This is a genomic window from Natrarchaeobius versutus (assembly GCF_041205745.1).
In the GTDB taxonomy this organism is placed as follows: Archaea; Halobacteriota; Halobacteria; order Halobacteriales; family Natrialbaceae; genus Natrarchaeobius; species Natrarchaeobius versutus.
Window position 1 is genome coordinate 112,264 of record NZ_JBGFCC010000006.1, and the last position, 112,508, is coordinate 224,771.

The following is a 112,508-nucleotide window of genomic DNA, read 5'->3' on the forward strand; positions in this document are numbered from 1 at the left end:
CACCCGGGCGTGGATCTCCGCGAGATCGGTGGGCTCCGGCGCGCCGACGATCTCGACCGTGTCGCCGGCCACGTTCACGCGATAGGCGCCGGCGAACGCCTCGCCGTCCGGGATCACGTACGTGTCCTCGAGAGCGACATCTGCCTTGCCGCCCGCGGGATCCGTCGCCTCGAGTGGTTCGGCGCCGCGGTTCTCGAGGAGCGTTCGGTAGGCGTCGGCGAACGCGGCGGCGTTCTCGTCGCGTTCCCAGGCGAGCGCCCAGACGTAGCCCGTGTGATCGGGGTCGTCGACGGCCCGATAGACGGCGAACGTGTCGCCGGCCCATCCCTCCGTCGCTGGGTACGAGTAGTTGTACGCCGAAAACTCGCCGGACCCCTCCTCGAGCGGTCGGTCGACGACGTCGTTCGCCCAGAGGGCCGCGAACAGGGTCGCCTCGCCGACCGTCTCCGTCTTCGCCTCGCCGTCGTCGGTGATCGGCTCCCACTCGTCGCTCGAGCGATCGGTGACGGGCACGTCGCGCGGCCGGTCGTCGGGGTAGCGGTCGGGGTGGATCAACTGCGCGGTGCTCGCGGGCGGCTCGTCGTGTACGCGGTCGACGGCCTCCCAACCGCCCGTCTCGTGGAGGGAGGCGACGAACGACGTCCCCTCGGCGTACGGCGCGTAGATCGAGAGGAACAGGCCGGCCTCGAACGGCCGTTCCTCGAGTTCCTCGCCGTCAGCGGGTGCAGGAAGGACGTCGGGGAGACATTGCCACACCACCCCACACCGTTCGTCGTACCGGTCGGGAACGTACTCCGCTTCGCCCTCGATCAGCCCGGTCTCGGCCCGCTGGGCGTCGATCGTCTCGCCGTCCGTCGCGATGCCGAACTGTTGATCCTGGAGCGCGTGCGTCAGTTCGTGGACGAGCACCCGCCGATCGACTCGGATCTCCTCGGGGTCGTCGACCACGATGACGATTCGATCGTTCGTGTAGTAGCCCTCGACGGCGTCGGCGTAGATGGCGTCGAACGCCTCGTTCGCGTCGGTCTCGCCGTCGACCAGGAACGTACCGCGCCAGAGTTCGTTCTCGAACGCGGACGCCTCGGTCGGCTCCCCGCGGTCGGCGCGGTACTCCGCCCGGTCGATTACGTCCACCTCGACGCTTCGCTCGAATTTCAGCCCCCGTATCACCTCGATCCGAGCCATCGCCCGGTAGGTAACCGCCTCGAGTTGCGCCCCGGTGAGCGCGTCGCGTTCGTCGAACGCGAAGCTGTCGTCGTGAGCGTAGGGGCCGATCTGTCCGAGTTCGCGGTCGGTATCCAGTTCGCCTGCGGTTCCGGGCATCGCACAGCCGGAGAGAACGACAAGGGTGACGATCGCCAGCACCCTGGTTCGGTTCTCCGCCCGCTCGTTCGGCGCCCGAGTCACGGGTTCATCGATCACCTCGGCTCGAGGCGGTTTCCGAGGGAGACGCCGTCCGACGACTGCGAACGACGACGATCACGACGCCGGTTCCGATCACGACGACCGCGACGGTGACGATCGAGCCGAGGCCGGTCTCGACGGCCGCCGAAATCGCATCGCTATCGTCGCCGGCTCCGGCTCCGGCGTCGTTCTCACCCCCGTCGTCGGTCGATTCGGCGAGTTCGAGGCTCTCCCCGCCGGCGGGTGCGCTCCCGCGTTCGATCTCGCTCAGGTCGTCGACCGACGGCCCGCGGACGATCGTCACGGTCTCGCCGTCTCGGTCGACGGCGTACGCGCCGGGGTAGTCGTCGTCGATCTCGTACGTGTCCGCTCGGTCGTCGACCGCCGCGGCGCCGTAGCCCGAGAGGAGTTCGAGGTACGCCTCGAGGAACTCCTCGGCGTCTTCGGCCGTCTGCCACTCGCTTTGCCAGACGTAGCCCGTGTACTCCACCGACTCCATCGGGTCGGTCGTTTCGGGGGCGTCGGCGGCGACGTAGACGACGAGTTCGTCGCCCGCCCAACCGTCGGTGTACCGGTGGTCGAACTCGTAGCCGCCGTCGGTCACCACGTCGCCGCGCTCTAACACGGTCGGCTCCGACGGATCGAACGCGCCGGCGGCGAACATCGAGACCATTCCGACCTCGCCGACGGTTTCGGTGGCGACCTCGCCGTCGATCTCGAGTGGTTCCCACTCGTCGCTCGAGCGGTCCTCGACGTCGGTATCGACGGGCTCGCGCTCGTCTCCGGGTCGAATGACCTCGGAACTGCTCGCCGGCGGATCGTCGTAGGCGGCGTCGACGGCCGACCAGCCGTCGTCCTGTTCCTGGAGGTACTCGACGTAGTCGGGGCCGTCGTCGTAGGGCTGGAAAAGGATCAGGTACAGCCCCCAGTTGATATCCGAGATTCCCGCCGGACCGTCTTCGGGGATCACGCAGTTCCACTCGGTCTCACACCGCGTCTCGTACTCGGTTTCCACCCAGACGGCGTCGCCTTCGACCAGGCCGTTCGTCGCGGCCGCCTCGTCGATCGTCGAGCGGTCGAACTCCTCGAGGCCGAACCGCTGGTCTTGTAGCGCGTGAAGCAGTTCGTGGCCGAGGATTATCTCGTCAGTCTCCGGGGCGTCCGGGTTGTCGGAGACGATGACGACTTCCTCCGTGGTGGGGTCGTAGTAGCCGTTGACCGCGCCGCCGTACAGCGAGTCGTACTCGTCTTCGGCGTCGGTTGCCCGATCGACGACGAACAGCGCCTCGTAGTTGACGTTGCGCTGAATCAGTTCGTCCTCGGGAACGTTTCCGAAGACGTCGCCGTGTTCGGCCAGATACTCCTCGCGAGAGACGACCTCGACGTCGACGTCCTCCTCGAACGGAAGCTCGCGAATCACCTCGACGCGGGCCATCGACCGGTAGATCACCGCCTCGAGTTCGTCTTCGGCGAGTGTGGCGTCGTCGCGGTCGTCGACGGGGAGTTCGTCGTCGTACCAGTAGCCCTCGACGTATCCGATCGTCGACTCGGTTGTCGGCTCGTCGGACCGGTCATCGCCCGGCGCGGCGTCGGTTTCGGACGACGCCGGTCGGTCCTCGAGGACGGCTCCGAAAAACGCAACGCCCCCGACGACTGCGAGGAGGACGAGCGCGGCGGCGAGGAGGGCGACGATCCGCGTTCGACTCGAGTTCATCGCGGCTGTATAACGGTCCGTATGGAACCGACGGCAAAAAGAACGCCGGTCGACCCGCCCGAGACGTCGACGCGTGAGCGACACGAATGGCGATTGGGCCGTCGCGAACGTTTTTACGATCCCGTTCGAACGCTCACGTATGAACCTCGAGCCAGCACGCACGGCGGTGGTGGTCGTCGACATGCAAAACGGCTTCTGTCACCCCGACGGCTCGCTGTACGCGCCCGGAAGCGAGGCGGTGATCGAGCCGATCGCGGATCTGGTCGAGCGGGCGAGTGATGCGGGCTCGTCGGTGGTTTACACGCGGGACGTCCACCCGCCCGAGCAGTTCGAGGACGCCCACTACTACGACGAGTTCGAGCAGTGGGGAGAACACGTCCTCGAGGGGTCGTGGGACGCCGAAATCGTCGACGAACTACCCTCGGAGCGGGCCGATCTCGTCGTCGAGAAACACACCTACGACGCCTTCCACGAGACGGAACTCGAGGGCTGGTTGAACGCCCGCGGGATTCAGGATCTGGTCTTCTGCGGGACGCTCGCGAACGTTTGCGTCCTGCACACCGCCGGCAGTGCCGGCCTGCGGGATTTCCGTCCGATTCTGGTCGAAGACTGCATCGGCTCCATCGAGGACGAACATCACGAGTACGCCCTGGAACACGCCGAGTGGCTGTTCGGCGAGGTCGTCGAGAGCGGCGATCTCGCCTTCGAGGCCGAGTGATTCGGGCGGGCGTCGAGCCGTCTCGCGGGGATGCAGAGTCGGTTCCGTTCGTCTCCGCCGATCACCCTCCCGGGAACAACGTTTTGTTCATCGGCCGGCTGGGAACGTACATGACCTCACGAGAGCCGGACGCTCTCGTTCCACTCGCCGTCGACACGTTGCCGATCAACGTCGCGATCCTCGACGAGGAGGGGGTGATCCTGTACACGAACCGCGCGTGGCGAGAGTTCGGCCAGGCGAACGACATCGACTTCCGGCCCGATACGATCGGCATCGACTACCTCGAGGTCGCCGAACAGTCCGGCGGGGAAACCGCTCAGGCCGTCGCGGACGGCTTGCGGGAGATTCTCGCAGGCGAGCGGGAACTGCTCGAGATCGAGTACCCGTGTCACTCCCCCGAGGCGAAGCGGTGGTTCCTCATGCGAGCGGCGCCGTTTACCGACGATGAGCGGCGCTACGTCGCCGTTGCTCACTTCGACGTCACCGACCGCCACGAGTACCGGCGTCGGCTCGAACGATCCAACGAGCGCCTCGAGCAGTTCGCGTACGCGGTCTCTCACGACCTCCGAGAGCCGTTGCGGATGGTCTCGCAGTACCTCCGATTGCTCGAGGACCGCTACGGCGACGAACTCGACGCCGAAGCCGACGAGTTCATCGAATTCGCGGTCGACGGCGCCGAGCGAATGGGTGCGATGATCGACGGCCTCCTCACCTACTCTCGGGTCGAATCCCGGGGCGATCCCACCGAGCCGGTCGACCTCGAGTCGGTCGTCGACGACGCCCTGGCGGATCTCGACGTCCGGATCGCGGAGACCGACGCCGACGTGTCGGTCGACTCGCTACCGGTGGTCGAAGGAGACGGAAACCAGCTCCGGCGGCTGTTTCAGAACCTGCTCGACAACGCCATCCAGTACAGCGGCGACGGAGCGCCGGTGGTCACGATCGAGGCCGAACGCAACGACGCCGACCGAGGCTCGGACGTCACCGCTTCCGAGGACGGGGAGGAGTGGATCGTCTCCGTCAGCGACGAGGGAATCGGTATCGCACCGGCGGACGAAGACCGCGTGTTCGACGTGTTCCAGCGTCTCCACAGCACCGAGGAATATCCGGGAACCGGGATCGGACTCGCGGTGTGTCGACGTATCGTCGAACGCCACGGCGGCGAGATTTGGATCGAGCCCGGTCCCGATGGGGGCACGACGTTTTCGTTTACGCTCCCGGCCGCAAACGCCCGAAATGTGTGATCTCCTTGCCACCAGCGCTCGAGAGGTCACACCGCTGTTGCTCGTCGTAGTACGAGGGTTTTTATCGACGGCTTCGAAGGAACCGTATGGATCCGTTCGGCGGGAGTGTGACTGGGCGAACGTCCGAGACGACGGACGATAGACGGACGGTCGAAACGACAGATACGAACCACGAACCCGGGGTGGCTGTCGGTGCCACCAAAGCGGCGGCTGTCGGATCCGTCAGATCAGGTGCCGTCGGGACCTGGGGGAGTGAGCGACGATGAACCGCCAACGGCTCAGCTTGTTGTACGCCTTCGGAATCGCGCTCAACGGGGCCGCGCTGATCGTCGCGGCGACGGCCGGATCGACGCTGTACGCCGTCACGTTCGGGCTCGTCATGATCTACCTCGCCATCAGGTACGTGATGGTCTCTCGAGGCTGATCGACTCGAGTAGTTGGGGTCGCAGTTCCGTCGCCCCACCGGATCGTCACGCCGCGTTGAATCGACCTGAGTGAATCGAATCGGTCTGACGACCTCGAATCGACGTGACCGAACTGGACGGTCCGCGTCGACGAAGTCGAATCGAAAGGGGATTTAGTACCCAAACCAGTTCAGCCGCGTTCGTATGCGTCGCCGGGTCGATCGGGTGGTATGGAAGCGGTTCCCATCCACCTCGAGGCGGCGATCTACCTCTACTTCCTGGTCGTCGGCGCGGCCGGATTCCTCCTCTACGCCCGGCTTCGGTTCGGGCGAAGCGAGTCGACCGATGCCGGTGACGGCACGTCGAACGCGAACTGAGACGGTTTGCCGTCCGTCGGTTCCGGCACAATTGCGACCAAGAGCGGTTGGGCCGGCAAATCGGTACAGCAATCGTCCGGGGGCGAGTCACAGTCCGTCCCACGACCGAACGTCGCCGCCGTGCTCGTCGGCGAACGCCGCCGCGTCCGCCTCCCTGGAGAACGGCACGTAATCCGGCCCCATCGCCCCCTCCACGGCGCTGTCGACGACGTACGAACAGTCGGTTGCGTCCGCGAACGCCGACGCCTCGACGTGACTCGAGACGTACGTCGTCCCGTTTCGTTCCTCGAGGTCGTAGTCGACGCTCGAGTAGTCGGTGACGAACGCCGCGCGAAGCTCCCACCCTCGCCTCGTGCGCTCCTCGAGATAGGTGGCGAGTTCGACGATGCTGTCGAATCTGGCCGGGCCGTCGCGGTCGGCTGGCTCGCCGTCGGCGAAGTACAGCTGGCCGGCGGGGCCGAAGTGCTCCTCGATCACCATCCCGCAGACGTCGCAGGTCGCTCCGTCTCCGAGGGCGATCGGCTGGGTCGGCTCCGGCTCGTCGTCCCCGTCGTCTCCGAGACAGCCCGCCAGCCCGCCGGCCGCGACCGCGGCGATCCCGCCAAGTACGCGGCGCCTCGAGCGTGCGGTGCCAGCACAGTCACAGCCGGTCATAGCCGTCGCCTCCGTACCGCGAGCGCCGCGAGCGCGATCGGCAGGGCGATCCAGGCGATCAACGCGGCGACGAGGACGGGACTCGAGAGGCCGGACTCGGCGAGGACGGTCGCGAAGCCGGCGTCGCCGCCGGCGCCCAGCGAGCCGAGGACGAGCGCGCGGAAGATCCCGGTCGGGTTCGCGAGCACCATCGCCGAGACGGCGGCTCCCGAGAGGTCGAACGCGGCGACCAGACCCAGCCCGAGCAGGTCGTGGACGAGGACGAACCAGGCCCAGACGAGCAACGAGACGCCGAGTGCGTGGGTCTTCTCGCCGGCGATCGACGAGACCAGTATGGCGATCGAGAGGAACGCAAGTCCCAGCCCGACGGTCGCGAGCAGGAAGCCCGCGTAGGCGTCGAACCCGCCGAGGCCGAACTCCCGGAGCAAGAACGCGCCGGCGATTCCGAAGCCGAGGATCGTCGCGCTCGCGAGCACGACGGCCCGTCCGAGCGCGGTTCCGACGGCGAGCCAGGCGCGTTCGACCGGTAACGCGAACAGCGTGTGGAGCCAGCCGCTCTCCTCGCGGCCGACGATCGCGTCGTAACCGAACGCGAGCGCCACCAGCGGCACGAGGTAGACCGCGAGCACCGCGAGGCTCGCGACGGTTCGTTCGAACCCCTCGGGGCTGACACTCGAGCCGCTGAACGTCGTCAGCCCGAGTGCGAACGCCGCGAAGATGGCGGTCAGCGCGATCGCCCACCGGCCCCGAACCGCGAGCCGGTACTCCGTCTCGGCGACGACCAGTAGCTGTCGGTACCACCGCCCCGAATCGCCCGCTCGAGCCAGTTCCGCGTCGGCCAGCGTCGCGTATCCGCCGTCGGGTTTCGGTTCGCGGCGCTCGTCGGTCGCCCCGTCGTTCTCGAAATCCGCTCGTCGATCGGTCATTACGCGCTCACCTCCGCTGAGCCGGCCACGTCGCCATCCTCGGCGCTCTCGCTGTGCCGTTCGGCGGGTTCGTCGTCGTGTCGTTCGGCGCTCTCACTCCCGATTTGCTCGGCGTCGACGGATTGGTTGTCGTCCGCGAGCGCCGCGTGAAACGCCGCCTCGAGCCCCGGTTCGCGGACCTCGAAACGTTCGACGAGGTCCGCTTCGAGATCTCCACAGAGTTCGAGCGCCGCGTCGCGCTCACAGACGACCTCGAGTCCCTCGGTCGTCTCGGTCACGTCGCCGCGCGTCTGGACGGTCTCGAGGAGTCGCTCGCGGGCTCGGCCGGGGTCCTCGCGGTCCTTGGCCGGTCGGATCGCGACCGTGACGCCCTCGCGTTTGGCGTCCTGGAGGCCCTCGACCGGGCCGACGGCGCGCAGGCGGCCGTCATCGAGGATCGCAACTTCGTCACAGAGGCGTTCGACCTCGCTCAAGACGTGCGAGGAGAGGACGACGGTGGCGTCGGTCTCGCGGTCGATCCGCTCGATGATCTCGTGGAACGTCGACACGCCGCGAGGATCGAGCCCGGCCGTCGGCTCGTCGAGGACGAGCACCGGCGGCTCGGCGACGAGTGCCGAGGCGAGGCCGAGCCGTCGCCCCATCCCGTTGGAGTACCCAGACACGGCGCGGTCGGCCGCCTCGGCTAACCCGACGGTCTCGAGGGCGTCGTCGATGCGCCGGTCGCGGTTCTCGAGTCCTCGGATCCGGGCGTGGACGTCGAGCACCTCGCGGCCCGTCATCGCCGCCGGGAAGCCGGCGTGTTCGGGCAGGAAGGCGACGCGCTCGCGGACGCGGTGGCCGGCGTCGGCGATGTCGACGCCGCCGACTTCGATTCGCCCCTCGTCGGGCCGGTCGTGACCGACCAGTAGCTCGAAGAGGGTGGTCTTTCCCGCGCCGTTCGTCCCGAGGACGCCGAACGTCGACCCCGACGGGATCGTAAACGACGGTCCGTCGAGGGCGACGACGTCGCCGTAGCGTTTGTGGACGTCAGTGATCGTGAGTTGCATAGTAGTCCCTCCAGTTGTCGTGGGGCGAGTCGGCGAGCGGTCGGTGGTCGACGACGCCGGGCGACTCGAGGACCGGGAACGAACTCTCGGCCATCCGGACGGCGTCGAACGCCGGGCTCTCGGCGAACACCGCCGCCTGCGGTCGGTCGTGGATGACGCCTTCGACGGCGCCTGCCGGCTGGTGGCGCGTTTCGCTGGTGCCGTCCCCATCGAGGTCGACGGCGCGAGCGTCCGACCAGTAGTTGCCGCGCTCGGAGTCGTTCCAGTGGATCTGTGCGGTCGTCGGGGCGTACGCCGATTGCCCGTTCGCGACGAAGCTGTTGCCGACGACGAGTTCGTCCGAACTGCCCGCGGTGAACTGGATGCCGACGTCGTTCTCGAGGACGAGGTTGTCGACGATCTCGTTGCGGTGGGCGTTGTAGACGTAGAGCCCGTTGCCGTTGCCGACGACGGCGTTGTCCCGAACCACGCTGTCGTCGACGTCCTTGATCAGGATGCCCTGGCCGCTCGGGCCGTCGTTTCGCACGGCGGTGTTGTTCGCGACCGTCAGGTTCGACGACACCATCAGCGCGAAGCCGACGTCGTTGTCGAACGCGACGTTGCCCTCGAGGCGGTTGTCGTCGGAGTACATGTAGTGGACGCCGTACCGGAGGTCCCACATGGCGTTGCCCTCGGCGACGACCCCCTCGGACCAGGAGAAGTAGATCCCGTCCCGGGCGGTCGCGATCCGGTTGTCCCGCAACTCGGCGCCGTCGGCCCGATCGAGGTGGATACCGTTGCCCCGCTCCGACTCGGAGACGTCCTCGCGGCCGACGATTGTCGACTCCTCGACGGTCACGTCCTCGGCCTCGCCGATCCAGACGCCGTAGGTGACGTCGGTGATCCGAAGCTCCGAGAGGGTCGACTCGGAGCCGTTGACGAGCAGTCCCGCATCCTCGTTACCGCGGTCCGGTCCGGAGTCGCGGACCCAGAGGTCGGACATCGTCACGTTTGCCGCGGCGACGTGGACGACAATGTCCTCGCCGCCGCCGTCGATCAGTGCGCTCTCGGCACCGTTTGCGCCTTCGATCGTGACGTCCGCCGTCTCGATCGTCACGCGTTCGTCGAAGCGCCCCTCGAGGACGACCGTGTCCCCGGGTTCGGCGGCGTCGACGGCGGCCTGGACGGAGTCGAACTCCTCGCCGCCGACGGTCGCGACGCCGGGTTCCTCGGGTGGCTCGGCGTCCTCGACGCCCTCGACGTCGGGCGTCCACTCGTCGACGGTGGCTTCGCGGTCGTCGGTCCCGTCCGTCGCCGCGACGGCGGCCGCCCCGAGCGAGACGACCAGGACGACCGTCGCGAGCGCGACGAACCACGACTCGCGATCGATCGTCGAGAACGCGCGGTCGACGGCCGGTAGCAGGCGATCGATCATCGCGGCTCACCTCCGTCTCCGCGAGTGGCTTGGGGACCGTTCTCGGTCGTTGCCGGCGCGTCCGACCCCGTCTGGGACGTGGACTCGTCGTCCGAGCCGGTCGCGTCGGACGTCGCGTTTCTCGAGGCGACACTCTCTGGTCGGCCGCTCGAGTCACCGTCCCGCCGGTCGCTCGAGTCGTCACCCGTCGAGCGTGACCCGTTTCGTACGAGGTCGGATTTCTCGGCTACGAGCGCGGGAGCGTCGCCGATCGTCGCCTCAGAGTCCCGAAGGACGAAGGCGACGACGACGAGGACGAGCGCGGCCGCGGTAAGATAGCCACCGGGGCCGAACCAGGCGACGCCGCTGATGTTCGCGATCTCGTAGCTCCCGAGTAACGGCGGCGTGAACGGTTCGATGCCGCGCATCGGCGCGTCCGGGTCGAGCGCGTGGCCGGCCTGGTGGAGCCGATACTGGATGAACGCGAACATTCCGGCGAAGACGGTGATCGTCCCGACGAGCTGGCAGGCGAGTCCGAGTTTGAGCTTGCGAACCGTCGGCGCGAGCGCGACGAAGACGCCGGCGGCGGCGACGGCGACGAACGGGAGCGGGCCGACCGACCACTCGGGGACCGCGATCGCCTTCTCGTGAACGTCGTAGTTCGGCTCGAGATACACCGGGTCCGGATAGTAGAAGCCGACGTACCGGTTGAGCCCCTGGATTTCGCGGACGTCGCCCTCGAGTCTTGGGTAGGCGTACAGTTCGACGAGCATGCCGTCGGGGTACTGGGGCGCCTCGAGCGTGATCCGCCACATCGGCAGGAGGACCGCGACGAGCAACAGCGCCGCCGCTACCAGCGGCAGGAGCCGTCGAATCTCCGCGAACCGTTCGATTCGGGTCATGGTGTGGTGGGTGGAAACGTGAGCCCGCGGTTAGTCGGCGGGCTCGACGAGCAGTCGCGAGCGCATCTCGAGGTGGAGGGCGCTACAGAAGTACGCACAGTAGATCCAGTAGACGCCCGGCTCGTCCGCCGTGAACGTCACCTCGCGGGTCTCTTGTGGTGCCAGTTTGACGTTGACGTCGTGTTCGGGGATCGCGAGCGAGTGGAGGATGTCTTCTTCCTGTTCGATGTTCGTCGAGCGAATCGTCACCTCGTCGCCCTCCTGGACGGTGATATCGGAGAATCCGAAGTGGTTACGCTGGTTGTACATCTCGACGTGGACCTGGTCGCCGTCGCGCTCGATGAAGTTGTCCTCGTCGGACGGCGAGATGAAGTCCAACTCGAGGTCGTCGGGGTCGTAGACGCTGGCGGGATCGAGCCGGTCGGCGCGGACGATCGAGGCGTCGTGCGGTTCGGGGTAGGTGGGCGTGTCCTTGACCAGTTCCATCCCGGCGTCGTCGTCGCCGATGTAGAACAGCTGGTCGTTCTCGGGGAACACCGGCCCCACGGGGAGGAACCGGTCTTTCGAGAGTTTGTTGAGGACGATCAGCCAGTCACCTTGCGGATCGCCGGTGTAGGACTCGGCGGCGATCAGGTGGCCGGGACTGTAGTGGACGTCGTGTTTTTCGATGACTGGATCCTCGGAGCCCATCTCGGCGTCGACGGCGGCCTCGATATCCCACTTGACGACCTGTGAGTCGACAAATAGGGTCGTGTAGGCGTGGCCGCGGCCGTCGTAGGCGGTGTGGAGCGGGCCGTTGCCGACGTTGACCCGCCCGACGACGGCGTCGTTGGGGTCGCCGACCTCGTTCAATTGGCCGATCTCGATGATCGTACACGTCGGGTCGAGCTTTCCGGAGGCGATCGCGTACTGCCCGTCGGGCGTGACGCTCACGCCGTGGGGGTTCGTCGGCACGTCGATGTATCGGACCAGCGGCTCGTCACCATCGTTGAGCGGACTGTCCTCGCTGCCGTCGACGACGGGGACGCCGTTTACCTCGTCGTACTCGCCGGCTTCGACGGCGTCCTCGATACGGGGGACGTTGAACGCGACGACGTAGTCCGTGTCGGCCGCGGTCATCTCCGACTCCGTGACGCCCTCCTCGCTGTTGTAACTGGTCGTAAAGAACCACTCGCCTTCCTTCCCGGAGTCGCCGTTGTCGAGGTTGCAGTCGACGCGGACGTCCCACTCGTGGTCGAAGGGATCCGGCGACATCGCCGAGAGCGTCGAGCCGTACTCGCTCGGATCGTCCAGGTCGCGCCCGTCGTTCGGGATCGGAACCCGGAGTTCGCCGACGCCGAAGACGTACCGGCTGTCGGGCATCAGCATACACGCGCCGTGGGTTCCCTGGTGGTTCGGCAGGTCGATGATCGCGTCCGTCTCGAAGTACTTCAAATCGATTCGGGCCATCCGGCCGTTGGCCTTGTCGTTGACGAACAGCCACTCGCCGTCGTACTGGTTGTCGGTCTGGCTCGGCCGCGGGTGATGGGTGTCTCCCCACGTGTAGCCGCCGGCCTCCTGTAACATCTCGTGGGTTTCGTCGTCGAACCCGTAGCCGCGTGCGCTCTCGACGTTGAACACGGGGATTCGCATTATCTGGCGCATCGACGGCACGCCGTAGACGCGAATGTCCCCCGAGTGTCCACCCGAGAGGAACGCGTAGTAGTCGTCGAGTTCGCCGGGCGGGACCGACGCGTCGACGTCGGCAGCCGCCTGCGTGTCTCCGTCGCTATCCAACAGCCCCGTACAGCCGGCGAGCGACCCCATCGCCCCCGCGGCCGCACCCGCCTTCACGAAGTCCCGCCGCGGGATTCGCGCGAAGAGGGGGTCTCGGTCGTCGGCCGACGTCCGTTCGGTCGCCGATTTGTCGCCTGTGGATGTGGATTGAGTCATCGTTCTGAGTGTGTCGGGATCGGTCGTTGCACCCTGCCGGTGAACCTGGGCCTGACTACAGACGTCACTCCGTACACCACGACATTAGGCCCGTCTCAGATTCCCGAGGACCAGTAAAGCAGGGGAACCGGTTCGCCCGGGACTATTTAAATCGGGCGTGGTTCCGGTCGCCGACGATCTCGAGCATCCCCATCGCGGCCACGCAGTCGGGACAACAGCGTCGGCTCACGGTCTCGTAGGCGTCCGCGACGCCGGTGCCGGGTTGGGTGGCACAGGCGCTCGTGTCTGCGGGGTGAACGCCTCGCCTTCGATGGATCGGTCACAGCGATGGAACCGCAGTTGGGCCTCGGAGGAGCGATACCGGTCCTACTGAAAACCCGGAAAATCAATCGAATTCGGGAACGAAGTCAGTCGCGAGTTCGCCAGCGAATTCACCACCGGTCTGCCACGAAACCTGCTCGTCGTCGAATCCGTACCGTGGAATCAGTGTCTCCGTTGCTTCACCGAGCGGGATATCGTTCGTTACAACGATCACCCGGTCAACAGCGCCGTCGACGAGCGTTTCGAGTGCCAAACCGACGATTTCGGTATCCGTCTTTTCGACGACGTCCTCGGATCGATCGCTGGCTGTCGCGATGAAACGCCGCGCCTGATCCATGACCCGTGAAACGTCCGGTTCCGAGTACGACGGACTTTCAGTGACCGTCATCCACCCATCACGTAGCGCCTCGTCTACGGCAGAATCGCTGGTCGCGTACTCCTCGAGCGACGTCTCACCTCCCATTTCGGCGTAGACCTGTGGCGGTATCCGCAAGATCGTACCGCGTCGGTCGGCTTCACGGCCCAACGCCCGGAACCGCGTGCTCTCGCGTCGGCCACAGCTGATGAGGATAGAGGAGTCGATGAACACAGTTTCGTCATCGTCGCCCATCTTCGATCAGCCCTCGACGATCGGACGGAGTGCATCCAAAATGATGCCCGCCTCCAGGGGACTGACCCCTTGCTCGCGGGCCATAATCCGGTGTGTCACCGTCCCGTCGACGTACTCGCGAGCGTACTCGAGGGCAACGGCGAGCCCGTCCAATCCGTGGCGGTCGATGTAGGTATCGACGTCGTCGTCTCGCATTCGGCGGGCGATTGCTTCGATCAGCGCCGGCGTGATCTCCCGTTCGACGTTGCCCTGTACCAGGTGGAGATCGATCTCTTCGGCGGTGTAATGCGCCGGCCGTCCCTCGTTCGACTGCTCGATGAACCCCGCGGATTCGAGGTCGTCGACGTACTCGTAGGTCGTTCGTTGCGGTATCTCGAGGGTCTGGACGACATCCTCGACGGTCGCGTCCGGATTGTGCCGGAGATACGTGTAGATCCACGCTTTCCGGGCGTTCCCGAGGAGTTCGAATACGTCCCCGCCGGTGTCGAGTGGTGTTTTCCACTCCGCTTCTCTCGTCGCCATCTCTAGTTGTGAATTGCACGCAAATAACAATAAAGCTTATCGAGGGTGTCCTCTTCGGAGCGAGGCCGAACTCAGCCGGCGTCCCTCGAGCGCGGATCGACGACGATCTCGAGCATCCCCATCGCGGCCACGCAGTCGGGACAACAGCGTCGGCTCACGGTCTCGTAGGCGTCCGCGACGCCGGTGCCGGGTCGTGCGGCGAGGCGAAACCAGCGCTCGCCCTCGAGGGCTCGATCACAGCGATAGCAGATGGGGTGGGCGTCGACATCGCCGGCGTCGTCGGCCGATTCGTCGGAATTGAGAGTGGACGACTCGAGGTTCGAGGCGTCGTCGGCCGATCCGTCGGGACTCGAACTCATCGACACCACCGGTGGCTGTCGACTCCAGCGTCGTCGCTCCGTGAATCCGGGCGAGAATCGGTGCGTGGACTCGAGCGTGAGACGGCGTTCTCGCGGCCGACGGACTCCGTACGCTGGTCGTCTGCGATACCGGTCGCTCGTGCGAGACCTTTTTGTCTCGGTGGCAGTAATGGAAGCATGGCATCCGTTGTAGTCGCAATGGAAGCCACGTCTCGGGTGTTCCTACCACCCGGGGCATTTCGTACGCATGCCCCCGCGTCTTCGTGTGGAGGTGACTTCCATTGTGACAGTTACTCAAGGAGTGTAATATATTTACTGGAATATGGGTGGAGAAAAGCGGTGTCGACAGCGTGGACCCCGTCGAGATCACGGTAGTCCGAATGCTCCGATCGCACAGTCGATCATCGCTCAGTACAGTGAACGTCGGTTCAGCGAAGCAGGCTCTCGATGTTTCGATGCCGAATATTCGCCCACGCATCGAGCTCGAGATCGAACTGTTCGAACAGAGCAAAGTGTGGAATCTGGTGGCCGGGAAAGAGATAGTCGGTCCCGAAGACGAGTTGCTCGTGGTGTGACTCGAGGAATGCCTGTCCGTGTGCTTCGTCGCGCGTGAGCGCGTTCCATCCCCCGAGTGTGGAGATGTCTCCGTAGATGTTGTCGTACTCCGCGAGCAACTCCCAGACGCGGCCGGGAGCTTCGATCGGTCCCTCCGGGATCCGCCCGAGATCCAGCGGTTCGACGTCCGCGGACATATGCGACCACCACCCGTGGGCGTGTGCGACGAAATCGACCTCGGGATACGACGCCAGGATACTCTCGAGTCGCGGGAGCCCGACGTCGTCCCGCATCATCTGCCGATCGGTGTGAAAGAGGATCGGTAACTCGTAGGTTGCACAGAGCTCGTATAGCGGTTCGAGGCGATCGTCGTCGATATCCATCGCCATTTTCAGCTCGCCGAATCCACGAGCGCCGCGGTCGATGTAGTGCTCGAGGCGGTCGGCGGCAGCGTCCGTTCCGTCGACGTCTCGCGGATCGACCGTGCAGAAGGGAACGAGCCGGTCGGGATACGAAGCGACCTCGTCGAGCACCCACCCGCTCGGCGCTCGAACGGGATACGCTTCGGGAGCGTCGAACGCGAGGACGACCGCTCGGTCGACGTCGTTGGAATCCATCCACTCGACGAGCTGCTCGGCGAAGAGGGGGTCGTTTCCCCGGGCTTCCGTCGGAATAACGTGCGTGTGTGCGTCGAAGAGCGGGAGGTCGTCGACGGTTTCCGGCTCGTCTTCCCCCGGTTTGTCTTCGTCGGTTTCCGGCTCGTCTTCCCCCGGTTCGTCTTCGTCGGTTTCCGGCTCGGTTTCCCCCGGCTCGTCTTCGTCGGTTTCCGGCTCGGTTTCCCCCGGCTCGTCTTCGTCGGTTTCCTGCCCGTCTTCGTCGGTCTCTGTGCCAGTCTCGGAGATTTCCGGGATGTCGGACGTCTCGTCGGTCGACTCCGGGGTTTCGGACTTCGATGCCGATCCGTCGGAATCAGTAGATGCGCACCCGGCAGTGGTTACAGAGAGTCCGATGCCTGTTATCGCGAGATATCGCCGGCGCGTCGTGAGAAATTCTGAGTACAGTGAGTTGCCAGCGTCTGCTCTGGCTGGCTCGGAGTCGGGGGTTGAATCGTCGGAGGATGGGGACGAACCAGGCATAACCTGTAGCTCTACAGAACAGCGTATACGATTAATGCGTGTAGTTGACTCTTAATTCACGCATCTTCAGGCAGACGAATGTTGTCGTGGAATACAGTCCCGTTATCGTCTGCCTGTTGTGCGATACTGCGACCTTCGATATCCCTCGAGAATGCCGAAACGGAGTCAATAGTAGCCACTGACAGTCACTGCACACCCGATCGCCAGACGAAAAGCGCGGTTCGAAGCGTGCGCGGTTCGGAGCGTGCGCGGTTCGGAGCGTGCGCGGTTCGGAGCGAACGGAGTGAGCGAGAACCGCGAGAATGCGAACGGGGAGGAACGACCCGTGAGCGAAGTGAGCGAGAACCGCGGGAATGCAAACGGGGAGGAACGACCCGTGAGCGAAGTGAGCGAGAACCGCGAGAAAGCGAACGGGGAACGAACGTGACCCGTGAGCCAAGAAGTCGTTCGAACGACCAGCGGTCGTTCGTGATGACGAACATCTTCGATTTTCGAACTATGAGTGAGAACCGCGGAATAGCGAGCGGTGTGTACATCGTTGCAGTTGTCACTTTAGTGTGGAGTCAATCGAACCGCCCAGAAATCGAAGGTCGGCGGACGCGGACAACGGATCACTGACTCCGGAAGAGCCGGAACGCTCCCTGCCCGGTCGCGACCTCGCGCGTCTCGCCGTCAGGAGTCGTACTCTCGACGACGACCTCGCTGACGCCGACGCTCGAGCCCGCTCGAACCACCTCCGCCGTCGCTGTGAGGTCGCCGGTCGCCGGCCGGAGGTAGTTGACGCTCAGGTTGATCGTCGAGACGGTTCCGCCGAACGGGTCCTCGAGTTTCGTCCGGAGGGAGAGCCCGCCGGCGGTGTCGATGAGCGTGGCGGCGACGCCGCCGTTGATGTCCGGCCGTCGATCCGCCGGGCCGTTCGGGCGCGCGTTCGTCAGCTTCTCGTCGTAGGGAATCGAGAGGGTCATCGTCCCGTCGCCGACGTCGTCGACGGTCGTCCCGATCCACGAGAGGAACTCGTGGTGTTCCTCGACGACGTACCGGAGGGCCTCCTCGAGGTCGTCGAACTCCGTCATCGCCGTTTGTAGATCGTCGGTCATGGAACCCCCTCCACCGGGGACGCCCTTGATGGCACCGCTTCTCGCCTTTTCAGTTGTCGAGCGTTTATTTCGGTCCACGGAAGCGCTGACCCATTTTCGCGGCCTCTGTGTCGTCACGGCGACCTCGGTGCACGGTTGGCCGTCCCCTTCACCCATCACAAAGCGTTTACCGGTCCCCCGTGCCCGTTCGTGTATGACGCCCGACAGGCGGTCCCTGCTCGCGCTCACCGGCGCCCTCCTCGCCAGCGCCGCAGGGTGTACGAGCGACGGCGGCAACGGCGGAACGGACGACACCGACGGGATCGACGACGCCGACCCCGCCGATCCCGACGGCACCGAGGCGGACGGCGGCGACGAGAGCGAGTTCGACAGGGAGGCCCCCGAGTTCCCCGAGATCGATCCCGTCACCGATCCCGACCTCGAGATCGATGCCCTCGCCGAGCAGGTACGGGCCAACGTCGCGTTCTCGCTCGAGGCGCTCGCGCAACTCCGGACGAACGAGCCCGACGACAATCTCTTCTTCTCGCCGTACAGCATCTCCGTCGCGCTGGCGATGACTTACGCCGGTGCGCGCGGCGAGACCGCCGAGGAGATGGCCGACGTCCTCCGCTACGACCTCGAGGGCGAGAACCTCCACGCCGCCTTCGGCGCGCTCGAGGCCGAGTTCGAGCGGCGCAACGAGGACGGTGAGGAGGTGGAGACGCCCGAGTGGATGGACGAAAACGAGGACGAGGACGACCTCGGCTTCCAGCTCTCGAGTGCTAACGCCGTCTGGACAGAGAAAACGTATCCTTTCGACGACGACTATCTCGAGTTGCTCGAGGCGTACTACGGGGCCGGCGAGCACCTGGTCGACTTCGTTGAGAGTCCCGACGAGGCGCGCCGGGAGATCAACGAGTGGGTCGAAGAGCGGACCAACGACCGGATCGAGGACCTCCTCCCGGAGGATTCGATCGACCCGGCGACCCGGATGGTCCTGACGAACGCGGTTTACTTCCTCGCGGCCTGGGAGTACGAGTTCGACCAGGCGGGGACCCAACCGAAGCCCTTCGCGAGCCTCGACGGCACCGAGAGCGACGTCCAGATGATGTCCCAGGTCGAGGAGTTCCGGTACGCCGAACTCGACGGCCACCAGCTGGTCGAACTCCCCTACGCAAACGGCGAGACGAGTATGATCGTCGTCTGCCCCGCCGAGGGGGAGTTCGAATCCTTCGAGGAGTCGTTCTCCGTCGACCGACTCGCGATCATGCTCGAGGAAGCCTCCCGCGCGAGGGTCGACCTCGAACTCCCGAAGTTCGGCATCGAGTCGGAGTTCAGTCTCGTCGACACCATGCAGCAGTTGGGGATGGAGCAGGCGTTCGACGGCGGGCGCGCGGACTTCAGCGGAATGCTCGAGGACGACGGCGAAGGGTTGTTCATCGGCGAAATTCGCCACCAGAGCTTCGTCGAGGTCGACGAGGAGGGAACCGAAGCCGCGGCCGCGACCGCGGTCGTGGTCGAAACTGACGAAGGACCCGAGCGCGTCGAGATGACCGTCGACCGGCCGTTTCTCTTTTACATCCGGGATCGGCCGACGGAGACGCCGCTGTTCGTCGGCCGGGTCGTCGACGGCGAGGCGCTCGAGACGGGGTAGCTGAGTCGGCTCACCACTCGCCGGTCAACCGCGCCTGCGCCGGCCTTGCTCCCCGATTACGGGCCTCGAACTCGAGCAGCCGGCGCTTCGTCGCCACGCCGTCGGCCGCCGAGTAGCCCCGCAGGCCGCCGTCGCTCCCGACCACGCGGTGACAGGGGACGATCACCGGGACGGGGTTTTGCGCGCAGGCTCGACCCACGGCGACTGGCGCCGTCTCGAGTTCGTCTGCGAGGTCGCCGTACGTGCGCGTCTCGCCGTAGGGGATCTCGAGCATGGTGGCCATCACCTCGCCCGCCAGCCCGTCCGCGAGGTCGACCTCGAGGTCGAACGTCCGGCGGTCGCCGCGTTCGTACTCGCGAACCTGTTTGCGAACGTCGTCGGCTGGTTCCGCGACGAGCGCGTCGTCGATCGTCACCGTACTCCCGAATGCGTCTACGTTCATGGTGTCTCCTCGTCGATACGTCCGTTTCCGTAACGGCGAGCATAAGTACCCGCCACGAACCGAAAGTGATCTCACTCGCGGCGAACGCGAACCTGAACCCGGTCGCCGACCGCGAGTCCGTGATCCCTCTCGACGAGTTTCGCGCCGAAGCCGCCGTCTCGAGCGCAAAACGTCGAGAGGCCCGTGACTGGGTCGCCGTTTGCCGTCACAACGACGTCGTCCCAGGCGACCGTCCGGCCGTCGTCGCCATCGACGACGCCGATTCGATCGCCGACGATCAAGACCGGCCCCTCGAGCGCGCTCGAGCGGAAAACCCCGCCGCCGTCGTAGTGGGGGAGCCCGCCGTCGAGAACGCCCGCGAACCCGTCGGCAGGGGCTCCGTTCTCACGACCGACTCCGATCCCGACGAACTCCGACCCCGGATTCGGATGTGCGGGCGCGTCGAGGACGGCGTACGTCTCTCCGCTCGCGACGACAGTCCCGGTCCCGTCCCACGGAAGCGGGCGGATCTCGACGCCCGACTCGAGCGGGAGCGACCCGGTCGCCCGTCGGAGGTTCTGGTCGGGACGGCGAAAGCCGACGTGGAGGTGGTTGTCGACCCAGGGGGCGAAAAAGCCCGCGCGGATGAGGTCGCCGAGCGAGTCACCCACCTCGAGGCGGTCGCCGTCTTCGACCGCCGGCTCGACGTGGAGGATACGGGCGACCAGCCCCTCGAGCTCGGGCGGACCGTCGCAGTCGACGAGGATCAGGTGATCGTGGGCGGGCGCGTAGGGTTTCGACGGCGCACGGACCGAGGCCGTCTCGCGGACGACGCCGGAGACGGGACTCGGAGCGGCCGTCGTCCGTCCCCCCTCGAGCGTCCCCGGATAGAGATCGATCGCACAGCCGCGGTTGTGGGCGGGGTACGGTGAGTTGTACAGCGAAAAGCGCGCGTATCCGGACAGCACTGATTCGGGAACTACGACCGTCATTCCGTCGACGTCACTCCCGTGAGTCAACGGGACGGGAGCGTTTAGGGTCGTCGACCCGAACTCCTGTGCATGCGGCTGTACCGCGGACGCGCGCCGACGATCGAGGCCGACCGTGTGGCGAGCGCTCGCCTCCTCGAGCGCGTCGGGGTGGACGGCGACTCTGCAGTCCGGGTCTGGGTTCCCCACCGACAGGTGGCGTTCGGCCGCCGAGACGTTCGTAGGGGCGGCTTCGACCGCGCGCGAGAGATCGCTCGAGACCGCGGTTTCCCGCCCGTCGAGCGCGAGGTCGGTGGGCGGGCGGTCGCCTACGACGGCGAGACGACGATCGCGTTCGCCCGCGCGGACCCCGTCGACGATTTCCGGGAGGGTCTCGACGATCGCTACGAACGGACGACCGCCGCCGTCGAGCGCGCCCTCTCGAGGCTCGGACTCGAGACCGTCCGCGGGGAGCCCGACGACGCGTTCTGTCCGGGTTCGCACTCGCTGTCGATGCCGGCCTCGAGCGAGACCCGCGCTGAGGACGAACGGCTGCGAAAGGTCGTCGGCATCGCCCAGCGGGTTCGCCAGGACGCGGCGGTCACGGCGGGGATCGTCGTTGTCGCCAATCGGGACGAACTCGCGGGGGTGCTCGAGACGGTTTACGAGGCGCTCGAGCTCTCGTTCGATTCCGACGCCGTCGGGGCGCTTTCGGTCGAAGGACGCATTGAGGTGACGGACGTTCGGAGGGCACTCGAGACGGCGCTCGTCGCCGACGAACGCCCGAGGGTTCGATCGGTCGCGGCTCTCGCGGACGATCCACCGTAGTCACCGTTCGAGGAAGCGCCGATCCGATTCCAGTGGTGTCCCACCAGCAACGTTTTCGGGGCTCGGCCGCCTCTGACTCGAGTATGTCACCACGATCCGGACCGGACCGATCGCCGTCGGCCGACGACGTACCCACGACCGATCCGACCTGGACCGAGTTGCTCGAGGACGCGGCGTCGATCGCCGAGGAGTACCGTGAAGACGGCTGGGACGCCGTCGTTCTCGAACCGGTCGACGTCGTGCCGAGCGAACGCGAAGGACGGGTCGGCTTCGACGTTCGGGTATCCGACGTCGAGTACGGCCTCCTCGAGGCGCTGATCGAGAACGACGACGTGGTGTTCGCGGACGCCGAGGTGTACTATCGGCCGGCGGCGGGTGCAGACCGCCGATTCGCCCTGGCGGTCGAACGCGACGCGGCGAGCGAGACCGCGGTCTGCGTGCCGCTGACGTACTCCGTCGACGAGGCTCGCTCTGTCCTCGAGGCGGCGTTGCTCGAGGGGGAGTTACTCGTTCACGTCCGATCCGCGGGCTCGAACGAGTCGGCGGACGCCGGAGGTTCGGATTCCGAACCGCCCACCGACGGCGACCCGGCGGAGTGGGTGACGTTCTCCCACGACGATCCGTCGCTGTTTCTCGAGGAAGCCGACGTCGAAGACTGGGAACCGAAGTAGCTGAATCGACGTGAAACGGCCCCGGTCGCACACGATTCTTTTCTATCTATCTCGAGGCGTTTATTTTACGCCGATACGTTCGTGTCGTATGAACCGACGGGCGATACTCGCGGCGGTCGGCGCGGGTTCGGTTGCGACGGCGGGCTGTCTGGCCTCGATACCGACCGGTGACGACGACAGCGAGCCCGAATACGGAATCGAGATCGAAACCGACGACGCACTCGAGGCGGTCGATATCGGCTTCGGCGTCGAGGTCGAGGAGGGGGCGACGGCGGAGTCACCGGCGAAACTGAACATCACGATGTACAATCACGCTGGCGACGGTGCGACGAGCTTCGCTCAGACGGTCGAAACCGGCCCCGATCCGCCGTTTTCCGGACGCATCGGTGAGAACGAAAGCGGCGATCGGCTCGTCCTCGAACCGATCCTCATCGAAGGCGACGACACGAGAGGCGAACACGTCGACGGCGACTGCTGGCGGGCGTCGTCCTGGCTCCTCGAGTCGGTGCTCGAGTACGCCGAGGGGGAGGGAGGTTCGGTCACGCTCGACGCGAGCGGGGGTCTCTACCTCACCTACTACCTGCTCGCTCATCCCGACGCGGATGGCTGTATGCCCGCGGGAACGTACCGGTTCGAATCAGACCAGTACGGCGTGGACGACCACACCTGGGGGTTCGACCTGACGCTTCTCGAGTCGATCACGGAAACTGCGTCGGCGGACGCCGAATCGGACTGAGGCTGTCGTCCGCTACTCCTCGTCCCGTTCTCTGAGTTCCTCGCTGGCCTCGCGAACCTCGCGCATCACGCTCGAGATGCGCTCTTCGGCCTCGAGTTCCTCGTCGACGGAGAGGTCGACGCCCTCAACCTCTAAGAGGAATTTGGCGACCTCGGTCGACTCGTACATCACGTCGTCGAGTTCCTCGGCGGTGAAGAAATCACACATCGCGCCGTAGAGAAACGTTGCGCCCGATTTTCTGACCTTCTCCTCGAAGGAGGATCGTGCCTGGTTGACCGCCTGTGGCGTGTAGGTGTCGGTCATGAACGGCACGAGTTCGGGCAGGTTCTCGCCGATCTTGGTCATCTCGACGCCGGTCTCCGTTCGGAAGTCCGCACAGAGGCGGGCGATCGCCCACTCGCGGGCGGTGACGTACGTCCGATCGCGCAGGAACTCGTTGACCCGATCGTACTGGGCGCCGTCCATCTTCGTGAACCGAGCGTACTTCTGGACGTCTTCGGGAACGTCCGACTCCTCGGGTTCGGGATCCGGAACGCCGGGCATCGGTCCGCCGTCCTCCGGGTCGGTGTCGGAATCCGTGGTGTCGCCAGCGCTTTCGGCCTCGGTATCCACGGCGCCGTCAGTGTTGTCGGCCTCGATATCCGTGGTGTCGTCAGTGCTGTCGGGTTCGGTATCGTCGCTGGATTCGTCGGACCTCGAGGCCACGCCGGTCGACGCCCGGTCGGCGTTCGCTCGCTCGCTCTCGACGGGCCCACTTGCTCCCTCGTCGTCGCCTTCCTTCCCGGTCGACGCTCGACGCTCCTCGCCGTCTGCACTCGAGTCGGACGGCGATGGTCGTTCCGACTCCGGTGTGTCGGGTCCGTGGCTCATGGAGGTCTATTCCGAGACGTGTGGGATAAGGATTGTTCTCGGCCTCGTCCGTGGTCTCCGGACCGGGCACGGTGTTCAACTGTAAACTGGACTCGAGTTTCGTGAGGTTCTCCCGGATTTAAGTCCGTGAGCGGTGTTCGCTAGGTCATGTCACAGAATCCGGTCGTGGTCGAGGCGGTACGGACGCCACAAGGAAAAGAGGACGGCGCGTTCGCGGACGTGAGGAGCGAGGATCTCTCGGTGCCGTTGATCGACGAGATTCTCGCCGAGACCGGCCTCACTGGCGAGGAGATCGACGATCTGCTGTGGGGCTGTGCACAGCAACGCGGCGAGCAGGGGAACAACGTCGCCCGGGTCATCGCGTTGCTCTCCGAACTCGGCGAGGGCGTCCCCGCGACGACGATCAACCGCTGGTGTGCGTCCTCGATGCAGGCGCTAATATCGGCATCGGACGCGATCGCGGCGGGTAACCGTGACGCCGTCATCGCGGGCGGCGTCGAGAACATGAGCCGCGTTCCGATGGGCGAGAACACGCACAACGTCCATCCACGGATGGCCGACCTCTACAACATCGGCGAACTTCAGATGGGCATGACCGCGGAGACGGTCTCCGAACGGTACGACGTCAGTCGCGAGACTCAAGACGAGTACGCCGCACAGAGCCAACAGCGTGCGGTCGAGGCGACCGAGGACGGACGGCTCGCAGACGAGATCGTCCCGATCGAAACGGAAGACGGCACCGTCTCGGAAGACGAAGGTCTTCGCCCCGGCACGACCGCCGAGAAACTCGCCGAACTGCCGACCGTCTTCAAATCCGACGGCACCGTCACCCCCGGAAACGCCTCACAGATCTCCGACGGCGCGGCCGCGTTGCTCGTCACGAGCGAGGCCTTCGCCGAGGAACACGACCTCGAGATCCTCGCCGAGGTCGGCGCGAACAACGTCGCCGGCGTCGATCCGACCGTGATGGGAATCGGTCCCGTTCCCGCAACGAGGGGCTTGCTCGAGCGAACCGGTCACGATATCGACGACTACGATCTCGTCGAACTCAACGAGGCCTTCGCCAGCCAGGCGGTCTACTCGCGGGACGAACTCGGCATCGATCCCGACATTTTCAACGTCAACGGCGGCGCGATCGCGATCGGCCACCCGCTTGGCGCCTCCGGCGCGCGTCTGCCGGTGACGTTGATCCACGAACTCCGGCGGCGAGGCGGCGGTCGCGGCCTCGCGACGCTCTGTGTCGGCTTCGGGCAGGGGGCCGCGATCGAACTCGAGGTCGACTGATCGAACCGACGGCCGACTCGGAACGTGATCGGGCCGTCGGTGAGGCCGACAGCCGGACGGCGAGAGAAGGCGGAACAGTGTTTACACAATCCTGACACCTGCTTTAGCTGAAAGTAGGCGCTAAGCCCCCTTCCTCAGCGAACGCCGACCGAACGGGAGGCGCGAGCAGGGAGGGGATTCAGCGTCCCCAGAAATCGATCAATAATGGCGATAGTGGTGTCGTCGCGCTCGTCGTCGCCTTTCTGGCGATCATCACGCTCGTCGTCGGGGCTGGTGATCCTCATTTCGATGGCGTTCGAACTGGTCGGCGTGTTCGCACTCGTTGCACTCGTCTACGTGTGGTACGTCGCCCTGAACAGCGACGTCAGCGAGTTCCCCAATGTCCGTCCTGTGGCGCCTCACTCGACGCCGAGAAGGAAACCTGCAAGTACTGCGAAGGGTCGTTGTGATTGGGTCTCGAACGAGCTTGCCTTGCATCGGTCTCGAGAGCCCCATGCCGAGAGTGGGATCTCGAGTAACCCTCTGCTTCGGGGCTACTCGAGGATCGAGGACGCGTCGAAGAGCGGTTCGTCGAAGAGCGGTTCGTCGAAGAGCGATTCGCCGAGAACGTCGTCGGCGACGGTTTCGTCACTCTCCTCGAGTTCGGATTCGGTGCTTACCGAGACCTCTTCGGTGGTCTCCTCGGTGTTCGTTTCGGCCGAATCCTCGTAGATGGTTTCCTCGGTCGTCGTTTCCTCAGTGACGTCGGCTGTCGTTTCATCGGTCTCTATCACTGCCGCTCCAGTGGCGGCAGTGAGTGCGATAAACAGCGTAGCGATCACGGCGGTTACGACGATGCGACGGCCGAAACCATCGATATTCGTACCTATCATGGATGATTTGCCCAGCAGGGCATTGACGCCTCGATCGATTCGTGAATAAACGGTTGGTGCCGTTTCCCCGTCGAATGCGTAATTTCCTGATACAACTGGGCGACGGCCGGTGGGCGGACCCGCATCGTCTCGAGCCGCGTAAGAGGTCGTTGTCTCGGTAGGTTCGGGGTACTCCCCTGGAGAGTTGGAGATCGTCGTTTCCGACAGGACGGCAATCCGTCGAACCAGACGGGGACGGCAACTCGGCGAGCAAGCCGTGAATTTAGTACGCTCGAGCCGTAGGTCCGATATGGACGCGATCTTGCTCGCGGTGATCGTGGGTATTCCGCTCGCGTGGCACCTCGGCCTGACGGCGGTTACCTACTACGACGCCGGCCGCGTCGGGCTCGAGCCGCCGCGCAAGTGGGCGGCGATCACCTTCTGCATCCCGCTTTTCGGGTTCTTCATCTACCTCTTCGAGCGCAGCGAACTGTCCTACGATCCGGAAACCGACCCCTACAGGGAACACAACTTCAACATTCACCCATCCCGTGCGGACGACGCGCCGCTTCGATCGCGCGGGGACGGGCGCGACCCGTCTGCGGAGGGTTCAGACGAGGAGAGGCGTGAGGACGCGGACGGGTGAGATGGATCGCCGGATCCGCTCTTTCACATCCGGAGGGCGTAGACGATGACGAGTAAGCCGATCACCTGACTGAGCTCGGAGGCCGCGACGACCCCCTGTTCTACGACCGGCGACGGGCCGATCGCCGCAACGAGCGAGATCGCGACGGCGAAGAAGACGAACGGAACGGCGAGGAGGAGGATAAATCCCGTCGAGATGTATAGCATGGGCCGACTCTCGTTTCGCCGGTAGCCCCGGTAGGCGATGTAGGCGATCCCGAACCCGAGGATCCCCTTCAGGAAGTTAATCCCGAGCATCGCCAGTTCGAACTGATCGGCGCGAAACACCTCGTGTACTTGCAGTGGTACCTCGAGCATCTCACATCCCCTCGATCAGCCGCGTGAACCGATCGGCCATGTTCTCCTGTCGATCGATCCGGAACTCGATGCCGTCGTCGTCGATTTCGACGACGATCCGCGCTAAGTTCGTCGCGTACACCGTGTGGTGGTGTCCCCCCTCGGGATCCGGACGCGTCCGTTCTTCGAGGAGATCACACCGGCGCAGATCCTCGAGCCGGCGGTACACGGTCGGTTTCGACGCGCCACACCGTTCGCTCAACGTGTTCGCTGACATGGGTTCTCGGTACGTTTCGGTAAGGATGCGCCGTGCCGTCTCGTCTTTCAGCAGGGCGGCGACTTCCTCGAGACGCTCCTCACTCACGATGGGTACGTGCAGGGCGAGTGGATATATAGGCGTGACGACGACTTCACCCCCTGAAGTCGTGCTCGAGGCGCTTTGACGGTTCCGTGCGAGGTGACGAACGAGATGAGACGCTTACCCACAGACCGATCCGACCGGATTCGAGCTGTCGGTCGGTCGGCGCTTTCGGCCGTTCTGCTGGTTTCAGTCGTGGTCTCGCTTCTGGTTGCAGGCGTTTCGGGCCCGGTGCTGGCTTCCGGCCCGGCGTCGGCCGCGAATGCGCCGACCGGAGTGCAGGAAACGGACACTCCGTCCGACGAGGCGGTGTTCGACGACCCCGAGGAACTCGAGGCGCTGGTCGATGACCTGATCGGCGAGGAGATGGCCAAACACGATGTTCCCGGCGCGACCGTCGCCGTCGTCGAGGGCGACGAAACGGTCCTCGTGAAGGGCTACGGCGAGGCCGACATCGAGACGGGGGAGCCGGTCCGCGCGAACGAGACGGCGTTCATGATCGGTTCCGTCGGCAAGCTCGTGACCTGGACCGCCGTGATGCAGGGTGTCGAGGACGGGACACTCGACCTCGACGAGGACGTCAACACCTACCTCGAGGACTCCGAGGTCGAGATATCCGACACGTACGACGAGCCCGTGACGCTCCGTCACCTCGGCACGCACACTGCCGGGTTCGACACGAGGCTCAATCCGGGCATGGTTGAGAATCCGGACGAGGTGACCAGCCTCGAGACGGCGCTGGTCGAAACTCAACCCGATCGGGTCTCCCCGCCCGGCGAGGAGCCGCGGTACTCGAACTGGGGGACGATGCTCGCCGGCCACGTCGTCGCCGAAGCCCACGACACCACCTTCGAGCAGTACGTCCATTCGGAGATCTTCGAGCCCCTCGAGATGGATCATAGCACCTTCGCCCAGCCCGTTCCCGACGATCAGCCGGGCGAACTCGCGGCGCCGCATATGCCGACCGCCGACGGCGTCGAGCGCGACGATCGGGTCTACATCAACTGGCGGCCCGCCGGCTCGATGAGCGCGACGGCAACCGATATGGCGACGTTTATGAGCGCCCACCTCGGCGACGGTGCCGCGGGCGACGCCCGAATCCTCGAGCCGGAGACGGCCGAGACGATGCACGACGTCCACCACGAGCGCCATCCCGCGCTCACCGATTGGCGGTACGGCTTCTACGAGTACGGCCCGCCCGAGGACGACCTGATCGCCCACTCGGGCGGCACGGTCCACGAGACCACCAAGCTCGTCCTCGCGCCGGAGGAGGACGTCGGCGTCTTCGTGTCGTACAACGTCCGGAACGAGGAGGCGCTACCCGAGGACGCCGTTGGTGACGTACTGGCGGCGTACGACCTCACGTCTGAACCGACGGCCTCCGAGGACTCGACCGAGAGCACTGACGGGGACGAACGCGCGCTCGAGCGCGCGGAGACGGTCGACGGCGAGTACGAACTCTCGATGGTGCCGGACGACGGGCCCGAGCAGGCACTCGGCGTCGTCACCCGGCTATCGATCGACGCGACCGACGACGGCCGCCTCGAGAGCCACACGCTCGGGTTCGACGAGCAAGAGTGGGTCGAAACCGAGCCGTACGTCTATCAGGAGGTCGACGGCGACGACGTGCTCGTCGCCGAGGTCGACGGCGGGACGGTCGAGGCAGTCCACCTGAACAGCGCGCCGATGGCGACGTTCGACCCGGTCGCGACCCACGAGCGGACGGCCGTCGTCGGTGCGACCGTCGGCGCCGCACTCGCCGGCTTCGCCCTGTCGATCCTGGGCTGGATCGGTCTCGCCGCATGGCGCGGTTGGCGCCGGTATCGAACGCAAGCGAGCGGCGACGTGAACGGGAGCCCAGGCGGCGAGGCGGACGCCACCACTACGAGTGCGATCCGCGGGCGACTCGAGTCGCGGTTCCGCAGTCGATCGTGGCTCGCTCGAGCCGCGGGCGTCGCGCTGTGTGTCGTCTCGCTCGCGTTCGTCGGACTGTTCTTGGCGGCGTTCGGGACTGCGGGCGAACTCGCGTTCGTCACGATGCCGCTCGCGCTACGCGTCGCACTCGCGCTCCCCCCGTTCGTCGCGGCGCTCGCAGTTGCGACCGCGGTCGGAACCGCCCTCGCGTGGTACGACGGCTACTGGAGCAGGCGGGGGCGCATCCACCAGACGGCGCTCGCCGTCCTCGGAGTCGCGTTCACGTGGCAGCTGTTCCAGCTCGGCCTTCTGGGCCTGTGAACTCGACAGCGACCGGACACGCAACGAACCGAATTGACGGCCGAAAAACGAGTCGACCGACGATCAGTCGTCGGCCGGAACGCCGCTTTCGTCGACCGCTCCGTCGGGAACCGTCCCGTCGTCGTTCCAGTCGCGTTCATCGTAGTACTCGGAGAGTCCCTCCTCGAAGCCGGGGATCTGATCGTCGTAGGGGAGCGCGTCGTCGTTCCGGTCGAAGCCGCGCTGGTTGTTGAAGTGACGTTCGAGGGCGACGATCTCGCTTCCGATCTCGAGTAGTTCGTCGTAGTCGGCGTCGAGCAGGCTCGCGAGTCGCTCCTCGTCGACGAAGCTCCGCGAGAACTTACAGAGGACGGCGCTGTCCTTGATCACGTTGACGTTCTCGAGTTCGATGATCTTCGGTGGCTTGCCCTCGAGTCCCTCCTTTTCGAACGCCTTCTCGGCGTCGACCAGCGGGTACTCGTATGGGTAGAACTCGGCGTACATGTGGTCGGCGCCGCGATTCGAGGTGGCGAAGGCGAGCCCCTGGCCGTTCAGGGTGCGCCCGTCGTGGGCCGAAAACTCCATTCCCTTTACCGTCCAGTTCTCGACGCCGAGTTCGTCGTGAATCCGGTCGACTCCCTCCGCGAGCGTGTCGCCGATCCCCTCGCGGTAGGCGATCTTCTCGACGGTTTCGTGAATCAGGTCGGCGTTGCCGAACTCGTCTTCGCTCGCGAGGTAGGCCGCGACGACGTCGCCCGCGGAGATGGTATCGAGCCCGAGTTCGTCACAGAGCTTGTTCGATTTCATCACGTCGACGATGTCGTCGACGCCGGAGTTCGACCCGAAGGCCATCAGCGTCTCGTACTCCGGCCCCTCGGTCTCGAGGCCGGTTTCTTCGTCTTTCGTCGGAAGTTTGCAGGCGAACGCACAGGCCGAACAGGTTCCTTTCTTGTACTTTTTTTCCTCGATGCGGTCGCCGTCGATGTCGTCGATGTGCTCGAAGGAGAGTTCCGAGAAGTACCGCGTCGGCAGGGCCTCGACGCTGTCGGCGTAGGCCGCGACTGACGAGGTTCCCTGGCGTTTCATGATGTGATCCGACTGGGCGGCCTCGCCGTGGATCTCCATCTGGATCGGCGGAATCTCGACTTCGTTCGTCGAGTCGCCGTCGAACGTGATCGCCTTGATCCCCTTCGACCCCAGGACGGCACCCAGGCCGCCGCGACCGAACGCCCGCTCTTTCGACGTCATGATCGAGGCAAAGCGCACTTCGTTCTCGCCGGCGGGACCGACGACGACGGTGTGATCGGCACCGAGATCGTGTTCGTCCTCGACGTACTCACAGGTCTCGAAGACCGTCGCCTCCGCCAGTTCGGGCACGGGTTCGAACTCGACGCCCTCGTCGGTGACGTGGACGATCACGAGTTCGTCGCTCTCGCCGGTGACCTCGAGGGCGCTGTAGCCCGTGCCGGTGAAGTTTCGCGAAAGGAAGCCGCCGGCGTTCGAGGAGAGCAAGCCGTCGGTCAACGGCGACAGCGCGGTCGCCGACATCCGCCCGGTAAAGCTCATCGTCGAGTGCTGGAGCGGTCCCGTCGCGAGGTACAGCCGATTCTCCGGCCCCAGCGGATCGGCGTCGAACGGGATTCGATCGTGGGCGAGTCTGGTCGAGAGCCCCCGACCGCCGATCGAGCGCTCGAGAACGTCGTCGATCGATTCGGTCTCGACCGAACGCTCGCCGACGTTTACCGTACACAGCGGTCCCTGGACGTGTTTCATATGCGCACGAGTGACACCCGTAGACGCAAAACGATGTCGGTTCCGGATGTTCGATCATGTTAGTTTTAGTGACCGACGGCGCGGTCGTGCTCACGACCCGACGGCAGGCCGGACCCGAGTCCAACAGTATATAGTTCGCGAGTGAGAGCGACTTCGCATGCTCGAGGCAGACGACGGGCCGGGGGATGCGACGATGACCGACCTCTACGATCAACTCGAGACGCTCGAGGAGACGGTCGACGACCCAGCCGAACGGACGGAGGTCCGCCGGACGATGAAGGTGGTCGATCGGCTCTCCCACAACGGAACCGTCAGCAGGGTCATCACCGAGTTCTCCAGCAGGGACAAGGCGGAGGCGTTCGTCGGGAGCGTCGTTATCGGAATGCCCCTGCTGGTCGAGGACGGCGTTATCGAAATCGGCGAGTTCCTCGCGGAAACGCCCACGTTCTTCGCCGTGAACGTCGGACTCGCCGTCGCGATGGTCGTCGGAATCCTCTACGTCGCGGACTTTCGCGACGTCCGCATCACGGATCCGTACCTTGGCGTGATTCCGCGACGTCCGGTGTGGGTCCTCGCCATCGCGTTCGCGACTGCCGCGGCGATGATGACGCTGTGGGGACGGGTCGACTGGGCCGATCCCTGGGTGAGCCTCTGTCAGGTGTCGGTGATCTTCACCGCGATGGCGATCGGTGGCTCGCTCGGCGACATCCTCCCCGGCGAGCACTGAGACGGATTGCTGTCCCGAGTTGCCGGACGAACGACTGCGACCAGCTACGAAATCGCCTCCGACCGGTTCAGCGTCATTGATCGGAACTCGGATTTCTATTTCGGACTCTCGAGGGCGGAGGCTCGGGGAACTCGCACTCGTAATCCTCTGGTGAGCCGAGTATACCGCACTTTGCACTCCGGAAAGCGGAATCCAGGGTCCGACGTGGACTACAGCGACCACCTCGTTTCGGCTACAGAATTCGCCCAACAGCGTCGTTTCAACTGCTGGATAGTGCGATTCGTTCGCTTCGTGTAGTGAGTAACTACATAATTATTAAGCGTTCACCACGTGTCATGTGATAGGTGAACCCAATGTCCAAAGACATCCTACTCATCACCGGGGACTTCGGCGAGGACTACGACGTCATGGTACCGTACCAGGGCCTGGAGATGGTCGGCCACAACGTCGACGTGGTCTGTCCAGACAAGGAAGCGGGCGATCGGATCAAGACCTCGATCCACGACTTCCGTGGCGATCAGACGTACATAGAGGAACGAGGACACGATTTCGAGTTGAACGCGACGCTCGCCGATGTCGACCCCGTCGAGTACGACGCGTTATACTTACCGGGTGGGCGCGCACCCGAGTACCTCCGAACGTACGACGAGGTCCTAGAGACCGTCCAGCACTTCTTCGACGCGAACAAGCCGGTTGGGGCGCTGTGTCACGGCCAGCACATTCTCAGCGCTGCCGACGTCGTCGACGGATACGAGATGACGTCGTATCCTGCACTGCGCTCCGAGTGTGAGGCCGCAGGGTGTGGCGCCTGGGTGGACGAGGTCACCCGCGACGGCAACCTCGTGACGGCCCAGGGGTGGGACGACCATCCGGAGATCCTGTCGATCTTCCTCGAGATGCTCGGGACCGAGATCCGACACGAGGAGGTCGCGCCGGCAGACGACTGATCGCGTCGACGCTTCACTGGAACATTGCCACGACGCGACCCCGAACGTTGTCACGACGCGACCCGGTAGCGTCGTTCCACTACGAGGGCGGATCGGCAAACGCCGAGCGGAGGCGGTCACCGATCTCGTCCAGTGCCTCGAAGCTACGGGACAGGCCGGCACCGTAGGCTTCCCCGGTGAAACCGTGAATCATGTCCGGATAGTTGTGTAGGCGGACCCCCACGCCCTCGTCCGCGAGCCGGTTCGCATAGGCGATTCCCTCGTCGCGCAAGGGATCGAATCCTGCCGTAATGACCGTCGCAGAGGGGAGTCCATCGAGTGACTCCGCTCGAAGCGGTGCAGCGTATGGATTCGTGTCGTGTATGTCTGTCTGGAGGTACCACCGCCAGAACCAGCCCATCTTCTCGCGCGTGAGCAGATAGCCAGTCGCGTTCTCGGAATAGGAGTCGGTGTCGAACGAGCGGTCGGTGATGGGCACGTCGAGGACCTGGTGGACCAACGCGGGGCCCCCTCGCTCGCGTGCCAGCAACGCGACCGCCGTAGCGAGATTTCCGCCCGCAGATCGCCCGCCAACGGCGATCCGGTCCGGATCCACGCCGAACATCTCAGGATTGGACGCGACGTATTTGGTCGCCGCGTAGCAATCTTCCACTCCGGCGGGAAAGGGGTGTTCGGGCGCGAGGCGGTACCCGACGGAGACGACGACGCAGGGGACGTGGTTGGCAAGGTGTCGGAGCGTGCCTTCCGGGGAATCGAGGCCGCCGAGCACCCAGCCGCCACCGTGGAAGTACACCAGACACGGTGGCGTCTCCCCCACGCCGTCCGGGACGTACACGCGAACCGGGACGTCTCGTCCCGGTCCAGCCACGGCGAACTCATCGACGTAGTCCACCGTGGGCAAATTCGCCGGCTCGTCGGACAGCACCGACCGCAACGCTCGCACCGCTTTGATCCGCGACCTGGAACGAAGCATCCGATCGTCGTCGACTGCGGTCACGTTCCACACCAGTCGCTCGAGTGGAGTGGGGTTCAATGCCGGGACCAGCTCGGGGTTCGGATCCTCTGTGCGCAGGTCTGCCATGGGTGAATTGTCGTTCGACAATACAGTCGGTCCTGAGGGGGTTGTAGCTTACCCTCGCCGCGACCTGTCCTCTACGTCACGTCCACTTGTCGCGAGTGGAATCTTGTGCTGGCTGGGAATCGAACCCGGGTCGTGACCACAGCAAGGTCACGGAGATGCGTGGGGAACTCCCACGATCGAAATCGTGGGAAGAGTCCGACCATTGGATCTGAACCATCCAGAAATCGGATGGGCCCTGACGGATTCGAACCATCGACCACTCGGTATCCCACACAACCGCACTGGCGTGCGACCGCGATATGAGCCGAGCGCTCTAACCAGACTGAGCTAAGGGCCCTCGTCTGGAGAAAACCGTGGGCCGAAGTTAACCCTTACTCTCTGTCTCGAGTCCCCAAACGGGGACGACGTGGTACCGATCCGCCGCCCTCGAGATGCGTCAAACAGTATATGGGGCAGGCGACCGAATCGGGTGGTAATGGCGGATCGTCGTCGACTCGAGCGGTTCCTGCGGTCGAAGCTCCAGGAGGCGGGCGAGGGGTACGGAAAGCTACGCGGGTCGACTGACGATCAGCTCGAGGAGGCTCGGGAGGCCTACCGTGTGGCGAAACACGCCCGAAGCCTTCCCTCCGACGAGGAGGGGCGAGCGAAGATCGTCTGTCGACGCTACGCCGAGCGTCGTGCGGCGAAACTCGACGAGCAGTACCGACCCGCCTGTTACGAGGAGGGGCATCCGGACTGCGAGGGCTGTGTAGAAGACGTTCGGTCGGGGCGGATCGAGACCTGGTAGCCGTTACCCGATACCTGAGGGGCCGGAATCGCCGTTTTCGGGCCACAGCGCCCAGGCGAGGATCGCGAGGATCATCGCGACGCCGAGTATCACCGACTCCAGGACGGTAAGTTCGACGTTGATCCAGGCGAGTACCGTCCGGAGTTCGACGAGGATCGGGACGGTGAAGGCGATGACGACGAGTAACGCCGCCTTCGAGATACGCACTATCGGATCACCCCCACGAGCGTCGACGTCGCGCCGTCGAGCGAACCGCTCGTGACCGTCTCGAGGGCGTCGTTGGCGGCGGTCTCGAGGGCGAACCCGAGCGTCGTCGCCGACTCGAGGGTGAGCGGGAACGGGATGACCTCGGGGCCGAAGAGGCCGCCGCGTTCGATGATACTCAGTAGCGGGAAGGTGTACGCGAAGATCACGAGGACGACGGCGATGGCCGTCCAGAGTTTCAGGTTATCGAGGACGAGGGGGGCGTCCTCGGGTCCGGAGAGTGTCTCGGCGTAGCCGTTGGCGGGGAGGGTGTCGCTTTTGCCGTTGAGAGCCGTTCCGATCACGTTCGCGAAGAACAACACGAGCGAGAGGGTCAACAACACGCCGCCGAGGGCGATCTGGGCGTCGAGTTCGGCGACGCTTCCGACGGCGGCTTCGAACTCGAAGCCCTCGTACTGGGGTTCGGCGGTTCGACGCGGGACGCCGAGCAAGCCGGCGCGGTGCATCGCGTTGGACATGAACGTCATGCCGACGAACCAGATGACCACCTGGCCGAGCGCGACCGATCGGCTCCACAGGGCCTTGCCGGTCACCTGCGGGAGGAACCAGTAGGTGACGGCCATGAACGTCAGCGCGACGGCGGTGCCGACGGTGAGGTGGAAGTGGCCGACGACCCAGAAGGTGTTGTGGACGAGGTAGTTGATGTTCATGCCGGCGTTGACCATCCCCGAGAAGCCGGCGGCGGCGAACATGAGTCCGGCGAGCGCCATCCCGGTGAAGACGGGATCGCGCCACGGAAGGGCTTTGAGCCAGCCGAAGTAGCCCTCGCCGCCGCGTTGGCGGGCGCCGTGTTCCATGCTGGCGACGACGGTAAACGCCGTCAGTAAACTCGGCAACAGTAAGAACATCGTGTTCGTCATCGCGATGAATTTGAAGCCCTCGGCGATCCCCGGATCCAGATACTGGTGGTGGATGCCGGTCGGCACCGAGAGGACGAGAAACAGCACGAAGACGACGCGAGCCAGCGGGTCGCTGAACAGCTTTCCACCCGAGACCTTGGGGAGCATTACGTACCACATCATGTACGCCGGCATCAGCCAGAAGTAGACGACCGGGTGGCCGAAGAACCAGAACAGGGTTCTGGTCAGCAATGGATTGACGCTGTCGATCAACCCGAGCGACCAGGGCAACAGGAACGCGAGGATGGCGACGGCGACGCCGAGCGTCGCGATGTACCACATGAGCACCGTCGTCAACACCATAAACGTCGGCAGTGGGATCCGCTCGTCGGGGTTCTCGGCCTTCCAGGCCCACCACGAACGGAACCAGTCGGCGCCGGCCAGCCAGGTGCCGACGACGAAGAGGACGAGTCCGAGGTAGAACAGCGGATGCGCTTGTAGCGGGGCGTAAAACGTGAACAGAACCGACGCGCTCATGTCGATCGCGTCGCTGAACCCAGCCAGGATCGCGACGCCGGTCATCGTTATGCCGACCGCCATCAGCGAGTACCAGCCCCAGCTAAACCGGACATCTTCGAGGCCGCGATCGAGGCTGGTCGTTATCGCCCAGGTGAAGATTCCGACGAGGAAGAAGATCGTAAACGAGATCACGAGGAAGACGCCGTGGGCGGTGAGGACGGTGTAGTAGTCTACCGAGTCCATAAATCGGAGGAAGTCGGTCCGATGAAGCGTCTGGATGATCCCGAACACTCCTCCCAGTGCCAGCGCGAGGAACGAACTGTAAAACGCTGCCCGGATGAGCTTCGCTTCCGCGGGGAAGTCGTCGATGTACGCATTACTCATCGTCGTCACCCCCATCACTGTTTTCGGCGTCCGGGTCGATCACGCTCAGGGTTCCAGTCTCCTCGTAATCGTCGACGGTGACCGTCCAGTCGTGGTCGCCCTCGCCGAGGTCCGCAGCGTCGACGACGATCGTCGTCTCCGTCGTTTCACCGCCGGGGACGACGATCTCCTCCTCGAGCGTCTCGTCGCCGACCTCGAGGACGACCGTCGTCTCGAGGTCCTCGAGCTGTCGGTTCTCGATTTCGACAGTGAACTCGGCGTCGCCATCGGGGTCGACCTCGTCGGGTGCGTCGACCGAGAGGTCGGTGAGGTCGAACTCCTCTGTGGGAACGACGTGGAGCTCACCCTCCATGTTGTGGTGGTCTGGGCCACAGTACTCGTTGCAGACGATGCCGTACTCGCCGGCTTCGTCGAACTCGACGGTCATCTCGGCGACCTCGCCGGGGATAGCCATCGTGTTGACGTTGGTGCCGACGATGCTGAAGCTGTGGATGACGTCGCGGGCGGTGACGTAGAACGTTACCCGGCTATTCTCGGGGACTTCGATCGGGTCGGGCTGGTAGGAGAACGTCTGGGCGACGACGTAGGCTTCGTACTCGTTCTCACCGACCTGTTCGACCCGGGGATCGCCGAAGCGTTCGTCGTCGCCGAGCTCGGTCGGTTCGACCGTCGGCTCCTGGTCGCCGACCATCGCGATGCCGAGACCGACCGACCCGTAGGTGATCGTCGCGATGAACGTCACGATCAAGAGCATGGCCGCGACGAGCCACACTTTCTCGTAGGTGTGGATGTTCATGCCACCGTCACCACGGCCGCGCCGACGACCGTCGGATCGTTTCCGAGGAACTCGACAAAGTACACGAAAAACCAGAGCGCGATCAGTACGAGGAAGTAGAGCGTGATCAACGCGAGCGTTCCGACTGGATCGTACTCGTCGTGTCCGATTTCGCGGATTCCCTCCGCCTGCGGTTCGGATACCGGTTCTTCGGTCGATTGACTCATACCCTGGAGTTTGCAGGACCGGCGCTTAACCGCTAAATCAATTCCCACCCCGTAGGAACGGGGGGTATTATTAACACGGGTCAGCGGCTATCCACGTGTATGGTACTCGAGGATGCGTCTCCGCGTGTAGCGCTCCCGGTCGGGTTGCTCGCGCTTCTTCCGGTTGCGTGGTACGGGCTCGGCAGTTCGCTGGCTGCGGCGGCCGTCTCGACGATCAACGTCGTGCTCATCCTCGCCTGTCTGTACGTCGCGTTCGGCCCCGTCGACGGCCACCACGAGTCGGAGTCGAAACCGGCGGGAACGTCGTAGCGTCGATGACCGAACACGGTCGACAGCGGGGCGGACGTGTGTCGGGGACCGAGCGTGGGTCGTTCTGGAGACGGCCGACGGAAGACCGCCACCGGCCGAGATCCTCTCGAGTGTATCCGTTCGACCGATGACCCCCTCCAGGGACGGATCGAGCGACGGGTCGGCGTCTCTCGAGCACGGGGCGACCGATCCGGACGACGTCGACACGACCACCGGAGACGATCATCACGCGACTGACGAGGGTGACGTCGACGAGAGCGATCCTGACGACGAGTGCACGCTGTGTTCGCTCCCGACGGATCCGACCCCCGTCGTCGAATCCGGCATCGACGGGACGTTCTGCTGTCGCGGCTGTCTCGAGGTCCACCGGGCGCTCGAGAGCGAGGAGAGCGACCGCGTCGAGAGCAACGTTCGCCGTCGGCTCACAGAGTCGTCCGAGCGCGACGGCGACTCCCGGGAGTCGGATGACGACCAGTTCGACGGCGAGGAGGCGTTTCTCGCCGTCGAGGGGATGCACTGTTCGACCTGCGAGGCGTTTCTCGAGGCGACGGCGTCGTCCGCCGAGGGCGTGCTGGCCGTCGAAGCCAGCTACGCGACGGAAACCGTACGAGTCGCCTACGACCCCGACCGACTCGAGACCGACGACCTTCCGGAGCTCGTCTCGGGGTACGGCTACACGGCTCGCGAACGCGGGACTGAGGCGGACGACTCGAGCCCCGATCAGGCGCTCGTGAAGTTTCTGATCGGGGGCGGGCTGTTCGGGATGATGGTGATGGTGTGGTACGCGGTCTTTCTGTACCCGACCTACTTCGGCTACGACCCCGTCGTCGACTTCGGCGGCTACGACGGCTACTACCTCGCGGTGAACATCTGGCTGATGACGTCGTTCGTCCTCTTTTACACCGGCTATCCGATCCTCAGGGGTGCGTTCGTCAGCCTCCGGGCCGGGATGCCGAACATGGATCTGCTCGTCGCCACCGCGGCGCTCGGGGCCTACGCCTACAGCACGCTCGCGATGGCACTCGGGCGGACGGACCTCTACTTCGACGTCAGCGTCGCGGTCGTCCTCGTCGTCACCGCCGGCACCTACTACGAGGAGCGAATCAAGCGGAGCGCGGCGGGATTGCTCTCCGAACTCACCGAACAGCGCGTCGACGAGGCACGGCGGGTCGACGGCGAGACGGTTCCGATCGAGGCGGTCGAAGCCGGCGACCGACTGCTCGTCCGACCGGGAGAGCGGATCCCACTGGACGGCGAACTCGTCGACGGGAACGCCGCGGTCGACGAGTCGCTCGTGACCGGCGAGTCGCTGCCCGCCCAGAAGGGGCCCGGGGACCTCGTTCGCGGTGGCACGGTCGTCACCGACGCGCCCGTCGTCCTCGAGGTCGGTCCGGACGCCGAGAGCACGCTCGATCGGCTCGTCTCGATCATGTGGTCGATCCAGAGTTCGCGCCCAGGCGTCCAGCGTCTGGCCGACAAACTCGCGACGATCTTCGTCCCGCTCGTGCTCGCGCTGGCGACGCTCGCGACCGTCGCGTTGCTCGCGACCGGCTCGAGCGTCTCGAGTGCCCTCCTGGTCGGGCTGACCGTCGTCATCGTCTCCTGTCCCTGCGCACTGGGGCTCGCGACGCCGCTGTCGATCGCCGCCGGCGTGCAGGCGGCCGCGAAGCGGGGAATCGTCGTCGTCGCGGAGACGCTCTTCGAGGACGCCCCCGACGTCGACGTCGTCGTCCTCGACAAGACCGGAACGCTGACGACGGGAGCGATGAGCGTCGAGGAGGTCGCCGCCGAGGCGTCGAACGCCGACGGAGCGACCGTCGACGACCCGGCCGAGGCGGTACTCGCTCGAGCGGGCGCGGTCGAGACGTTCTCCGAGCACCCGATCGGGCGCGCGATCGCGACCGAAGCGGCGGAGTCAGTCGGTCAAGCGGACGGAGCCGACCCCGCCGCCGAGGGGGACGACCGTCTCGAGGAACTCGAGGCCGACGCCGAGGGATTCGAACGCGAGCGCCGTGGCGTCAGCGGCGTCGTCGACGGCGAGCGCGTCGCCGTCGGTCATCCTGACTGGTGTCGTGAACGCGGACTGTCGATCCCTGACGAACTCGAATCACCGATCGCCGACGCGGGAAACCGGGGAGACGTTCCGGTCGCCGTCGGCTGGGATGGTCGGGTCAGGGGCGTGATCGTCGTCGGAGACTCTCCGCGGGAGCGCTGGCTCGAGGCGGTCGAGGCGCTCGCCGACGGACGCGAGGTCGTCGTTCTCACCGGCGACGAGGGCGCGTCGGCCGATCGATATCGTGCGGTCGAGGGAATCGAGGAGGTCTTCGCGGGCGTTCCACCCGAAGCCAAGGCCGAGACGGTCAGACGGCTCCAGGCTCGCGGAACGGTGGCGATGGTCGGCGACGGGAGCAACGACGCGCCGGCGCTGGCCGCCGCGGACGTCGGTATCGCGATGGGGAGCGCGACGACGCTCGCGACGGATGCGGCCGACGCCGTAGTCCTCGGCGACGACCTGACGGCGGTCGCCGAGACGTTCGACGTCGCGGCCGGCACGAACCGCCGGATCCGCCAGAACCTCGGCTGGGCGTTCGTCTACAACGCGGTCGCGATCCCGCTCGCGATCACCGGCCTGTTGAACCCGTTGTTCGCCGCCGTCGCGATGGCCGCCAGTAGCGCGTTAGTCGTCGCCAACTCGGCCCGATCGATCTGACCGACTCCGTCTCGAGTGGGGGAGGCTCCGTACCCGGTCGAACTCGAGATCGGCACTCGAGGCGGACGACCGACGGTCTTCCGTCAGCGCCGATCAGTCGTCCCGATCGGGGTCGTCTGTTCTACCGTTCTCTTCCCCGGTCGTGACGACCCGTTCGACGACGTCCCGTCCGTCGTCGTCGTAGACGTACGTCTCGTCGTCCGCTTCGTCGCGCGTTCGCCGATGGCTGCCGTCACAGAACGGAAACGACTCTGAGAGCCCACACTGACAGACCGCAACGTCGCCCTTTTCGTCGTCGATATCCTCCGGCTCGAGTGTTCGCGGACCGGTCGCCTCGAGTTCGACGAGTCTCGTCATAGGGAGTGGGTCGGTCCCGGCGAACGGAAACGTTTCGGTCACGACGCGACGGCGAGCACGACGATCGGGCGGGAGATCGAGTGCGGCGACGAGACGAACGGAAACTACTTGTCCGTCGTCACTAATTTCGAATCAGTTACAGGATGAGTCCGGACGCCATCGGGACGTCGACGGCGATCGCGCTGGCGGTGGTCAAAACGCTCGTACTGGTCGTCGGCAGCGTCATCACCTTCTTCGCGTACAGGGCCTACAAGCGGACCCGACAGCCGGCGCTCGGCTACCTCGCGACCGGATTCGGACTCGTCACACTCGGCCTCGTGCTGGCCGGCATGCTCTATGAGATACTCAACGTACCGCTCCGACTGGGGCTGTTGCTCGAGAGCCTGCTGATGCTCGCCGGCTTTCTCGTGATCGCGTACTCCCTGTACGCACCCTGATGCCGTCTCCCGGAAACCGTTCCCCGTCGGACCGCGAACGACCTTCGGTTGTACCGTGGTATCGTTCCATCCGAGATCTGGGCGAACCGATCACTCCCCACTCATCTCCTCCGACGGCACCTCGATCGTCTCGGCGTCCGCCCGTGGCACCTCGAGGACGACGACGGTGCCTCGCGGATCGTTCTCCTCGAACCGAAGTCGGCCGCCGGACTGGGAGACCGCCCAGTCGACCAGCCAGAGGCCGAGTCCGCTCGCGTGTCTGAGCTGTGTGATCTCGCGATCCTCCTCGAGGAGTTCCCGTTCCTCGTCGGGAATGCCGGGCCCGTTGTCGGCGATCGACAGCCGAACGAGATCGTCCGCCGGTCGATCACGGAGCGAGACGTCGATCGTCGGCGTCGCGCGGTCGCTGTGTTCGATCGCGTTTTCGAGGACCTGATAGATTGCCGCCTCGAAGGCGGCGTCGGCGCGAGCGAAACATCGGTTGGCTATCGATCGGTCGACGCCCACGTCGGGGAACTCCCGCTCGATCCGGGCGATCGACTCTCCGACGGCCGCCGAAACGTCGGTCGGTTCGGCCGTCGACTCTCCGCGTTCCAGGGTGTGTTCGGCCGCACGAGTCTTCTCGGCCAGTTCGACGAGTTCGTCGGCCCGATCCTGGATCGTCTCGGCGTAGTGGACGGTCTCGTCGGAGGCGGTCTCGGCGAGCATCTCGGCGCAGCCGCCGACGATGTTCATCCCGTTGCGCAGGTCGTGGCGCAACACGCGATTGAGGATCTCGACGCGTTTTCGCCGCCGCTTGCGTTCGGTAACGTCGGTGTAGAGCCCGAACACCGTCTCGGACGTCCCGTCGGTCTCCATCGGAACGAGGCGCATCATGAAATCGCGCAACCCGTCGACGGATCGCCGTTTGACCTCGTCTTCGACCACCTCGCCTCGAGCGCTGAGTCGGTTGAACGTTCGAGCTTCGTCGGCCCCGTCCGGTGGGACGATAACCTCATCGAGCGGTTCACCGACGAGCTCCGACTCCTCGTAGCCGAAGATTCGTTCGAACGCCGGGTTGACTGCCTGGATCGTGGGGTCGTCATCGGCGTCGTCGTGACGGCCGACGACGACGGCATCCGGCACGTTCTCGAACAGCGCGGCGAAGCGGTCCCGCTCGGTCCGGAGTCGCTGTTCGAAGTCGATTCGATCGAGCGCGTTACTGACGTGAGAGAGCAACAGTTCGGCGAGTTCCTGATCCTCCTCGTCGAACGCCCCACGGCGACTCGAGACGGTCTGGAACACGCCGCGGTCTCCGATCGGGACGCTCAGCACCGAGCGAAACGTCGCGTCGAGCGGTTGTGCGTCGTCGTCGGTCCGGAGGTCGTCGACGCGATACGTGCGGCCGTGGCGATACGTTCTGCCGGCGATCCCCTCGTCGATCGACATCTCCTCGAGCGAGTCGCCGTCGAACTTCGACGACATTGCCTTCTTTACGAGCACCCTATCCTGGACGACGTCGACGACGCAGACGTCGAAGTTCAGGACGTCCTCGGCCGCTTCGACCGTCAGATCGTACACGTCCTGATGGGTGTGACAGTCGTCGAGATCCGAGGCGACGGCGTGGAGGGTTTCGATCTTCGCCTTCCGGTCGACGAGTTCGCGTTCGCGATCGGTTCGGTCGAGTGCCGCTTCGGCCGTCGCGGCGAGGACGTGAACGAGGTGGATCGCCGAGACGTCGAGTTCGTCGGCGGTCGCGACGCCGAGCGTTCCGTGCTCCCCGAGCGGGTGAAACACCGCACCCTCGACCGACCGTTCGACGTGGTAGGGAAACTCGACGCTCGAGACGTCCTCGACGACCGCGGGCTCGCCGTCCGCGAAGACGTTCCAGATGACGTGGTCTCCACGATCGACGCTCGGGACTTCCGTCGCTCGCACCTCGAGTTCCGTACTCGTCGCCGCCACCTCGAGTGTCTCTGTGTCCGCATCGTAGTATCGAACACCGGCGAGAGGGCGATCGAGTACGTGTTCGGTCGTCTCGACGACGATCGTCGCGATCTCCTCGGTCGATTCGGCACGGAGGAGTCCTCGAGTCGTCTCCTGGAGGACCTCGAGTGCGTCCGCACGCGTCGGGCCGTCGAGGGAGTCCGACGTCGATCCGGTCGTCGTGAGAACGTCGGAAACTCGCGTTTCGAGGACCGCACGTCCCTGTTCTCGTGGGACGTATCCGTCGATTCCGAGTCCCACGAGTTCTCCCGCAAGCGCCTCGGATCCGTCGGTCGGGCAGACGACGATCGAAACGTCCGGATCGTGTGCCCGCACTCGCTGACAGAACTCGACGCAATCGGTGTCGCGGAGGTCGTCGGTCGTCACGATGCAGTGGACGGGGGCACTCGCCAGCCGGGATAGACATCGCTCGGCCGTTTCGACGATCTCGACCGTCGCATCGAGACGAGTCAGTGCCTGACGTGTCGTCGCTTCCGGATCGGGATCGACACAGACGACACGGATTTCGGGATCGTTCACGTGAGAGTCACTCAGTCCTACTCGTCGCGACGAACTCCAGTGACATTACTGTTAGAGTTAACTCACCGATCGAGGGGCCAACAGCAGTGAGACGGATTCGGGGTGAAAACCGGGTCAGATCTCGCCCGCGACGTCGAATCCGTGGAGGACTCCCTGGCCGTCGGTCGATCCGACGTCGGGCAGGGTCGCACGCTCGGGGTGGGGCATCAACACGGCGACCGTATCGCGCTCGCCCACCACGCCGGCGACGTTGTTCTTCGAGCCGTTCGGGTTCGCCTCGTCGGTCAGCTCGCCGTCGGCATCGCAGTAGCGAAACAGAATCCGGTCGTCGACCTCGAGTTCCTCGAGGCGGTCGTCGTCGACCTCGTAGCGACCCTCTCCGTGGGCGATCGGTACCTCGATGACGTCGCCCTCGTCGTAGGCGGCCGTCCAGGGCGTGTCGTCGCGTTCGACGCGGAGGAAGACGTGTTCACACTGAAAGCGGGCGCTCTCGTTGGTCGTGAACGCGCCCTCGGTGAGTCCGGACTCACAGCCGACCTGTGCGCCGTTACAGACGCCGAGAACGGGAACGCCGTCGGCGGCGGCCTCGCGGACGTCCTCGAGGATCGGCGAGCGGGCGGCCATCGCGCCGGCACGGAGGTAATCGCCGTAGGAGAAGCCGCCGGGGAGGACGACGCCCGTCGCGTCCTCGGGAAGGCCGTCTTCGTGCCAGACGATCTCGGCGTCGATCTCGAGATGTGCGAGCGCGCGCTCGGCATCTCTGTCGCAGTTCGAACCGCCGAATCTGACGATTGCGACGGTCATCTACCGGTCGTCGACCTCCACGTCGTAGTCGTGGATGGTCGGGTTCGCCAGCAGTCGTTCTGCCATCTCACTCGCTCGCTCGCGCGCGTCCGCTTCGGTCTCCGCCTCGAGATCGATTTCGAAGCGATCCGCCGAGCGAAGTCCCTCGAGTTCGAATCCCAGGCGCTCCAGGGCCTGTTTCGTCGTCTCGGCCTCCGGGTCCAGGACGCCGCGTTTGAGTCGAACGGTCACCGTCGCGGTGTAGGCGCTCATTACCTGGAACCCCGTAACCGTGCTCAAAAACGCTTTCGCCTCGCGTGCGTGATACACGTTCGTGAATACTACCGGACGGTCGTTCTCGAGAATACCGTCGGAAGCGCGTTCCTGATGGCGCTCGAGTGCGGGGCACACGCACCACGCTAAGCGGGAACAGCGGTTCGTCGCCGTTCGATTGCGTCCGTGAGGCGATCCGCGGCCCGGCGTGCGCCGGCGACGTTTCCGGCGAGCGGGCCGACGGTTCCGGCCGCCAGCGCACCCGAGACGTACAGCGGGAGGGTTCCGCCCTCGTGGCGACGCCACGCGAGCGTTCCATCCGCCAGCACCGGCATACCGCGGTGGCCGCGCTCGAGGCCGAGTTCCGCGGCGACGCGGTCGACGAACGGGTGCTCGAAGACCGGTTCGAATCCGGTCGCGAGGACGACGCGGTCCGCCGAGAGACAGCCGTCGTCCGCGAGCAGGAGGCGAACGCGGCCGTCGACCGCTCGAGCCGACTCGACGACGCCCCGGCGAACCGTCAGATCGTCCGCCTCGCGTGCACGCTGGAGGCGGTCGAACAGCGGTTGCGGGATCGCCGCGTCGTTTCTGGCCTCGCGGATCGCCTCGACGCGCGCTCGCGATCCCGGCGGATGGCGGTGGAGGTGGCGCTCGATGTGGTTCCAGTTGATCCAGCGCGGATCCGCCTCCACGGTGGCCGTCTCGAGGGGGTGTCTCGAGAGCATCGTCACCGACTCGCGGTCGGCGAGACAGGTCGCGAGTTGGGCGGCGGTGATCCCGCCGCCGACGACGACCGTCTCCGACGCTCGCGTCTCGGGGTCGAATTCGTCGTCCCAAACGTGGCTGGTGCCGTCGATGTCCGCGGCCCACGACGGTCGACGGTAGCGGCCGCCGTGACCGATCGCCAGCACGCAGGCTCGCGTCTCGAGTGTTTCGGTGGCGCTCTCACTCCCGGTTTCACCCGCCTGGGCGAGTTCGAGCGCGAACGCCTCGCCGTCGTGTTGGATCGTCTCGACCGCGGCCTGGCGGTGAAACGACTCGAGATCGTTGCCGTCGATCACGACGTCGGCGTAGTCGAGAAACAGCGACAGCGACGGTCGACGCGGGTAGCCGGGCGTCGGGATGAGTTCGTCCTCTCGGCCGCGCGCCTCGGCGAAGCTCTCGAGGCCAAACGGCTCGGTGCCGACGTGGTGGACGAACGTCGAGCGCAACGCGTCCATCTCGCAGGCCCGGGCCTTCCGTCGAAACGATGCGAGCAATCGGTCGTTGGGATCGACGATAGACAGCTCGTCGCGCTCGAGGGCGGTGTCCTCGAGCAACCGCTGTGCGAGGTACGTTCCGTGGATGCCGCCGCCGACGATGGTACACTCGAGCATCGAGTTCACTACACTAGTTATTATTCCTTGAGTCAGTCCTAATAACTCCTACTATCAGTCTCCATTGTGTTCACATGTCCCGGATCGGTCGGGTGCTCGTGAGACCAATGCCAGCCCTTTTTGTGTTCGTTCACGAACACGTGTGTATGACCGGAGAGTGGTCCGGTGCGGAGCGTTCGATGCCGGCAGCCATCGTCATCGTCGGCCTTTTGCTCGCGTTCGTCGCACTCGCGGCCATCGACACGGGCGTCGCGCTGATCGTCGCAATTTTCGCGTTCGTCTTCGGCGGGGAGATCTTCGGACGGCTCGCCGCTGCGGTGGTAGGAGCCACCGACGAATCCGCCACGGACGCGGACGAGGAATCCGACGACGAAGATCCCAACGACGCGCTCGAGCGGCTCCGCGCCCGATACGCCGACGGCGAACTCTCCGACGCGGAGTTCGAGCGACGCCTCGAGATTCTCCTCGAGACGGAGACGGTCGCCGACGTCGAACGGTATCTCGCGAACGGCGATCAGGAGAGTGAGGCAGAACGGGCCAACGCCGACACAGTGGACTGCGAGGACGAGCGCGAACTCGAGCGGTCGTCCGGATGAGATCGACGGACGTCGCCCTCAGAACAGCGCCGTTCCGACCCACGCGATCATGAGCGCGAACCCGATCGCCGCGCCGGCCTGGCGGGCCAGCATCTTCGCGACGAACGTCCAGGAGACCTCTCGAGCGACCGTGATCGCGGTAACGAGACAGGGCAACAGGACGCCGGCGAGGTAGACCGCGACCAGCACCTCGACCGGCGAGAGCGCCGCGACGCCCGCGGTGTCGGCGGTCAACAGCGCGATACCGTCCTTGCGGATCGAGGCGAGAACGACCGGGAGGGCGGCCTCCGCCGGGAGAGAGAAAACGGCCATCGCCGGCTCGAGACCGCCACCGAGACGGGAAAGCACGCCGGCGTACTCGAGCAACGCGGCGACGACACAGATCGCCGCGAAGACGGGAAGTGCGGTCCTGACGAAGCTCGCGAGCGACGTCCTGGCCTCACGCCAGATCGCACGCGGGCGGGGCCACTCGAGGAACGTCCGGCGGTCGACGGCCATCGTCGTCGTCCGCGCTTCGGGCGGGGCGATCAGCCGGACGTAGATGAGCGTCGTCGCGACGAGAATCGCGAGGTAGGGGCCGACGAGCCAGGGCATGCCGACGGCGGCGAAGACGGCGAGCGTGGCCGGGAACTGGTAGGAACACGCCGAGCCAAAGGAGATCGCCGAGATCGTCGTACACCGGGTGCAGTCCGAACAGCTCCGGGTGCTGGTCACCGCGGGGACGTTACAGCCAAAGCCCATCACGACGCGGACGAGATCCCGACCGGTCAGCCCGACCCGACGCATCACCGGGTGAAGCGCGGTCGTCACCCGCGTCACGAGCCCGCTGGCCTTGTACGCGCCCATGAAGAGCGCGAAGATGAGCATCGTCGGCAGCGCCCAGACGAACAGGAACGGCCCCATCGAGAGCAGGCCGTAGTCGCCGCCGAGGACGGCCGCGAGGGGGCCCGGGAGCGTCGACGTCCAGACGACCGCAGGCTCGAGTGCGCCGCCGACGATGGGATCGAGTCGCCCCGCGACCGTGTTCGCGAACCAGACGGCGACGAGCGCGGGCAACAGGAGAACGAACCCGCTCGCGATCGGACCGAGGACTGGTCGTTCGAACACCGTTTCGGGCGGCTCGATCTGCCAGCCGACGCGGGTCGCCGTTCCGCCGGGTAGTTGTGCGCCGCCGCGGATCGCCTCGAGGACCGCCTGTGCGTCGGTGGCGCCTTTCGGGCCGCCAGGTCGGGCCGGTCCGTCGGCTGCGCCACCCGCCGGGTTCGCATCCGGACCGGGAACGCCGCCGTCGGCCGCGACGCGGGTCAGGTTCCGCGCGTCGACCGGCACGACGGGTACGCCGATGTCGTCCTCGAGCGCCGCGATTGCCCCGTGGGCGTCGTCGTCCTCGTCGACTTTGTCCCAGTAGGTGACGACGATCGATCCGGTTCGCCCCTGTACGATCGGGAGGAGGTCGGCGAGATCACGGTCGAGATCGGTCGCTGGTACGACGAGGACGACCCGATCGGTTCGCTCGAGTTCGGCGAGCGTCTCGCGGGTCGTCTCGGTGTCGGCCTCGAGCGTGATCCCCGGCGTGTCGACGATCTCCAGGCCGTCGGCCCGGTACACCTCGCTCGAGACGGTCGAGCCGCCGACGTTCTCGTCGGTCGCCGTCGCCCCCGTGAGCGCCGCCGCGAGCGCCGTCTTGCCGACGCTCTCCTTGCCGACGAGGACGACTCGCTCGTCGTCCCGTTCGGGATCGCCGGCTCCAGCGGAGATTTCGCCACCACGCGTTTCGCCGGTGGTTCCGCCGTCGCTCATCTCGGCGATACTCCCTCCGTCGCACCTTCGTTCGACTCGTCGCTCGCTCGTCGCATCTCGAGCGGGAACTCGCACCCACTATTAATAAAAATAGCGTTTTGGATAATAACTCCTAATACAGTGGAGGTGTATTTGTTAATCGATGGTCGATAACTCGATCCCCGTTACGGTTCTGTCCGGAACGCTCGGCGCGGGAAAGACGACCGTGCTCAATCACGTGCTTCGAGAGAGCGACCGCGATCTGGCGGTGCTCGTCAACGACATGGGCGAGGTCAACGTCGACGCGGATCAGGTCGCCGAATCCTCCGACATCGCCGACGAGGACGAGGAGCTGATCGAGCTCTCGAACGGCTGTATCTGCTGTGAACTACGCGGCGACTTACTCGACGCAATCGGCGAACTCACCGAATCGGAGCGGGAGTTCGATGCCATCGTCGTCGAGTCGACCGGCGTCGCCGAACCGCTTCCGGTCGCCCAGACGCTCACGCTGGGGTTCGACCAGTCGGACCTCGATCCCACGGAGTTCTACGAAGAGACCGGAATCGAGCCGCTCTCGGGTTGTCACCTCGATACGACGGTCACCGTCGTCGACGCCCACCAGTTCGACGCAGCGATGGAATCGGACGAGATACTCGACGACGACGGCACGAAAAAACACCTCGGCAACCTGCTCGTCGAACAGGTCGAGTTCTGTGACGTCCTCCTGTTGAACAAGTGTGACCTCGTCGACGAGGAGACGCTCGAGTCGATCGAGTCGACGGTCGAGGCGTTACAGCCGCGTGCAGAGATCGTCCGGACCGAACACGGGCGAATCGATACCGAGGAGATCGTCGAGACGGGCCGATTCGACTTCGAGGAGGCGAGTCACTCCGCCGGCTGGATTCAGGAGTTACAGGAACCCCACCAGTCCGCCGAGGAAGAACACGGGATCACCTCGTTCGTCTTCGAGGCGCGACGCCCGTTCCACCCGGAGCGCTTTGCCGACCTGCTCGACGAGTTCCCGGACGAAGTCGTCAGATCGAAAGGCCACTTCTGGCTCGCGAACCGCGATGCTGAGGCACTGTCGGTCAACATCGCCGGCCAGTCCGTCAGGATCGCTCCCGCCGGCCAGTGGATCGACTCGCTTCCCGCCGACGAGCGGGAGGAACAACTCGCCGAGAACCCGGAGATCGAGGAGTTCTGGGACGACCGGTGGGGCGACCGGAGCACCCAGCTCGTCCTCATCGGGACGGAGATGGACCACGAGTCGGTCCGCTCGGCGCTCGAGGACTGTTTGCTCACCGACGACGAACTCGAGGAGGATCACTCGGCGTACGAGGATCGATTCCCGACGTTCGAGCCGGCCGAAGACGAGGACGTCGAGGAGCCGGACGGACACGATCACGACCACGGCGACGCACAGGAGGAAATCGGCATTGCGGACTGATCGGGGTGACCGCCGTGGCCGACCGTGAATCCGACGCGGAGCCGGCGCCAACGGATGGCTTTCCGCCGGCCGACCGCGACGTTTCGCCGTGTTACCAGGCGTACGTCGACCGTCGCGAGAACGGGGTCGACGTCTGTACGATATACAACGCGTTCGACGCCGAGTCCGTGACGGAACAACGAATCACCGCAATCGGCGACGCGTTCGTCTCCCGGGAAGACGTTCGGTGATGGGCTCAGCGGTCTCGTCCGACGAACCGCAAATCGCGTCCGCCGAGCGACAGACCGAACTCGAGTCGTCCGATCGACCGAGAACGATTCACCACCGATACCGATCGACGGAGAATAGTTCACCAACTACACAGACCGACGAAACCCACACACTACTCCAATGTCGACGCACTTTCGAACTGCGATGAAGTCGAACGTCACACACGACCACCGACGAGCGGCGATCGACCGTCTGATCGAGCGCGGCGAGCGCCGGAATCTGGCGATCGTCGTCGAGACCGCCGGAATCCGTGGCGATCTCCGCCGCCAAGCACTCGAGGGACTCGCCGCCTGTCGGGCGAGCGCCGAACTCGAGTCGCTGGCCGAGGAGACGTCGCTCGACCCGTCGCTTCGCCGCCGGGCTGGCGAACTCGCCTGAGTGCGGTCCGTCGCTCGATCCGACGCGGAGTCGATCAGGGCTCTTTGGTGACCACGATCGAACCCGAGCCGTGGACGGTGACCGTGTAGCCCTCGAGACGGAACGAGACGGTCCCCGCGTTTCGATTCGTGCCGGCGCTCGTCGGCTCGAAGATCGCCTCGAGACCGTCCGGATCAATCCGATCGTAGAGTCGTTCCATCTCGGCTGGATCTCTGCCGGATAGCGCCGCGACCGTCGAGACGATCGTCCGGGAGAGCGACTCGTCGGCGTCCCACTCGTGGGAGACGAGTGCGGTCTCCGCGTCGGGATCGATCCGGTGTCCGCCGTGGTCGTCCGTGGTTGCTGTCATGGTGCTCACCTAGAGGGTGTTGACTGTCACTGCTCGTGACTGAAACGCCTACCACAGACGGGAGCATAAAACCCTGTCAGACATATTTCACTCGATTGTACGACAAAACAAAGGAACGAGTCTCACGTGTCGCGAATCGATCTCGGGGAGACGTCATACGTCCGACGAGGATCGACTCACCGATCAGCAATCGCAGTAATCGGGATCACAGCAGTCGAGATCCTCGAGGAACATCTCCTTCTCGCGGTACGTCGAAAGCGAGTCGACGTCGGCGTCCAGTCGGTCGGCGATTGTCTCGGCGACGATGGCAAAGCGCTGGCGGAACTTGTAGATGAAACAGAACTGCTGGCCGTTGTGTGCGACCTGCGGGCCAACGAGGAACAGGCCGGGGGTAGCCGTCGACTCGTCGCGGTCGGTGAGTTCGGGAAACTCGCCGTCGAAGGCGAACAGATCGTCGACGAGCGTCAGACTTCCCTCGAAACCGGTCGCGAGGATCGGCGGCGTCCGCGAGCGTACGCGTTTGCCTTCCGTCGTGGACACGTCGTATTCAGCGTCGGCGACGGGTTCGTCGTCACCGTCGCGAGCGTCGACGCCACCCTCGCAATCGTCGCCGACGGCGACCTCGCTGTTTTCCGCCGTCGGGCGAACGCGCTCGATCCGGTCGACGCGCGCGCCGGGAACGAGGTCGATCGGCCGACCGTCGGCGAGCGCCGCCTCGAGTCGTTCGTTCGTCCGCGGCGAGAGGACCTCGCTTGGATCGGGACTCCGATACTGCCAGGTCCCGTCCTCGTCGAGAACGGTCACCGAGAGACCGGCCTTCGAGAGACCGAGGGCGGCATCGATGCCGCTTTCGGCGCCCCCGATCACGACGACGTCGTCTGCAGTGGGTGCCGTGACCCCGGCACCGTCGGCGGCGGTCGGCCGGGATTCGTCGACTGGTGTCGATTCGGACTCACGGTTGCCGGCCGCGGGGCCAGCGCCCACGCGGTCGGCGTGGCGTTCCCAGGAGTCGATCGCGGAGACGTGGACGGCGCCTGCGGAACCGGGGAGGTTTCCGTCCGTCGGATACTGGTACTGGCCCGCCGCCCAGATCACGTAGCGGGCGCGGATCGGCCCGTCGTCCGTCTCGAGGGTGAATCCGGCGGCGCGTTCTGTCTCTTGTGCTCTCCCGTCGGGAACGACCCCACTGACGTCGACACTGGTCTCGATCGGCAGGTCGTGGTACTCCGCGACGGCCTCGAGATACTCCGCGTACTGGTCGCCGGTCGGGTGCTCGCAGTCCAACGCGAGGCCGGGGGACGTATCCGGCGTAATCGCGTTCAGATCGCGTACGCCGAAGGCGTTTGCGGGAAACGACGGCGTCAACAGCCGCATCTCGGCGGGCCACTGGCGAAACGACGCGCCGATTCGATCGCGCTCGAGAACGACGAACTCGACGTCGACGCTCGAGAGTGCAACGCCGGTCCCGATCCCGGCGGGTCCGGCGCCCACGATCGCGACCTCGTGGTCGAACGATTGGCTCATACGGAATCGGTCGGCCCGCTCGAACTTAATAAGCACGGTAGGTAAATTAGCAACTATTGCCACCAGGGGGTGTGGGGATAGCAATCGATCGACCGTCGCGACGGAAAGCAGGGTTTTTAGCCACCGGCCAACTGGATCCGTACTGATGTATCGAGATTCGCTCGAGCGGAGGTGGCGCCGATGACGACCGACGTGACCGAAATCACGGTGATCGGGGACGACGACACCGGGCTCGTCGCCCGGGTGACGAGCCTCCTGTTCGAGCGCGGGATCAACATCGAGGACCTCGATCAGGCGGTTCGCGACGGCGTCTTCCGGATGTACCTCGCCGTCGACACCTCGGAGATGGTCTGTACCGAACAGACGCTTCGCGACGATCTCGACGAACTGGGGACGGACCTCGGCCTCGACGTTCAGGTTCGGTTTCCAGCCGACCGCGAGACCCAGCAGATTGCCGTCCTCGTCACGAAAGAGAGCCACTGTCTCGAGGCGCTGTTCGAGGCGTGGGCGAACGACGACCTGGGCGCGGATATCGGCGTCGTCATCGGAAACCACGACGACCTCCAGCCGCTCGCCGAACACTACGGCGTCCCGTTTCACGACGTCGGCGACGAGAAGGGCCGACAGAACGAAGACGAGTTACTCGAGGTCCTCGCCGAGTACGACGCCGACCTGATCGTTCTCGCCCGGTACATGCGGATCCTCTCGCCGAACGTCGTCTTCCGGTACGAGGATCGTATCATCAACGTCCATCCCTCCCTGTTGCCGGCGTTCCCCGGCGCGGAGGCCTACCGCCAGGCCGTCGAGGAGGGCGTTCGGGTCGCCGGCGTCACCGCCCACTACGTCACGACCGACTTAGATCAGGGACCGATCATCACTCAGCGCGCGTTCGACGTCCCCGACGACGCCGACGTCGACGTGTTGAAACGCCGGGGTCAGCCACTCGAGGCCGACTCCCTGCTCGAGGCCGTTCGCCTGCACTTGAACGGTGACGTCTCCGTCCACCGGGGTCGGACGACCGTCCGCGAGAACGGCACGAACTACCAGCTCGGACTCCCCGAGGAACTCGAGGACGTCACGCCCGACCGACCGGTCGACGGTATCGGCGGTGTAGTCGCCGACGACGGCTGATACGGATTCCTGTCCCGATGTCCCGGCGGTGAGTCGAACCGTGTGAGACGAGTCTCGGTGGAGGAGTGCAGCGAGTCCACCGTTGCAACCGCCGCCCGGGTCGCGGGTGCGCCGGAACTGACCGACAGTAAACTGTATGAGAGGTGATGACGGTCGCCGACGTGGCGTCCGTGTGTTTTCGGCCGACGCTATGGCCGATAGCATCGTCGCCGTCAGACGGGTCGCCGCCGTCAACCGGTCCATCATGTAGCCAATACTTTGTTGGTAAATGACTTCCCAACGTGTATGTTCGAACACTTCTGCGGCCATTTCCGAAACGTTCTTATCTGCTCGGGCGAGATAAGAGGACATGGTGACAAATCTACCGTCACTCGAGAGAGGCGCGACGAGCCCAGAGGTGACCGCGGCAGTCGACGAGGTGAACGGACGGCCACACCTCGTCATCGCCGACCTCACTCGAGACGACGCGTGGCTGGCCGCGGCGACGGCCGACGTGGTATCCGTCGACGACTGGCGGTAGTCGCCAGTGGCGGCCGTCGAAACCGACACTGCCAGCCATCCTGGGCTGACTCCCGACCGGCGAATGTTCTATCCGAGGAAATCGGCACGCAACTGACGCTCACACGGTTTTTACGATCGATCGACTCGAGAAGACTCATCCGTTGATCCGATCCGGGAAATCCGTCGATACTCGGTCTATCGTAGCGAGATCGGTAGCGTAACAACTGAAACGATTCATACACTGATCGCACAGCTCACGGGTCACTGCGTTCCCCGCTCGCCACTCCGCGGTTCTCACTCGCGTCCGCTCGTTCCCAACCGCCCTTCCGTCTGGCGAGCAGGTGTACAAGACTTGCAGTGGCTACTATACTCTCTCAGAACGACATTTTGGGCCTACGTGGCCCCGCATTTGCCGATTGCTCGAGTTTCTCGGTCGAAACGGATCCCGTCGGTGAACCGGCATCGAAGAGAACGAATCGACTGCTCGCGTCGGCTCTTTGAAACGGGGAGGATGTCAACGGAATACTGGAACGATACGTCCTCTCAATCGGCTTCGTTGGCTTCGATGGACGGACTGGCGGACGCAGTTCCGCCGAGTCGGCTCGCCCACGACGAGGAGACGACGGGTGCGAGCGCGAGAAACGCCATGAATCCGACGAACGCCACGAGGGCGACGGTTGCGACGACGGCGATCACGCTAGTTGGGTCGGACGGGACGATGCTCGATGCGACGAGACTGGCGAGAGTCATCTGTACTCAGTAACCGATCGTGAGTCCCCGCATATGAGGGTTACTGAATCGATCGAGTATCCGCCGATATCGGCGGTAAGGGACTCTGTAGCGTGCCAACTCGAAACACACTGGAGTCGTTATTCGAGTTACAGCCGTCGGACGGCACCGATCGCACTCGAGAGCGGCGGCGCGTCGAAGAACTCCCGTTCGGTGTACGCGTTCGTCCCGGCACAGTACATATCGTGAGCGACGGTCAACACGGCATCCGCAAGCGGCTCGGGTTTCGTCTCACAGAGGGGACGCCAGTCGGCGACGTTCTCGCGTTTGGCTTCGGCTTTCGCGGCCTCGACGGCCTGTACCCACTCCGGTTGCGTCCGCTTGTGATACTGGCGGAGCACTTCCTTCGAGAGCTGGGTTCCCTCGTAACTGAATCGGTTCTCGTCGAAGGTGCCAACGACGTCGGCCACGCGGATCTCGCCGTCGACGTAGAGGCACTCGATCTTCCCGTCCTGATGGTCGAGGCCGGCGGATTCCGCCTGCTCGGTGACGACTCGATTGACCGCTCGTGCCACCGACTCGAGGTCGTCGACGCCGGCGAGGCCGGCGATGGAGTCGGCCTCCGATCGGTCGAGGTATCGATCGCTCTCTTCGTACTTCGTAGAGAACTCCACGATCGGCTCCTCGAGGTCGACGGCTTCCGCCGGCCACCCCTCGAGGTCGAGTCCGTGATCGTCCGGGTCGGTGCGCCGACGAAGGCTCGACCCCTCCGGAACGCGGTTCCGAAAGACGATCTCGAGCGGAATCAGGTAGTTTTCGCCGGCGGCGTCGTGGTAGTGTTCGTAGTCGTACTCTCGGCCCTCGTTCGGGAGGGCGGGAACCTGCGTGAGGTCGATCGCCATCTCGACCGGCGGTTCGTCGACGGTCTCGAGGGGGACGACCTCGCCGTCGGCGGTATCCCGTTCGACGACGCCGCGATAGTGTGTCGGGATGCCTGCCGACTCGAGCAACTCGAAGTTGAACGCACCCATCGTACAGAGACTCGCGCCCTTTTCGGGGATGCGATCCGGCATCTTGCCCCAGTCGAACACCGAGTAGTCGTCGGTGAAGACGAACGCGCCTCGACCGAGTGAGTCCGCGGTGGGTTCCGTCTCGACTCGAAACTCCTTGACGCTCGTCACCGACGCCACCTCGCTCCGGAACGATCGCGGTCGTTCATACCCGCATTCGCGGGGCGGTCCCCCAAGAAGGTTTCAGTATCGGTTGCGCCCCTCTCCACGGACGGCGTGAATTATCTGGTAACGGCCGTGAAAGTATCGAAACCGTCGAAATCACTTATAAGCGGGGCCATAACTGATTTTATACCATAGCGGAACGTCTTCGCAAATGTCACGGTCATCACGATTCGTTCCGGACGGCGCTCGAAAGCGACTGTCCGAACTGAAACGCCGGCTTTTTCTCGGCGTTCGGGAACGGCTTCCCTCATCTGGTGGCCGCAACTCCGCGGCTCCTTCGGAGGATTCGGACGGTTCTGTCAGGGATGCGGACGATTGTACCGGAGGTCCGGACGGCTCTGACCGAGGCACGGATGGTTCCGAGGCGAGTCAGTCGGTGGTATCGCGGGCCGTCCCAGACCGGATTCGCCGGAGCTACGTCGCGAAGTTCGGTATCGGCATTCTCCTCGCTCTCGTACTCATCTCCCTCGTTTCGGGGTTTTTCTACCTCGACATCTCGAACCAGATTACCGAAAACTCCCAGGACGAAATCCAGATGGCGGCCGAGTTCGAAGCGGAAGAACTCGGTAACGAAGTGGATGGATACGAACAGATGGCCCGGATGCTCGCGACGAACGAGCGGATCGTCGACCGATCGGACGAGCGAATTCAGTCGACGCTGAACAACGAGTATATCCAGTCGTCCGACAGCGTCCACTCGATACATCACGTCGACCTCGAGACGGATACGATCAGCCAGAGCACGGATAGTGACGACGTCGGAACCGACGTCACCGAACTCGGTCTGGACGTCCACACCAGAAACGGCGGCGTCGCAACCGAGTACGCCTACGAGGAGATCATCATCTCGCGACTCGACTCGACGTTTACGGACACGTTCGAATACGAGGGAGCGGACGTCATCGCGTTCATCAGTCCCGTCGACCACTCCGATGGAAACGGAGCGATCATGATCTTCGTCTCGGTATCAGAACTGGCCGAAGAGTTCGACGCCACCGGCGACGACGGGCACGTAGAGGTCGTCGATCGTGGAGAACACGACGTGTTGCTCTCCCAGGACGACGGACAGCTCTACTCGGCGTATCGAGATGGAACTGCCGGCGAGGTCGTCGAACGGGGGACGGCCGAGCCAGGATCGGTCGAGTTCGACGACACCGACGAGGTCGCCGGGTACGCACTGGTTCCGGGGACTGACTGGGTGTTGATCACCCACGTGCCCCAGTCGAGTGCGTACGCGCTCGTCGACAACGTCGCAACCTCGCTCATCGCACTCATCGGCGTCTCGGTCGCGACCCTCCTCGTCATCGGCGCGACGGTCGGCCGGTCGACCGCGAGAACCCTCGAGGACCTGGCGGACGACGCCACCGCGCTCTCGGAGGGCGACGCCGACGTCGAGATTACGGCCGACGGCCGCATCGACGAGATCGGACAGGTGCGAAACTCGTTCCGCGAGATCAGTCAGTACGTCGAGACCGCGACCCACCAGTCCGACGCCATCGCCAGACAGGCCTTCGACGACCCCGTCCTCGAGCAAGCGGTTCCCGGCACCCTGGGGGAATCGCTCGAGACGATGCGCGCCGACCTCGAGAGCTACATCGAGGACGTCGAAGCCTCGAAAGCCGAGGCCGAAGCCTCCCGCGAGGAGGCCGCCGAGGCCAAACGAGAAGCCGAACGGTTAGCCGAGCGACTCGAGGAGAAAGCCCAGGAGTTCGGCGACGTGATGGGGGTCGCCGCCGACGGCGACCTCACTCAGCGACTCGATGACGACGTCGACAACGAGGCCTTAGCGGAGATCGCGACCGCGTTCAACGAGATGGTGGCCGAACTCGAGCGCACGATCGTCGACATTCAGGACCTCGCCGAGGACGTCGACGGCGTCAGCGCCGACGTCACGGGTCGCGTCGAAGAGATCGAAAAAGCGGGCGGCGAAGTGAGTCGCTCCTCCGAGCAGATCGCGACCGCCGCCGCCGAACAGAGCGACCGCTTCCAGGAAGTATACGGCGAGATGAACGACCTCTCGGCGACCGTCGAGGAGATCGCTTCGACCGCCGACGACGTTGCCACCGTCTCGAGCGAGGCCGCCGATCAGGCCGCCGTCGCCGGCGACGCGACCGGCGAGATTCAAGACGAGATGGACCGACTCGAGGAGCGCGCCGAGTCGATCACCGATCAAGTCCAGCAACTCGATTCGGAGATGGGCGAGATCAGCGAGATCGTCGACATGATCGACGACATCGCCGACCAGACCAACCTGCTGGCGCTCAACGCCTCGATCGAGGCCGCCGCCGCCGGGGAGGAAGGCGACGGTTTCGCCGTCGTCGCAAACGAGGTCAAGTCCCTCGCCGAGGAGACCGGCGAGGCCACCGAGGAGGTCGACGCGCTCGTCTCGAGCGTCCAGTCGTCGGTCGACGAAACCGTCGAGGAGATCGATCGGATGCGCGACCGAGTCGAGGAGGGTGCTCACGTGGTCGAGGACGGAATCGAGGCGATCGACGCGATCACCGATCGGGTCGAGACGACAAACGAGAGCATCCAGTCGGTCAACGACGCCACCGACGAGCAGGCTCGCGCGAGCGGGCGCGTCGTGACGATGGTCGACGACGCAACGGAGATCAGCGAGAGTACGAAAGCCGAGACCGAGACCGTCGCCGCGGCGGCCGAAGAACAGGCGGCGACGATCTCCGAAGTCGCCGACGGCGCCCAGTCGCTGACGGAGATGGCCGACGATCTCCGGCTCTCGCTCGACGCCTTCGACGTCGGCGACCGTGTCGACACCGATGACCTCGGACGTGAGGAGGAGCCCGGCCTCGTCCTCGAGCACGACGAGGAAAGCAACCTGGCCAACGTCGACTCCGACGGCTGATCGGGGCTGTTGTAAGTCGTTACCGGCGAAATCACCATCTTCCTGTGGTTTCACCGGGAAGTCGTCACACCAATCCCTACGATACGGTCTGCGGTGACTGATTTCCAGTGTACCCGCAGTACGGTCGCGGTTGTACCGGTAATGACTTCCAATCGTCCGTATGAAAGCGAACGCGATCAGCCGAGGTCTTCGTCGCGTTCGGATTCTCGGAGGATGAACGGCCCCATCGCGAGCGTTCGCTTCGCGACCGTCGCGATGCGGAGAATGTAGGTGATAAAGATGACGAATGGGGAAATGCCGACGACGAACCCGGCGCTCGTGAGCCAGACCAGGTTGTCGACGCCGAGAGTCGTGCCGGGGAGGGCGCTTCCATCGACGTACATGATCATTAGTGCCATCACGGTCAACGCGGGCACCGAAATGTACAGAAGCGCACGCGAGAGATTGATCAACTCCCACTGGAAGTAAAGCGTCTTGAAGTGTTCGCGGGCCGGCCCGAACAACTGGAGGGTATCGATCGTGTGATCGATCTTGTCGTTTGCCTCCGCCGAGAGCGAGTCGCTGTGATCCGCCCGAATCTTTCGGGCGTCGTAGATCTTTCGCGAGTAGTTGAAGTTGAGCGCGTTCCAGATCACCTCGAAGGTCCCGAACTGGGCATCCTGTAGATCCGACTTGACGCTCTGGGCGTTTCCGGTTATCTCGTCGACGTACTCCACGACCTTCTCTTTGAGTTCTTCGTCGCGTTCGTCTTCCATCTCGGATTCCAGTTCGCTCGCCCGATGTTGGATGCCGTCGACGAGTTCGTAGAGAAAGGCGGCGGGCTCGGGCGGGCTCGCGTCCTCGTCGATCGTGCTCTCGACGTCCCGCCGGAACTCCATCGCCTCTTGCATCCGTCCGCGCTGTTGGCCGACCGCGCCGAGTTCCTGGGAGAGCACCAACTGGTTGATCGTAACGACGATCGACGTTCCCGTGATGATCGCCCCGATAAAGGCCGAAAAGAGGAACTCGATGCCGTCCTGATTCTCGACGATTTCGCGCAACGGCGTCAAATCGAGCCCGCTGGCGGCGACGAGGACGGCGAACACGGCGAACAAGATGGCGCCCGTAAACGCCCAGCGGTTCAGACGAAGCAACAGCCAGAGCCGAAGGCCACCGAGTCTGTCGTATCCGCCCGATTCGTCATCCGAGTCCGAATCGTTCATCGACGTCCGAATACACGGCGGTCGGCGGTAAAATAACAGGGCCGGGACTCGACGGGTGAGAGCGGTTTCGAGCCGCCTCGGCGCCCGACTCAGGTCCGAGGCTGGTGTCCGTTCCGGCGCTCGGCTCGAGTCCGGACGGCGATTCAGTCTGATCCCGTTGGAGTTCCCGACTCCGACTCTTCGGCGTACGTGACGTCGAACGGGCCCTCGTCGGCGGGTTTCTGCGGGAGCATCGGTCCGACGGAAGCAGTCCGACGGGTCACGGTCGCCGTTCGGAGGATGTACGACGTCAACAACGCCAGCGGCGAGACGACGACGGCGATGAGCGCGCTCACGACGAGCGGGAGGTAGTCGACGCTGATCGACGGACCGCCAAGATCCGCGTACAGAAACCCGATGAGCATCGCGGCCAGGATCGCCGGCACGCCACAGTAGATCGTCAGCTGTGAGAACCGGGTGAGTTCCCGCTGGAGGTACGTCGTCTTGAAGTGCTCGCGGGCGACCCCGAACAACTCGAGGGCGTCGATCAACTCCTCGAGGGCCTCGCGTCCCTCTGCGGGGAGGTCGTCGCCGTACCGACCCCGCAGGTGACGAGCGACGTACAACTGCCAGGCGTCGTCGTATCCGATCGCCGCCGAAACGGCCCGGAACGTCCCGAACGTCGCGCGCTCGAGGGTCTCGTCGACTCGGTCAGCGCGCGCTTGTACGTCGGCGGTGTACCGTTTCACCGGCGTCGCGAGTTCCTCGTCGCAACCGTCGACGGCGTCCTCGAGGGTTTCGGCGCGGTCGCGGATCGACGCCGTGAGCAGTTCGAGCAGTCGCGTCGGCGAGGCCGGAGCCGCCGGAACGCCCGCCGTCTCCGCGGCGTCCTCTCGAAACGACATGACGCCCTCGAGTTGATTCTCGGACTCGCCGGCCGCGGCGAACTCCCTCGAGAGAATGAGCTGGTTGATCGAGACGACGAGCGTCACGAGCGAGAACGTTCCGGCGATCATCCCGCCGGCCAGCCGGGTGATCGAGTCGTCGTTCAGAAAGGAGATGACGCCGACCTCGTCGAGGATGAGAAACGCGACGAACACCGCAATCGAGACGAACGCCGCGACGAGCAAGCGGTCGGCTTCGACGAGCACCCACTCTCGAGCCCGAGAGAGCGAACTCGTTCGCTCCCCGATGTCGGTTCCGTAGGACTCGAGCGTCTCCTCGGTATCGGACGACGCCATACTCCCGGTTCACCGCCGCCGTGAATAAGCGTCGCCGTTGCATATCCCGCCGGAGACCGCGTGATCGTCTGGGCTGGTCCGAGAGGGGGAGAATGGACTGGGCCGGTCCGAGAGGAAAAACGGTCGTCCACCTTGCAGGGGCCAGACTCAACTATCCGCCAGTCGTCGAGTCTCTATGATCGGTTCCAGCGAACGATTCGCCGCCCTCCCCTCACGGCGGACGCGACGATGAGCCGACAGCGTCCGACTCGACGTCACGTTCTCGGGCTGTTCGCTTCCGGAACTGCGATCGCCGTCGCCGGTTGCAACGGGCTCGGCGAGGATTCAGATCCCGCGTACGAGGCCGGCGACGTCGGGGACGTCGACGGCGACGATCGATCGCCAGAGGAGATGGTGGCGGCGGAAGCGCTCGCCCAACAGGAGGGCCACGAGAGCGTCACGCCGCTCGAGTCACTTTCACTCGTCGACCACGAGTTCGTCCTCGAGGACGATTACAGGGGAGCGACGGTCCAGGGAAGGGCCGAGAACGTCGGCGACGACCGAATCCAGGTCGTCGAAGTCCGCGTTCGCGTCTACGACGACGCCGGCGATCAACTCGGCCGGTACCTCGACACGACGGGTGATCTCGATGCGGGAGATCAGTGGGCGTTCGAAGTGATCTTACTCGAGTCCCCGGCGGACGTCGGACGGTACGACGTCGCCGTGGTAGGGACCCCGACGTAAGACGCCGGCCTGGAACGACTCGGACTGTCGAGGCTACTCGTGGACCTCCTCGAGTACGTCGCGAACCCGCTCGTTGGTTCGTTCGATTCCGTCGGCAGTCACGTCGGGATACGCTTTGGCCGGTGCCTCGAGGCCGGGTTGGTCGTCCGGATCCGGCCAGCCGACGACGACGCTCCCGACGGCCCCTCGACTTTCGTGGACGGCACAGACGTAATCGTACACACCCTCGACATCGAAGCCCTGATCGAACGGTTCGCCTTCCGCCGTGAGGACGCCGCTCGACCACGGCTCGGCGGCCTCCGGGATACGACGCTGTGATCCGTGCGTGCTCGGGTGGAGTGCGGTCACGTCGTGGGTTCCGCCGGCGGCGGTCCACTCGACCGTTCCGCCGACGACGGCGTGAACGACCGGCGGATGCAGATAGCCCCGATCAGCGTCGTCGACCAGTTCGACGCCGACGAACGGCTCCGGCTCTCCGAGGTGGGGATCCTCGGAACCGGGTCGCCCCTCGAGACAGCCGGCCCAGCCGACAACGGCGGCCGACGTGGTCATCAGAAGCGACCGCCGCGAACACTGGCCCGATCCCATGGTTGACACTCGAGGGCGAACGAAAAAAGTGCGACGTGAACGGCCGTCGAGTCTTCGTCCCCTCGTACGATCGCCTGTCGGACATTTCCGGTGGGACGGTGACCCGGGAAATCTCCAGTAAATCAGTACAACAGACCGTGCCACGTGGCTCGAAAGCGGTGCGAGCGTTTTTGCCGGTTCGTCGCGTGTGTTTCGCTACGTTTGCTCGACGTGGAACTCCCGTTCGAGGATCCAGACCGGGACCTCGACATCAAGGACGAATACAGCGCGACCGTCAACGTGTTCTTACACTTTACGGTCCTCGGAGCCATTACGCTGGTGACCGGTCAACCGTTTCTGTTTCCGAGTTTGGGGCCGTCGGCGTATCTGATGGCGACCGGCGAGAAGGCGCGTGCGGAGGGTGCCTATCACGTAATCGGCGGTCACGCGGTGGCCGTCGTCGCGGGGCTGATCGCCTACGCGCTGTTCGCCAACGACGTCAGCGCCTACGTCGTCTTCGACCGGCCCGACCCCGCGTTCTCGTGGGATCTGGTCTACCTCACCGCGAGCGCGACCGTCGCGATGATGCTCACGACGACGACGATGTTGCTGACGAAGACGAATCACGCCGCCGCCTGCGCGACCACGCTGATCGTCGCACTCGGGTTGATGGGTGGCATCCAGGACGCCGTGATCATCGTCGTCGCCGTCGCTATCCTCTGGTACTTCCACGATCGGGTCATCTCGACGCTCGCCGAACGATACGGATTCAAGCCGAAAGACGCCAGGTCCTGAGCGCCGCTCGGCCGTCGCTCCCGCCCGCTCGACCATCGCCGCCTCGAGTGATTCAGTCGAATACCGCTCCGACGAGGTCGCCGTCGACCACCTCGAGAATCGCCTCGGATTCCTCGGCGACGGTGTAGGCGGGTCGTCCCTTGCCGGTCGGGGACGTTTTGGCGGTCTCGACTTCCTCGACGACGCCCCCGTCCTCGAGGCGGTACAGCGAACGCATCACGTCCGCTTCGTTCAGGGAGCCGATCACGTCCGCGTCGGCGTCCTCGAGACAGCGCTCACACCGGCGGCGGAGGTTGTGGGTCTGGATCGGGACTTCACCGTCCCGTTTCGCCGTCAAGAGACCGAGTAAGACGACCTGCTCGGGCAACGACAGCGAGTCGAGAGTCGAATCGGATGCCATATCCAACGTTGGACCCCGACGGTGGTAATCGTTATTCCGAGACACAGTGGATGAGCGAACCGAGAGCCGACCGCAAAAATCACCGCGAGCGGGACTCGAGTGGAAAAAACGGCTTCGTCAGGCGTCACCGGTCGACGGATCGACCCGTGTCGGACCGATTACGAACTCTCCTCGTCTTGGAGTTCCGCGAGTTCGGCCTCGACTTCGCTGTCCTCGACGTCCGCCTCGAGCTCTTCGAGTTCCGACTCGTCGACGTCCGCGTCGACGTCGGGTTCCGGCGCCGGCTCGGATTCGGCCTCTCCATCCCCGACGTCAGATTTGAGCGTCTCGAGTTCCGCTTCGACGCCGCTGTCGGTCGAAAGCTCCTCGAGTTCACGGTCGATCGAATCCTTATCCGAGAGGACGTCGTCGAACGCGCCGGACTCGTGGAGTTCGTCGAGCGCCGCCGCGCGGGCTTCCATATCTTCGGTCTGTTCTTCGGCGCGTTCGATCGCACGACCGACGTCCTCGAACTCCTCGCCCGTCGCCGTCATCGCCTCCGAAACGGTCGAACTCGCTTCGGCGGCCTCGTAGCGGGCTTTCATCGTCTCCTTTTTCGTACGGAACTCCTCGATGCGGGCCTGTAGCTCGTCTTTTTGCTCGATCAGGCTGTCCTGTTGACTCTGGAGCTCCGAAATCTGACGTTCCAGATCCTCGATCTGGTTCATCTTCGTCTTCTTTTTCTCCAGGGCGCGTCGCGCGAGGTCCTCTCGGTCCTGCTGGACGGCCGTCCGTGCCTGCTCGTTGTGTTTCTCGACGTTCTCCTCGAGGCGCCGTTTTTGCATCTCGAGGCGCTTTTTCTGCGTCGTGAGGTCGGCGATACCGCGTTTGACCTCCTGAAGCTGGTCGCGCATCTGCTCGTAGGAGTAATCGAGCGTCTCGGTCGGATCCTCGGCCCGATTGAGGACCGCGTTGATCTTCGACCGGATGACGTAGGAGGTCCGAGAGAGGATGCCCATGTTCACTACCAGTGGCTCCCTCCCCTTAAAAACATCACTTCATCAACAGTCGGTTGCGTCGTCACCCAGTTCGATGCGGAGCTGTTACTCCAAGGATAACATTTAATGAATATAATTGTATTGGTCGCTACTGTGCCGATGGTCTCGAGGCAAGACCATCGTTCGACACGACGTCGAGACTCCACTAACACCGCGTCCAACTTTCGGTCGCAACGGCGACGAGATTCGTTCACGACTCCGGGTCGCCCGCCAGTATTCACGCGTCGGTGGTGGAGACGGACTGTCGATCCCGTTCGGAGTCACGATCGGCCGAGGGCGGTGAACCAGGCGCCGTGGAAAACGTCGGTGCCGAGGGTGTCGTGGATGCAGTCGACGATCGCCACCCGCCCCAGTCGATCGTCGTGGCTCGATCCCTCGTTGTCGTCGTATGGGATCAAGAGCCTGTCGGGCGATTCAGTTCGCTCGAGAACGAATTCGTCTTCGAAGACCTCGAGAAAGGCGTCGAGGAGTATCGGGTCTCCCTCGATATGCATATCGTAGCCGACCTGTCCGCGTATTCGTTTCTCGTCCGCTGCCGCGGCCAGTCGGTCGACGTGTTCGTTGCCTCGATTCCCTCTCTCGTCTCCGCCACCGCCGTTGTCCTGAGTGGGCATATATCTACACAGTCGAACGGCGAAATAATCCATTCGGTGCTCGAGTGATGTACAAGAATACGCGGGCCAACGTCTCCCGAAACGCGACTCTGCTGTGTCGATCGGTGCGCTTGAGTAGTGCTCGACCCTACCGTCTTCGCATGAGCGACGTCTTGATCCCGGGCGCGCGCGATGTGCGCGGCGTACTCGAGGAACCCGGAGCCACCACAGCTGACGAAATCGTCGTTGCCTGTCCTCCCCATCCCCAACACGGGGGATCACGGAGCGACGGCCGGCTCGTCGCGGTTAGCGACGCCCTCCGGGAGTCGGGAATCGCCTGTCTCCGGTTCGACTACGGCCCGTGGGATGGCGGCTACGGCGAGCGCGAGGACGTACGAAACGCCGTTCGATGGGCCACAGATCGGTACGAGCGGACCGGCGTCTTCGGCTACAGCTTCGGCGCGACGCAGGCGATTCTCGCGTCCGCCGACGTCGACGCCGTGGACGCGGTTTCCGCGCTCGCCCCGGCCGCCCGCCTCGCGGACGACCTCGAGGCGATTCCCGCACTCGAGTCGGTTTCGATCCCGGTTCAGATCGTCTACGGGGAGCGGGATACGACGGTGGAGTGGGACTCGGTCGTCGAGCGAGCGGCCGATCGAGGCGACGAGGTGAGGCCGATCCCGGCCGATCACTTTTTCCTCGGCCGGCAGGGTACGATCGCCGACGACGTGAGTGCGTTCTTCGAGCGTACGTTGTAGGAGTCAAGTGAGGGGAAGTGAAGCCGCAATAGGGGGCGACCGAATATAAAATTTTATAGCATTCGGGTAAGATGACTGATAATATGGAAAAACATCCACGACCACAGATGGGAACGAACGGCGACGTAATCGGACCCAGAATGCTCGCGTTCCTCGTCGACAGCATCGTCATGTCCCTTTTCGCGGTGGCCCTCCCGGTCATCGGATTCATGATTCACGATATCGTCGGTCTGGTGCTGGCGCTCGTCGCGATACTCGGCGTGGTGGTTTACGGGTTCCTGCTCGAGGGAATCTACGGCTACACGCCCGGGAAGTATCTGATGGGGCTCGTCGTCGTCAAATCGGACGGCTCGGACTGTACGATCGGCGCCTCGATTATTCGGAACCTGGCGCTGATCATCGACAACCTGCCGTTCATGTACATCGCCGGCATCGCGTTGATCTTCATCACCGACGAGAACCAGCGCGTCGGCGACCTGGTCGCGGATACGGTCGTCGTCAAGCGTCGGTAACGCAGGCTAGACAGACGCGACTTCCAACGCGCTGTTCGAACATTTCGTGCGCTCGAGTCACTCTTCTATAGTCACAACCGAAACGATGTGCACACCGATCGCCGGGCTCACGGGTCACTGGGTTCTCCGCTCGCTATTCCGCGGTTCTCGCTCGTTTCTTGGCTCACGGGTCACGTTCGTTCCCCGTTCGCTTTCCCGCGGTTCTCGCTCATGGTTCGAAAATCGAAGATGTTCGTCATCACGAACGACCGCTGGTCGTTCGAACGACTTCGTTCGCTCACGGGTCACATTCGTTCCCCGTTCGCCGTTCCGCGGTTCTCGCTCACGGGTCACATTCGTTCCCCGTTCGCCGTTCCGCGGTTCTCGCTCACGGGTCACATTCGTTCCCCGTTCGCATTGACGCGGTTCTCGCTCACTCCGTTCGCTCCGAACCGCGCTCGCTCCGAACCGCGCTCGCTCCGAACCGCGCTCACTCCGAACCGCGCTTTTCGTCTGGCGATCGGGCGTGCAGTGACGTTCAGTGGCTACCATAGTAACAACTGAAACGATTTACGCACCACTCACAGACAGCGCCCGGAGACCGGTCCGTTCGTCCGGTCTTCGGGCCGACTATCGTGAGCGGGTGTCCACTGACTTTCGTACCGATTACTGTCCCGATGTCCCGGCGGTGAGTCGAACCGTGTGAGACGAGTCTCGGTGGAGGAGTGCAGCGAGTCCACCGTTGCAACCACCGCCCGGGTCGCGATTGTGCCGGAACTGGCTGACAGTAAACCGTATCAGTGGCTACTCTATTCTTCGTCGTCCTCCCGATCGTCGAGGAACTCGTGTGCCTGTTCTAAGATTTCGCGTGGGCCGTCCTGGGTAACGGTGTTCACTGCCTGTTCGTAATCGCGCCACTGCAGGTCACGGTGTTCGTTCGAGAGCTCCGCACTCGCCTCGAACGATCTCGCGATGAAGAGGTGAACGGTCTTGTGTATCGTCGTGCCGTTCGCCTCGAACACGTAGTCGTAGTCCTCGCGAAAGCCGTCGAGGAGTCGAAACTCCTCGATGCCTGCCTCTTCCTTTACCTCGCGGATAGCCGTCTGTTGTAGCTCTTCGCCTCCCTCGACACCGCCCTTCGGAAACTCCCAGTCGCCCGGGCGGCTCTTGAGTAGAAGATACTCGCGCCGGCCCCGCGTGTCGCGGAAGAGGATCGCGCCTGCGCTCGTAGCTTCGACTGCCATTGACAAGACTAATAGATACGACGTTAAGAGAATATCGGACCGTTCGTCGTTCGGACACGCCCGTGGTCGAAGATTGACAGGACGGTCCGATCTCAGCAGGTTTTTACGCGCCGGTCGTGGACGGTTCGACAACGTAGCCATGACCTTCGTCACCCGTCTCACGCTTCAAAGCGGCGACCGTGCGGCACTCGACGGCATCGTCGACGACATCAAATCGACCGCCGAACGGAAAGGTGCGGCGCTGAAAGGTCCCCACTCTCATCCCCCAGAAACGCGATCGATCCCCCAGCACAGCCGCCTTCACGCCGACGACGACCGGCGATTTTCGACCTGGGAGTATACGATCTTCACCCGCGAACTCGAGATTCACGGCCACGACAATCTCGCGCGAAACATCGCGTCCCAGTCGTTTCCCGACTCGGTCCACATCGAAGCCGAAGTCGAACAGATCCACGGCGCGGGTCGCGGAAACTGATACCGAGAGACGAACTACAGCACTTTTCACCGACCGCGACGACACTCGAGTATGTCCGCAGACGACCTCGTCTCGCTTCGGCGAGACCTCCACCGAAAGCCCGAACCCGCCTGGCGTGAGTTCTATACGACTGCCCGGATCGTCGAGGAACTCGAGTCCAGAGTCGACCTCGACGAACTCCACGTGGGCCCGGACGCCATCGCGGGCGACCACCGACTCGCGGTGCCGGACGACGCCGAACTCGCCGCGTGGTACGAGCAAGCCCGTGCGGCCGGCGCCGACGAGACGATCCTCGAGCGTCTCGAGGGTGGCTACACGGGCGCCGTCGCCGTCGTCGAGCGCGGCGAGGGACCGACGGTGGGACTGCGGGTGGACATCGACGGCCTCCCGCGCGAGGAGTCCACCGACGCCGATCACCTGCCGGCCGCGGAGGGGTTCCGATCGGAACACGACGGTGCGATGCACGCCTGTGGCCACGACGCCCACGCGACCATCGGCATCGGCGTGCTCGAGCGCATCGCCGAGAGTGAGTTTTCGGGGACGCTGAAGGTGTTCTTCCAGCCCGCCGAGGAGGTCATCGGCGGCGGCAAGTCGATGGCGAAAAGCGACCACCTCAGCGACGTCGACGCCCTGCTCGCGGTCCACGTCGGCCTCGATCACCCGACCGGCGAAATCATCGCCGGCGTTGACGGTTTTCTGGCCGTCTCACACCTCGAGGCGACGTTCACCGGCGAGCCGGCACACGCGGGCGGCCACCCCGAGCAGGGACGAAACGCCGTCCAGGCGATGGCGACGGCGGTCCAGAACCTCTACGGCATCCCGCGACACAACGATGGCGCGACCCGGATCAACGCCGGCGTCGTCGAGGGCGGGAGCGCCGCCAACATCGTCCCGGAGGAGGCCCGCATCGTCGCCGAAGTCCGGGGCGAGACGACCGACCTGATGGAGTACATGCGATCGAACGCCCGCCGCGTCCTCCGGAGCGCGGCGGAGATGCACGACTGCGACCTCGAGGTCGAACTGGGTGCCGAGGCGCCGAGTGCGACGAGCGACGAGGAACTCGTCTCGATCGTCGCCGACGTCGCGGCGCGGACCGGCGGCGTCGACCGCGTCAAAGAGCGCGACGAACTCGGCGGCAGCGAGGATGCGACCTTCCTGATGCGCGAGGTGCAACGAAACGGCGGGGCGGCCGCCTACGTCGGCGTCGGCACGGACCACCCCGGCGGTCACCACACCTCGACGTTCGACGTCGACGAGCCGAGTATCGGCCACGGAATCGACGTTCTTGCGGGCGCGATCGAGCGGATCGCCACCGAGCGAACGTAGTTTGGACTCTCACTCGCTGGCAGGGTTTATCCGTCGCCAGTGTCGTTTCACGCTCGCCGGCACGGCCTTTCGGTCACCCCCATCGTCTCTCGAGTGCCAGCAGGGTCTCTCAGCCACTCTTCGCGCTCTCGATCTCAGCATATTTTGTCCTCGAGACGAAACGTACGAGCACGATGTGCGCCCTCGGTTGGTCCCTCCGCTCGTCGTATCGGCTTCCGAACTGTTCGACGGTGATCGATGCGTGACCCGCTCGAATCGCCTCCGAGTGGGCCTCTGGCTTCGAATGGCTGTCGCGGCCACGCTCTGTCTGGCCCTCTTGGGCGCGGTCGTAGCCGCCGCGCTCGCGCTCTTCGGCGTGCCGGCCTACGGCCTCGTGTGGTACACGATCTCGGTGCTCGAGGTGATCGTCTCCCCGCCGGTCGCCACCGTCGTCGCGGTCGCCATCGCCGCCGTCTCCCTGTGTTGTGTCGAACTCTCCCTCCGTGCGATCCGGCGTGCTCGAGCCGACGACACCGTGAGCGTCGGCCCGCTCACGCAGGGGGTCGTCGAACTGGCGGCGTACACCCTGTTGCTCTCGTCGCTCGTGATCGCCCTCGCCGCCGCACCCGTCGTCCGAGCGGTGCTTCCGGCGCCCGTCTTCGCCCTGCTGGTCGTCCTCGCCTTCTTCTATCTGATCACGATCTCGTACGTCTGGGCCGCCCGCGCGTGGGTTCGATCCCGAAACGACGGGAACGAACTCGACGATCGGAGCGAGACGGGCGACTGGCTCGTCCTCGGCGTCTTCGCCGTCGGCTACCTCTCGTTCGCCGTCTCCGAGCTGTTCGCCGCCGTCCTCGTGGTCGCGGTCGTCGTCGTCGGTATCGCCGCGGTCGTCGCACCCGGCCTCCTCGAGTCCGTCCGGGATCGGCTCGTCGAACTCGCTCCGGAGGCCGACGACGACCGCGAACGCGACTGGTACGGCCTCGCCGACGAGACCCAACGGCTCGTCGATCGTCTCGAGGACGTGCCGGGACCCCGTCCCGTCGCCGTTCCCGTCGCCGTCGCGGTCCTCGGAGCGGTCGGTAGCTACGCCGCGGCGACAGTCTGGACGACAGGAGCGATCGCCACCACGCTCGCGGCCGGCTGTGCGCTGGCGTTCGTCGGCGTCCACCTCGGAAACGCCGTCCGCGACGAATTCGCCGGCGACGCCGCCGTTCTCCGCGATCTCGCGGACCGCGTCGACCTCGAGCACCTCGCCGACGCGTCGTCGGAGGGCGAACGCGCCGATCTGCGGCTGACGGTCGCGCGACTCGCTGGCCAGGCCGACCTGCCGGTTCCCGACGTTCGCATCGCCGAGACCGACGCCCCGGCGGCGCTCTCGGTCGGTTACCGGCCGTCGTCGTCGACGATCGTCGTCAGTCGGGGTCTACTCGCGTTGCTCGACGACCGCGAACTCGAGGCGGTGCTCGCCCACGAACTCGCCCACGTCGCGAACCGGGACGCGGCGGTGTTGTCGGCGCTCGCCGCGCCGGGCGCTGTCGCCCGCGTGGCCAGCAGTCGGTACGGCTTCAACCCGGTCGTCAAACCGCTCGCGTTGCTCGTGGGCGCGGCGAGTCGCCTCTCGGTCGGCTTCGTCGCCCGCGCCCGCGAGTACGCCGCCGACGACGGGGCCGTCGCGATCACCGGCGACCCGGCCGGACTCGCGGGCGCCCTCGAGACCCTCGATCGCGATCTCGAGCGTCGGCCGCGAGACGACCTCCGAACTCGCGAGTTCGCGACCGCGTTCTCGATCGTTCCGCCGCCATGGGAGAAACACCGTTTTTTCGACCGCACCCGTCGGTTCGTCTCGCGGACGCTTTTCGGCACACATCCGTCGACCGAGTCGCGTATCGACCGGTTACGTAATCGCATCTGAGCGCCGCGGTCCGTTCGAGCGCGGTTCTCTCGACGCGAAACCGGTTCCAGCGTCGTCGATAACGAACCACAGATTCGAGAAAATTCAAGTAGTAGCTGTCGAATTACTATCGAAATGGCCTGGTTTGCGATTGTCGTCCTCGGGTTCGCCGCCGCGATCGCCAGCTACAGCGGCCTCCGGTACTTCGGCCGGGTCGAGACGACGGTTCTCGAGGCCAGCGAGCGTTGTGACCGCGCCTGGGCCAACGTCGAGGTTCTGCTCGAGCGACGCCACGACGAGGTGGGGTCGCTGATCGACCTCGCGGCCGAACACGTCGAACACGAACGGGCGGTTCTCCAGGAGTTGCTCGACGCCCGCGAACGCGCGATAGACGCGCAGAATCCGGCGGAGGCCGCACAAGCTAGCCTCGAGATCCGCGAGGCGGTCGGCGACCTCTACGCCCTCGCCGACGAGGTGCCAGCACTACAGTCGGCCGACCGCTTCGACGACGTCCGGGACAGCCTCACGACGATCGAAGGCCGTCTGGAGAGCCGACGCGAGTACTACAACGAGGCCGTCGCGGCCTACAACGTCCGAATCAACCGATTTCCCGAACAGTTCGTGGCGACCAGACACGGACTCGAGCGCCGCGAACCGTTTCGCGCCTCGGCGGCCGCTCGCGAGGGGATCGACGTCAGCGATCGGTTTGGGGGTGTGGGAAGGGGGTCGAACGAACGCGTCGTTGACGACGATGAGGACGACGACCGGTCGGGAGCGAACTCGAGCGAGGACGGCCGAAACGGCGATCGAGCCGATACCGGCTCGAGCGAGGACGGGGACGACGACTCGATGGGACAGCGCTCCGGAACCGATCGCGACGACACCGACGACGAACGGAACGGAAACGCCGGCTTCGGGACCGCTCCCGAGTAAGAACGGCGCATGATCCTCGGGGTATTTCTCTACGTCGTCGTACTCATCGCGTCGGTTTCCGGGATCGTCATCGGCGTGACGACCGTCGCGAAGGGGTTCGCTCGCTACCGGCAGGCGGTGACGATCACCGACACGCCGCTGTCCTCGCCCGACGCCGTCGCCGTCGGACCGGCGGCTGTCTCCGGAACGGTCTCGGCCGGCTCACCGCTTGCCGTGCCGATCGCCGGCACCGACTGCGTCGCCTACGACCTGTCCGTTCGCGACTCGGGCTACGCCTCGAACCGGCGGCCGTACGACGAGCGGCGAGCGGCGCCGTTTTCCATCGAGACCGAGACGGGACGGATCGAGGTCTCGGCGGACGCGGTCGAGGCCGCCGAGTTCGACCTCACCGAGGAGCGACGAGACGAGCGAACCGTCGAGAGCTACGAGAACCCGCCGAAACGGGTCGTCTCGTTCGAACGGACGCGAAACCTCCCGGAGCGAGGGATGCAGTACGACCGAACGTTCGACCTCGCGTGGATCGAACCGGGCGACGACATCTACGCGTTCGGTCGCGTCGACGCGAACACCGACCTCGAGACTGACGGCGCTACGACCGGGTCGAAGGGTGCGATCCTCCGCGACGGCGACGTCACACCGTTTTTCTCCGACAAAGCGCCCGAGAAACTCCTGCGAGAACGCCGGTTTACGCTCGCGTGGTCGGTCTGTACGGGTCTCGTGCTCGCGACGGTCTCGCTCGTCGTCTTCCTCTGGCTCTCCGGAATCGCACCGTTGTTTTTGCTGTAGCGACGGCACCTCGAGTCGCGACCGGACGCGGTCGTCGGCGTCGGTATCGCCGCGGCCGGCGCCTCCGGCCTCCTCGAGCGTTCCGCGAACGTCGCGATCGGTTAGGGTCTCCGCGTTCCGGACGATTGGGGGCCGCCAAGCACCCCCTCGTACACCCCGCCGACCATCGCGCGAACGAGTAACTGACCGTAGTATCCCAGTCCGATTGCGACGATGATCATCCCCCAGACAACCGCCGCCCCCGGGCTGGTCCCCAGCACTCGATCGTAGAGTGCGAGTTCCGCGTACAGGGCCAGAAACGCGAGCACGACGAACAGGACGGCGAACGTCCAGAACCGAACGATCCGGTACCCGCCGTGGAGTATCCGCCGCGTCTCCGGCGGGAGCGTTGACTCCCACGCCGCGAGTCGAGAGATCCCGCGTGCGAACGGCGACAGCGCCATGGCGACGAACCCGATCGGAACGAGCGGGAGCGTCCGAAGGGAAAGCTCGAGCGAGCCGTCGTCGGTCGCGTGCGATCCGGCGGCGCCCGTCCCGTTGGATCCTTCGACGTCCGAACCGGGGCCCTCCTCGAGCACCGGCGAGTCACCGACGACCCAAAGCGGCGGCGCGGGCGCGGTCTCAGGGTCGGTCAACCGCCCTCGACACTCCACACAGAAGGTGGATTCCGTCTCGTCGAGCGCGCGGAGAAACGGCGCACGTTCGAGCACGCAATCTCCGTGGGTCGTCTCGAGGCCCAGTAATCGTCCCATCTGTTTGCGCACCTGCTTTTCGACGCGCTCGACGAACTCCCTCTCGCTCTCCTCGAAGCAGTCGGTCGAGACGACCGCGCTCGTGCCGCCGACCTCCCCCAGTCCGAACAGCCGGTCTTGCCCGTCGTGGCGAATTCCGGCGGCCGTCAGTCCGATCGCGAGATCGGCCTCGCTGGCGTCCGCGATCGCATCGAGGAGAGGCGCGCTCTCGAAGAGTTCCTCGTCGGTGTACGGCGACGGCTCGGGGTCGCATACGCGGTCCGGATCCGGACCACGGCGGCGTCTGGCGACGATTCCGAACGTCGTCTCGAGGGTCTGGCGGGCGGTCGAGATCGTCGTTCCGGAGACATCGCCGAGGGTAACGAGGTCTACGGTCGGCCGGCGCTCGGGTGGAAAGATCGGCATCGCTAGCTCGAGACGACGGAATCAGTACTTCGGATCGGCGCCGGTCGTCTCGTAGACGGCGTCCATCAACTCGTCGCGTCGCCGTTGCCAGGCGGCCAGGCCGTCCGGACTCGAGGGGTAGTTCTCGTAGTGGTCGAGAAGGTCGTCAGCCCGGCGTTTCGTCTTGTAGAGGTTCCAGATGGTTCCCCAGTGGCCGCGGCTCTTGATCAGCGCCTCGAGTTTGAGCTTCGTGCCGATGTCCGTGCTGCCGGAGTAGAGCGCTTCGGCGAGTTTCTCGCCGGGCATCGCCGCGAGCAGTCCCATCAGGTCGTCGACGTCGACAGCCGTCGAGAGGATGTTGTAGACGTCGAGTGCGGCGTAGCGCGCGCCGAAGTGATCCATCACGCGCTCGTTGTACTCCCAGAGGGTCTCCTCGCTCGGGTCGCCAGTCTCGATCGCCTCGACGATCCGATCGGCGGCGTACTTGCCGGCGTAGGCCGCGCCGGCGATGCCGCCGCCGGTCGTCGGGTTGACGTGACCCGCCGCGTCGCCGACCGCCACGTAGCCGGGGTGGACCGCGGAGTCGTACGGCCGGCGCGTGGGGAGGGCGGCGCCGAGTTTGTCCTCGACTTCCGCACCCCGGAACTCCGTGCGGCTCTCGAGGTCGCGTTTGAGATCCTCGACGAGTTGCATCGGCTCCTCGGTCATCTGAAAGCCCAGCCCGGCGTTGATCTCGGTCTCCGTTCGCGGGAAGTACCAGAGGTAGCCCGCCGCGCGCTCGGTCGGCTTGAACACGAGGGCGTCGGACCACTCGACGGGCTCTTCAACGTGGACGATCTCGCGGTAGGCAGAACAGAAGTGCGAGTAGTTGACGTTGGTGTCGAACGTCGAATCGCCGAAGTCGACCTCGTCTTGGAGAACGGAAAGCGAGCCCGCGGCGTCGACGACGACGTCGGCCTCGTAGGTGAGTGGGTCGCCCTTTCGGATCGCCTGGACCCCGGTGACGCGGCCGTCCTCGGCTTGGCGGACGTCCGTGACGACGGTGTCGTAGTGGAGTTCGGCACCAGCGTCCGCCGCGCCCTCGATGATGCGTTTCCCGTACTCCCAGCGATCGATGACCGCCAGTTCGCCGGGGACCGGAATCTCCAGAACCGTATCCTCCTGTGGAATCTCGAACCGGCCGTGGTCGACGTCCGTGTTCGTAAAGGCGGGTTTGATCTTCGACTTCGGAATCGCCTCCGGGAACGCGTCCGCGCCCTTCAGGGCGTCCCCGCAGGCGATGTGGCCCGCCTCCTCCTCGGACTTGCGCTCGAGGACGACGACGTCGTACCCCTCCCGTGCGACGGTCGCCGCGGCGTAACAACCGGCGGTTCCGGCGCCGACGACGACGGCGTCGGGCGATCGAGTTCCGCTCGAGGCGGCCGCGCCCGACTGTTCCTGTGTACTCATACCCACACTGTCGACACCCCGGTAAGAAAACGTTTTATGGTCGTTCCGGCGACTCGAGCGAGCGAATGTAGCGCACGAGTACACGTCGGCTCCGTCGGGCGGGCCGCTCGGTACCATCAGTGAGGTTGCTTCGACATCGCGACCGGAGCGCTTCGGTATCGTCGTTCGGCCCGCTTCTCGAGTCCGTCTGACTCCGATAGCCGTCGATTTCCGGTGGAACGAAATCGGAAGACCGCCGCGCTGTTGGTGCCGACCGTGACGGAGGGGTGGCCCGTGATCGGGGATACCCACGCCCTCACACGTGGGGGGCTCGAGGGTGGTTTCCCGTTCTACTCACATGCCGACGCCCGTCGGAGCACCAGAAGAAGACCCACCAACACACCGAGAGTGAGATGCAGGCCAAACCCGGGAACCGTATCATCGAATCGATCAGTATCTTCGGATCGCTCGTCCTGGCCGTCGCCGTTATCATCACTGATTTCTCCGCCGTCGCCGTCACCGGTGTCGTCACCGACCCCCGCGCCGTCACCGGTTTCGCCGGCTTCGTCACCGACTTCGCCAGCGTCGTCTCCGATCTCTCCGGCATCGTCGTCACCGGTTTCGTCACCGTCGCCATCGATTTCGTCGCCGTCGTCACTGGTTTCGTCGGCGGCTCCGATGCCGCCACCGCCGACGGGGGCGCCCGAAGAACCCGACGACGAAGAATCTGACGACGAAGAACGCGGTTCAACCTCCACGGTGACGGTAGACTCGAACCCGACGAGAGTCGCGGTGAGGGTTGTCCGTCCATCGCCGACGGCTTCGATAGTCGAGTTCTCGAAGACGACGACATCCTGATCGGCACTCGAGAACGCCGCCGTCTCGTTCGCGTACGCCGTCGAGTCGTCGACGAAACTGACCGTGACGATCGCTTCAGTCGTCTCTCCCGGCTCGAGTGAGTCGTCCGCGAGCGACAGTTCGAGGTCGTCGACCATCCACCCGTGGCGTGGGTACTCGTCGTCGAGTGCAGCCCACGTCTCGTCGAACTCGAGATTCGTATTCTGGGTGGCTTCTCCCACCAGTGTGTCCGTGTTCACCCCGTTGGCATCCGGCGAACCGGCCGAGTGGTGCTGGGTCGTTTCGGTCGCATCCCAGTAGCTCGCGTCGACGTTCGGCGTTCCCGCGCCGACGAGCCCGCCGGTTTCCGTCGTTCCGGTCACCTGTCCAACGGCGAACGATCCTGAGACGTCCCCGTCGCTCTCACCGACCAGTCCGCCAACGGCGGTCGTCCCCTCGACAGTCGCACTCGAGGCGGTCGTCGAGACGTCGCCACCGGAGCCGACCAGTCCGCCGACCGACTCCTCGCCCACGACCGTCCCGCTCACGGCGACTCCGTCGACCGATCCCGCCGAGAGCGAGCCGACCAGTCCGCCGACCCGTTCGTCGCCCGTGACGCTCACGTTCTCGAGTGCGAGCGTCTCGATCGAGCCACCGTCGACGACGCCGAACAGGCCGACCGAGGATCGACTCTCCACGGTGAGCGTCGAAATGGTGTTGCCCTGTCCGTCGAGTGAGCCGGTAAACGGCGACGCGTCGTCGCCGATCGGCTCGAAACCGTCGCCATCGTGCCAGGCGTCGGCTTCGCTGGCGTCGACGTGACCCTCGAGTGCGTAGTGGGCGTCGAGATCCGCTCCGATCGCCTGCAGTTCGGCCGCGTTCGCGATTCGATACGGCTCCTCGTGCGTACCGTCGCCGTCGTGTGCCGGCCAGAGCGAGTCGGCGACGACGACCGTCTCGGCCGACGGTGTGGCTGTCGTCGAATTCGATCGGTAGCCACTCGCCTCGAGTGTCACCTCGTACGTTCGCTCGCCGGGAACGGCCGTTAGCTCGTAGGACCCGTTCGCGGCGGTCGTCGTCTCGAAAACGGAGCCATTCGCATCGGCCGTGACGGTCACCCCGTCGAGTGCGTCGCCGGTCACACGGTCGCTCACAGTCCCTTCGATGGTCGAATCGCCCTCGAGTGCGATCGAAACCGGGACCGTCGCACCGGCGTCGACTCCGTTCGTCGTGACCGTCGACTCGTCGTAACCCGTGACGTTCGCGACGACGGCATACTCCTCACCCGTTCCGGGAATCGTCACCGCGAGTGCGCCGTCGACGTCGGTCGTCGACGCCGGCTCGAACTGTGCTCCGTCGCTTTCACGTTCGATCGTCACCGAGACGTCCGCGAGCGCCTCGTCGGTGAGCGAATCGACGGCCGCCACCTCGAGCGAAGCGTCGCCCTCGAGCGACACCGGCTCGGACGCCGTCGTGATTCCGGGCTCCTCGACGAGGACATCGAATGCAACCGTTTCGTAGCCATCCGCCGTGACGGTGACGGCGTACTCCGTGGCGCTTGGCAGATCGGTGACGGTGTAGGTTCCGTCTCCGGTGTGGGAACCTCCGTAGGTGCCAGCACCGTCGACCGGCGTTGCCTCGACGGTCGCACCCTCGAGGCCGTCGCCGAACTGCTCGCCGTCGACGTCGAACTCGAGTGCACCGTCGCCGGTCAGCGGGAGGTCGACTTCTTCGTCGCCACCGACGCGGAGCGAGGACGTCCCGACGTCGTAGCCGTCCGCCTCGGCCGTGAGCGTGTAGTCGTAGCCATCGACGAGATCGGTCAGCTCGTAGACACCGTCGGTGTTCGTCTCGGTCTCGAACACGAGGTCAGTGTCGACGCGCTCGTCGTCGAGTTCGAACGCCACGTCCGCGCCTGCGATGGGTTCGCCCGTCACCTCGTCGGTGACCGTTCCGGTCACCGTCGTCTGATCGAACGGCTCGAGGACGACGTTCTCGGTCTGCTGTGTGCCAGCGGCGACCGTCACGTCCGATCGGGTCGTCGGCACGTAGTCGTCGTGATTGGCCTCGAGGTCGTACGTTTCGCTCCCCGGGACGTCATAGATCGTGTACTCGCCCGCTCCGCTCGTCGTCGCGTCGTACGTACCAGCGCCGTTCGTTGCGGTCACCGTCCCGTCTTCGATTCCGTCCTCGCTCAGTGCGTCCGTCACCGTTCCGGTGATCTCCGCATCGCCCGAAAGGTGCAGATCCGCCGTCTCGGTCGCCCCGTCTCCGACGGTTACGCTCGTGTATCGGTGCTCGTATCCTGCCGTGTCAGCCGTCACGTCGTACTCGTCGCCGGTTCCGGGGACGTTCTCGATCGTGTACTCCCCGTTCTCGTCAGTCGTCGCGTTATACGTTCCCACACCGTTTTCGACGGTGACGGTCACGTTCTCGATCGGTCCGCCCGTCACCTCGTCGGTGACCGTTCCGATAATCTCGGCGTTCCCCTCGAGTTCGAACGTGCGCTCGTTCGTTCCGGTTTCGGGGGAAACCCCGAACGTCGCCGTTTCGTAGCCGTCAGCGTTCACGGTGATCCCGTACTCCTCACCCGTCCCCGGAACGTCCTCGATCGTGTACGCGCCGTCGGCGTCGGTGGCGTCCTCGAAGACGACCGCTTCGCCGGTCGGATACTCGAGGGTAACGTCCGCATCCTCGATTCCGTCGCCGGTCCCTTCGTCGACGACGGTTCCGCTCACCGATCCAGTTCCGGCGATGGTGAGGGAGATGGGGATGTCGATATCGAGCGACTCCCAGTTCGTGTTGGGTTCGTAGCCCTCAGCGGATGCCGTGTACTCGAGTGAATCGTCACCTGACGTGTCACCTGATTCAAGGTGTGTCGGCATCGCGGGCAGCGCGACTGCGACGCTGCTTCCGTCGCTTCCGGTCGTCACCGTCGCCTCACCGAGCGTCGGTTCGAGACCGCCCCTGTCGTGTTCGATGACGACCGTCGCGTTTCCGATCCGGTACTTCTCGCCAGCGGTTTCGAAGAGTCTGTCGTGAACCTCGATCGTGTTGGTTCGCGATCCCGTGAGGATGAGGTCGGCCTGTGCCTCCACACCGTCTCCGACCGTCACGGTCGTCGAGTTGCCGTCCCAGCTCCCCGGATCGGCGTTCACCGTGTACGCCTCGCCCGTTCCGGGGACGTTCTCGATCGTATACTGGCCGTCGTCGTTGGTCGTCACCGTGTACTCTCTGGCTCCGTTCGACACGGTTACATCGACGTCCGGGATGCCCTCGAGCGTCACGTCCTCGATCGTTCCGCTCACGGAGGCGTTGCCCTCGAGTTCGATCGCGCCAGCGTCCGCGAGCGCGCCGTCATCCACGGCAACCGCGGTGTCGCCCGCTTCGTACCCGGGTGCCTCTGCGACGACGGCGTACTCCTCGTTGGTTCCGGGGACGTTTTCGATGGAGAACGAACCGTCCGTGTCCGTCGCCTCCTCGACGGTGAACGCATCGTCGTTGGGGTAGACGACCGCCACGTCGGCGTTTTCGATTCCGTCAGCCGTGATCTCGTCTTCGACGGTTCCCTCGACCGTCGCGTTGCCCGTCAGTTCGGAATCGAGGGTGTGGGTCGCTTCGTCACCGACGGACTCGTCCGATTCGACGACCGTCCCGTAGCCGTCAGCTTCGATCGTCACGTCATAGTCGTGACCGCCGGGAAGCACGTCGATCTCGTAGGTGCCATCTGCGTCGGTCGTTGCAGTGTAGGCACCCGCGCCGTTTTCGGCGGTGACGGTCGCGCCTTCGACTCCGCCGCCACTCTCGCCGTCGGTGACCGAGCCGGTGAGTTCGGCGTTGCCGCCTATCGCGTAATTTAGAACGGGGCCCGGAGTCATGGGGATTGTGCGATCCCTGTATCCGTCTTTCGAGGTGGTGAGCGGGTAGAGGGGCCCGCTGGGAACGATGAACTCCATCTGGCCGGAGTCATCGCTCGTAAACTCCGTACTCCCCAAGTTGTCGCTCTCGACTGTCGCCACGACTCCCTCGAGTCGTTCATCCGTACGGTTATCTCTCCAGGTTATCCCTACGTCCGCATCGCCGGTAAGCTCGAGGTCCACGTCGGTCACCGTCTCGTCGTCGGGACCGACTGTCACGGTCGTCTGGTGCTCGTTCCACCCCACGCGATTCGCGTTCACCGTGTACGATTCACCCGTCCCGGGGACCACGGCCTCGTACACCCCGCTCGCGTTCGTCTCAGTCGTGTACGTTCCGTCCCCGTCCGTGAACTCGACGCCGACATCGGAAACGGGACTCCCGAACGTGGTGTCCGTGACGGTTCCGATGACCGTGACGTTCGGCGCCAAGACCTCGATCGTCACCGTCGCATCGTCGTACCCCGCGTCGTTCTCGAGGCGGTAGTCGAACTGGTGGGTGCCGTCTTCGGACGGGGCGACCAACTCGAGCGAGCCGTCGGATTCGATCGTCAGGTCTCCGCCTGCCAACTCGGCCGTCTGGCCGACGTCGTACTCGGTGGCGTCACCGTCGAGGTCGCCACCGCCGAAGCTCACGACTTCCGCATCCGGATCGCCGAGGCCGTCCGATTCGTCTCCATCGGTCGTCACGGTGGCTGTGAGGGTCTCGTCGGCTCCGATGCTCAGGTTGTCCACGTCGTTCGCCTCGGGTGACGTCCCGAGCAGTTCGAAGGAAAGATCGTCGACGTAGGCACGTGCGTACGCGTCCCCACCCAGATCCATTTCCTCGGTGCTGTTGATGAAAATTCGAACGGTGGCATGGGTCGCGTTTTCGGGTGGAACGGTGGTGTCCGAGAACGCGTCGAACTCGGTCGTTCCCTCCGAGCGCATCTCGGAGAGATCGACGTCGTCCGCCTCCGAGACGGCGAGTTCCGTTCCGTCCTCGTCCAGATAGTCGACGTCGAGCGTGGCGTAGCTATCTTCCGGCGTCGCTTCGCTTCCGACGAATCCAGCGAGTTCGTACGTGTATCCGGATCGGATGGGGACCGTCTGCTCGGCCACCGCGTCGTATCCGTCACCGCCCCGATCGCCGATGGCGTACGATCCGATCGGGGGATTCTGCTCGCCGTTCGGCTGAGCCGTTCCTGACTCTTGGGGGTCCATGCAGTCGATGTTGCCGTTACCTGGCGAGACGTCGTCCCACGCCTCGAACGAGTCGGGGTCACAATCGGCGTCTAACAGCGTACTGTCTCGCACCCAGAACTCCACCGTCGCGGTGCTCGAGGCGTGCTCGTTCTCGATCTCGTACTCGACGGTGTGGGTCCCGACGTCGGTCGGTTCCTCGAGACTGAACGTACCATCCGACTCGACGGTGAGCGTGCCACCGGCGAAGGAAACCGACTCACCCGGGCCGTAGTCGGTCACGCTCCCGGAGAGGTCGCCGCCGCCGAAGTTCACGACCTCGGCCTCGGGCGTCCCGAGTTCGTCCACGCCGTTGCCCCAGTCGTCGAACAGGGTCTCCGACGGCTCGAACGTGTGGTAGATCCCGACCTCGGTCTCGACGTCGCGGGCGTTCACCGGATCCTCGCCCGGATCACCGCGCTCGAGCGAGAAGTCGTCGAAGTAGACGCCCGCCGGATCCTGGTGTCCGCTCGGGCGAACAGCGGTGAGTCGAAGGGTCGCTCGTTTCGCGTCGTCGGGCGCGTCAGTGGTTTCCGTGAACCGATCGAACTCCGTACTCGATTCCGACTGGAGCTCTTGAAGTGTGAATCCCTCGCTACTGATCACGTCGCCGTCCGAATCGAGGTACTCGAATTCGACGTCTCCGGAGTAGTCGTTGGAGTCAGTTCCGTACAGTCCCGAAACGGTGTAGGTCTCCCCGCCGACGACGGAGACGGTCTGTTCGGTGTGGACTTCGTTATCGAGATTGATGTAGTTATCAGTGAACGACCGTTCTCCGATGGCCGTGTGATCGGTGTCGGTGAATGGAGGGTCCGTGAGGTCGATACAGGAGAAATCTTCGCCCTCCCACCCGATGGGCTGGTCTTGGGCGTTCTCGTCCCACTCCTCACACAGCGGATTCTCCAGTTCGTGATCGAAAATCTTGATCTCGACTGTCGCGTCGTCGTGATCGCCCTCATACCCCAGCCGATAGTCGAACTCGAACGTACCCGTCTGCGTCGGATTCGTCAAACTGAACGTTCCGTCGGCGTTGACCTGTAGATCGCCACCGGCCAGCGTCACCGTGTCTCCGGCGTTGTTGTCCGTGACGCTCTCCCCGAGATCACCACCGCCGAAGTGCGTAATCTCGCCGTCGTCGTCGAATCCGCGGTCGTCTTCGTCCTCGCCGAACTCGTCGTCGAACAGCGTCCAGTCGGGAGCGAGCGTCTGCTCGATCCCCATCTCGACGCCGGAAACGTCGAACGCCGTCGGAGCGTCGGAGAACTCCTGGAACCGGACGTCGTCTGCCCACAGCAATGGTCTATCGAGACCGAAATCCCCACCGTTGACCAGAATTATTCGCACGACCGCCTCGTCAGCGTGCTCCGGGGCTTCGGTCGTCGCGACGTACTGTTCAGGCTCATCGGGATCTTCGGGCTGGAACTCACCGCTATCGATCATTCCGTCGCCGATTGGGCTACCGTCGTCGAAAAACTCGACCTGAAACTGCGCGTAGTCGTCATCGACAACGTCCGACCCAACCCACACGCTGAACTGATACTCCGACCCACCCGTTACCGGAACCGTCTGTGTAGCGATAGACTCGTCTGTCGACGGCTCTAGGTCCTCCCAGTCGATGAACACATAGTCGCCCTCTCTGGGATCGGGCATGAAATCGGGCTCGGGTTCGTCACACTCGAGTTCCCCCTGTTCGACCGTCCAGTACAGCGGTTCTTCACCCACCTCCTGGCCGTCTACGGTGCACGTCGGATTCTCCAGGAGATTCGGACCGAGACTTGCCTCCGCTGGACTCGAGGTCACCGAAAACGACGGTGTTCGAGTCGGTCGTTCGTACGCCCCACCAGCGGTCGCTTCAGCACCACCGACACCGCTGGGTTCGTTCACCGAGACGCCGTTACCACCATCTCCGAACGTGTCTGTCAGCACGTTCGAATCAGCGGTATTACCCGATACCGCAAACACCCCTGTGATAAGCACCAACCCAAATATGATGAGGAATAATCCTATCACATATGGGATTTGTCGGGTTATCATTACCAACATGGTATCTTCCACATCTATATTACTTTCTTTTAGTGGTGTTTCTCCACTGAACAACCGTCTCACCGGCGAACAATTATATCAGTGGTGGCATCTTATCAGATATGAATACAAGTGCGCTTCAGGACGCGCTGGCTGTCGGTAACCGAGCGGACATTCTCTCTGTCTGTTCCGGGACACCGCTGACTCGAAGCGAGATCGTAGACCGAGTCGATCGCTCTCGCGCAACGGTCTACCGCGCGACGACTGCTCTCGAGCAAAAGGGGTTTCTCGAACGGACTCCGGATGGATTTCGGACGACCCAGCGGGGAGCGGTGGTGCTCGAGGCCACGAACCGATTTCTCGATTCCGTGACGGCGACCGACCGACTCGAACCACTCCTGATGGGAGTGAGTTCACGAGAACTCGCAGCGAATGCTCACCACCTCATCGACGCCGAACTCGTCGTTGCGACCGAAACCGACCCCTACGTTGTGACCGATCGCGCGATGGACCTCTGGGAGACCACCGACCAGCTCCGATTTGCAATCCCTGCAATCGGCACTCGAGATTCCGTCGTCAGGGGGACGACCGCGATTCGAAACTCGGGAATGGACGTCGAAATGTGTCTGACACCGACGGTCCTCTCGACGTTTCGGAACCTCAGCCCGGACCTTCTCGACGAGATCATCGCCGCGGAGAACGTCGCAATACAGGTCTCTGAAGGGATACCGTTCTCGTTTGGCCTCCACGATGATGAAGTCGCTACCGTTGGCGCAAACGACGAGACCGGGATCGCAACAGTCCTCGCGATAAGTGACGCTCCCGATGCACGGAGATGGCTCGACGGCCTGTTCGAACGGTGTTGGTCACGAGGTGCCCCAGTCGAGGAGTTCCTCGAGTAGCGAGCAACGGAGAGACAGAATGAACACGTCCGAGCGGATAACTGGACAAAACGAGGTTTCAGGGCTGTTGCGGGTAGTAGCCCTGAACTGCGATGACGTAGTTGATCGCCAGATATGGCGGCATGTTGCCGTGTGGCATTCCCTCACCGGTGTCTCTGATAGTAGTCTCGACAGACATGTCCGCACCGGATGAATCTGCGTAGATCTCGACGTCCTCAGATCGGGCGAGGTGATGTCCGCCCGGCGTTCCAGAGTTTCCCTGGGATCTACTCACCGGGAGAGTCGACTGTGCCCTGTGGGTATGTGTAGGGAGTTCGTTCGTCGTCAGTCCAACCGCTTCTTCCCCACCAGTTTCGCCGAGGTCTCGAGGAGTTCGCCCCGTTCCCTGCCCCGCTCCGATCGCGGTTCGACCGGTCAGATCGGGAACCCTGAACACTCTCTGGCCGTCCCCGCCGTAGGTCGTCCCGAGCAGACTGTACAGCGCGTTGTAGTTCTGGAGTAGGAGCTGACGACCGTCACACATCATGAATCCCTTCGGAGCGAACGTTCCGGCGAACATCTCGATTCCGCCCACGATCTGTTCGACGGAGAGCTGGGGCGCACCGACGTCCGCGTTCTCAGCCTTCGGAGCATCGCCCGATCCGCCACTCGCCACCCGGCCGGGTACCTCTCGGGAGAGCGGAGCCTCGTAGTGAACGTCGTCCGGATCGGAGCTCCCGTTCGGCGTCGGGCTGAGCGTGAGGTCGAACCACTCGCCGTCCTTGTCGACCAGACGGTACATCTTACCGTCGAGTGTCGTCCCGCCGAGACAGTCGAAAACGAGCGTGAACTGCTCCCAGTCGTCGACGACGTCCCGCGACGTCTCGAGTTCTCTCAACCGAACCTCGACGTCGTCGTTACCGTCGACTGTGAACGTCGTTTCGACGAGATCGTCGAGCGTCTGCAGCGATGGCGCCGGGCGTAATTCTTCCATCGGCCTACGTGGGAGCTACGAGATAATAACGTTGTGTCGACAAATTGCTCCGATGCGGAAACGACAGTACGCCACTCTTTCGACGAATTTTCGCAACGGCGGTGGTCCACCGGACGTATCGATTATGAAAACATCATCGATGATTTGCTGTAAAATACGTTCGAGCAGGATGTGGTTGCGCCGGTAAACCGGTACAGCGATCCGTCTCAATCGTCGGTTTCCGGTGGAACGAGCCGAACGATCGGCGCGTCGCTGTCGTCGACCGCGACGTAGAGATATGTCGTATCGGGGGCGACCGCGACGTCACGGATCCGCCAGCCACGGTCGGCCAGCAGCGGCTCGAGTTCCTCGACATCCGTGCCGTCGACGGCAAAGCGGCCGAGATACTCGCCGGCCAGGTTGCCGACGAACAGGTCACCCGCCCAGTTGGGGAACGCATCGCCGTCGTAGAACGTCGCACCGGCGGGCGGAAAGCCACCCGTGTTGCACTCCCAGTAGTAGACCGGATCGACCACGTCTTCGCGCTGGTCGGGATCGTCGCCGATCGGATCGTCCGTGCCGTACCTGCAGTCGTGGCCCACGACCGGCCAGCCGTAGTTGCCGCCCGCCTCGAGGACGTTGATCTCGTCGCCGTCCTCCTCGCCGTGTTCGCTCTGCCAAATCTCTCCCGTTTCGGGATGGACCGTCATCCCCTGGGCGTTCCGGTGGCCGTAGCTGAAGACCGCGTCTCCGCCGTCCTCGTCGACGAACGGGTTCTCCTCGGGAATCGAGCCGTCGGCCTCGAGCCGAAGCGTGGTTCCGAGGTCGTTCGTCGGGTCCTGGGAGACGTGATCCGGTCCGAACTCGTCGAACTGGCGGTCGCCGACGGTGACGTATAGCGCGTCGTCCGGGCCGAAGACAACGCGGGAGCCGTAGTGGGCGTCCGACTCGACGAACGGCTCGGCCGCGTACAATACCTCGAACTCCTCGAGGATGCCCGCCTCCGGCTCGAGTCGCCCCCGGCCGAGGTGGGTCGTCGAGTCGTCGCCGTCGGCGTCGTTCGTCGCGGCGTAGGTCAGGTAGAGCCACCGCTCGTCCGGAAAGTCGGGATGGAGGGTGACGTCGAGCAGGCCGCCCTGCCCGGCGTCGTGGACCGCCGCCGTCCCGTCGATTTCCTCGCGCGAGCCGTCCTCGCGGTCGACGAGCGAGAGCCGCCCCTCGAGTTCGGTGACGAGAAGCCGGGAGTCGTCCGGGAGGAACGCGAGCCCCCAGGGCTGGTTCAGCCCCTCCGCGACGGTCTCGATATCGAACTCGTCGGGATCCGACGGGCCGCGAAGGGAGCCGACGCAGCCGGCGTTCGCGAGCGCGCCCGCCGCGACGCCCGCTCGAAGGACCGTTCGACGCGTCGGACCGCGATCGGAATCGGTCACTCGTGGTTCACCCGTGGGCGCGTCTTCTCGAGTACGCCGTTTGACGGTTGGGGTACGTTCAGGGGATCTGATTGCTCTCGAGTCAGATGGCGCTACTCGAGTGCCGACTCGACCGCGGTCGACGCCGTCCGCGCGTTCGCCGCGAACTCGAGCATCCCGATGGCGGCGACGCAGTCGGGACAGTACACCCGCCTCACGGATTCGTACCGATCGGCGAGTTCGGGACAGGGATCCGCGGAGAGACGAATCACCCGATCGTCACGGACCGGTTCGTCACACCGGTCGCAGACGCTCTCGTCGGAGCGGTCGACGCGATCCGCGTCGGCCGCGTCGCGCTTCGAACTCATCGGCGCCGCCCCCTGTGTCGTCGACTCGAGGGCGATGAACGCCGCCGTTGTCCGCGAAACCAACGGTATCGACTGTGGAACCGCCGCCCGTGGAACCTCCGCCGTCGTCCATGGAATCGCAACAGACAGCGCTCTCGAGCCGAGTGTGTGTCGGTACCGTGGACGCTGTCGCGAACCGCAAGCTGTTCGAAGACGATACTGGGCCGTCGTGCGAGACCTTTTTGTCTCGGTGGCAGTAATGGAAACATGGCACCCAAGTGCTCGCTTGGAAGCCACACGTCTCGGGTGTCATCAGCACCCGGGGCATTTCGTACGCATGCCCCCGCGTCCGATTCTGGAGCGCGTGGCTTCCATCGTGACAGTCGCCCTGTAGGATAATATAATTACTGGTGATAGTCGAAGAAGGTCGACCGTCCGCTCGAGACGGCGAGTGTACGCCCATCCACTCGGTCGACGCCAGCTATAACTTTCTACGTGTACAAGTACGTGTATGGGGACGAAGACGATCACCGTCACGGAAGAGGCCTACGATCGCCTCAAAGAGCACAAACGAGAGGGTGAGAGTTTCACGGAGACGATTCTCCGAATCACAGGGGAGAACCGAAACGTGATGAAAGGGTTCGGTTCGTGGGAAAACACCGGTCTTCGCGACGAGGTCGAATCGTACCGCAAAGAGTACACCCGGGACCTCGAGGAGCGCGCGAATGAACTGTCTTGACACGAACGTCTTGATCGACTATCTGGAGGGGGAGCCGTACGTCGGCGAGTTTCTCGCGTCGAACGAACACACGCCGCTCTTTGCGCCGACCCCTGCGTTACACGAGACGTTCGTCGGCGCGGTTCGAACCCGTGGCGCCGACGGCCTCGAGAAAGCCCGCTCCGACCTCGATTGGGTCGAACCGGTCGAGTTGACGATCGACGGCGCCGCAGAGGCCGCGAAAATCGACTGGGAACTCCACAGCGCCGGGGAGCCGATCGGGCCGCTCGATACCCTCATCGCGGGCGTCGTTCGTGAAGCCGGCGGAACCGTCGTCACACGCGACGATCACTTCGAACGCGTCGACGGCCTGGACGTGAATCTGATCGGTGACGATGAATCGTAGCACCGCTACGATGTGCTGATCGACCCGAACGATCAGCAAATGAGTCTCATCGATCGTGTGCGCGACGGTGCCACGCCGGAGGCGTCCGCCGTCCTCGTCGCGAATCTCGTCACCCTCGTCGGCGTCCTCGTCTTCGAGTGGAACGCGGCGACGCTCGTAGCAATCTACTGGTTCGAACTCGCCGTCTTGAGTTTCTGGGCGGTCTTCCGGGCCGTCTTCGCCGGTCGTCCCTCCGAGTTCGACTCGGAGATGCTGATCGTCGGTGCGCTCGCGGACCGACCCACCGCGATTCCGATTCCGTTCACTGGAGTCGGAATACAGGTCTCGACGCTCCCGGTGATCGCCCTCCTGGCCCCGATGCTCGCGGTCGTCTGGTTCGTCGCGGGAACCCTGACCGTCGGCGTCGTCGGTTCCGGGGCGCTCGAGGGGGATGCCATCGACACCGTCACTCTCGCCGTCTTCGCGATCTTCCTCGGCGAGGGCGGCCGGACGGCTCTCGAGTACTTCTACCGGCAGGGCTATCGCGAGCACAGCGCCCAGACGGCGATCCACGGCGTGTTCTGGCGCGGCGCGGTGTTGTTTTTCGTCGGACTGTTCTGTTCGTTTTTCGCCGCGGTGGCCGATCCGTCGGTCGCCAGCGACGAGCCGATCAGCGACGCCGACCCGACGATCGCCAGTGCGCTGTTGCTGGTCGGCATCGTCCTCGCCAAGTTCGGGTTCGACCTCGTCGGCGTCTCCCGCGACCGACTGGCGGCGTTCGGCGAGTCGATCGGCGTCGACCTCGAGTCGACGGTTGAACCGCCGGCGGGCGAAGCGGTCGATACATCCCTGGCGGCCGACCATCGACGTGCCCGCCCGCCCGTCAGTGGCCGATTGCTCGCGACCACGTCTCACGCAAAACGCCACCCAACCACGTTGTTCGTCGGCGCGTTTCCCGCCGTCTTCGCGCTCCTGTTCGCGGTCGGCGGCGTCTGGTCGGGTGCAGTCGGACTCGTGATCGTGGCCGTCGCCGTTCCGCTCGTGCTCGTCCACGTCGACTACTGGCTACGGTATATGGGAATCGAGTATCGGGTTGACGACGACGCGATCGTCGCCTACGACCGACTGTTCAGAACGCCGCTGTGGCGCGTCGAGGCGTGGGACGAGAGTGGACTCCGCGTCGAACGCGATCGGATCGACCACCGGCTCGAGACGTCCACCGTCGTCGTCGAACTCCCCGATTCCGACCGACACCTGTGGCTTCCGCGATTGCGTGAGGTCGAACCGGTGCTCGAGGTGTTCGAGCGCCAGCCCGACGGCGTCGATTTCGACTAATCGGGTGTCGTCCGTGTGGTCACTGTCGTGAGGACGTTCGAGCGGTCGTGCGTGGAATGTATCGTCCGTCCGTTCGCTGTGTTCGCGGACCGATGAGGGCCGGGACGGCGTTCGATGGTCGTTTCGATCGTCGAACTTCGGCTGAGGACTCCGAATCCGCGTGGCTACTCGAGTTGCTCGTCTAACTGCTCGATCAGTTTCGTCTGCTCTTCGTTCGCCGCCGCGACGCGTTTGATCTTGGTCACGACTTCCTCCGTCCGATCGCCGGTTTCGTCGACCATCGACGCGACCTCCTCCGTCGACGCCGCCTGTTCGTCGGTCGCAACGGCCATGTCCTCTGCACCCAGCGTGGCTTCCGTGATCGCTTCGTCGATCGATTCCAGAATCTCGACCGTCTCGCTTACGTGCTCGATTCCCGCGTTCGCCTCCTCGTCGGCGGTCTCGATCCGGTCGGCGGTCTCCTCGGTGTCGTCTTTGATGTCCTTGACGAGTTCTTCGATCTCCTCGGCGTTTTGCTGTGATTCTGCGGCGAGGCTTTTGATCTCGTTGGCGACGACGGCGAACCTCGAGCCGGATTCGCCGGCTCGAGCCGCTTCGATGGAGGCGTTCAGGGCGAGCAGGTTCGTCTGGTCGGCGATGTCGTCGATCACGTCGACGATCGTGTCGATTTCGTCGATCCGCTCTTGTAATCGTGCGACGGATTCCGTCACGTCGCCGTTGGCTTCGTCGACCGTTTCCATCGCGTCGATCGCCTCGTCGGCGACGTCGGTTCCGTCGGCGGTCAACTCTCGAGCGCTGGTGGTGACCTGTTTGACTTCTTCGGCGCTGGAGGCGATCTCTTCGACGGTTGCGGAGAGATTCGACACTTCACCGACGATCTCGTTCATCGTCTCCGATTGGTCGGTGGCCAGTCCGGTGATGTCCCGTGAGCTTCTCGAGACGACCTTCGATATTTGCAGTAACTCCTCGGTGGAGACGTCGACGTCCGCCTCGGCTGTTTCGGCCGCCGAATCGCTCTCCCCGTCCGTTTGTGAGCCCATGGGATGAGTTTTCGATACCAGTTCATCAACTGTACGGCCGTTTCTGGCAGTTGACTAACTATACTGGAAGATACACATATTTCTGAACAGAGATAATGTAACGTCCAAAACGTGAAAGTGTAATACAGTACCACCGAGAACATCCATGATTGGGCCGTAATCTGAACCTATCCTGGCGTCAGATGTTAGATAAAATGTGTGCTGGGATTTGAGATGTGGCAAGAAGGTTTAATGTATTTTATCGGTATGCAGCGATCGCATGGCGACGACAGTCGAAACGGAGACGGAACGGTACCGCATCGAGTGGGACGACGACATCGATGCCGTCATCTACACCTGGACTGAGTTCGCGAGCGGCGAACAGTTTCGAGACGGCGCGAATGCGCTCCTCGAGTACGTTTCCGAGAACGACGTCACGAACGTGATCGTCGACTCGAGCGGTATTCAGGCCCACGACGACGACGACCAAGCGTGGTTGGCACGGGAGTGGACCCCGGCCATGATCGACGCCGGAATGGAGTACAACGTCGTCGTTCACAAAGAGAGCATCATCTCGGAGATGGACGTGGAGGCGCTGATGGAGTCACTCGAGGAACTTCCCTACGAATCGACGGTGACGGTCAGCATGGCGGAGGCTCGAGACTGGATCGCGAACAGGTAATCCGCTCGACGCGGCTACGGTTTGTGACATCTTGACGAGTGCCGTCGCTCGTGATCGTCTTACGTCGATACTCTGCGTCCGAAACTCGGTTACTGAATGTGACCTTCGCGGCGCAACTGGTCGGCGTCGGCCTTCTCGTAGCGCCAGGTGATGTCGGCCTTCTCGTCCTGCCAGTCCCAGGGCTCGACGAGCACGACGTCGTCCTCGCGGATCCAGATGCGCTTTTGCATCTTGCCGGGAATGCGTGCCGTTCGTTCCGTTCCGTCGGCACACCGTACTTTCACCCGATTCGCCCCGAGCATGTTGGTGACGGTCGCGAAGACCTCGTCGTCTTCCGGCATCCGGAGATTCTTCCGACCGCCCTCACCGTCGTCGCTCATGGCTCGAGGTTTACGTCGGAGCCGTTTAACGCTTTATCGATTTCCCGACGAGAGTGTCGTCGCCCCGTGACGATACGGACTGCCACACCGATGTATCGGGGCGACCGCGAGCCGTCCTGCGGTCGCCCCGGAAATGACGTCCAGCAGTCCGTAGAAACCACGCGTTTTACGTCCCCCGCCCCGAGTCGTCGCATATGCTCGACAAACTGGGGCCGCTCGGGATCGTGGGAATCGTGATCCTGCTTTCCGGAATCGGACTCGTCGCGTACGTCGATTTTCGCATCGCTGCGGGGCTCGCGTTGATCCTCGCCGGAATGGGATTGGTCGTGAAGTCACTGGTCACGGGGATGCTCCAGAGTTTCGGGATGTTCTGACGGCGACGAGATTGGACGCCCCCATCGGGTCCGAAGCCAACGATCCAAGATCCAACAATTTTCTCGTCTCCTCACCCACGATTCGTACGGGGTATACGCTTCACTACTACGATCTCGTGGTAGCCCGTATCGCCGTGGGCATCGCCTTCGTTGGCCACGCGCTGTTCGTCGACGGTCCCGTCGACGAGCCCGAGGACGTCACCGAGAAAGTCGAACTCGAGATGGTAGCTCAGGTGGTCTCGTCCGTCACGTCGACCGAGTAGCGTTCGTGGCCGCGGTTTCGTGACCGACTTCTCTGTAGTCGGTACTCGGTGTTCCTCCCACAACCGTTATACTCGTTCCCACCAAAAGTGGGAACATGGTGAAAGTGGACTCGAAAGGACGAGTCGTCCTCCCGCAGGAGGTCCGAGAGCGCCTCGGGATTACACCCGGGTCGGAAGTAGAGATCCACGAGGAGGACGGAAAGGCAGTGGTCGAACCAGAAGACGATCCCGAACAGATCATCGAACGCATGGAACGTCTCGTTGCGGAAACCGCTTCAGAGCGAGGGGAGACGACCCCGCTCGACCGAGGCGGTGACCCGATTGCCCGGAAGCACCGAGTTGCTATTCGACGAGGGGCAGGGAAAAACAGCGATGAATAACGCATGAGTGACACCAGCGACCCGTATCTTTTCGACGTCGGGGTAATCGCTCTCGCACACACGGAGACGCCGGTTCGTGACGGTGCCCTCTCGTACGTCAGAGATGCCATTGCGGGTGAGATCGATGCCGTCGTGCCATATCCCGCGCTATTCGGCGCACATACTGTCCTGACGACGTACTACGGGAAATCGAACGCGGATGCGTCCCGGCTACTGCAAAATTTCGCGGACGCAAAGCGTATTCACTGGTACGACAGGATGCCCGCCGACGTCGTTCGAGGTGGATTTTCTCGGTCGAGTGAAGCGAACGTCGACGGGTGGGATGGGTACTACGCGCAGGTAGCAATTGACGAAGGCGTAAACACCGTGTTGACGATCGACGACGACTTCGAACGGTTCGAGGAGTTCGATACCGAGGTTATTCTCTCACACGACGAATTTAGCGAACTGAACCGGTTTCTTGGAAACTGACTCCTCTCATCACAGCGAAACCGTGATACCCGATTCTGGTATCGAACGCGCGCTGTCCGCCAACGGCCCGTCGGGGAGTCCGACGATCTGCTCGAGGAGGTCGAACTCGAGGACGTAACGACGGTACTCTCGCCCGTCAAATTGGCCGACTAGGGGCGGTCGAACGCACTCCGTTATACTTCGTTGTCGCCCGCCCGGTGCTCGCTGATGAGCTGATCGACCATCGCCGCCTTCCTGTCGAGTTCGCGCTCTCGAGCCAGCTCGTGCCAGTCGTCGATAACCGCCTCGACGTCTTCTTCGCGGGCGACTGCGAGTTCGTCGACTTCCTGCATGGCGACGTCGCCGGCGGGGCCGACCGGGACGTCAGCCTCGAACAGAATTTCGTCGGCGACCTCCGAGAGCCCGCCGTCTTTCAGAACGACGCGGGGATCGAAGTCGGCCAGCAGTTCGGCGGTCGATCGCCCCGCTCCGCTGGCGTCTCGCAGGTAGACGACGTCGCCGGCCGCGATGCCGTACTGGTCGTCGGCCTCTCGAATAGCGCCTTTGGTGAACTTCTCGACGACTTTCACCGGGACGAGCCCCTCCTTCTCGGCGGAGACGTCACTGAAGTTCGAGTGATCGAGCTTCCACAGCGCTTTCATCCGCTCGACTTTCTTCTCGAGCGTCTCGATCTCCTCGCGGGCCTCGTCGCGCTCTCGCTCGAGTCGATTCGCCTTGCGATCGAGGCGGCTCACCTCGCGCTCTTTCCGGACTTTCTTTCGCTCTTCGCGTTTGGAGACGGTGAGTTCGGCCTCGAGGTCGTCGATCCGGTCGTCGCGTTCTTCGAGCCGATCCTCGAGCGTGCCGACGTGTGACTGGAGGCGTTCGACCTGGCGCTCTAAATCCTTGATTCGCTTTTCCTCTTCGGTGAGCTCTCTCGGCTCGTGTTCCGTGGACTCCTCGTCGGACTCCTCGTCGTCGTTTAGGTCCGTGAGGACGGCCTCGACGCTCTCCTCGCCGGCGACGACGCGGGCGGTGACCTCGTCGCGGTCGATCCCCGGTGGGAGCTTTCGGGCGATGCGCTCGAACTGGTCCTCGTGGTGGTCGAAGGCGTACAGGGCGGCGGCCATCGCGTCGCGCTGGTGGTCGTCGTCGTAGGGGTTCTCGCGGGTACGGTGTTGTTTCTCGTCGATCGGCAGGTCCCGTTCGGGTTTCCAGCCCGCGGCGTCGAAGCTTCGACGGAACTTCTCGACCGTTTCGGGCATCGGCGTCACGTCAGCGGCGACGACGATCGGCCGCCCGCGCTCGACGATCCACTCGATCACCGCGGCGGTGTCGCTCGTCCGGGAACTCCAGACGTCTAACACCTCCCCCTCGAGACTGACGATGGCGACTGCGGTCGTCGTCCCGGGGTCGATGCCGACGATGACGTGATCGCGGCGCTTTGCGAGGGGGCGAAACTCGATCCCGTCCCGGCGGGTGCGCTCGATTTCGACGCGCACGTCGCCCGAACGCGCCCGAGAGACCGGAATGCCGCTGGGTCGTGCCTCGACGGTGAACACCGCGTTCGCGTAGCCGCCGTAGGACTCCCGGACTTCCTTCTCGTACTCGAGGTTCGCATCGTCGAGGTCGGACTCGACCTGGCGGGATCGGCGTTTGACCGAGCCGTGGATGCGGCGGGTGTAGCGGTCCTCGCTCCAGCCGCCGCTTCCGGTCGAGCGCCCGCGGGCGACTTTGACTTCGGTGGTGTCGGTGAACGCCGACACCTCGTAGCCGACGTTGTGGGCGGCGAGCCTTGCGGCGGCCTCGGCTTCTTTCATCGGCTCCTTACCGTAGGGGATGCCGTGGCGTTTGGCGACGCGGGAGAGTGGTTCGGGCCGTTCGTCGCCGGTCACCTGGACCAGCTTCGTGTCCGCGGGGAGCGAGCCGAGAAAGTGGACGAGCTGGTCTTTGTCCGCGGCTAGCTCGTACATGTTGTCCGTCGCGACGATCGCCGGCTCCTCGTCGTCGATCAGCCGCCGGAGTTTCCGGTGGGAGACGACGTCGCGGTCGACCTCCTCGCCGTCGTACTCGACCAGTGCGTAGGAGGGGGCGTCGCCGCGTACGTCACCGCTCTGAACGTCGACACCGAAGACGACTGCATCGAGCGCACTCGTTCGCGTACTCACGGGAGAGTGTAGGGACGAGTCGGGTATAAATCCGGCGCGGGTCTGGAACCCGATCTGAACCCCGAGAGCCGTTCGAGAGGGATACTATCGACTCGGAAACGGTAGTCTCGAGGCACCGCTTTGGCTTCTCGAGCGCGCGATTCGCGTTCGTGGCCTTCTATGCACTATTTTATCCGTGGTAATAATTCTAACATTTATTATTCTAGAATAAAATTTCATATTCTATGACGAGTAAGTATGTCTGGAGGGTCGTCGAAGACCCTACATCTATCGCGGCTAGACGGCGCGTCTCGTCGCGGGATGCAGACGAAGACTATGACCGAGAATACGAATCCATCCGATCGAGGCGAACAGACGAGCGGCGGACATCGAAGCATATCGACGTCGCGTCGAACCATCATGAAGGCGACCGGTGCGAGCGTGCTGGCGGTTGGCGGTCTCGGGACCGTCGCCGGCAGCGCGGCGGCCCAGGACGTCGAACTCCCGCCGCTGGCGCGCGACGGGAACAAGATCGTCGATCCGAGCGGGAACGAGGTTATCCTGCGGGGCGTCAACATCGCCGATCCCGGCGAACAGAGCCGTGACTGGCGCGGCCAGACCGCACCCGAGACGTTCGAACTGGCGACCGACGAAAGCGAAGGTTGGTACACGAATATCGTCCGCATCCCCGTCCAGGCCGAGTTCATCGCCGCCGGTACGCAGGCGCCGGAACCCGGACAGATGCCCCACGGGGACGACTGGGGGCCGCTGCTGCCTGGCTCGTTCGACGCGAGCGATGTCGAGTGGTACTGTCAGACCTATCTCGACGAACTCGTCGACATGGGCGCCGAGCGCGGCGCCTACGTGATGATCGACTACCACCGCCACTATCCGGTCTTCCACCAGGAAGACCACGCGGGCCACGACATTCCCTACGACACCTGGCAGTGTGATTCGGACGGCGGCGAAGACTGGCGCAACCCGGAAGTCTGTGGCGAACGCGGCCCGCTCTGGCACGGCGAGGACCAGGTCGACGACATCTGGGCCCTCATCGACGAGCAAAACATTCTCGAGGCGTACGACTTAGACGAGGACGACATCTACCTCGAGCCGCCGGAGGTCTCGAACGCACTCGACGAGGAACTGCACACGTTCTGGGAGGTCGTCGCCGACCGGTACGCGGGAGACCACCACGTCATCTTCGACGTCTACAACGAACCGACCGGTCCGTACGGCGGCGACTGGGGCGGCCCGGAACGACAGGCGGGCGAACTCTCCTTCCCGGAGGAGGCACCTGGAGACGCGGAAGGGGACTACGACGTCCGAGTGGACGAGATGAAAGCCTGGTACGACCTCTGGCGCGAACGGGCGCAGCCGTGGGTCGACACGGTCGAGGACAACGCACCTGGCCACCTCATCACGATCGGCAGCCCACGCTGGAGCCAGTACGCCTACTGGGCGCCGTACAACGAGTTCGACGCCGAAAACATGTGTTACACGGCCCACGTCTACACCCAACAGGACATGCGGCCGCTGGGCGACTACATCGGCGAACCGTCCGAGCACGTCCCGATCTTCTTCAGCGAGTTCGGCTGGATCGAAGGCGGCGGCAAGGAAGTCGATACGCCGTGGATGGACTGTACCACCGATCCGGATCAGGACCCCGAAGACGCCGACTGTGAGCCGTTCATCCAGGGCTACGAGGAGTTCCTCATGGAGTACGACGTGCATCCACTGGCCTGGTGTTTCGATCACAGTTGGGAGCCACACATGTTCGAACACGGTGACCCCGGTCCGGGCGGTCAGTCCGGCGCACCCGATGCCGACGACTGGATGAACTACCTCAACGACGAGACACCCGGTGTCTGGTGGCACGAGTGGAATCAGCAGATGGCCGGCGACCGCGACGAGTTCGCACCCGGCGACGAGCCGTACCCCGACGCCGACAACAGCAAGAACCCGCTGCACGAGGGTCCGGATCCGATCGGCGAGACCGGCGACGGTATCCAGGTCGGCGAGCACACCGCTGAGGACACCACCGACGACGGCCTGCACAACGACTTCACCGGCGACGGCGAAACCACCCACGACGACGTGACCGCCTTCTTCGAGAATCTCGAGGACGAAAACGTCCAGACCAATCCCGACGCGTTCGACTTCGCCGGAGACGGCGAGGTCGGGTTCGCGGATATCGTAGAGATGCTCAACCACGTCTGAGCACACAGCGACGCCGTCGAGACGCCGCAGGTCAGCGTCGACCAACACCCATTCTATTCTGGAGAACAGCTCTAATATTAATTTATTCAGATGATAAAAAATCTTATTATCTGTCGGGTAATAGCTGTAATATGTTCTCCATCCATCGCTGGCGGGCACGGGCAGTATCGGAGACCACCAGCGTGGAATCGGAGACAGCAAGCGAGGAGTCCCCCAGAATGAACGACGACACCACGAACCACGCGACAGACGAAGAGCCCACAGAAGACCGCACACCGACCTCACGCCGGACGTTCATCAAAGCCGCCGGCGCGAGCGCAGGCGCGCTCACACTCGGTGCCTCAGCAGCATCCGCACAGGACGTTTCAACCATCGTCACCGAACTGGCTGACGAGCAGGTCGATCCCGGTGAGACGACGACCGCAACGGTTTCACTCGAGGACGTGCCAGTCGGCTCGGCCGGTGCAAACGTCACGCTCGAGGTCGACCCCGACGTTGCACTGATTACTGAAATCGACATCAATAACTCGTTGCTCGAACTCGAGCTGAACGACGAGATCGAGGAGGCAGGCGGCGGCGTCGACTCGATCATGCTCACACGGATCGCCGACATCGAGGAATCCGAAGTCGAAATCGGGACCTATCACCTCGAAGCCCAAGATGAGGGCGAAACGACCCTCGAACTCGATGAATTCGCACTCACGGATCCGGACAGCAACGTCGTCAGGGAAGCCAACCACGACGCCCCGACGCTGACCGTTGGCGAGCCCGACGACGATCCATCGCCACCGAGTACGCCGACGGATCTCGAGGTCGTCTCGACGAGCGAGAGTTCCATCGAAGTCGACTGGAGCGCCGACGCGAACGCGACCAGCTACAACGTGTATCTCGATGGCAGCCTCGAGGACGAAACCAGTGCCACCGACGCAACGCTGACCGGTCTCGACGCCGACACCGAGTACGAAATCGGCGTCAGCGCTGTCGGCGACGACGGCGACGAGACGAGTACGACGACGGTCTCAGCGACGACCGACGAGGAAGACGACGAGCCGCCGGAAACGACGACGGTAACCGTCGATCTGGCAGACGGCGAGATCGAAACTGACGAGACGACGACCGTCGACCTCGGCCTCTCGGAGGCACCAGACGGCCTGCTCGGCTTTACCGTCGATCTCACCATCGACGACAGCATCGTCTCGATTGCCGATGCAGATATCAGCGAGCCGTTCCCAGACACCTCCAGCCCGATCAGCTACGTCGATATCGAGGGCGACACCGTCCGCCTGAGCGCCATCGAACCGCTCGACCCCGGCACGACCGACATCGAGTTCGGTCACGTCGAACTCGAGGGCGAAGCCGACGGCGAGACCGACATCGAGGTCGAAGTCGTCCGTCTCGAGGATCTCGACGACGACGATATCGCAGCAGAAACCCAGTCCGAATCGCTGCGCGTAACTGGTGAGGACCCACCGGAAACGCCGACGGTCACGGTCGACCCCGCTGACGACGAGATCGACACCGATGAGACGACGACCGTCGACCTCGGCCTCACCGAGGCACCAGACGGCCTGCTCGGCTTTACCGTCGATCTCAGTATCGACGACAGCATCGTAGCGATCACCGATGCGGACATCAGCGAGCCGTTCCCGGACACCTCCAGCCCGATCAGCTACGTCGATATCGAAGGCGACACCGTCCGCCTGAGCGCCATCGAACCGCTCGACCCCGGCACGACCGACATCGAGTTCGGTCACGTCGAACTCGAGGGACAGGCAAACGGCGACACCGACATCGAGGTCGAAGTTGTCCGTCTCGAGGATCTCGATGACGACGATATCGTTGCTGAGACCGAATCTGCCATCCTCTCGGTCGTGGGTGAGCCGGTCGACGAAGCGCCGGTCGTCCCCGAGGACCTCGAGGTCGTCTCGACGACCGAGAGTTCGATCGAGGTCTCGTGGAGCGCCGACGCGAACGCGGCCAGCTTCAACGTCTACCTCGAGGGGACCCTCGACAGCGACACCACGACCACCAGCGCGACGATCACGGGTCTCGATGACGACACCAGCTACGAGATCGGCGTCAGCGCTGTCGACGACGACGGCGAGGAAACCGACACCGCGACGGTGACGGCAACGACCGACGAGGACGACACCGACCCAGGCGAACCGGGCGACTACCCAACCTGGGAACCGGACGTCCTCTACCAGCAAGGCGACCGCGTCTCCTGGGACGGCGAAAACTGGGAAGCCAAGTGGACGAACGAGGGTCAAGAGCCCGAGTACGACGTCAACGGCACCTGGGAACCACTCGACGGCGAGATTCCGCTCGAAGACGATCTAGCCGAACTGCAGCCCTCGAGTACGTCCGTCTCGGCCGGCGAGCGCCTCGAGTTCAGCGTCAGCGACACGTCACCGAACGACGCCTGGATCGAATCCCTCGAGTGGGACTTCGGCGACGGCACGACCGGCAGTGGCTGGTGGAACGACCACACCTACGACTCGAGCGGGACCTACACGGTAACGCTCACCGCGACGGACCAGCTCGGTCGTCAGTCGACTGACGAAGTCGAAATCACCGTTTCCTGATCGGAGTGGAACCGACAGCGGGATAACTGATATCCCGACCTGTTGCGGACGACACACCACACAGCCGGCGCGTGGCGCCATCCGTTCGACAGAACGATCGGATGGTTTTGCCGTCTACAAAACTTCTAACCCACCCGGATAATATTTATACTAATTACCATTAGATATAAATGGCGATCGAGTGATCCGATCACAAGTGCACTCGAGGTGTGGCCCGATACCGTCTGCAACCGGTGTGATCGATCACTCGAGCGAGATGGTGACACGATATATGAGACACATGAAATCCAAGACGACGCACGGAGAACACGGCGAGGACGCAGCGTCCGGGGACGAACCACTCACAGGTCGAGACGACGACCAGGAGTCAACAACGGCTCTCGAGCGACGCGACTACCTGCGAGGGATCGGGTTTGCAGGACTGGTCAGCGGACTCGGTGGACTCGGAGTTGGTGCTGGCGCTACTGGAAGTGCCCTCGCACAGGAGTCGTGGGAGGCTGCGGCCGACGAGCGAATCGAACACCACCGAATGGGTGACCTCGAAGTCAGCGTCGAGACCGAGGACGGCTCCCCTGTCGCGGACGCAACGGTCGAGATCGAACAGCAAGAACACGAGTTCGGGTTCGGGACGGCCGTCCACGCCGAGTTCCTCCTCGAGGGCAGTGAGTGGGGGGACGATATCTACAGCGAGACTGACAGGCAGAACTACGAAGCGGCAATCGAGGGCCACTTCAACATGATCGTCCTCGAGAACGTCCACAAGTGGCACCTCTGGGAGGAGAATACCGAAATCGCCGACGGGGCAGTCGAGTGGGCGCGCGAACGCGATATGGACGTTCGCGGTCACGTTGCGCTGTGGGGCAACGTCGACGCCTGGGCGATACCACCCCGGGTAGTCGAGGCGATGGGCGACCCGTGGGCCAGCGAGTGGGAGGAAGCTGGCGAGCCGGACTACGATCCGGACTACGTCGTTGCCGAGGCGATGAACCACATCGAGGCGGTCATCGGTCACTACGGCGACGACATACAGGAGTGGGAGATCAAAAACGAGGTCATCCACGAGACGGCGATGATCGAAGCCGTCGAAGGCCAGGGCGTCGACCCAGTCACCGCCGAGGTGCTTGGCGACTGGTACGAACACGCCGAAGACGTCGCGAATCAACACGGCGTCGATATCGCCGTCAACGACTACAACACGCTCGTCGGTCCCTACGAAGAAACTCGAGACGACTACGAGCGCCAGATCGACTATCTGGTCAACGACCGCGGCATCGACCTCGACGGCATCGGCTTCCAGAGTCACTTCGGGTACGACGAGCGACTCGAAGCCGGCGAGATCATGGATAGCCTCGACCGGTTCGCCGACTACGGGGCGGGCCTGCGCTCGACCGAGTTCGACATGTTCCAGGGCAACTGGAGCGAAAGCGAACAGGCCGAGTTCATGCACCTATTCTTGAAGCAGTTTTTCAGCCACCCCGACGCCGAGGACTTCCTCATGTGGGGAATCTGGGACCCAATCCACTGGGGCGACGAACTCGAGGAGGATCAGGACGCGCCGCTGTACGACGAGAATTGGAACGAGAAACCGGCCTATCAGGAGTACGTGGACCTCGTCTTCGACGAGTGGTGGACCGACGAGTCGGGTCTCACAGATGCCAGCGGCGAGTTCGAGACGGCAGTGTTCCACGGCGACCAGGAAGTCACGGTCACCGTCAACGGCGAATCGACGACCCAGCAGGTCTCCGTTACCGACGCCGACGCGCCCGTGCAGTTGGAAATCACAGTCGACGAGAACGGCGACGGTGACCCCGTCGTCGGCGACTACACACCCGAAGATACGACCGGCGACGGCCTGCGCAACGATTTTACTGGTGATGGCCAGACCACCCACGACGACGTGACCGCCTTCTTCGAGAACCTCGAGGACGATGGAATCCAGCAGAATCCACACGACTTCGATTTCACTGCAAACGGCGAGGTCGGCTTCGCGGACGTCGTCGAACTGCTTCGTGCCGTGTAGGATGTCACGTCCGGGAGCGACGCCCCATACCCAATATTATTTTATCTTGATACTAGTTAGTTTTAAGACAATACATATTGTAAAATTCTCCGTCTTCGCAGCGAACGCGAGACAGCAAGAGACCGACCCGACGAGGCGACAATGAACGACAACAACGACAGCAGACAACAAACGGGCGAATCGACGGACGAGAGCACAAGACAACGTGTGTTAGACCGCGCGAGCGAGCAGCCGACGATTCAGATGTCGCGCCGGTCGATGATGCGAGCAACGGCAGGTGCAAGCGCGGCCGCACTCGGGCTGGGCGCGGGCATGACTGGCAGCGTCGCGGGCAACATCAGCGAGTTCGACGACCTGACGGTCGATAGCCAGAACCGAATCGTCAACGAATCCGGTGAGCCGTTCAAGATGCGGGGGGTCAGCATCCCCGATCCGAAGCGACTCGACCGGACGAGCCAACTGCGCGGGAAAACCCCGTTGCAGTTGCTCGACATGATGACCAACAACGACCGGGGCTGGTATCCACGCGCCATCCGCCTACCCGCCCAGCCACAGGACATCGGCGAGCACCCGATGGGCCACGCCGGTCCGGAGTACTTCGACGACGACGGCAACCTGCGCTCGGAAGCACCAGATATCGAGAATCCTGATGCAATTCGCGACAGCCGACGGGCAATGCAACCGCCACAACCCGTCGCGTTCACCGAATCTGAACTCGAGGACTACCTCGAGAACTACTACGACCCGCTCGTCGAGCGCTGTAAGGAGCGAGGCGTCTACGCCATCGTCGACTTCCATCGCCACTGGCACGAACAACCGCCAGGAACGGAAGAACCCGGCGCGGCGGAGAATCACCTGCCTTACGACAGCCCGTACACGAACTACTGGGCGTACAACACGTACGAGGACCAGTACGTCTCGTTCGACGAGACCACGCCCGCCTCGTGGGGCCACGTCGATTCGACGTACATCAACGAAGGCGACCACCAGTACCGAGACAATCCGGATGAAGACTGGGCTGGCATCGATACCGAAGCCGACATCCCCGGGACGCCGTACGAGTACGACAACTGGCAGGTCAACGAAGAACTGCTCGAGGAGGCGTTGCTGTTCTGGAGCGTCGTCGCCGACCGGTACGCCGACGAACCGCACGTGGTCTTCGAGCCGTACAACGAACCGACTGCACCGGGTATCTGGGGTCCAGTCGAGGGCTGTGGTGCGCTCAAACAGGAGCCGCTGTGGGAGACGTTCGTCGACGACTTCATGGGGCCGATCATCGACGAGATTCGCCAGCATCAGCCCGAGCAGGTCCTGCTCACCGGCGTTCCCGGCTGGTGTCAGTCGCTGCAGGGACTGTACTGGTACGACTTCAACGACGCCGGCTACGACAACATCGCGGTTACTTGGCACAACTACGCCGGCCACGACGTAAGTCAGCTCAACAACTGGTTCAACGACACGAACTACCGCTGGCACGAAGACATCGCCGCAGAGACAGATGGTGAGTTGACTGATCCATACATCCCGCCGGAGCAGGACGTCTACGACGATTCCTGTTACGGCTGGGAAGGCTACGAAGCCGCTGGCCTGCAGAACGCGATGGACTTCCATCACATCTCGATCAGCGAATTCGGCTGGATCAACGATCCAGAAGTCGCTCACTGGCTGCGCGGGACGACCACCGGCCAGGGGACGCTGCCGGAGTACGGCATTCCCTTTTTCGACCAGATCGAAGACGACGACCGAATCAGCTGGATCGCCTGGTGTGCTGACGTTCGCTGGTACCCGACGATGTTCGAGTTCCCAGAAGGACCCGACGAGGGTGACCTCATCGGCGACGTGCTCGTCAACGACAACTTCTACGACACCGATCTCGAGGATATCTGGGCGGCGCTTCCGAACGGCTCGCCGTGTCCCGACGTGGAGAACCAGCCCTGCGAGTGGGAGCTCCTCGGCGGCGAACACAGCGGCGAGTACATCAAAGAGCAACTCGAGGTCCACCGCGACGATATGGTGCCGTTCGATCTGGGAACGACCGACCCCGGCCACGACGATCCGACACTCTACAACGGCGACGCGGCAGAGGGCATTCAGGTCGGCGAGTACACGGTCCGAGATACGACCGACGACGGCCTGCACAACGACTTCACCGGTGACGGCGAGACCACCCACGACGACGTGACTGCCTTCTTCGAGAACTTCGAAGACGACGGCGTCCAGGACAACCCCGAGGCGTTCGACTTCACCGACAGTGGTGACGTTACCTTCTCGGACGTCGCCGAACTGTTGCGTCAGCTGTAAGCCGCGGTCACAGCGACCCAGTATCGCGTTCCAACCACACTCTGCTGGCACACATTTTCACATATATTTGAAATCTGTCAGCACACAGAACGAGTAGTAAGAGGGTATGAAATACGCATCATCGACAGACGAGCAGACAGACGACCAGTCAGCAACTCGCCTCGAGAACGGAGTCACTGATGACCGACAGACAACGCGCCGGCGCTTCTTGCAGTCGACGGCTGTGACGGGAGCGCTCGCGACTGGGTTCGCCACAGGGGCAACGTCGGCCGCAGCAGAGACGGACCGTGGCATTCCGACGCCGCGGCTCCACGTCGAGGGGAACCTGATCAAAGATCCGCAGGGCAACACCGTCACGCTCCGCGGACTCAACATCGCCGATCCGAAGCGCCTGAACGTGACGGCGCCGGCACGCGGGAAAGCCGCCGAACACGTCGTCGACTTACTGACCGACGAGAGTCAGGGCTGGTATCCCAGAGTCATCCGCGTGCCCGCCCAGCCGGTCGATATCGGCGAGCACGAACCCGGCCACACCGGCGGCCCGCCGGACCCAGTCGCGTTCACCGAAGCCGAACTCGAGGAGTACCTCGAGACGCATTACGATCCGATCATCGAGCAGTTAGGCGACCTGGGCGTCTACGCCATCGTCGACTTCCACCGCCACTGGACGGACACCGACGCTGAGGACGGCTGGGACGGTGAGTGGGGAGACAGTCAAGAAGGGACGATCAACGAGGACCTGCAGGAAGAAGTTGAGATGTTCTGGGAGATCGTCGCGCCGAGATACGCCGACGACGACCACGTCCTCTACGAGGTCTACAACGAGCCGACCGAACCCGGCATGTGGGCCGAGGTAGACCGCCAGTGGGTCAGAGACAACTGGCGGCTGTGGAAGGAGTTAGCCCAGCCGTGGGTGGATACGATCCGCGAGCACGCCGACAACATCGTCATCGTCGGCTCGCCAAGTTGGAGCCAGAACCCGGAGGGCTACTACATCGAACCCTTCGAGGGCGACAATCTCGCCTACGCCTACCACATCTACTCGGGCCACGTCGTCAGCCAGAACGAAGCCTGGGACGAGGTCGGCATCGACGGCATGGGCACCGACGGCGTCTACGAGGAGGTGCCGGTGTTCGTCACCGAGTTCGGCTGGGAGGCAACCCACGCCGGCGCGACCGAACTCTACGGCCGGACGAGCGAGTTTGCCGACCCGTTCTTCGAGTGGCTCGAGTCGAGCGACGCGATTCACTGGACGGCTTGGTGTGCCGATCCGATCTGGCGGCCGGTCATGTTCACGCGGTCGTTTCTCGACGAAGACCCGACACAGCCGGAGGATACCGACTCCATCGGTCACCCCTACGAAGACGAGATTCCCGTCCACTGCGAGGACCTGCCTTGTGAGTGGGAGTTACTCGGCGGCGACGAGTTCGCCGGCGAGTACGTCAAAGCACAACTCGAGGCCTATCGCGACGATGGGCTTCCGGGCGACGGCGGCGGCTCGGACCCAGAGCCGGAGCCGATTCAGGTCGGCGAGTACACACCCGAAGACACGACCGGTGACGGTCTGCACAACGACTTCACCGGCGACGAAGAGACGAGCCACGACGTGACCGCATTCTTCGAGCATCTCGAGGATGAGGGCATCCAGAACAATCCGGACGCGTTCGACTTCGCTGACGACGAGGATGTTGGCTTTGCAGACGTGGTCGAACTGCTTCGACGGGTCTGAACAGCACGCTCGAGCACTCTCCACGACAGACAGCCATGCATTCGAATCCACACGCGGACGACACAGACGGTGACCGAACCGAGACGACCGACCACCCACAGCGTGACCCAGACGAGACTGCGAGTCCCGACGACGCCAGCCGCACACTCTCGAGGCGGCGGTTCGTCCAGGCAACTGGCACAACGGCGGGCGCACTCGCACTCGGCGGGACCGGTATTGCCGGCGCACAGCCACTCGAGGAAACCTGTGACTCCTTCGGCGAGATCGACGTCGGCGGCGGCGATTTCCTGTTGATCAACAACGATTGGGGCGCAAGCGTCGAGGACCACGGCTTCGAGATGTGTAGCTGGCTCGCCGAGGACGGCAGCTACGGCTACGAGTGGACCACCCGTCCCGCCGGTGGCGAACCGAACTATCCGCAGGTCTTACTCGGTACCAAACCCTGGGGCGACGACAGCGGGGCCGACTCGTTCCCGATCCAGCGCGGCGATGTCGAGGAGTTGACCCTCGAGGTCGACATCGATCTCGACGTCTCCGGCGGCGAGTGGAACCTCGCCGAGGAGTGGTGGCTGATGGAACAGCCGCCCGACCAGCAGATCGAAACCCACACCCACGAGATCATGCTCGTCCTCGAGTGGGGCGACGAACACAGCCACGGCGGCGTCGACGATCCGGGCGTCTGGACCGACCAGTTCGGCAACACGATCGACTACTGGGCGGTCTACGAAGACGGCGGCGGCACGGAGGCCGACTTCCACATCTTCCGCGTCAGCGGCGGGCTAACCTCGGGTCAGATCGATCTGACAGAGATTGTCGACTTCATGACCGAGCGCTACGGCCTCCGCGACGACCTGTGGCTCAGCGGTATCGAAGTCGGCAACGAGTACTGGCAGGACGTTCAGGGTGATGTAACTTACAATGCCCTCGACGTGACGGTCAACGGCACGACCTACGAGAGCGCGAGCGGCGACGAGAACGGCGCCGAACCCGACCCGATCCGGGTCGGCGAGTACGACGCCGAGGACGCCACTGGTGACGGCCTGCACAACGACTTCACCGGCAGCGGCGACACCACCCACGACGACGTGACGGCGTTCTTCGAACATCTGGACGACGACGCCGTCCGGAACAATCCCGACGCGTTCGACTTCGCCGAGAACCACGGCGTCGGCTTCGCGGACGTGATCGACCTGCTTCGGCGGGTCTAAACCGCTGTCACGGCGAAGCGTTCCCGAGGACGGAGGCGCCGCTTGTCGCCGTCGTGGGACGTATCATCGCGTTCACCCATCAGTTATTTTTATAATGCCGTATCTATAATTCTTTTCTATGGTAGCTCCGCAACAAACTGGTGTGGCCCAACCCAATGCGGCGACGCACATCCAGGCAGCTTCCTCAGGTATCGTCCTCGAGGACTTCTCGTCGTGGCCCGGTGAGAACAGTCTCGGCGAGTACTCGAGCGCCGGCGCACTCGCAAACGGCGACGGAAGCGGCGAACTCGTCGATGGCGTGCTCCGCCTCGAGTACGAGGATGCGGGCTGGTTCCTGAGCAACGTCCGCGCCGATCGCTCCGAGGACACGCACCTGGAGCTCGACGTTCGCGGCGACGACGGTGGTGAAGCGGACGACATCTACCTCGAGATCGACGATATCGAGGCGCCGCTCTCGGAACTGACCGACGATTCGGTCGGGACCGAGTTCGGGACCGTCAGCGTCGACCTGGCTGACGCCGGTGTCGACGCGTCGTCGGTCCAGGACGTCTGGCTGACCTTCTGGGGCGCCGGCAGCGGCGCGCTCGAGATCGAGGCGATTCGGTTCGTCGATCGTGAGGGAGAGACCATCGCGGTCGGCGACTACGACGCACGGGATACGACCGAGGACGGTCTCCACAATGATTTCACCGGCAGCGGTGACACCACTCACGACGACGTAACGGCGTTCTTCGAGAATCTGGACGGCGATGGCGTCCAGAACAACCCCGACGCGTTCGACTTCGCCGAGAACGACCGCGTCGGCTTCGCCGACGTGATCGAACTGCTCCGGCTAGTGTAGGGTAGGGACGACCTGTGGCGTCGCGACATCGTGGTGTCGCAGCGTCGCGATGTGTCCCGTCGATCGACGCTTCGGTTGCGAGAGTCGGTACCGCGGACAGCTACGTATATTATTCCACTATTGTTATTAAAAATATTTATTAGACAATACGTGTGTATATAGCCTATGGTTAAACGACGAAGCGTACTCAAAGGCGGCATCGCTGTCGTGACCGCAAGCGCAGTCGGCATCAGTGTGACCGGCACCAGCGGCGCACAGTCCGACGACGGGCTGGTCGTCAACGACTTCGAATCGAGCGCCTACCCTGGGGCGAACGAACTCGAGGAGTGGGCTGGCCACGCCGCGTTCGATGACGCGGACCTCGGCGACGGCGCGCTCCGTCTCGAGTACGACGACGGCGGCTTCTTCGCGAGTACGCTCCTCGCTGATCTGTCGGCCTACGACCGACTCGAGGTGGTCGTCCGCGGAGACGACGGCGGGGAGGAAGACGAGATCGACCTGCGAGTCGGTAACGTGCGCGCACAACTATCAGACCTCACCGACGATTCGATCGGCACCGAATTCGATACCGTCAGTATCGACCTCGAGGATGCAGGCGTTTCTCGCTCGGCAGTCAGACAGCTCCGACTCGACTTCTGGCACGGAGGAAGCGGTGCGATCGAACTCGAGGAAATCGCGTTCGTCGGCGACGGTGTCGGCGGCGACGACCCGCCGCAGGTGGTCACCGAGGAGACGACACTGCTCGAGTACTACGACGACTACGAGTACGGCGGCTACGGCGACGCCGTCGAGATCGACGAGTACTTCCCGGGCGACCTCGGCGACGGCCACGGCGACCACGATCAGGTCAACTGGCCGGACAGCGAGAAAGCCGACTACTTCAACGTCGACCTCGACGCCATCCGCGATGGTGCCCGCGACGGCTCGGTTACGTTCGGCGAGATGGGCGACGTCGTGATCGACCACGTCAACCAACTCGAGGCGGAGGGGTTCCCGCGCCAGGCCATCGTCCAGTTGTTGCCGCGGCTGATCTTCCTGCCCAACGAAACTGAGGAGCTCACGCTGCACAACGGGCCGCCGAACTACTGGGACGAAATCTACGGGCCACAGGAAGCCACGAACGATCCCGACACGCTCATTCAGGATCCGTGGCCGCCGGATGCGCGTTCCTACGATCCTGACGAGGTGGCGATCCGTGATCGCGCCCACGACCAGACCGATCACGAGGACTGGGAAGGATGGACCACCGCCGACCGACTGCCCGACGACCGATACTACGACGACGATAACCCGATCCGCCTGCTCGGCGACGGCATCCATCCGGCGACCGAGGAGCCACTTGGCGGCGACGGCTTCACCGCGAACGCACCGATGGACTGTCGCGCGACGATCCACGAGGAGAGCAACGCCTGGTGGTACCAGATCCTCGAGTTCGAGAACCTCAGCCCGGTTCCGTACCACCTCAACGCCGCGGTCATCATGTGGATCGGTCCTTCGGGCGCAAACGGTGACCTCCGGACGGGCCACTTCAACAACGAGCAGCGCCCGCAGCCGGGCTGGGGCCATCCACAGCGTGACGTAATCGAGGTCGTGTACGACGAAGAGCGCCAGCTGTCGGCCTACGCGATCCGCATCGCGTTCCACGACGAACCGTACAACATGCGAACGGCCTATCCGAACCAGCGCTGGTCGCTCGAGGTCGGCATGAGCGCGAACGACCACTTCGACGACGAGCAGTCCCGCGAGGAACTCGTCCAGACGATGGTCGAGTCCTGTCACGTCGAGGTCGAGACGGATATGGACCGCAACGACGACCTCCTCGACGCGCTGGATCTGCGCAACCGGATGACGAACTGAGCGAGCCGACGACGACCACCACTCACCACAGATTTTCACTTCCAATGAGACCACACACCACTCCAACGGACGATCAGACGGACCCAGCACAGCCACAGTCACAGGCCCAACCTCGAGCGAGCCGCCGCGGCGTGATGAAAGCGATTGGCGCGGGCACAGTAGCGGCCACGCTCGGCATTGCTGGCGTCTCGCCGGCCGCAGCGACGCTAGACCACGGGCTTCCGACTGACGAGTTCGTCGAGACGGATGGAACGGAGTTCGTCATCGACGGCGAACCCGTCTACTTCAACGGCGCGAACAACTTCTGGATCACCGACGACGACGCGAACGAAGCCACCGAAGAGCGCGTCGACGCCGTCTTCGACCTCTTCGATGAGCTTGGGATCAACCTCGTGCGCATCTGGGCTCACGGCGAAGCCAAGGAGGGCGAGCTCGTGCTCCAGCCCGAACCCGGCGTCTACAACGAGGACGCCCTCGAGCACCACGATTACGTGATCGAAGCCGCCCGCGAGCGCGGGATGAAACTCATCGTCGCCTTGGTCGACAACTGGGACCACGAGGGCGGCATGCTCCAGTACGCTGAGTGGGCCGGCGCAGAGTCCCGGTACGAGTTCTATACGATGGACGAAACCCGCGAGATGTACCGCAACCACGTCGAGACTATCCTCACACGGGAGAACTCCTACAGCGGCCTCGAGTGGCGCGAGGACCCAACCATCGCCATGTGGGAACTCGCGAACGAACCGCGCCTTGAGCAGGACGACGTCCCCGCCGATATGGACACTCTCGAGCCGCCGGAACATCAGGAGATTCTCGGCGAGTGGATTCAGGACATGTCCGCTTATATCAAAGACCTCGACGACAATCACCTCGTCTCGACGGGGTCGGAAGGCCACTACTACGGCCACTGGGAGGACGACTACCCGGACGACGACTGGGACGGCCAAGACTACCTCGAGCACCACTCCTACGACACGATTGACGCCGCCTCGTTCCATCTGTACCCCGACCACTGGGGCGACGACCCGGCCGATCCGGACGACCGACTCTCCTTACACGACGGCGCGGACTACATCACCGAGCGCGTCGAAGACGCTCACACCGAACTGGGAATTCCGGCGTATCTCGGCGAGTTCAACGTCAATCTTTACGATCACGACCTCGAGACCCGACACGAATTCTTGGAAGAGTGGTACGACGCCGCCGACGCGGCCGACTGTAACGCCGTCGTCCCGTGGCAGGTCGTTCTCGAGGATACCCCGGATCACGACGGTTTCCAGCTCTATGCGAGCGATTCGGGCTACATCATCGAGGAGTACGCCGACGTCGTCGCCGAGAAGAGCGGCGACTGGAACGGAGACGACGGCGACGAGACGATTTCGGTCGGCGAGTACGAGACGACTGATACGACGAGCGACGGGTTGTACAACGACTTCACCGGCAGCGGCGACACCACCCACGACGACGTGACCGCGTTCTTCGAGAACTTAGACGGCGACGCCGTTCAGGAAAACACTGGGGCGTTCGACTTCGCCGAGAACGACGGCGTCGGCTTCGCGGACGTGATCGACTTGCTTCGCCGGGTGTAGCGAGCAACGACCACCGGGTATCGGTCGGACCCGGTCGCCGGTGACGGTCAACCCATTTTGCCCGTGTCGCGTTCATCGGATATGGGGCACGTACAGGTGCGAGGTTTGACCGCCCACTCCAGAGCCACTCGGCAATTATGTGTGATAATTTCCACGAACGCGATCGAGACGGACCACGATCGATGGCCGAGTTGTGACTCGAGCGAGGCCGAGTGCCCGTTCCGCAATCGCTGAACCGATCAACTCACCGCTTTCACTGAGTGGGCAACACGAATACTGCTGGCCGCTGACTCGCGACCGGGAGTGCAATGACGGAAAACGACTCAATACCCATCGGACGCTGTTCTCCTCGACCGCACGACAGATGTGTGATCTGATGTGTACTGACACCAGCGCCACCGCGTTTCAAGCCCGAACCGCTGACCGGTCGACA

Annotated in this window: 104 protein-coding genes and 1 tRNA gene (1 of these 105 running past the window's edge); 52 read left to right on the forward strand and 53 right to left on the reverse strand. The window is 64.2% G+C overall.

What is annotated here, in order from left to right:
* Together AB7C87_RS14445 and AB7C87_RS14450 are read right to left on the reverse strand one after the other, a co-directional pair.
* A protein-coding gene (locus tag AB7C87_RS14445) for an Hvo_1808 family surface protein (protein ID WP_369730405.1) crosses the window boundary here: on the reverse strand, nucleotides 1–1,323 show its 5' portion. Its footprint begins 72 nt before the window's first position; 1,323 of the gene's 1,395 nt are visible here — the first part of the coding sequence; its start codon is at nucleotides 1,321–1,323; its stop codon lies beyond the left edge, outside the window.
* A gap of 88 nt (nucleotides 1,324–1,411) precedes the next feature.
* The gene (locus AB7C87_RS14450) at nucleotides 1,412–3,118 is read right to left on the reverse strand and encodes an Hvo_1808 family surface protein (protein WP_369730187.1); all 1,707 of its coding nucleotides are present in this window, start codon (nucleotides 3,116–3,118) and stop codon (nucleotides 1,412–1,414) included.
* 139 nt (nucleotides 3,119–3,257) lie between these two features.
* On the opposite strand from AB7C87_RS14450, the gene AB7C87_RS14455 reads away from it, so the two are divergent.
* From AB7C87_RS14455 to AB7C87_RS14470, 4 genes are all read left to right on the forward strand, one after another.
* The gene (locus AB7C87_RS14455; protein WP_369730188.1) at nucleotides 3,258–3,836 is read left to right on the forward strand and encodes a cysteine hydrolase family protein; all 579 of its coding nucleotides are present in this window, start codon (nucleotides 3,258–3,260) and stop codon (nucleotides 3,834–3,836) included.
* Nucleotides 3,837–3,946: 110 nt separating this feature from the next.
* Complete coding sequence (locus AB7C87_RS14460; RefSeq protein ID WP_369730189.1) at nucleotides 3,947–5,080, forward strand: sensor histidine kinase; 1,134 nt, start codon at nucleotides 3,947–3,949, stop codon at nucleotides 5,078–5,080.
* A 262-nt stretch (nucleotides 5,081–5,342) separates the two neighbouring features.
* Nucleotides 5,343–5,504 carry a hypothetical protein gene (locus AB7C87_RS14465; RefSeq protein WP_369730190.1) on the forward strand — a complete coding sequence of 54 codons (162 nt, stop codon included), beginning with the start codon at nucleotides 5,343–5,345 and terminating at the stop codon, nucleotides 5,502–5,504.
* A 210-nt stretch (nucleotides 5,505–5,714) separates the two neighbouring features.
* Entirely contained in the window at nucleotides 5,715–5,861 is a 147-nt protein-coding gene (locus AB7C87_RS14470; RefSeq protein ID WP_369730191.1) for a hypothetical protein, read from the forward strand.
* Nucleotides 5,862–5,948: 87 nt separating this feature from the next.
* On the opposite strand, the gene AB7C87_RS14475 is transcribed toward AB7C87_RS14470, so the two are convergent.
* The 10 genes from AB7C87_RS14475 to AB7C87_RS14520 all read right to left on the reverse strand — a co-directional run bounded on the left by AB7C87_RS14475 (nucleotide 5,949) and on the right by AB7C87_RS14520 (nucleotide 16,217).
* Nucleotides 5,949–6,515, reverse strand: a complete 567-nt coding sequence (locus AB7C87_RS14475) for a nitrous oxide reductase accessory protein NosL (protein WP_369730192.1) — start codon at nucleotides 6,513–6,515, stop codon at nucleotides 5,949–5,951.
* A complete protein-coding gene (locus AB7C87_RS14480) occupies nucleotides 6,512–7,441 on the reverse strand; it encodes an ABC transporter permease (RefSeq protein ID WP_369730193.1) in 930 nt (309 codons plus the stop codon). The genes AB7C87_RS14475 and AB7C87_RS14480 overlap by 4 nt, the downstream gene beginning before the upstream one ends.
* Nucleotides 7,441–8,487 (reverse strand): ABC transporter ATP-binding protein, encoded by a 1,047-nt coding sequence (locus AB7C87_RS14485; protein WP_369730194.1) that lies wholly within the window; start codon nucleotides 8,485–8,487, stop codon nucleotides 7,441–7,443. Before AB7C87_RS14485 ends, AB7C87_RS14480 begins: the two co-directional genes overlap by 1 nt.
* A complete protein-coding gene (nosD, locus tag AB7C87_RS14490) occupies nucleotides 8,468–9,901 on the reverse strand; it encodes a nitrous oxide reductase family maturation protein NosD (protein ID WP_369730195.1) in 1,434 nt (477 codons plus the stop codon). The genes AB7C87_RS14485 and nosD overlap by 20 nt, the downstream gene beginning before the upstream one ends.
* Nucleotides 9,898–10,782, reverse strand: coding sequence for a hypothetical protein (locus tag AB7C87_RS14495; protein ID WP_369730196.1), 885 nt, complete (start codon nucleotides 10,780–10,782; stop codon nucleotides 9,898–9,900). Before AB7C87_RS14495 ends, nosD begins: the two co-directional genes overlap by 4 nt.
* A 30-nt stretch (nucleotides 10,783–10,812) precedes the next feature.
* Nucleotides 10,813–12,714: a TAT-dependent nitrous-oxide reductase gene (nosZ, locus tag AB7C87_RS14500; protein ID WP_369730197.1), complete on the reverse strand. Its 1,902-nt coding sequence runs from the start codon at nucleotides 12,712–12,714 to the stop codon at nucleotides 10,813–10,815.
* Nucleotides 12,715–13,099: 385 nt separating this feature from the next.
* Entirely contained in the window at nucleotides 13,100–13,645 is a 546-nt protein-coding gene (locus tag AB7C87_RS14505) for a PIN domain-containing protein (RefSeq protein ID WP_369730198.1), read from the reverse strand.
* Between the two features lie 6 nt (nucleotides 13,646–13,651).
* Nucleotides 13,652–14,167, reverse strand: coding sequence for a DUF7437 domain-containing protein (locus AB7C87_RS14510; protein ID WP_369730199.1), 516 nt, complete (start codon nucleotides 14,165–14,167; stop codon nucleotides 13,652–13,654).
* 71 nt (nucleotides 14,168–14,238) lie between these two features.
* On the reverse strand, nucleotides 14,239–14,526 hold the full coding sequence (locus tag AB7C87_RS14515) for a hypothetical protein (RefSeq protein WP_369730200.1): 288 nt from the start codon (nucleotides 14,524–14,526) through the stop codon (nucleotides 14,239–14,241).
* A 428-nt stretch (nucleotides 14,527–14,954) separates the two neighbouring features.
* Entirely contained in the window at nucleotides 14,955–16,217 is a 1,263-nt protein-coding gene (locus AB7C87_RS14520; protein ID WP_369730201.1) for an amidohydrolase family protein, read from the reverse strand.
* Between the two features lie 283 nt (nucleotides 16,218–16,500).
* On the opposite strand from AB7C87_RS14520, the gene AB7C87_RS14525 reads away from it, so the two are divergent.
* Nucleotides 16,501–16,644, forward strand: coding sequence for a hypothetical protein (locus tag AB7C87_RS14525; protein ID WP_369730202.1), 144 nt, complete (start codon nucleotides 16,501–16,503; stop codon nucleotides 16,642–16,644).
* A 184-nt stretch (nucleotides 16,645–16,828) separates the two neighbouring features.
* Here AB7C87_RS14525 and AB7C87_RS14530 read toward each other — a convergent pair whose 3' ends face one another.
* Nucleotides 16,829–17,314 carry a PaaI family thioesterase gene (locus AB7C87_RS14530; RefSeq protein WP_369730203.1) on the reverse strand — a complete coding sequence of 162 codons (486 nt, stop codon included), beginning with the start codon at nucleotides 17,312–17,314 and terminating at the stop codon, nucleotides 16,829–16,831.
* A 193-nt stretch (nucleotides 17,315–17,507) separates the two neighbouring features.
* Here AB7C87_RS14530 and AB7C87_RS14535 point away from each other — a divergent pair, with 193 nt between their 5' ends.
* Complete coding sequence (locus AB7C87_RS14535; protein WP_369730204.1) at nucleotides 17,508–18,947, forward strand: serpin family protein; 1,440 nt, start codon at nucleotides 17,508–17,510, stop codon at nucleotides 18,945–18,947.
* 10 nt (nucleotides 18,948–18,957) lie between these two features.
* On the opposite strand, the gene AB7C87_RS14540 is transcribed toward AB7C87_RS14535, so the two are convergent.
* Together AB7C87_RS14540 and AB7C87_RS14545 are read right to left on the reverse strand one after the other, a co-directional pair.
* Nucleotides 18,958–19,389 carry a methylated-DNA--[protein]-cysteine S-methyltransferase gene (locus AB7C87_RS14540; protein WP_369730205.1) on the reverse strand — a complete coding sequence of 144 codons (432 nt, stop codon included), beginning with the start codon at nucleotides 19,387–19,389 and terminating at the stop codon, nucleotides 18,958–18,960.
* Between the two features lie 71 nt (nucleotides 19,390–19,460).
* Nucleotides 19,461–20,360 (reverse strand): DUF8155 domain-containing protein, encoded by a 900-nt coding sequence (locus tag AB7C87_RS14545; RefSeq protein WP_369730206.1) that lies wholly within the window; start codon nucleotides 20,358–20,360, stop codon nucleotides 19,461–19,463.
* A gap of 69 nt (nucleotides 20,361–20,429) precedes the next feature.
* On the opposite strand from AB7C87_RS14545, the gene AB7C87_RS14550 reads away from it, so the two are divergent.
* From AB7C87_RS14550 to AB7C87_RS14560, 3 genes are all read left to right on the forward strand, one after another.
* On the forward strand, nucleotides 20,430–21,164 hold the full coding sequence (locus AB7C87_RS14550; protein ID WP_369730207.1) for a lipoyl protein ligase domain-containing protein: 735 nt from the start codon (nucleotides 20,430–20,432) through the stop codon (nucleotides 21,162–21,164).
* An 83-nt stretch (nucleotides 21,165–21,247) separates the two neighbouring features.
* Nucleotides 21,248–21,835 (forward strand): DUF7529 family protein, encoded by a 588-nt coding sequence (locus AB7C87_RS14555; protein ID WP_369730208.1) that lies wholly within the window; start codon nucleotides 21,248–21,250, stop codon nucleotides 21,833–21,835.
* 88 nt (nucleotides 21,836–21,923) lie between these two features.
* Nucleotides 21,924–22,571 carry a hypothetical protein gene (locus AB7C87_RS14560; RefSeq protein WP_369730209.1) on the forward strand — a complete coding sequence of 216 codons (648 nt, stop codon included), beginning with the start codon at nucleotides 21,924–21,926 and terminating at the stop codon, nucleotides 22,569–22,571.
* A gap of 12 nt (nucleotides 22,572–22,583) precedes the next feature.
* Here AB7C87_RS14560 and AB7C87_RS14565 read toward each other — a convergent pair whose 3' ends face one another.
* The gene (locus AB7C87_RS14565) at nucleotides 22,584–23,441 is read right to left on the reverse strand and encodes a DUF5806 family protein (protein WP_369730210.1); all 858 of its coding nucleotides are present in this window, start codon (nucleotides 23,439–23,441) and stop codon (nucleotides 22,584–22,586) included.
* A 147-nt stretch (nucleotides 23,442–23,588) separates the two neighbouring features.
* On the opposite strand from AB7C87_RS14565, the gene AB7C87_RS14570 reads away from it, so the two are divergent.
* Entirely contained in the window at nucleotides 23,589–24,725 is a 1,137-nt protein-coding gene (locus AB7C87_RS14570) for a thiolase family protein (protein WP_369730211.1), read from the forward strand.
* Between the two features lie 134 nt (nucleotides 24,726–24,859).
* Here the strand turns inward: AB7C87_RS14570 and AB7C87_RS14575 are convergent, their stop codons facing one another.
* On the reverse strand, nucleotides 24,860–25,009 hold the full coding sequence (locus AB7C87_RS14575; protein WP_369730212.1) for a hypothetical protein: 150 nt from the start codon (nucleotides 25,007–25,009) through the stop codon (nucleotides 24,860–24,862).
* A gap of 249 nt (nucleotides 25,010–25,258) precedes the next feature.
* Nucleotides 25,259–25,498 carry a hypothetical protein gene (locus tag AB7C87_RS14580; RefSeq protein ID WP_369730213.1) on the reverse strand — a complete coding sequence of 80 codons (240 nt, stop codon included), beginning with the start codon at nucleotides 25,496–25,498 and terminating at the stop codon, nucleotides 25,259–25,261.
* 388 nt (nucleotides 25,499–25,886) lie between these two features.
* On the opposite strand from AB7C87_RS14580, the gene AB7C87_RS14585 reads away from it, so the two are divergent.
* Entirely contained in the window at nucleotides 25,887–26,222 is a 336-nt protein-coding gene (locus tag AB7C87_RS14585; RefSeq protein WP_369730214.1) for a hypothetical protein, read from the forward strand.
* A 23-nt stretch (nucleotides 26,223–26,245) separates the two neighbouring features.
* On the opposite strand, the gene AB7C87_RS14590 is transcribed toward AB7C87_RS14585, so the two are convergent.
* Nucleotides 26,246–26,578 (reverse strand): DUF7521 family protein, encoded by a 333-nt coding sequence (locus AB7C87_RS14590; protein ID WP_369730215.1) that lies wholly within the window; start codon nucleotides 26,576–26,578, stop codon nucleotides 26,246–26,248.
* Between the two features lies 1 nt (nucleotide 26,579).
* A complete protein-coding gene (locus tag AB7C87_RS14595; RefSeq protein WP_369730216.1) occupies nucleotides 26,580–26,921 on the reverse strand; it encodes a helix-turn-helix domain-containing protein in 342 nt (113 codons plus the stop codon).
* Nucleotides 26,922–27,026: 105 nt separating this feature from the next.
* On the opposite strand from AB7C87_RS14595, the gene AB7C87_RS14600 reads away from it, so the two are divergent.
* On the forward strand, nucleotides 27,027–29,150 hold the full coding sequence (locus tag AB7C87_RS14600; protein ID WP_369730217.1) for a serine hydrolase domain-containing protein: 2,124 nt from the start codon (nucleotides 27,027–27,029) through the stop codon (nucleotides 29,148–29,150).
* A 63-nt stretch (nucleotides 29,151–29,213) separates the two neighbouring features.
* Here AB7C87_RS14600 and AB7C87_RS14605 read toward each other — a convergent pair whose 3' ends face one another.
* On the reverse strand, nucleotides 29,214–30,902 hold the full coding sequence (locus AB7C87_RS14605) for an aldehyde ferredoxin oxidoreductase family protein (RefSeq protein WP_369730218.1): 1,689 nt from the start codon (nucleotides 30,900–30,902) through the stop codon (nucleotides 29,214–29,216).
* A gap of 157 nt (nucleotides 30,903–31,059) precedes the next feature.
* Here AB7C87_RS14605 and AB7C87_RS14610 point away from each other — a divergent pair, with 157 nt between their 5' ends.
* Nucleotides 31,060–31,629 carry a DUF2391 domain-containing protein gene (locus tag AB7C87_RS14610; RefSeq protein ID WP_369730219.1) on the forward strand — a complete coding sequence of 190 codons (570 nt, stop codon included), beginning with the start codon at nucleotides 31,060–31,062 and terminating at the stop codon, nucleotides 31,627–31,629.
* A gap of 353 nt (nucleotides 31,630–31,982) precedes the next feature.
* Entirely contained in the window at nucleotides 31,983–32,576 is a 594-nt protein-coding gene (locus AB7C87_RS14615; RefSeq protein ID WP_369730220.1) for a DJ-1/PfpI family protein, read from the forward strand.
* A gap of 79 nt (nucleotides 32,577–32,655) precedes the next feature.
* Here AB7C87_RS14615 and lipP1 read toward each other — a convergent pair whose 3' ends face one another.
* Together lipP1 and AB7C87_RS14625 are read right to left on the reverse strand one after the other, a co-directional pair.
* The gene (lipP1, locus tag AB7C87_RS14620; RefSeq protein ID WP_369730221.1) at nucleotides 32,656–33,657 is read right to left on the reverse strand and encodes a LipP1 family hormone-sensitive lipase; all 1,002 of its coding nucleotides are present in this window, start codon (nucleotides 33,655–33,657) and stop codon (nucleotides 32,656–32,658) included.
* Between the two features lie 229 nt (nucleotides 33,658–33,886).
* Nucleotides 33,887–33,994: transfer RNA gene (locus AB7C87_RS14625), tRNA-Ile, on the reverse strand.
* 138 nt (nucleotides 33,995–34,132) lie between these two features.
* On the opposite strand from AB7C87_RS14625, the gene AB7C87_RS14630 reads away from it, so the two are divergent.
* On the forward strand, nucleotides 34,133–34,444 hold the full coding sequence (locus tag AB7C87_RS14630) for a DUF7091 family protein (RefSeq protein ID WP_369730222.1): 312 nt from the start codon (nucleotides 34,133–34,135) through the stop codon (nucleotides 34,442–34,444).
* Between the two features lie 3 nt (nucleotides 34,445–34,447).
* On the opposite strand, the gene AB7C87_RS14635 is transcribed toward AB7C87_RS14630, so the two are convergent.
* The 4 genes from AB7C87_RS14635 to AB7C87_RS14650 are packed head-to-tail and all read right to left on the reverse strand — an operon-like array spanning nucleotide 34,448 to nucleotide 37,452.
* Nucleotides 34,448–34,651, reverse strand: a complete 204-nt coding sequence (locus tag AB7C87_RS14635; RefSeq protein ID WP_369730223.1) for a CbaC protein — start codon at nucleotides 34,649–34,651, stop codon at nucleotides 34,448–34,450.
* Nucleotides 34,651–36,450, reverse strand: coding sequence for a b(o/a)3-type cytochrome-c oxidase subunit 1 (locus AB7C87_RS14640; protein WP_369730224.1), 1,800 nt, complete (start codon nucleotides 36,448–36,450; stop codon nucleotides 34,651–34,653). Before AB7C87_RS14640 ends, AB7C87_RS14635 begins: the two co-directional genes overlap by 1 nt.
* The gene (locus AB7C87_RS14645) at nucleotides 36,443–37,246 is read right to left on the reverse strand and encodes a cytochrome c oxidase subunit II (RefSeq protein WP_369730225.1); all 804 of its coding nucleotides are present in this window, start codon (nucleotides 37,244–37,246) and stop codon (nucleotides 36,443–36,445) included. The genes AB7C87_RS14640 and AB7C87_RS14645 overlap by 8 nt, the downstream gene beginning before the upstream one ends.
* A complete protein-coding gene (locus AB7C87_RS14650; RefSeq protein ID WP_369730226.1) occupies nucleotides 37,243–37,452 on the reverse strand; it encodes a hypothetical protein in 210 nt (69 codons plus the stop codon). Before AB7C87_RS14650 ends, AB7C87_RS14645 begins: the two co-directional genes overlap by 4 nt.
* Nucleotides 37,453–37,551: 99 nt before the next feature.
* Here AB7C87_RS14650 and AB7C87_RS14655 point away from each other — a divergent pair, with 99 nt between their 5' ends.
* A complete protein-coding gene (locus tag AB7C87_RS14655) occupies nucleotides 37,552–37,761 on the forward strand; it encodes a DUF8131 family protein (RefSeq protein WP_369730227.1) in 210 nt (69 codons plus the stop codon).
* A gap of 127 nt (nucleotides 37,762–37,888) precedes the next feature.
* On the forward strand, nucleotides 37,889–40,471 hold the full coding sequence (locus AB7C87_RS14660) for a heavy metal translocating P-type ATPase (RefSeq protein ID WP_369730228.1): 2,583 nt from the start codon (nucleotides 37,889–37,891) through the stop codon (nucleotides 40,469–40,471).
* Between the two features lie 93 nt (nucleotides 40,472–40,564).
* On the opposite strand, the gene AB7C87_RS14665 is transcribed toward AB7C87_RS14660, so the two are convergent.
* Nucleotides 40,565–40,828: a CDGSH iron-sulfur domain-containing protein gene (locus tag AB7C87_RS14665; protein ID WP_369730229.1), complete on the reverse strand. Its 264-nt coding sequence runs from the start codon at nucleotides 40,826–40,828 to the stop codon at nucleotides 40,565–40,567.
* 143 nt (nucleotides 40,829–40,971) lie between these two features.
* Between AB7C87_RS14665 and AB7C87_RS14670 the strand changes: the two genes are divergently transcribed.
* Nucleotides 40,972–41,265: a DUF7521 family protein gene (locus AB7C87_RS14670; RefSeq protein WP_369730230.1), complete on the forward strand. Its 294-nt coding sequence runs from the start codon at nucleotides 40,972–40,974 to the stop codon at nucleotides 41,263–41,265.
* Between the two features lie 90 nt (nucleotides 41,266–41,355).
* Here AB7C87_RS14670 and AB7C87_RS14675 read toward each other — a convergent pair whose 3' ends face one another.
* The 4 genes from AB7C87_RS14675 to AB7C87_RS14690 all read right to left on the reverse strand — a co-directional run bounded on the left by AB7C87_RS14675 (nucleotide 41,356) and on the right by AB7C87_RS14690 (nucleotide 46,202).
* On the reverse strand, nucleotides 41,356–43,770 hold the full coding sequence (locus tag AB7C87_RS14675) for a GAF domain-containing protein (RefSeq protein ID WP_369730231.1): 2,415 nt from the start codon (nucleotides 43,768–43,770) through the stop codon (nucleotides 41,356–41,358).
* A 114-nt stretch (nucleotides 43,771–43,884) separates the two neighbouring features.
* A complete protein-coding gene (gene purQ / locus AB7C87_RS14680; RefSeq protein ID WP_369730232.1) occupies nucleotides 43,885–44,574 on the reverse strand; it encodes a phosphoribosylformylglycinamidine synthase I in 690 nt (229 codons plus the stop codon).
* Nucleotides 44,575–44,826 carry a phosphoribosylformylglycinamidine synthase subunit PurS gene (gene purS / locus AB7C87_RS14685; RefSeq protein ID WP_369730233.1) on the reverse strand — a complete coding sequence of 84 codons (252 nt, stop codon included), beginning with the start codon at nucleotides 44,824–44,826 and terminating at the stop codon, nucleotides 44,575–44,577.
* Between the two features lie 146 nt (nucleotides 44,827–44,972).
* Nucleotides 44,973–46,202: an FAD/NAD(P)-binding protein gene (locus AB7C87_RS14690; RefSeq protein WP_369730234.1), complete on the reverse strand. Its 1,230-nt coding sequence runs from the start codon at nucleotides 46,200–46,202 to the stop codon at nucleotides 44,973–44,975.
* Nucleotides 46,203–46,348: 146 nt separating this feature from the next.
* On the opposite strand from AB7C87_RS14690, the gene AB7C87_RS14695 reads away from it, so the two are divergent.
* Complete coding sequence (locus AB7C87_RS14695) at nucleotides 46,349–46,798, forward strand: SHOCT domain-containing protein (protein ID WP_369730235.1); 450 nt, start codon at nucleotides 46,349–46,351, stop codon at nucleotides 46,796–46,798.
* Nucleotides 46,799–46,816: 18 nt separating this feature from the next.
* Here the strand turns inward: AB7C87_RS14695 and AB7C87_RS14700 are convergent, their stop codons facing one another.
* Nucleotides 46,817–48,598 carry a nucleoside recognition domain-containing protein gene (locus AB7C87_RS14700; RefSeq protein ID WP_369730236.1) on the reverse strand — a complete coding sequence of 594 codons (1,782 nt, stop codon included), beginning with the start codon at nucleotides 48,596–48,598 and terminating at the stop codon, nucleotides 46,817–46,819.
* A gap of 142 nt (nucleotides 48,599–48,740) precedes the next feature.
* On the opposite strand from AB7C87_RS14700, the gene AB7C87_RS14705 reads away from it, so the two are divergent.
* From AB7C87_RS14705 to AB7C87_RS14715, 3 genes are all read left to right on the forward strand, one after another.
* Nucleotides 48,741–50,024 (forward strand): GTP-binding protein, encoded by a 1,284-nt coding sequence (locus AB7C87_RS14705; protein WP_369730237.1) that lies wholly within the window; start codon nucleotides 48,741–48,743, stop codon nucleotides 50,022–50,024.
* A gap of 14 nt (nucleotides 50,025–50,038) precedes the next feature.
* Nucleotides 50,039–50,254 carry a DUF7511 domain-containing protein gene (locus tag AB7C87_RS14710; RefSeq protein WP_369730238.1) on the forward strand — a complete coding sequence of 72 codons (216 nt, stop codon included), beginning with the start codon at nucleotides 50,039–50,041 and terminating at the stop codon, nucleotides 50,252–50,254.
* Between the two features lie 184 nt (nucleotides 50,255–50,438).
* Complete coding sequence (locus AB7C87_RS14715) at nucleotides 50,439–50,672, forward strand: hypothetical protein (protein WP_369730239.1); 234 nt, start codon at nucleotides 50,439–50,441, stop codon at nucleotides 50,670–50,672.
* A 34-nt stretch (nucleotides 50,673–50,706) separates the two neighbouring features.
* Here AB7C87_RS14715 and ddfA read toward each other — a convergent pair whose 3' ends face one another.
* A complete protein-coding gene (gene ddfA / locus AB7C87_RS14720) occupies nucleotides 50,707–51,021 on the reverse strand; it encodes a DdfA family disk-determining factor (RefSeq protein ID WP_369730240.1) in 315 nt (104 codons plus the stop codon).
* Nucleotides 51,022–51,204: 183 nt separating this feature from the next.
* Nucleotides 51,205–52,545 carry an NAD(P)/FAD-dependent oxidoreductase gene (locus AB7C87_RS14725; protein WP_369730241.1) on the reverse strand — a complete coding sequence of 447 codons (1,341 nt, stop codon included), beginning with the start codon at nucleotides 52,543–52,545 and terminating at the stop codon, nucleotides 51,205–51,207.
* Between the two features lie 180 nt (nucleotides 52,546–52,725).
* On the opposite strand from AB7C87_RS14725, the gene AB7C87_RS14730 reads away from it, so the two are divergent.
* Together AB7C87_RS14730 and AB7C87_RS14735 are read left to right on the forward strand one after the other, a co-directional pair.
* A complete protein-coding gene (locus AB7C87_RS14730; protein WP_369730242.1) occupies nucleotides 52,726–53,676 on the forward strand; it encodes a formyltetrahydrofolate deformylase in 951 nt (316 codons plus the stop codon).
* Nucleotides 53,677–54,025: 349 nt separating this feature from the next.
* Complete coding sequence (locus AB7C87_RS14735; protein ID WP_369730243.1) at nucleotides 54,026–54,196, forward strand: DUF7556 family protein; 171 nt, start codon at nucleotides 54,026–54,028, stop codon at nucleotides 54,194–54,196.
* Between the two features lie 524 nt (nucleotides 54,197–54,720).
* On the opposite strand, the gene AB7C87_RS14740 is transcribed toward AB7C87_RS14735, so the two are convergent.
* Together AB7C87_RS14740 and AB7C87_RS14745 are read right to left on the reverse strand one after the other, a co-directional pair.
* A complete protein-coding gene (locus AB7C87_RS14740; RefSeq protein ID WP_369730244.1) occupies nucleotides 54,721–54,927 on the reverse strand; it encodes a hypothetical protein in 207 nt (68 codons plus the stop codon).
* 128 nt (nucleotides 54,928–55,055) lie between these two features.
* Nucleotides 55,056–56,087, reverse strand: coding sequence for a phosphoribosylaminoimidazolesuccinocarboxamide synthase (locus AB7C87_RS14745; RefSeq protein WP_369730245.1), 1,032 nt, complete (start codon nucleotides 56,085–56,087; stop codon nucleotides 55,056–55,058).
* Between the two features lie 430 nt (nucleotides 56,088–56,517).
* Here AB7C87_RS14745 and AB7C87_RS14750 point away from each other — a divergent pair, with 430 nt between their 5' ends.
* Complete coding sequence (locus AB7C87_RS14750) at nucleotides 56,518–59,004, forward strand: methyl-accepting chemotaxis protein (protein ID WP_369730246.1); 2,487 nt, start codon at nucleotides 56,518–56,520, stop codon at nucleotides 59,002–59,004.
* Between the two features lie 176 nt (nucleotides 59,005–59,180).
* Here the strand turns inward: AB7C87_RS14750 and AB7C87_RS14755 are convergent, their stop codons facing one another.
* Together AB7C87_RS14755 and AB7C87_RS14760 are read right to left on the reverse strand one after the other, a co-directional pair.
* Nucleotides 59,181–60,206, reverse strand: a complete 1,026-nt coding sequence (locus AB7C87_RS14755) for a DUF7972 family membrane protein (RefSeq protein WP_369730247.1) — start codon at nucleotides 60,204–60,206, stop codon at nucleotides 59,181–59,183.
* Between the two features lie 143 nt (nucleotides 60,207–60,349).
* Nucleotides 60,350–61,426, reverse strand: coding sequence for a DUF7972 family membrane protein (locus AB7C87_RS14760; protein ID WP_369730248.1), 1,077 nt, complete (start codon nucleotides 61,424–61,426; stop codon nucleotides 60,350–60,352).
* A 228-nt stretch (nucleotides 61,427–61,654) separates the two neighbouring features.
* Between AB7C87_RS14760 and AB7C87_RS14765 the strand changes: the two genes are divergently transcribed.
* On the forward strand, nucleotides 61,655–62,149 hold the full coding sequence (locus tag AB7C87_RS14765; RefSeq protein WP_369730249.1) for an FxLYD domain-containing protein: 495 nt from the start codon (nucleotides 61,655–61,657) through the stop codon (nucleotides 62,147–62,149).
* A gap of 33 nt (nucleotides 62,150–62,182) precedes the next feature.
* On the opposite strand, the gene AB7C87_RS14770 is transcribed toward AB7C87_RS14765, so the two are convergent.
* A complete protein-coding gene (locus AB7C87_RS14770) occupies nucleotides 62,183–62,737 on the reverse strand; it encodes a plastocyanin/azurin family copper-binding protein (RefSeq protein ID WP_369730250.1) in 555 nt (184 codons plus the stop codon).
* Between the two features lie 201 nt (nucleotides 62,738–62,938).
* Between AB7C87_RS14770 and AB7C87_RS14775 the strand changes: the two genes are divergently transcribed.
* The gene (locus AB7C87_RS14775; protein ID WP_369730251.1) at nucleotides 62,939–63,511 is read left to right on the forward strand and encodes an HPP family protein; all 573 of its coding nucleotides are present in this window, start codon (nucleotides 62,939–62,941) and stop codon (nucleotides 63,509–63,511) included.
* Nucleotides 63,512–63,563: 52 nt separating this feature from the next.
* Here AB7C87_RS14775 and AB7C87_RS14780 read toward each other — a convergent pair whose 3' ends face one another.
* The 3 genes from AB7C87_RS14780 to AB7C87_RS14790 form a co-directional block, all read right to left on the reverse strand.
* Entirely contained in the window at nucleotides 63,564–63,911 is a 348-nt protein-coding gene (locus AB7C87_RS14780; protein ID WP_369730252.1) for a hypothetical protein, read from the reverse strand.
* A 158-nt stretch (nucleotides 63,912–64,069) separates the two neighbouring features.
* Complete coding sequence (locus AB7C87_RS14785) at nucleotides 64,070–64,909, reverse strand: PspA/IM30 family protein (RefSeq protein WP_369730253.1); 840 nt, start codon at nucleotides 64,907–64,909, stop codon at nucleotides 64,070–64,072.
* A gap of 299 nt (nucleotides 64,910–65,208) precedes the next feature.
* A complete protein-coding gene (locus AB7C87_RS14790) occupies nucleotides 65,209–65,562 on the reverse strand; it encodes a hypothetical protein (protein ID WP_369730254.1) in 354 nt (117 codons plus the stop codon).
* 140 nt (nucleotides 65,563–65,702) lie between these two features.
* Between AB7C87_RS14790 and AB7C87_RS14795 the strand changes: the two genes are divergently transcribed.
* Entirely contained in the window at nucleotides 65,703–66,299 is a 597-nt protein-coding gene (locus tag AB7C87_RS14795; RefSeq protein WP_369730255.1) for an alpha/beta hydrolase, read from the forward strand.
* An 83-nt stretch (nucleotides 66,300–66,382) separates the two neighbouring features.
* Nucleotides 66,383–66,811 carry an RDD family protein gene (locus tag AB7C87_RS14800; RefSeq protein WP_369730256.1) on the forward strand — a complete coding sequence of 143 codons (429 nt, stop codon included), beginning with the start codon at nucleotides 66,383–66,385 and terminating at the stop codon, nucleotides 66,809–66,811.
* Between the two features lie 788 nt (nucleotides 66,812–67,599).
* On the opposite strand, the gene AB7C87_RS14805 is transcribed toward AB7C87_RS14800, so the two are convergent.
* Nucleotides 67,600–68,034 carry a bis(5'-nucleosyl)-tetraphosphatase gene (locus AB7C87_RS14805; RefSeq protein WP_369730257.1) on the reverse strand — a complete coding sequence of 145 codons (435 nt, stop codon included), beginning with the start codon at nucleotides 68,032–68,034 and terminating at the stop codon, nucleotides 67,600–67,602.
* Between the two features lie 139 nt (nucleotides 68,035–68,173).
* On the opposite strand from AB7C87_RS14805, the gene AB7C87_RS14810 reads away from it, so the two are divergent.
* The 5 genes from AB7C87_RS14810 to AB7C87_RS14830 all read left to right on the forward strand — a co-directional run bounded on the left by AB7C87_RS14810 (nucleotide 68,174) and on the right by AB7C87_RS14830 (nucleotide 73,427).
* On the forward strand, nucleotides 68,174–68,509 hold the full coding sequence (locus AB7C87_RS14810; RefSeq protein WP_369730258.1) for a 30S ribosomal protein S10: 336 nt from the start codon (nucleotides 68,174–68,176) through the stop codon (nucleotides 68,507–68,509).
* Nucleotides 68,510–68,560: 51 nt separating this feature from the next.
* Complete coding sequence (locus AB7C87_RS14815; RefSeq protein WP_369730259.1) at nucleotides 68,561–69,835, forward strand: amidohydrolase; 1,275 nt, start codon at nucleotides 68,561–68,563, stop codon at nucleotides 69,833–69,835.
* A gap of 241 nt (nucleotides 69,836–70,076) precedes the next feature.
* Nucleotides 70,077–71,729 (forward strand): M48 family metallopeptidase, encoded by a 1,653-nt coding sequence (locus AB7C87_RS14820; RefSeq protein ID WP_369730260.1) that lies wholly within the window; start codon nucleotides 70,077–70,079, stop codon nucleotides 71,727–71,729.
* A gap of 114 nt (nucleotides 71,730–71,843) precedes the next feature.
* The gene (locus AB7C87_RS14825) at nucleotides 71,844–72,641 is read left to right on the forward strand and encodes a LemA family protein (RefSeq protein ID WP_369730261.1); all 798 of its coding nucleotides are present in this window, start codon (nucleotides 71,844–71,846) and stop codon (nucleotides 72,639–72,641) included.
* A gap of 9 nt (nucleotides 72,642–72,650) precedes the next feature.
* The gene (locus AB7C87_RS14830) at nucleotides 72,651–73,427 is read left to right on the forward strand and encodes a hypothetical protein (RefSeq protein ID WP_369730262.1); all 777 of its coding nucleotides are present in this window, start codon (nucleotides 72,651–72,653) and stop codon (nucleotides 73,425–73,427) included.
* 101 nt (nucleotides 73,428–73,528) lie between these two features.
* Here AB7C87_RS14830 and AB7C87_RS14835 read toward each other — a convergent pair whose 3' ends face one another.
* The 3 genes from AB7C87_RS14835 to AB7C87_RS14845 all read right to left on the reverse strand — a co-directional run bounded on the left by AB7C87_RS14835 (nucleotide 73,529) and on the right by AB7C87_RS14845 (nucleotide 83,847).
* On the reverse strand, nucleotides 73,529–74,584 hold the full coding sequence (locus AB7C87_RS14835; RefSeq protein WP_369730263.1) for a hypothetical protein: 1,056 nt from the start codon (nucleotides 74,582–74,584) through the stop codon (nucleotides 73,529–73,531).
* Between the two features lie 21 nt (nucleotides 74,585–74,605).
* Nucleotides 74,606–76,012, reverse strand: coding sequence for a geranylgeranyl reductase family protein (locus AB7C87_RS14840; protein ID WP_369730264.1), 1,407 nt, complete (start codon nucleotides 76,010–76,012; stop codon nucleotides 74,606–74,608).
* A gap of 329 nt (nucleotides 76,013–76,341) precedes the next feature.
* Nucleotides 76,342–83,847: a beta strand repeat-containing protein gene (locus AB7C87_RS14845; RefSeq protein ID WP_369730265.1), complete on the reverse strand. Its 7,506-nt coding sequence runs from the start codon at nucleotides 83,845–83,847 to the stop codon at nucleotides 76,342–76,344.
* A gap of 260 nt (nucleotides 83,848–84,107) precedes the next feature.
* On the opposite strand from AB7C87_RS14845, the gene AB7C87_RS14850 reads away from it, so the two are divergent.
* Nucleotides 84,108–84,887 (forward strand): helix-turn-helix transcriptional regulator, encoded by a 780-nt coding sequence (locus AB7C87_RS14850; protein ID WP_369730266.1) that lies wholly within the window; start codon nucleotides 84,108–84,110, stop codon nucleotides 84,885–84,887.
* Between the two features lie 58 nt (nucleotides 84,888–84,945).
* Here the strand turns inward: AB7C87_RS14850 and AB7C87_RS14855 are convergent, their stop codons facing one another.
* The 3 genes from AB7C87_RS14855 to AB7C87_RS14865 form a co-directional block, all read right to left on the reverse strand.
* Nucleotides 84,946–85,860 carry a phage tail protein gene (locus AB7C87_RS14855; RefSeq protein ID WP_369730267.1) on the reverse strand — a complete coding sequence of 305 codons (915 nt, stop codon included), beginning with the start codon at nucleotides 85,858–85,860 and terminating at the stop codon, nucleotides 84,946–84,948.
* A gap of 206 nt (nucleotides 85,861–86,066) precedes the next feature.
* Nucleotides 86,067–87,269, reverse strand: a complete 1,203-nt coding sequence (locus tag AB7C87_RS14860; protein ID WP_369730268.1) for a PQQ-dependent sugar dehydrogenase — start codon at nucleotides 87,267–87,269, stop codon at nucleotides 86,067–86,069.
* 92 nt (nucleotides 87,270–87,361) lie between these two features.
* Nucleotides 87,362–87,679: a hypothetical protein gene (locus AB7C87_RS14865; protein ID WP_369730269.1), complete on the reverse strand. Its 318-nt coding sequence runs from the start codon at nucleotides 87,677–87,679 to the stop codon at nucleotides 87,362–87,364.
* Between the two features lie 427 nt (nucleotides 87,680–88,106).
* Between AB7C87_RS14865 and AB7C87_RS14870 the strand changes: the two genes are divergently transcribed.
* The 3 genes from AB7C87_RS14870 to AB7C87_RS14880 are packed head-to-tail and all read left to right on the forward strand — an operon-like array spanning nucleotide 88,107 to nucleotide 90,033.
* Nucleotides 88,107–88,334: an antitoxin VapB family protein gene (locus AB7C87_RS14870; protein WP_149080211.1), complete on the forward strand. Its 228-nt coding sequence runs from the start codon at nucleotides 88,107–88,109 to the stop codon at nucleotides 88,332–88,334.
* Nucleotides 88,321–88,719, forward strand: coding sequence for a type II toxin-antitoxin system VapC family toxin (locus tag AB7C87_RS14875; protein ID WP_369730270.1), 399 nt, complete (start codon nucleotides 88,321–88,323; stop codon nucleotides 88,717–88,719). Before AB7C87_RS14870 ends, AB7C87_RS14875 begins: the two co-directional genes overlap by 14 nt.
* 39 nt (nucleotides 88,720–88,758) lie before the next feature.
* A complete protein-coding gene (locus AB7C87_RS14880) occupies nucleotides 88,759–90,033 on the forward strand; it encodes a DUF6498-containing protein (RefSeq protein WP_369730271.1) in 1,275 nt (424 codons plus the stop codon).
* 164 nt (nucleotides 90,034–90,197) lie between these two features.
* Here AB7C87_RS14880 and AB7C87_RS14885 read toward each other — a convergent pair whose 3' ends face one another.
* Nucleotides 90,198–91,073 carry a methyl-accepting chemotaxis protein gene (locus AB7C87_RS14885; protein ID WP_369730272.1) on the reverse strand — a complete coding sequence of 292 codons (876 nt, stop codon included), beginning with the start codon at nucleotides 91,071–91,073 and terminating at the stop codon, nucleotides 90,198–90,200.
* Nucleotides 91,074–91,332: 259 nt separating this feature from the next.
* On the opposite strand from AB7C87_RS14885, the gene AB7C87_RS14890 reads away from it, so the two are divergent.
* On the forward strand, nucleotides 91,333–91,734 hold the full coding sequence (locus AB7C87_RS14890; RefSeq protein WP_369730273.1) for a hypothetical protein: 402 nt from the start codon (nucleotides 91,333–91,335) through the stop codon (nucleotides 91,732–91,734).
* 89 nt (nucleotides 91,735–91,823) lie between these two features.
* On the opposite strand, the gene eif1A is transcribed toward AB7C87_RS14890, so the two are convergent.
* A complete protein-coding gene (gene eif1A, locus AB7C87_RS14895; protein ID WP_369730274.1) occupies nucleotides 91,824–92,114 on the reverse strand; it encodes a translation initiation factor eIF-1A in 291 nt (96 codons plus the stop codon).
* A gap of 194 nt (nucleotides 92,115–92,308) precedes the next feature.
* Here eif1A and AB7C87_RS14900 point away from each other — a divergent pair, with 194 nt between their 5' ends.
* The 4 genes from AB7C87_RS14900 to AB7C87_RS14915 all read left to right on the forward strand — a co-directional run bounded on the left by AB7C87_RS14900 (nucleotide 92,309) and on the right by AB7C87_RS14915 (nucleotide 93,602).
* Nucleotides 92,309–92,488 carry a DUF7470 family protein gene (locus AB7C87_RS14900; protein ID WP_369730275.1) on the forward strand — a complete coding sequence of 60 codons (180 nt, stop codon included), beginning with the start codon at nucleotides 92,309–92,311 and terminating at the stop codon, nucleotides 92,486–92,488.
* 134 nt (nucleotides 92,489–92,622) lie between these two features.
* Nucleotides 92,623–92,751 (forward strand): hypothetical protein, encoded by a 129-nt coding sequence (locus AB7C87_RS14905; protein ID WP_369730276.1) that lies wholly within the window; start codon nucleotides 92,623–92,625, stop codon nucleotides 92,749–92,751.
* A gap of 95 nt (nucleotides 92,752–92,846) precedes the next feature.
* Nucleotides 92,847–93,131: an AbrB/MazE/SpoVT family DNA-binding domain-containing protein gene (locus AB7C87_RS14910; RefSeq protein WP_369730277.1), complete on the forward strand. Its 285-nt coding sequence runs from the start codon at nucleotides 92,847–92,849 to the stop codon at nucleotides 93,129–93,131.
* A 3-nt stretch (nucleotides 93,132–93,134) separates the two neighbouring features.
* The gene (locus tag AB7C87_RS14915) at nucleotides 93,135–93,602 is read left to right on the forward strand and encodes a hypothetical protein (RefSeq protein ID WP_369730278.1); all 468 of its coding nucleotides are present in this window, start codon (nucleotides 93,135–93,137) and stop codon (nucleotides 93,600–93,602) included.
* 173 nt (nucleotides 93,603–93,775) lie between these two features.
* On the opposite strand, the gene AB7C87_RS14920 is transcribed toward AB7C87_RS14915, so the two are convergent.
* Nucleotides 93,776–95,749, reverse strand: a complete 1,974-nt coding sequence (locus AB7C87_RS14920; RefSeq protein ID WP_369730279.1) for a DUF460 domain-containing protein — start codon at nucleotides 95,747–95,749, stop codon at nucleotides 93,776–93,778.
* A 399-nt stretch (nucleotides 95,750–96,148) separates the two neighbouring features.
* Here AB7C87_RS14920 and AB7C87_RS14925 point away from each other — a divergent pair, with 399 nt between their 5' ends.
* The 9 genes from AB7C87_RS14925 (at nucleotide 96,149) to AB7C87_RS14965 (ending at nucleotide 112,075) form a co-directional block, all read left to right on the forward strand.
* On the forward strand, nucleotides 96,149–97,945 hold the full coding sequence (locus tag AB7C87_RS14925; RefSeq protein WP_369730280.1) for a cellulase family glycosylhydrolase: 1,797 nt from the start codon (nucleotides 96,149–96,151) through the stop codon (nucleotides 97,943–97,945).
* Nucleotides 97,946–98,163: 218 nt separating this feature from the next.
* Nucleotides 98,164–100,530: a fibronectin type III domain-containing protein gene (locus AB7C87_RS14930; protein ID WP_369730281.1), complete on the forward strand. Its 2,367-nt coding sequence runs from the start codon at nucleotides 98,164–98,166 to the stop codon at nucleotides 100,528–100,530.
* Between the two features lie 280 nt (nucleotides 100,531–100,810).
* Nucleotides 100,811–102,550, forward strand: coding sequence for an endo-1,4-beta-xylanase (locus AB7C87_RS14935; protein ID WP_369730282.1), 1,740 nt, complete (start codon nucleotides 100,811–100,813; stop codon nucleotides 102,548–102,550).
* A 141-nt stretch (nucleotides 102,551–102,691) separates the two neighbouring features.
* A complete protein-coding gene (locus tag AB7C87_RS14940; RefSeq protein WP_369730283.1) occupies nucleotides 102,692–104,851 on the forward strand; it encodes a cellulase family glycosylhydrolase in 2,160 nt (719 codons plus the stop codon).
* Between the two features lie 106 nt (nucleotides 104,852–104,957).
* Nucleotides 104,958–106,580, forward strand: coding sequence for a glycoside hydrolase family 5 protein (locus AB7C87_RS14945; RefSeq protein ID WP_369730284.1), 1,623 nt, complete (start codon nucleotides 104,958–104,960; stop codon nucleotides 106,578–106,580).
* Nucleotides 106,581–106,615: 35 nt separating this feature from the next.
* The gene (locus AB7C87_RS14950; RefSeq protein ID WP_369730285.1) at nucleotides 106,616–107,788 is read left to right on the forward strand and encodes a twin-arginine translocation signal domain-containing protein; all 1,173 of its coding nucleotides are present in this window, start codon (nucleotides 106,616–106,618) and stop codon (nucleotides 107,786–107,788) included.
* Between the two features lie 142 nt (nucleotides 107,789–107,930).
* Nucleotides 107,931–108,629, forward strand: a complete 699-nt coding sequence (locus AB7C87_RS14955; RefSeq protein ID WP_369730286.1) for a hypothetical protein — start codon at nucleotides 107,931–107,933, stop codon at nucleotides 108,627–108,629.
* Nucleotides 108,630–108,794: 165 nt separating this feature from the next.
* On the forward strand, nucleotides 108,795–110,486 hold the full coding sequence (locus AB7C87_RS14960; RefSeq protein WP_369730287.1) for a hypothetical protein: 1,692 nt from the start codon (nucleotides 108,795–108,797) through the stop codon (nucleotides 110,484–110,486).
* 44 nt (nucleotides 110,487–110,530) lie between these two features.
* Complete coding sequence (locus AB7C87_RS14965) at nucleotides 110,531–112,075, forward strand: cellulase family glycosylhydrolase (protein ID WP_369730288.1); 1,545 nt, start codon at nucleotides 110,531–110,533, stop codon at nucleotides 112,073–112,075.
* Nucleotides 112,076–112,508 lie beyond the last annotated feature (433 nt).

What these genes read in the sequence shown, in the direction of transcription:
- AB7C87_RS14450 (WP_369730187.1), bottom strand. Translation starts at nt 3,118, where the DNA reads ATGAACTCGAGTCGAACGCGGATCGTCGCCCTCCTCGCCGCCGCGCTC.
- AB7C87_RS14455 (WP_369730188.1), top strand. Translation starts at nt 3,258, where the DNA reads ATGAACCTCGAGCCAGCACGCACGGCGGTGGTGGTCGTCGACATGCAA.
- AB7C87_RS14460 (WP_369730189.1), top strand. Translation starts at nt 3,947, where the DNA reads ATGACCTCACGAGAGCCGGACGCTCTCGTTCCACTCGCCGTCGACACG.
- AB7C87_RS14465 (WP_369730190.1), top strand. Translation starts at nt 5,343, where the DNA reads ATGAACCGCCAACGGCTCAGCTTGTTGTACGCCTTCGGAATCGCGCTC.
- AB7C87_RS14470 (WP_369730191.1), top strand. Translation starts at nt 5,715, where the DNA reads ATGGAAGCGGTTCCCATCCACCTCGAGGCGGCGATCTACCTCTACTTC.
- AB7C87_RS14475 (WP_369730192.1), bottom strand. Translation starts at nt 6,515, where the DNA reads ATGACCGGCTGTGACTGTGCTGGCACCGCACGCTCGAGGCGCCGCGTA.
- AB7C87_RS14480 (WP_369730193.1), bottom strand. Translation starts at nt 7,441, where the DNA reads ATGACCGATCGACGAGCGGATTTCGAGAACGACGGGGCGACCGACGAG.
- AB7C87_RS14485 (WP_369730194.1), bottom strand. Translation starts at nt 8,487, where the DNA reads ATGCAACTCACGATCACTGACGTCCACAAACGCTACGGCGACGTCGTC.
- nosD (WP_369730195.1), bottom strand. Translation starts at nt 9,901, where the DNA reads ATGATCGATCGCCTGCTACCGGCCGTCGACCGCGCGTTCTCGACGATC.
- AB7C87_RS14495 (WP_369730196.1), bottom strand. Translation starts at nt 10,782, where the DNA reads ATGACCCGAATCGAACGGTTCGCGGAGATTCGACGGCTCCTGCCGCTG.
- nosZ (WP_369730197.1), bottom strand. Translation starts at nt 12,714, where the DNA reads ATGACTCAATCCACATCCACAGGCGACAAATCGGCGACCGAACGGACG.
- AB7C87_RS14505 (WP_369730198.1), bottom strand. Translation starts at nt 13,645, where the DNA reads ATGGGCGACGATGACGAAACTGTGTTCATCGACTCCTCTATCCTCATC.
- AB7C87_RS14510 (WP_369730199.1), bottom strand. Translation starts at nt 14,167, where the DNA reads ATGGCGACGAGAGAAGCGGAGTGGAAAACACCACTCGACACCGGCGGG.
- AB7C87_RS14515 (WP_369730200.1), bottom strand. Translation starts at nt 14,526, where the DNA reads ATGAGTTCGAGTCCCGACGGATCGGCCGACGACGCCTCGAACCTCGAG.
- AB7C87_RS14520 (WP_369730201.1), bottom strand. Translation starts at nt 16,217, where the DNA reads ATGCCTGGTTCGTCCCCATCCTCCGACGATTCAACCCCCGACTCCGAG.
- AB7C87_RS14530 (WP_369730203.1), bottom strand. Translation starts at nt 17,314, where the DNA reads ATGACCGACGATCTACAAACGGCGATGACGGAGTTCGACGACCTCGAG.
- AB7C87_RS14535 (WP_369730204.1), top strand. Translation starts at nt 17,508, where the DNA reads ATGACGCCCGACAGGCGGTCCCTGCTCGCGCTCACCGGCGCCCTCCTC.
- AB7C87_RS14540 (WP_369730205.1), bottom strand. Translation starts at nt 19,389, where the DNA reads ATGAACGTAGACGCATTCGGGAGTACGGTGACGATCGACGACGCGCTC.
- AB7C87_RS14545 (WP_369730206.1), bottom strand. Translation starts at nt 20,360, where the DNA reads ATGACGGTCGTAGTTCCCGAATCAGTGCTGTCCGGATACGCGCGCTTT.
- AB7C87_RS14550 (WP_369730207.1), top strand. Translation starts at nt 20,430, where the DNA reads ATGCGGCTGTACCGCGGACGCGCGCCGACGATCGAGGCCGACCGTGTG.
- AB7C87_RS14555 (WP_369730208.1), top strand. Translation starts at nt 21,248, where the DNA reads ATGTCACCACGATCCGGACCGGACCGATCGCCGTCGGCCGACGACGTA.
- AB7C87_RS14560 (WP_369730209.1), top strand. Translation starts at nt 21,924, where the DNA reads ATGAACCGACGGGCGATACTCGCGGCGGTCGGCGCGGGTTCGGTTGCG.
- AB7C87_RS14565 (WP_369730210.1), bottom strand. Translation starts at nt 23,441, where the DNA reads ATGAGCCACGGACCCGACACACCGGAGTCGGAACGACCATCGCCGTCC.
- AB7C87_RS14570 (WP_369730211.1), top strand. Translation starts at nt 23,589, where the DNA reads ATGTCACAGAATCCGGTCGTGGTCGAGGCGGTACGGACGCCACAAGGA.
- AB7C87_RS14575 (WP_369730212.1), bottom strand. Translation starts at nt 25,009, where the DNA reads ATGAGGATCACCAGCCCCGACGACGAGCGTGATGATCGCCAGAAAGGC.
- AB7C87_RS14585 (WP_369730214.1), top strand. Translation starts at nt 25,887, where the DNA reads ATGGACGCGATCTTGCTCGCGGTGATCGTGGGTATTCCGCTCGCGTGG.
- AB7C87_RS14590 (WP_369730215.1), bottom strand. Translation starts at nt 26,578, where the DNA reads ATGCTCGAGGTACCACTGCAAGTACACGAGGTGTTTCGCGCCGATCAG.
- AB7C87_RS14600 (WP_369730217.1), top strand. Translation starts at nt 27,027, where the DNA reads ATGAGACGCTTACCCACAGACCGATCCGACCGGATTCGAGCTGTCGGT.
- AB7C87_RS14605 (WP_369730218.1), bottom strand. Translation starts at nt 30,902, where the DNA reads ATGAAACACGTCCAGGGACCGCTGTGTACGGTAAACGTCGGCGAGCGT.
- AB7C87_RS14610 (WP_369730219.1), top strand. Translation starts at nt 31,060, where the DNA reads ATGCTCGAGGCAGACGACGGGCCGGGGGATGCGACGATGACCGACCTC.
- AB7C87_RS14615 (WP_369730220.1), top strand. Translation starts at nt 31,983, where the DNA reads ATGTCCAAAGACATCCTACTCATCACCGGGGACTTCGGCGAGGACTAC.
- lipP1 (WP_369730221.1), bottom strand. Translation starts at nt 33,657, where the DNA reads ATGGCAGACCTGCGCACAGAGGATCCGAACCCCGAGCTGGTCCCGGCA.
- AB7C87_RS14630 (WP_369730222.1), top strand. Translation starts at nt 34,133, where the DNA reads ATGGCGGATCGTCGTCGACTCGAGCGGTTCCTGCGGTCGAAGCTCCAG.
- AB7C87_RS14640 (WP_369730224.1), bottom strand. Translation starts at nt 36,450, where the DNA reads ATGAGTAATGCGTACATCGACGACTTCCCCGCGGAAGCGAAGCTCATC.
- AB7C87_RS14645 (WP_369730225.1), bottom strand. Translation starts at nt 37,246, where the DNA reads ATGAACATCCACACCTACGAGAAAGTGTGGCTCGTCGCGGCCATGCTC.
- AB7C87_RS14650 (WP_369730226.1), bottom strand. Translation starts at nt 37,452, where the DNA reads ATGAGTCAATCGACCGAAGAACCGGTATCCGAACCGCAGGCGGAGGGA.
- AB7C87_RS14655 (WP_369730227.1), top strand. Translation starts at nt 37,552, where the DNA reads ATGGTACTCGAGGATGCGTCTCCGCGTGTAGCGCTCCCGGTCGGGTTG.
- AB7C87_RS14660 (WP_369730228.1), top strand. Translation starts at nt 37,889, where the DNA reads ATGACCCCCTCCAGGGACGGATCGAGCGACGGGTCGGCGTCTCTCGAG.
- AB7C87_RS14665 (WP_369730229.1), bottom strand. Translation starts at nt 40,828, where the DNA reads ATGACGAGACTCGTCGAACTCGAGGCGACCGGTCCGCGAACACTCGAG.
- AB7C87_RS14670 (WP_369730230.1), top strand. Translation starts at nt 40,972, where the DNA reads ATGAGTCCGGACGCCATCGGGACGTCGACGGCGATCGCGCTGGCGGTG.
- purQ (WP_369730232.1), bottom strand. Translation starts at nt 44,574, where the DNA reads ATGACCGTCGCAATCGTCAGATTCGGCGGTTCGAACTGCGACAGAGAT.
- purS (WP_369730233.1), bottom strand. Translation starts at nt 44,826, where the DNA reads ATGAGCGCCTACACCGCGACGGTGACCGTTCGACTCAAACGCGGCGTC.
- AB7C87_RS14690 (WP_369730234.1), bottom strand. Translation starts at nt 46,202, where the DNA reads ATGCTCGAGTGTACCATCGTCGGCGGCGGCATCCACGGAACGTACCTC.
- AB7C87_RS14695 (WP_369730235.1), top strand. Translation starts at nt 46,349, where the DNA reads ATGACCGGAGAGTGGTCCGGTGCGGAGCGTTCGATGCCGGCAGCCATC.
- AB7C87_RS14700 (WP_369730236.1), bottom strand. Translation starts at nt 48,598, where the DNA reads ATGAGCGACGGCGGAACCACCGGCGAAACGCGTGGTGGCGAAATCTCC.
- AB7C87_RS14705 (WP_369730237.1), top strand. Translation starts at nt 48,741, where the DNA reads ATGGTCGATAACTCGATCCCCGTTACGGTTCTGTCCGGAACGCTCGGC.
- AB7C87_RS14715 (WP_369730239.1), top strand. Translation starts at nt 50,439, where the DNA reads ATGAAGTCGAACGTCACACACGACCACCGACGAGCGGCGATCGACCGT.
- ddfA (WP_369730240.1), bottom strand. Translation starts at nt 51,021, where the DNA reads ATGACAGCAACCACGGACGACCACGGCGGACACCGGATCGATCCCGAC.
- AB7C87_RS14725 (WP_369730241.1), bottom strand. Translation starts at nt 52,545, where the DNA reads ATGAGCCAATCGTTCGACCACGAGGTCGCGATCGTGGGCGCCGGACCC.
- AB7C87_RS14730 (WP_369730242.1), top strand. Translation starts at nt 52,726, where the DNA reads ATGACGACCGACGTGACCGAAATCACGGTGATCGGGGACGACGACACC.
- AB7C87_RS14735 (WP_369730243.1), top strand. Translation starts at nt 54,026, where the DNA reads ATGGTGACAAATCTACCGTCACTCGAGAGAGGCGCGACGAGCCCAGAG.
- AB7C87_RS14740 (WP_369730244.1), bottom strand. Translation starts at nt 54,927, where the DNA reads ATGACTCTCGCCAGTCTCGTCGCATCGAGCATCGTCCCGTCCGACCCA.
- AB7C87_RS14755 (WP_369730247.1), bottom strand. Translation starts at nt 60,206, where the DNA reads ATGAACGATTCGGACTCGGATGACGAATCGGGCGGATACGACAGACTC.
- AB7C87_RS14760 (WP_369730248.1), bottom strand. Translation starts at nt 61,426, where the DNA reads ATGGCGTCGTCCGATACCGAGGAGACGCTCGAGTCCTACGGAACCGAC.
- AB7C87_RS14765 (WP_369730249.1), top strand. Translation starts at nt 61,655, where the DNA reads ATGAGCCGACAGCGTCCGACTCGACGTCACGTTCTCGGGCTGTTCGCT.
- AB7C87_RS14770 (WP_369730250.1), bottom strand. Translation starts at nt 62,737, where the DNA reads ATGGGATCGGGCCAGTGTTCGCGGCGGTCGCTTCTGATGACCACGTCG.
- AB7C87_RS14780 (WP_369730252.1), bottom strand. Translation starts at nt 63,911, where the DNA reads ATGGCATCCGATTCGACTCTCGACTCGCTGTCGTTGCCCGAGCAGGTC.
- AB7C87_RS14785 (WP_369730253.1), bottom strand. Translation starts at nt 64,909, where the DNA reads ATGGGCATCCTCTCTCGGACCTCCTACGTCATCCGGTCGAAGATCAAC.
- AB7C87_RS14790 (WP_369730254.1), bottom strand. Translation starts at nt 65,562, where the DNA reads ATGCCCACTCAGGACAACGGCGGTGGCGGAGACGAGAGAGGGAATCGA.
- AB7C87_RS14795 (WP_369730255.1), top strand. Translation starts at nt 65,703, where the DNA reads ATGAGCGACGTCTTGATCCCGGGCGCGCGCGATGTGCGCGGCGTACTC.
- AB7C87_RS14800 (WP_369730256.1), top strand. Translation starts at nt 66,383, where the DNA reads ATGGAAAAACATCCACGACCACAGATGGGAACGAACGGCGACGTAATC.
- AB7C87_RS14805 (WP_369730257.1), bottom strand. Translation starts at nt 68,034, where the DNA reads ATGGCAGTCGAAGCTACGAGCGCAGGCGCGATCCTCTTCCGCGACACG.
- AB7C87_RS14810 (WP_369730258.1), top strand. Translation starts at nt 68,174, where the DNA reads ATGACCTTCGTCACCCGTCTCACGCTTCAAAGCGGCGACCGTGCGGCA.
- AB7C87_RS14815 (WP_369730259.1), top strand. Translation starts at nt 68,561, where the DNA reads ATGTCCGCAGACGACCTCGTCTCGCTTCGGCGAGACCTCCACCGAAAG.
- AB7C87_RS14825 (WP_369730261.1), top strand. Translation starts at nt 71,844, where the DNA reads ATGGCCTGGTTTGCGATTGTCGTCCTCGGGTTCGCCGCCGCGATCGCC.
- AB7C87_RS14830 (WP_369730262.1), top strand. Translation starts at nt 72,651, where the DNA reads ATGATCCTCGGGGTATTTCTCTACGTCGTCGTACTCATCGCGTCGGTT.
- AB7C87_RS14835 (WP_369730263.1), bottom strand. Translation starts at nt 74,584, where the DNA reads ATGCCGATCTTTCCACCCGAGCGCCGGCCGACCGTAGACCTCGTTACC.
- AB7C87_RS14840 (WP_369730264.1), bottom strand. Translation starts at nt 76,012, where the DNA reads ATGAGTACACAGGAACAGTCGGGCGCGGCCGCCTCGAGCGGAACTCGA.
- AB7C87_RS14850 (WP_369730266.1), top strand. Translation starts at nt 84,108, where the DNA reads ATGAATACAAGTGCGCTTCAGGACGCGCTGGCTGTCGGTAACCGAGCG.
- AB7C87_RS14855 (WP_369730267.1), bottom strand. Translation starts at nt 85,860, where the DNA reads ATGGAAGAATTACGCCCGGCGCCATCGCTGCAGACGCTCGACGATCTC.
- AB7C87_RS14870 (WP_149080211.1), top strand. Translation starts at nt 88,107, where the DNA reads ATGGGGACGAAGACGATCACCGTCACGGAAGAGGCCTACGATCGCCTC.
- AB7C87_RS14875 (WP_369730270.1), top strand. Translation starts at nt 88,321, where the DNA reads ATGAACTGTCTTGACACGAACGTCTTGATCGACTATCTGGAGGGGGAG.
- AB7C87_RS14880 (WP_369730271.1), top strand. Translation starts at nt 88,759, where the DNA reads ATGAGTCTCATCGATCGTGTGCGCGACGGTGCCACGCCGGAGGCGTCC.
- AB7C87_RS14885 (WP_369730272.1), bottom strand. Translation starts at nt 91,073, where the DNA reads ATGGGCTCACAAACGGACGGGGAGAGCGATTCGGCGGCCGAAACAGCC.
- AB7C87_RS14890 (WP_369730273.1), top strand. Translation starts at nt 91,333, where the DNA reads ATGGCGACGACAGTCGAAACGGAGACGGAACGGTACCGCATCGAGTGG.
- eif1A (WP_369730274.1), bottom strand. Translation starts at nt 92,114, where the DNA reads ATGAGCGACGACGGTGAGGGCGGTCGGAAGAATCTCCGGATGCCGGAA.
- AB7C87_RS14900 (WP_369730275.1), top strand. Translation starts at nt 92,309, where the DNA reads ATGCTCGACAAACTGGGGCCGCTCGGGATCGTGGGAATCGTGATCCTG.
- AB7C87_RS14910 (WP_369730277.1), top strand. Translation starts at nt 92,847, where the DNA reads ATGGTGAAAGTGGACTCGAAAGGACGAGTCGTCCTCCCGCAGGAGGTC.
- AB7C87_RS14915 (WP_369730278.1), top strand. Translation starts at nt 93,135, where the DNA reads ATGAGTGACACCAGCGACCCGTATCTTTTCGACGTCGGGGTAATCGCT.
- AB7C87_RS14925 (WP_369730280.1), top strand. Translation starts at nt 96,149, where the DNA reads ATGAAGGCGACCGGTGCGAGCGTGCTGGCGGTTGGCGGTCTCGGGACC.
- AB7C87_RS14930 (WP_369730281.1), top strand. Translation starts at nt 98,164, where the DNA reads ATGAACGACGACACCACGAACCACGCGACAGACGAAGAGCCCACAGAA.
- AB7C87_RS14935 (WP_369730282.1), top strand. Translation starts at nt 100,811, where the DNA reads ATGAAATCCAAGACGACGCACGGAGAACACGGCGAGGACGCAGCGTCC.
- AB7C87_RS14940 (WP_369730283.1), top strand. Translation starts at nt 102,692, where the DNA reads ATGAACGACAACAACGACAGCAGACAACAAACGGGCGAATCGACGGAC.
- AB7C87_RS14945 (WP_369730284.1), top strand. Translation starts at nt 104,958, where the DNA reads ATGAAATACGCATCATCGACAGACGAGCAGACAGACGACCAGTCAGCA.
- AB7C87_RS14950 (WP_369730285.1), top strand. Translation starts at nt 106,616, where the DNA reads ATGCATTCGAATCCACACGCGGACGACACAGACGGTGACCGAACCGAG.
- AB7C87_RS14960 (WP_369730287.1), top strand. Translation starts at nt 108,795, where the DNA reads ATGGTTAAACGACGAAGCGTACTCAAAGGCGGCATCGCTGTCGTGACC.
- AB7C87_RS14965 (WP_369730288.1), top strand. Translation starts at nt 110,531, where the DNA reads ATGAGACCACACACCACTCCAACGGACGATCAGACGGACCCAGCACAG.